The following is a 113159-nucleotide window of genomic DNA, read 5'->3' on the forward strand; positions in this document are numbered from 1 at the left end:
AGCTATCATTTCGTCATCACCCGCCACAATTCGCCCTTCGCGGAGTTTCTGATGATGCACCCCGGCCCCACAGAGGTGGTGCCAATGTTCCACCCGCAACTCATGGGCGAGCCGGTGCCGGAAAATGGCCGGCTGAAGGTCAGCGCGCTCGATGCGCCCGGCTTCGGCGTCGAACTCAATCGCGAGATCGCGATGCACCGCCCCTACACCCATTGATAGCTCAGAGAGTATAAGCCCATGAAATTCTGCCGTTTCGGCCCGCGTGGCCAGGAAAAGCCCGGCGTCATCGACAGCGAAGGCCGGATTCGCGACCTGTCGGGCGTCATCGACGATCTGACCATCGCCAACCTCGCCGCCGCCAAGGCCGCCGACATCGCCTCGCTGCCGGTGGTCGAGGGCGAGCCGCGCTATGGCGTGCCAGTCAAGGGCATCGGCAAGATCGTCGCCATCGGCCTCAACTATGAGGACCATGCGATCGAATCCAACCTGCCGATCCCGACCGAGCCGGTCATGTTCATGAAGGCGCTGTCCTCGCTCAACGGCCCCGATGACGAGGTGATGCTGCCCAAGGGCGCGATCCATGGCGACTGGGAAGTCGAACTGGGCGTCATCATCGGTGAAACCTGCCGCTATGTGGGCAAGGAAGAGGCGCTGTCGAAGGTCGCGGGCTATGTCCTCGCCAATGACGTGTCGGAACGCTTCAACCAGAAGAATCGCGGCACCCAATGGAGCAAGGGCAAGGGGCATGACACTTTCTGTCCCGTCGGCCCCTGGCTGGTGACGGCGGACGAGATTGGCGATCCGCAGGACCTCGACATGCATCTCGACGTCAATGGCGCGCGGATGCAGACCGGCAACACGAAGACGATGATCTTCACCGTGGCGGAGCTGATTTCCTATGTCAGCGAATATGTCACGCTTCAGCCGGGCGACCTGATGATCACCGGCACGCCGCCCGGCGTGGGCGAAGGCAAGAAGCCCAACGCCATCTATCTGAAGGCCGGCGACGTGATGGAACTGGGCATCGCCGGTCTGGGCGTCCAGAGGCAGCAGGTGGTCGAATGGCGCCATCTGGGCGAAGAGGTGCTCGGATGAGCGTCTTCCCCGGTCGTTATGCAGGTCGGTGCGCCGTCATCACCGGCGGCGCCTCCGGCCTGGGCAGGCAGGTTGCGGAAAGGATCGTGGCCGAAGGCGGCAAGGTGGCGTTGTGGGATGTGAATGCCGACGCCCTTGCTGCCGCGAAGGATGAAGTGGGCGCGTCCCATGTCGTCGCCCTCGACGTGTCGGACCCAAGCGCCGTGGCCGCTGCCGCGAAGGAAAGCGCGGAGGCCCTTGGCAAGATCGACATCCTCGTCTGCTCGGCGGGGATCACCGGCGCCACCGCGACGGTCTGGGACTATCCGGCTGATAGCTGGCAGCGGGTGATCGACATCAATCTGAACGGCCTCTTCTACTGCAATCGGGAAGTCGTGCCCTTCCTGCTGGCGAACGGCTATGGCCGGATCGTCAACCTCGCCTCGGTGGCGGGCAAGGAGGGAAATCCCAACGCCTCGGCCTATTCCGCGAGCAAGGCGGGCGTGATCGGCTTCACCAAGTCGCTGGGCAAGGAACTGGCGGGCAAGGGCGTGATCGCCAACGCGCTGACCCCTGCGACCTTCGAAAGCCCGATCCTGGAGCAGCTTCCGCAGAGCCAGGTCGACTATATGCGGTCGAAGATTCCGATGGGCCGCCTCGGTCTGGTCGAGGAATCGGCGGCGATGGTCTGCTTCATGGCCAGCGAGGAATGCAGCTTCACCACGGCGTCGACCTTCGACACTTCCGGCGGGCGGACGACCTTCTAGACAATAGGTGGCGCGACCAGCCTCCGAAAGCTGGTGCGCCGCTTCCCGATGGGGAGGAACTATGATCCCGTTCGTGGACGCGCATATCCATCTCTGGGACTTGGCGCATATCCGCTATGACTGGCTGAACCCGCCCTTCTCCGACGAAGGGCCGAACGGCAGCGTCGAAGCGATTGCGCGGGATTATGGCGTGGCGGACTATCGCGCCGACCTTGCCCGCTGGAATGTCGTCGGCGCGGTGCATGTCGATGCGGGCGCGGCGGCGGACAGCGCGCTTCGGGAAACGCAGTGGCTGGACGGGCTGGCCGAAGTTCAGGGCCTGCCGACCGGCTTCGTCGCCTTCGCCGCGCTGAACGATCCCGGCGTCGGCGCGCTGCTGGCCGCGCAAGCCGCGCATCCCCGCGTCAAGGGCATCCGCCATATCGCCAACTGGCATGGCGATCCGAACCGCACCTATGGTCCGGCTGACCTCACCGTCGATCCGCAATGGCGGGCGGGCTATGCGCTGCTGGCCGAACATGGCCTCTCCTTCGACCTGCAATGCTATCCGGGGCAGATGCCGGGCCTTGTCCCGCTGATCGCGCGGTATCCCGACATTCCCGTCATCATCAACCATATGGGCATGCCGGTGTTGACCGACGCTGATGGGCTGGAAGACTGGCGCAAGGGGATGAAGGCGCTCGCCGCCTTGCCCCACGTCGCGGTCAAGCTGTCCGGCATGGGCTTCGTCCGCCGCGACTGGAGCCGCGAGACCGTCGAGCCTCTGATTCTGGAGACGATCGACCTGTTCGGCGTCGACCGCTGCCTGTTCGCCAGCGACGCGCCGACGGACAAGCTGTTCGCGCCGATCGATCGCGCCATGGAAACCTATCACGCCATTGTCGCGGACTTTGCGGAGGAGGACCGCCGCGCCCTGTTCGGCCGAAACGCCAACCGCCTTTATCGACTGGGGTTGAGCCTGTGATTCCCAATCCGTTGCTGGGCGTTCTCTTCCACTGGTTGGGCGGCTTTGCTTCGGCCAGCTTCTATGTGCCCTATCGCGGCGTCAAACGCTGGAACTGGGAGATTTTCTGGCTGACGGGCGGTCTGTTTTCCTGGGTGATCGCGCCCTGGTTCTTCGCCGCCGTCCAGACCAGTGACCTGATAGGTGTGATGCGCCAGGTGCCCGGCTCCATCATCGGCTGGTGCGTCTTTTTCGGTTTCCTCTGGGGCTTTGGCGGCCTGACCTACGGCCTTACCATGCGCTATTTGGGGCTGTCGCTCGGCATGGCGGTGGTGCTGGGCCTGTGCACCGTGTTCGGCACGCTGATCCCGCCGATCTTCGACGGCAGCTTCATGACCGAAATTGCGGGCATGCTGCATGGGCAGATCGTTCTGCTGGGGCTGGCCGTGACGATATTGGGCATCGTCGTCGTCGCCCGTGCGGGCGCGCGCAAGGATGAAGCGCTGTCGCCCGCGCAGAAGGCCGCCGCCGTCGCGGAGTTCGACTTTCGGAAGGGCATCGCCGTGGCTGTCTTCTCCGGCATCATGTCGAGCTGCTTCGCCTTCGGCCTGGCGGCGGGCGAGCCGGTCAAGGCGATCAGCGCCGCCGCCGGCACGGGACCGCTCTGGACCGGCCTGCCGACGCTGTGCCTCGTCATGTTCGGCGGCCTCATCACCAACGCGCTCTGGTGCGGCTGGCTGATCGCGAAGAACCGGTCGGCGGGACAATGGCTCGGCGCGGCGGACGAAAGCGGCCATGGGCCTCCGCTCTTGCCCAATTTCCTGCTCTGCGCGCTGGCCGGCACCGCCTGGTATTTCCAATTCTTCTTCTACACCATGGGCGAGAGCCAGATGGGCCGTTTCGGCTTTTCGAGCTGGACCCTGCACATGGCGTCGATCATCATCTTCGGGACCTGCTGGGGTTTCGCCTTCCGGGAGTGGAAAGACGCCGAACCAGCGGTGCGCCGCATGGTGTGGAGCGGCGTCGGGCTGCTGGTCTTCGCGACGTTGATCATCGGCTACGGCAACCGGCAGGCGGGCTGAGGCGCGTTTTCGCCAGGGAAGGACATTAGGCGCGCCGTGTTCCTGCGAAGGCAGGAACCCAGTTCAGGCGATGCGATCATATGCGGAGGGCGGGACTGGGCTCCTGCCTTCGCAGGAGCACGATGTACTTCAAGCAAAGCAGGCGGGTCGCTCACCACCCCAAACCGCCATCCCTCAAAGCCCAGGATCAGGGCAGCAACTCCACCCGCGTCGGCGCATCGCGGTCGACCGTGACGATGCCGTCCCTTTCCTCAAGTTCCGCGATCTGGAGTAGGCTGCGGCGGCGCCAGTCCGGTTTTGCCCTCGCCGCATCCTCGCCCTCCTGATGGACGAAGTAGATGATGTAGGCGCGATCTCCCGCGACGATGATGTCGGGATGCTGGCCCTTGGCCCGGTCGGTCGGATGGACGCCGGGCTTGGCGAGGATCATGTCGGCCTGCCGGGTCCAATGCTCGCCATCGTCGGAGCGCATGACGAGCAGCCCCTTCCAGGCGTCGGAGATCAGCCACCACCGCCCCTTCCAGCGAAACGCCTTGGGCCCCTCGCCCGGCGTGTCGGTCAACCGGTCCTTGACCCGCCAGTGAATCAGGTCGCTGCTGTCGGCGGTGCGGATCGCCTTGTTCATCCGCTCGTCGTTGAAGAAGAGACTGTAGCCGCCTTGGGGCAGCGCGATCACGCTGGCGTCGATCACCCGGTCGGAGCCGAGGTCGAGCCGCTCGCCGCAGCGCCATCTCTTCAGGTCCGGGCTGGTCAGATGCACGATGAAGCGCGGCGCGTTCCAGTCGCGGAAGACGCCCGGCACGACCGTCAGCCACATATGCCACCGGCCTTCGAACCATTGCACGTCCGGCGCCCAGAGCGTGTCGCCGGTGCAGCTTTTCGGAATGTCCGCCGTGCCCGCATAGCGCCAGCGCACCCCGTCCTTCGACCGCGCCATGCCGATGGCGGTGCCATGGACCCAGCGGGCGTCCTGGGCGTCCCCCATGGGCAGGTCGACGCGGCGGTTGGTGTAGAAGATCACCCACTCGCCGCTTTTGCGGTCGCGCACGGTGGAGGCGTCGGCGGCGCCGTCATGCACCGGGTCGCGGAACAGCGGCTTGGGCGCGACCGGGCCGCTCGACGCGGCGGCCATCAGCAGGAGGGGAGCGATCACGCCGCCGCCCCGGCCACCGGGTTCTTCCCCCAAAGCTGGTCGTAGCGCCAGCCGGACAGATCCTCGACAATCGCGCCCGCCTCTGGGGTGGTCGGCTGGACGGCTCCACCGCGCAGATGCTCGATCTCGCGCATCAGCACGTCATGGGTGAAGGGGCTGAGGCGGAAGCGCGTCGAAATGACGATGCCGAAGCCCAGCATGCCGACCGTGCCCACGCCCAGCAGCAGAGCGATGGTGCGGATCGCGCTCTCGCTCTGCACCTGCGCGCCGGACACGAAGCCGCCCGCCTGCATGATGAAGCCCACGCCCGCGACGGCGGCGGCCTGCGTCGCCTTGCGCACGAAGGTCATGACGCCCGCGAAGCTGCCCTCGCGACGCTGGCCGGTGACGATCTCGTCCACGTCGGCCATGTAATTATAGGTCGCCCAGGGGATATAGTTGAGCGCCCCCCGGCCAAGCCCCGCCAGTATGATCGGCAGCCAGATCATGCTGCTGCTCGCCGGAATGCCCATGGCCCAAAGCCCGATCAGCGTCAGCGCCCCTGCCGCGAAACAGGCGGCGGCGATCTGATAGGCGCGGCTGGGGGAGGAGCGTAGCGCCAGGTTGATGGCGATGATCACCGCCGCGAACTGCACGATATACATGGTGCCCAGCAGCCCGGAGGCGATGGCGGTGGACCCGGCGAGCGCGAAGATCACGAAGAAGGTGAAGGCGGCGTTGAAAATGTCCTGGCTGATATAGCCGCCCAGATACATGCCCAGGTGCAGGCGGAAGGCGCGGATGCGCATGGTGGAGAAAAGGTTGCGGTAAAGCGCCTTCAACGCCTGCCCTGCGCCGCCCGTTCTGGCCGTGGGTGCGGCTTCGGCGGAACCCGGCATATGCCGTTCCCAACTGAAGAGATACAGCATGCCCGCCGTCACCATGAACAGCGCGGCGAAGATCAGGCCCATGTAGAAGAAGGTGTCCGCGCTGTCCCGCCCCAGCGCATTGATCAGCCAGAGCGGCAGGAAACCGGCAAGAATGGCGGAGGCCTGCCCGAAGAGGATGCGCGATCCGGCGAACTTCGCCTTGGTGCGGTAGCCGGTCGACATCTCGGCGGCGAGCGTCTCGAACGGGATGATCTCCATCGCATAGACCAGCTCGAACAGCACATAGCTGACGAGATAATAAAAAAAGCTCTGCCCCGGCAGCCACATGAGGGCGAAGCTGGGCAGCAACGGAATGGCGGCGAGGATGAAGAAGCGGCGGCGGCCGAACTTGCGGCCGAGCCAAGTGCCGCCGAAATGATCGGAAATATAGCCGATCATGGGCGACGCAAAGGCGTCCAGAATGCGCGCCACGGCGAAGATCGTCGCCGCCTGCCCCGCCGTCAGCCCGCAAAACTGGGTGTAGAAGATCAGCACCCAGCCGGAAATCACCGCCATCGACCCCGCGCCCAGCACGTCGTTGGAGCCATAGGCCAGATAATTGCGCAGGCGGACCGGGCGGCTTGCGGCGCGGGCTGGTTCAGACAATTTCGGCTCCTCCGCCTTCATCATAATGTCCTGGGCGGCGGCCGTCCTTCCATTCCGGCCGCCGCCCAAGCCTGGCATGCGTCAGATATAGCTGCGCAGAAACTCGCCCAGCGCGCAGATGGCAAGGCTCTGGCCATAGGGCATCGAGGTCAGCGCAATGTCCTTGTAGAATTGCTGCGTGTCGCCCATCGCCGTGCCGAAGCTGACCTGCTGGAGTTCGCCCGTCTCGTCGATATTGGCCAGGACGCCCCGCACCGCCTTGATCCCGACTTCCTCATAGTGACGGGGCAGATAGCCCTTCCGCACGGCCTTCAATATGCCATAGGCGAAACCGGCGGTGGCGGAGGCTTCCAGATAGCTGGTCGGATCGACGATCAGCGTGTGCCACAGGCCGGTTTCCGCGTCCTGCGTCTCGGCCAGCGTCTTCACCTGAGCGGCGAGCGTGTCGATCAGGAAGGTGCGGAAGAAGTCGCCTTCGGGCAGGTCAAGGATCTCGATGATCTCGGGTATCGCGATCGTCACCCAGCAATTGCCGCGCGCCCACAGCGCTTCGGCAAAATTGTGGCGGCCGTTAAAGTCCCAGCCGTGGAACCACAGGCCCGTCTTCCTGTCGAACAGATATTTGATGTGGATGAGGAACTGCCGCTTGGCTTCCTCGACATAGGCGGGACGGTTCAGCAGCAGGCCGATCTTGGCGAGCGGCAGGACCGACATCATCAGCGTGTCGTCCCACATCTCGCCCGGATTCTCGTCATTATAGACGATATGCTGGAAGCCGCCCTCCTCGGTCTTGGGCAGGCCGTCGGGCGCCATCAGCCATTCTGCCCAGCTATCCAGATAGGGGATGTAGCGCGGGTCCGGCTCATGCTCATGGAGGTAGGCGAGCGTGATGAAGGGCGCCATGGTGTTGATATTCTTGGTCGGCGTGCCCTCGGCAAAGCGGTCCTCGAACCACTGCTTGATGATGGTGAGCGCCTTCTGGTCGCCGGTCTGCTCATAATAGCGCCACATGCCGAACAGGCCGACGCCATGGGTCCATTCCCAACCGGCCCAGCCCTTGGTGTCGATGATCCGGCCATCCTCCAGATGGAGCAGGAATTCCCCGGTCTCGTCCTTGATGTTGACGAGATTGTCCATCAGCCGGTCGATGGCCTCGACCACCTGTTGGCGCGGGACATCATGATTGAGGGCGGCCACGATTATTTCTCCTGCTTGATGAGTTGGGCGGGGGCGGTGGGCGCGGCGACCTGCCGGACGGGTAGCCCCCCCTTGACGTTGCGAAGGGTGACGAGGCGCACGGTTTCGAGCGCGTCGCCCGGCGCACCGTCGGACGTGACGGCGAGCGCGATATGGTTTGGACCCCGATGGTTGAGGATGCCTTCGGGGATGGGGAAAGTGCGCTGCGGGCCGACATGGGCGATGAACTGGCCCATGTTCCAGCCGTTGACGAAGATGAGTGCGCGGTAACGGACCGGCGAGCGCGGCGTCGTGGCGTCACCGAAGGACAGGCCGATGGTGGCATCCTGCCCCTTGGGCACGTTGAGCGCGAAGCTGGTGCGGTACCAGTTGGTTCCGGCGTCGGTCTGCGCTGCGGGGACGGACGCCTTCGCCCAGCCGCCGTCGTTGAAGGCGGGGAGGTGCCAGCCCATGCGTTCGCCATATTGGCCGCCATTGTTCGCGGGGCCGCGTGCCGGGTCGGGCAGGGTTTCGCCGCCCTGCTTGCCCTGAATCTTCCACTTTATGGAAATGGCGAAGCTGTGGCCGCCGGGGGCTTCCAGCGAGGCGGAGATCAGGCCGCGCGCTTCCTTGTGGAAATCGTCGGAATCCAGGTCCCAATTATGGCCGTTGTTGCGGACCATGATGGAAAGCACATGCTCGCCGCTCTGCGCTTCCGTGGGCAGAGCGAAGCGCGCCGTGCCGGTGGTGATGGGGCGCGGCAGGCCGCCGGGGGTTTCGGCTTCTCCCAGAAACTGGCCGTCGACCCAGGCCTGCATCAGTCCCGAACCGCCCGCGCCATAATGAAGCGAGAGCGTCTTGGCGTCCGGCGTGCCGGTGAAGCGGCCGCGATACCAGACGTCGCCGTCATGGAAGCCGTATGCGTCCATCGACATGTTGGGTTGGCCGTCGGGACGGGCGGTGATGCTGGCATAGGCACGGTTGTCGATCGCCTGCCACTGGCTGTCGTCGAAGGCGGGCTCGGCTTCCGGCGAACCCTTGGCGAAGCGCCAGTCGGTCAGCGTGGGCAGGGCGAAGTCGGCAGGTCCGGCGAGCGGCTGAATAGCGGCAAGGCTGCCTGAAGCGGTGGCCTTGGCCGCGACCTTGGCGCCATTCCATGTGATGGAGCGGATTGCTTGCGACGCCCAGATTTCAAGCGGGCTTTGGGTCGCGGTGTCGCCGGTCAGCGCCAGCGTGCCGCCCTTGGCGACGGCGGAGCGGACCAAAGCCGGACCGCGCACAAGCACATCGCCTTCGCGCCAATAATGCGCGCCTTCCGCTTCATCCGCGAGGATCAGGGTCAGCGGCGGACGACCACCGCCCTCGATCCGCACCACGGTGCGGCCTTGATGGGCGTAGCTGAGTTTGAGGTCGCCCTTCGCCGCGTCGAAGGCGCTGCTGGCTTGGCCCTCGACCACCGTCACCTTGGGCGCGGTGGCATAGCGCAGCACCGTCTCCCCCGGCTCCCCGGCGCGGCCATAGAGCAGGATCAGGTCGCCCGCCTCATTTCCGTCATTCCCGCCTTCGCGGGGATGACGGTATAGGGTTTGCGCGGACTGCAACTCCGAAGTCGAATAGGCCAGCCGCTGCCCGCCTAGCGTCACACCCGCCACCAGCCACTTCGCATCGAAGCCATTGAGCTGCATCGGCACGCTATAGCGCCCATCCGGCAGGTCGGCGGTGAAGCGGAAAGCATCGCTCGTCTGCCCGTTCGACGGCTTGTGCGTCACCATCAGGAAACGCGCGTCCGTCTCCGGATTCCGGTTGTGATAGATTTGGATGCCGGGCGATGAAATCTCCACCGGCCCGGCAGGAACCATGCCCGCAAGGTCCGGCACGGAGGCGATCAGGCCGCCCAACTGCTTCATCTCCATCGCCTTCTCGCGCAGCTCGCGCGGTTCGGAGATGGCGGAACCATAATCGTAGCTGGTGAACACCACCGGGGCCGGCAACCAGCCCCAGCTCGTGCCGCCATAGGTCATGTAGAAGCTCTGGATGCCGATGCCGTTGGCGAGGTTGGTGCCGTAGAAGACCCGCTGGAACCGCTTGCCGCGCTGGATGGCATTGCATTCATAGCCGCCGTTCGATCCCCAATAATCGAACCAGCCGCCGCCGAACTCCGCCAGGAAACCGGGCGTGTCGGGCGAGGCGGAGGCGCCGCCCTTCGCGCCGCCGGGGCCGTAGAAACCCCAATCGGGCGCCGCCACGTCCCGCGTCGGCTTGCCGTCCACCGTGCAGGTGCCGCCGGGATAGCCGTCGAACGCGTACATGTCGTTCGGGCCGTGGACGACCTTCTCGACTCTTGGGGTTTTTGGGTCGCTTTCCGGCACCCAATATCCGTTGCGGCCCTGATCATTGTGGAACAGCGGGATGGTGATGCCGTCCGCCCGCGCCCTGGCGTAGAGATGGTCCATATAGCGCCGCTGCGCCGGAGTGGTCAGCGCCAGCTCATTCTCGATCTGGTGCAGGATGACGCTGCCCTCATGCCCCTTCCCATCGCCGTTGATCTGGTGGCGCGCGACGATGGCGTTGACCTGGCTGAGCCACTCGTCCACCGCCGCCAGATAATCGGGATCGTCGGTGCGAGCGCGGGCGCGCTGGTTGACCAGCCAGCCGGGAAAGCCGCCGCGCGACAGCTCCGCATTCACATAGGGACCGGCGCGGGTGATGACGTAGAGTCCTTCCTCCTCCGCCATGGTCAGCAGGCGGTCGAGATCGCGAAGGCCGGAAAAGTCGTAAACGCCCTGTTTCGGGCTGTGATAGCCCCAGTCGAAATAAAGGGCGACGGTGTTGAAGCCGGTCGCCTTCATCTTCTGCAATATGTCGCGCCACAGGTCGGGCGAGGGCAGGCGGAAGGGGTGGAACTCACCGCTCCAGACGATCAGCCGCTTGCCATCGATCATCAGCGAGCGCGCATCATAGGAGACGCGGCCGAAGCTCTTGACCGGGGCGGCCAGATTGGCGGTGGGCCTTGCCTGCTGCGCTGACAGGGGCGCGGCGAACGCGGAGCCAAGGAGCAGGGCGGCGATCAGGGCGCGCACGATGGACCGCTCAATCCAGATGGAACAGCAGGGGAAGCGGCCATTCCCGGGGCTGGTTGCCGGGCTGCACCTCCATCAGCGGCGCCATATAGTCCCACCAGCGCTGCATGACCGGATGGCCGGGCAGGCTGTCGCGGCGGTTATCCTCCCGCAGCTTCAACACCGCGAACAGGCTCAGCGTCTGTTCGTCCAGGAAGATGGAATAGTCGTAAATGCCCGACTCGGTCAGCAGGGCCGAGAGTTCGGGCCAGATCGCATCATGGCGCTGCCGATATTCCTCGATCACGCCGGGCTTTAGCTGCATTTTGAAGGCGTGGATCGACATCAGGCTTCCCTATTGGACCATATTATGGAACTGAAGACCTATATTTGGTAACATCGTCCCATATATTCGTCAAATGCTAAGCGTGGGTGGGAATTGTGAGCACGGCGCTAGCTGCGCCATAACGGCGTGTGGGTGATGCTCAGCCTGGGCATGTCGTCAAAGGCGAAGGGTGGGCGCTGATCGGGCGTCAGCGTCTCTGCGGTCAATCGATCGACCCTCAGCCCTTCCACATGGCGCGCCCACAGCGCCCAGCTTGGCAGCACGCCGAACATGCTGGGTTCGGGATAGGCGTCGGGCAGCTCCGCCGGGCGCCGCGCCGCGTCCGCCACCGTGCCGCCGCCGCGATAGACCAGATGGATGTCGCGCAGCGTCACGTCCGCGATGCGATGGCCGGGCAGGCCCGCAATCGCGGCGGGAAAGCGATGGTCGATGCCGCGCGCGTCCACTTCGCTGATCTCGACATGACGGATCGCGCCGACGCCTGTCCCCTCCGGCCCGCGCCCGCGATGACCGAGGCGCAGGAAGATCGGCGCCGTGGTGACGTCGCGCATGGTCAGGCGCCGGGCGACCACATTCTCCATGACGCCGCCGTCCACCGTCTCCAGCGCCAGCCCCCGGCAGCGGGTGAAGCGGCAATCCTCGATCCGCACATTGCGATAGCCGCCATTGCTCTCTGTGCCCAGCTTGATGCGGCCGGTCACGCGATCGCGGTCGGGCGCAATCTGCTGCGTCGCGCGGCGCGTGCCGTCGACCAGCGATCCCATGTCATAGCCCGACACGTCGCAGTCGCGGATGAGGATGTCCTGCACCGCGACGGCTTTCCCCAGCGCATGGCTGCTCTTGACGACGATGGCGTCGTCATTGGGCGTGTTGACCCGGCACCGCTCCACCACCACGTCGCGCACGCAGTCGAGGTCGATGCCGTCGCGTTCGGTGTCGATGGTGAGACCGTCGATGCGCAGCCCCCGCGTGCCGGTGGCGAGGAGCGCGAAATGGCCGCCTTTCAGGACGGTGAAGCCGGAGAGGTGAATGGCGCGGCCATTTTTGAAAGCAATGGCCTTGTTGCCCAACCCCTGCATCGCGGCGGCATCGGGTTCCAGACGGCCGATTTCGGCGGCGCTCATGCCCTGCATGGACAGCGGTCGCTCGCCCGCTTGTCTTTTCCAGCGCGCCCCCGGCCCGTCGCGGGTGAGGCCGAGGCCATGGATCAGGCCGGGTCCGAGGATCGCCACCTCCGCCACATCGTCGCCCCAGATCAGGCTGTTGCGCCAATGGCTATGGCCGAAATCCTGATAGAGTTGATCGATGCCCGCTTCGGGCAGGTCATAACGCCCGGCATGACGAGCCGGATCGGCCGCTTCGATCACCGCGCCTTTGCCGAGCGACAGCGTGACGCGGCTTTTCAGGCGGATCGAGAAACAGAGATAGCGACCGCGCGGCAGGATGACGGTGCCGCCGCCCGCCTGGGACGCGGCTTCTATGGCGGTGTTGATCGCGCCGCTGTCCACCGCCACGCCATCGCCCCGCGCGCCAAGATCGCGCACGTCGAAGCGCCGCGCCGCATGGCCGGGGAAGGGGAGCGCCGCCACCGGGAAAAGCGGCGTGCCGATTGCCAGGCTCCCCAAACCAAAGGTCATATCGCGGCGGCTGAGGCGCATCGGTTCAATTGCCCGCTGGGCGCTGATCGCTGTGGATCAGGCTGGGAACGATGGCGACATCGGTTGCCGTGGGCGGTTTGCCGGGCTGGAAAGCGGGGACCGTCACATGGCGCGCCAGCTCGGGAATCTGCGTGCGGATGCGCTCCGCCACGGCGCTTGCCAGCAACCAGGCGCCATAATCATTATGGTGAGTCCTGTCCTTGCCGCCGTCGTTGAAGGCGGTCGGGGCGACCTCCGGCCCCAGCGCTTCGTAGATCGTCCGGCTATCGGCATGCAGGTCGATCAGGGGCACGCCTTCTGCCGCCGCAACTTTGCGCATCGCCGCCGCATAAGGGCCTAACGTATCTTCGATCCTGCCGTTCGCGTCGAAGTTGCGCCGTTCGGGCGATGTCACCAGCACCGGATGCGCGCCGCGCCGCCGCGCCTCGGCAATATAGGCGCGCAGATAGGCGGGATAGGTGGTGTCCGGGGCCACATGAGTCTGCGGCCATTCCTGCTTCTGGTCGTTATGGCCGAACTGGATGAACAGCCAGTCGCCCGGCTTCATGGTCGACAGCAGCTTGTCGAAGCGCAGATCGGTGAGGAAGGATTTGAGCGTCGCGCCCGATTTGGCGTGATTGGCGACCGCTATGCCATCGTCCAGCATGGCGGGCAGCATCTGCCCCCAGCTTGCGGCGGGTTCGGCAAATTGGTCGGTGACGGTGGAATCGCCCGCCAGAAAGAGCGTCGGCGCCTCGACCGGCGCAATCTCGACCGAAGCGACCTGAGGCCTGCCGAGAAATTCCAGCGTCAGCTTTTCGTCCCAGGTGAATTCGTTGAGATCGCCAGGCGTCAGCCGCACCGCCCGCCCGCCGGGCGCATTGGCGGGCGGCGGAGGCAGCAATGGCGTGCGGATATTGACCAGGAAGCTCCGCTCCACGAACTTTCCCCGGCGCGTCGCGACGTTGCGCAGCATCAGCCGCCGCGCCTCCGCCTTGACGCTGGTGCTGCCCGCAGCGCGCCGGTCGCCCAGGCGCAATGTCACGCGATAATTGCCCTCCGGCAGCGCGACCGAGAAAAGCCAATCCCGCTCTGTCGCGTTCGGCTCCATGCCATGGCCGCCTTTGGCATAGACGCGCTGCCGTTCCGCGCTGCCGGGCCTCAGGTCGAAACGCAACGCCGCCACGGGCGCTGGGCCGCTCAGCATGAGCGCGAGCGTTGCCGCTATGGCCATGGCCGGCCTGTCGCATGAACGAGGGAAGCGGGGGAGCGCATCGGTGCGGCGCGCTCCCCCGGGGCTGCCCGTGCAGTGGCAGCGAAGCGATATGAATCGGAACGGAGGATCATATATTTGATCCCATTTATTAAACCCATGATCCAAATATAGGGATAAATAAATCCGTCAACCCCTTTGCGCCGCCAGTTTGCGCGGCATCGGCATGGGACTGTGATATAAAAGACCCATTATGTGGAACCTTTGGTCATATGGTAATTAATGATAGCAATCCCCCGGAAGATGCAATATTATGGAATGTAGTTCCATATAGTGGAATATTAACGGGGAGCCCATAAGGGCTTAAAAATGGGGAGGATTTATGCCGGATCGTGATTCGAATCCCGCTTTCCGTCATCAGGTTTCGGCCGTTGCATTGGCATCGGCCCTGCTTTTCGTCGCGCCGGCCTTTGCCCAGACCCAGGCGGCCGATGCTGCCCAGGATCAGAATCAGGCGGCGGACATCGTCGTCACCGGTTTCCGCGCCTCGCTCAACAATGCCCTCAGCATGAAGCGGCGGGAAGCGGCGGCGGTCGATTCGATCGTGGCGGAAGATATCGGCAAATTCCCCGATTCCAACCTTGCCGAATCGATGCAGCGCGTGCCCGGCGTGGCGCTGGCCCGCGGCGATGGCGGCGAAGGACGCAACATCTCCGTCCGCGGCTTGGGTGCCGGGTTCACCCGCGTCCGCATCAACGGCATGGAAGGCACGTCGCAGACCGGATCGTCCGACATTTACGGCGCGGGCAATAATGGCCGCAGCTTCGACTTCAACGTGTTCCCGACCGAAATCTTCTCGGCCCTGTCGGTGCGCAAAACCCCCTCCGCCGACGTGGAGGAAGGATCGCTGGGCGCGACGGTCGACCTCTCCGCGCCCAAGCCGCTCGACCAGAAGGAAGATTTCGTCCTCGCCGCCACCGCGCGCGGCGTTTACGGCGAATTGTCGAAGCAGGTCGATCCGCGCGCCTCGCTGCTAAGGAGAAACAAAACCGATTGTCTGTGGATCATGGGGCCTCTGCGATTGGTTGAAGCTCGACCTGGAAGCCAAGCTTGGTGAGCTGGGCGACCAGACGCCTGGCTTTGCATTCGGCGGAGCGACGGTCGAAGTGGTCGATGCCAAGATCCTGATGTACGACGCCGTTTGTGAGCATGTGCCAGATCGCGGTGAGCATGGCGGCGGCGACCGCACAGATCGCTTTCTTGGGACCCCGCCGGCTGCGCAAGCGGTTGAACTGCGCCTTGTAATAGCTGTCTTTCTTTTTCACGGCAGACCAGGCGCATTGGACCAGCACGGTCTTGAGCCAGCGCCCGCCCTTGCGCAGGTGCGAGGATTTGCGCTTGCCGGCGCTCTCATTCTGCCCCGGACACAGCCCGGCCCAGGCGACAAAATGCCCGGCGGTGGCAAAGCGGCTCATGTCGGTGCCGGTTTCCGCCAGGATGCTGGTGGCCGACAGGGTGCTGATGCCCGGCATCGTGTTGAGAAGATGGATCAGGGATCGAAAGGTGGCTCGCCCGGGCGCCACCTGCTGGTCCATGGCAGCGATTGCGGCATCAACTGCCCGATCGATCTCGATGATCGCCTTGTCCAGCGCGTCATACTGCTCGAGGTAGAGCCTGAGCATGAAACAGTGATGATCGGTCAGCCGCCCATGCAGCGCATCATACAGATGTTTGGGAGTGGCCTTGACCCGTCCATCGGCCAGGGCCGCCAGCCTGGCCGGATTGCGGATCCCGGCGATCATCGCTTCGATCATCCGGCGGCCCGACACGCCCATGATGTCGCTGATTACCGAATCCAGTTTGATATTGGCCTCTTCCAACGTCTTCTGGATCCGCTGGGTGTGGCGGGTCTGCTCCTGGATCAGCTGCTTGCGCATGCGCATCAGCGAACGCAGCTCCTGCGTCGCCTGGTCGGGAACGAAGCTCGCCCGGATCAGGCCACAGGCGACCAGATCGGCAATCCAGGTCGCGTCATTGACGTCGGTCTTGCGGCCCGGAACATTCTTGATGTGCGCGGCATTGGCCAGGATCAGATCGAAGGGGCCCTCGCTCAGGATATTCCACACCGGCTTCCAGTAGACCCCGGTCGCCTCCATCGCGACATGGCTACAGCCTGAGTCCGTCAGCCACGCCAGCAAGGACGACAGGCCCGCCGTCGTGGTCTCGAAGGACTGGCATTCCCGGCTTGTCTTGCCCTCCGACGCCAGGCGTACACAGCCCACGATCATCGCTTTGTGTACATCCAGACCAGCGACACGTTCGTGCATGATCTCCATCGAGACTCTCCTCTCACCAGTGCCGCCAGCGTGGGGACCTCACCGAAAAGAACTCTAAGGAACGCGCTCCAGGAACATGGCTGCTCCCTGGCGCCAATGGGGGTGATCGAGGCGCCCCGGGTCCAAACTACTTTACGGGCTCTCCAGCACCATAGCAAAAAGCAACCTCCGTGCTGACGACGTCGACATAATATCGCGCGGAGCGCAGCCCGACCAGTTTCAGTTAAGGGGGTCAGCCAAAGGCTGGTGCCGAACTACTTTCCAAGAAATTCGACGATGGCCGCTTCGGCATCCTGGCCTCCGTCGCCTATCAGAAGCGCCATATCCGCGAAGTCGGCTATTCGGCGGTGGATATATTGTCGGCTAACAGCAATGGCGGCTTCTGTTCGCCGCTGGGCTATGCGCCCGCGAACACCGCCGGTCAGACGGCGGCCCAGCTCGCGTTGAGGGGCGTCACCGCCACCGATTGCAGCACCGGCAATCCCCGCACCAGCACCACCGCCGCCTATCAGACGATCCAGGATCTGCGCCGCGCCGACCTCTCCGGAACGGCGGGCAGCGGCGCCTTCCTGCCGCGCCTGCCGCGCTACCTCAACTCGGAACAGAATCAGGAACGGATCGGCGGATCGCTGACCCTTCAGTTCCAGCCCGACGACGACACCGACATCTCGGTCGACGCGCTCTATTCGCGCTTCGACGTGACCCGCCGCGACAATTATATCGCTGCCGTCTCCTTCGCCCGCAGCGCCGCCAATCTCGGCCAGCCCATGACGTCGGTGCGCGATGTCGAGTTCGATGAAAACGGCTCGCTGGTCTATGGCCTGTTCGATGGCGTGGACGTCCGCTCGGAAGGGTTGGTCGATCATTTCGTCTCGACCTTCAAGCAGACCGACCTGAACTTCCGCCACCGCTTCAGCGATTCGCTGGAGATCACTGGCCTGATCGGCTTCAACCGCTCGATCTGGGACGGCAAGAAGCGGCTCCAGACCTTCATTGACGCGATCGACACCGATGGTTTCTCGATCGATTTCCGCAATGGCGGCACGACGCCGACGCTGGGCTTCGGCATCGACGTGAATGATCCGGCCAGCTTCAACTATGCGCCCGCGCTGGCCAACGGCACGGTGCTGGGCGGCTTCAGCTTCCAGGGCAAGCCGTCGAAGAACAAGACCGATGTGCTGACCAGCGAACTCAACCTGCTCTGGACGGTTAGCGACGCCTTCAAGGTCAAGGCGGGCAGCCAGTATCGGCGCAATGATTTCCGTTCGACCTTCCTGCGGCCCTATACGGCGGACTCGCTGGTCCGGGCGCTGCCGGCCGGGACGACGCTGGCGGGCATCACGACCACCATCACAGGCGTGGACAAGCTGTGGGGCAATGGCGCGCCCTCAAGCTGGGTCGCGATCGATCCGGATAAATGGGCGAGCACCGTCGGCTTCGATTCCGTGCGCTTTTGTGGCGTCGAATGCGGCGGCGGCGACAGCCGCGTGCGGGAGGAAGTGGCCAGCGCCTATCTGATGGCGCAGTTCGATCTGGAGGACATGCTCGGCTTCGGCGTGCGGGGCGATGTCGGCGTGCGCTATGTCCATACCGACATGCGGTCGTCGGGCTATATCAACATCTCCAGCGCGACTTCCCCTACGGGCCTCGCCGGACAGTTCAAGGCGGCGAACAAAATCTATGACGACTGGCTGCCGTCCGCCAATATCGTGATCGAGCCGGTGCGCAACCTGCTGCTGCGTTTCTCGGCCTCCAAGGTGCTGTCCCGTCCGGAACTCGCGCTGCTGACGCCGACCAGCTCCATCACCGCGACCACCCGCAACGGCAGCATCAGCAACCCCGGTCTCGACCCGATCCGCGCGACCACCTTCGACGCGGCGGTGGAATGGTATTTCCGGCCGGGCGCGCTGCTGTCGGCGGCCTTCTTCTACAAGGACATCAAGACCTATATCCAGTCGATCAGCAGCCAGGTCCTTTTCACCGACCTGGGCCTGCCGGTCGAGCTGCTGACGGGCAGCAACACCCTGCCGAGCGAAACCTTCACCGTCTCCCAGCCGGTCAACACGCCCGGCGGGCCGCTGAAGGGCATTGAGCTCAACGCCCAGATCCCGTTCAACTTCCTGCACGGTTTCCTGGGCAATTTCGGCCTGCTGGCGAATTACACCCATGTCGTTTCGAAGATCAATTATTGCCTGACCAGCGTCGCCGGCGTTTGCACCGTCAGCACCAAGGACGATCTGATTGGCCTGTCGCCCAACACCGCCTCGGCCACGCTTTATTATGAGGATGACAAGTTCAGCATCCGCACGACCGGCAATTTCCGCGACAAGTTCATCCGCGGCATTCCCGCCTCGCCGGGCAGCGACCTGCAGGGCAATAGCAAGACCTTCTACATGGACGCTTCGGCGTCGTACAACATCAACGACCGGTTGAAGGTGATCGTCGAGGCGACCAACCTGACCGACGAGCAGAACCGCCTTTATATCGACAGCACCCGGCAGGACACGCTGTTCGAGACGCGGATCGGCCGGACCTTCACCTTCGGGGTGAACTACCGGATGTGACGGGGACCCCCTTCCCCCAACTGCGGGCGCGGCTGCCGATGGCGCCGCGCCCTTTTTTTGTTTGGAGCGTCAGCTCGATGGAAACGTCCCGTGTTCCTGCGCAGGCAGGAACCCAGTTCTGCCGTCGGGCCTGGGCTCCTGCCTCCGCAGGAGCACGCTGCACATCCAGAACTCTAACGCCGGCTGTAGCCCACCGCTTCGCTGATTTGCCCGGCGGTGCGGCGGACCTGTTCGCCCAGGCTGTCGATGATGTCGTCGGTCAGATAATGGGCGGCGCTGGCGATGCTGATGGCGACGCAGATCTGCCCCTTCGCCTCCCGCACCGGCACGGCGATGGAGCGCACGCCATCGCCCAGTTCGCTGTCATGCTGCACCAGCCCGCGCGCCTTATGCTCGCGCATTTCCTTGATATAGGCGTCGATCTGCTTGCGGGACGCCTTGCCACCCCTGGCTTCGGCATAAAGCCGTTCCCAGACCGCTTCATCCTCGTCCAGCAGCAGCGCCTTGCCGAGACCCGTCTCCGCGATCGGGCGGCGGTCGCCCGGCGCGGTCGAGACGCGCAGCCGCTGCGTGCCGTTCACCCGGTCGAGATGGCGGGACCAGTCGCCCTCGCGCTTGCCGACGAACACGCAAAAACCGGTACGCTCCGACAGGCCTTCCATGAACGGCCGGGCGACGCGGACATAGTCGATCTGCTCGGTCGCCAGCACGCCGAGTTGCAACAGCTTCGGCCCCAGCGCAAAGCCGTTCTTCGTCACCGACAGATAGTCGCGGGACCGCAGCGCCTGCACCAGCCGGTGGGCGGTGGTCTTGCTCATGCCCAGCTTGCGGGCAAGGTCGGCGGCGCGGATCGGCCCGTCGATCACTTCGTCCATGATGTCGAGCGCGCGCATCAACGTCTGCGTGCCCTTGACGCCTTCCTGTTTCTCTTCGCCGTCCATAGGTCTCTCATTCTGGAACGCCACCAAGGCGGCCCACATTGCGGGAAACCTATCCCCTATTTTGGCAATATTGTCAGCAGGAAAAGAAAAGGCCCGCCGGTCGGACGACTGGCGGGCCATGAAGCGTTGGTGCGACCCAAAAGCTTCAGATGATCAATATTGGACGGTGACGGTCACAGCGCGGCGGTTCTGCGCCCAGGCCGCTTCGTCCGAACCCAGCGCTGCGGGGCGCTCCTTGCCATAGCTGACGGTGGTGATGCGGCCCGCGTCGATGCCCAGCGAGGCGAGATAGTTCTTCGCCGCATTGGCGCGGCGTTCGCCCAGCGCAATATTATAGTCGCGGGTGCCGCGCTCGTCGGCATGCCCTTCGATCGTCACGCGCACATTGGGGTTCTGCTGCAGCCAGGCGGCCTGGCTCTGGAGGATCTGCTGGTCCTGCGCGTCGACATCATATTGGTCGGTGTCGAACAGGATGCGGTCCGACGACACGGAGGCGACGAAATCCTCCTGGCTGCCCTTGACCGGGCCGGAGGGCGCCGCCGGGCCGGTGGAAGCCGATGTGTCGCCGCCGGGGGCAGGCGGCAGTTCCTTCGGCGGCTTCTTGGAGCAGGCGGCGAGAGCCACGATGGCGGTCGCCACCAGCACGGTGCGGGAAAGTTTCATCGGGTTGCTCCTCAACATTTTCTAAAAGTCGTTACGCAGTCAGGACGATTCGGTTCCGTTATGACGCAGATCAGGGCAGCAAGGGACCCCAGGCCGGGTCGGAACCGCTGAGCGGCGTCGGAATCCGCCGCTCGTTCACGCCGGTCAGGTCGACCTGCCACACCTGGCTGTTGCCGTCGCGGCCGGGCGTGGTGCGGAAGAACTGCAGCACGCGGCCGTTGGGCGACCAGCTCGGCTGCTCGTCTTGCCAGCCATTGGTCAGGATGCGCTCATTGTCGCCGGTGGGCGTCATGACCGCGATCTTGAAGTCGCCCGAAATCTTGGTGAAGGCGATCAGGTCGCCGCGGGGGCTCCATTCGGGCGTCGCATAGCGGCCGCCGCCATGGCTGATCCGGCGCTGGCCCGAACCGTCGGCATTCATGACATAGACCTGCTGGCTGCCCGACCGGTCGCTTTCGAACACGATCTGGCGGCCGTCGGGCGAATAGCTGCCGCCGACATCGATGCCCGGCGCGGTGGTCAGGCGGACCGGCGCGCCGCCGTCGGCGGCGACGCGATAGACGTCGGTGTTACCCGCGATCGCCATGGAAAAGAGGATGTTGCGGCCATCGGGCGACCAGCGCGGCGCGAAGGTCGGGTTGTTGCTTTCGGTCACCAGCCGTTGCCGCCCGGTGCCGATGTCATAGACATAGATGCGCACCCGGTTGTTCAGGTAGCTCACATAGACGATCGACTTATAGTCGGGCGAGAAGCGCGGGGTCAGCGCGATCGACTGGCCGTTGGTGATGAAGCGATGGTTCGCGCCGTCCGAATCCATGATGGCGAGCCGCTTGGTCCGGTTCCCCTTGGGGCCGCTCTCCGCGATATAGGCGATGCGGCTGTCGAAGAAGGGGCTTTCGCCCGACAGGCGCGCATAGATGGCGTCGGCGCATTTATGCGCGGCCCGGCGCCAGTCGCGGGGGGCGACGACATAGCCCTGCCGCGTCAATTCCTGCTTCAGCGCCACGTCGTAGAGATAGCAGCCGACGGTGATGTCCGCCTCGCCGCCGGTGGTGCGCACGAAACCCTGCACCAGCGCCTGATAGGCGCCCCATTTGTCATAGGCTGGGCTGGTGACTTCGGGAAAGGCGATGGTCGGGATGCCGTTGGGGCCGGAGGGATCGAACAGGCCCGACCCCTTGAGGTCGGCGGCGATCACTTCCGCGATCTTGCGGCCCAGTTCGGTCGAGCCGCCTGCGGGCGTCGAGACTTCCGCCTGCGCGGGCAGCGCGGGGACGACGATCTTGAGGTTGGAGGAGGATTCGTCCGTCACGTCGACGCTGAGCTGCGCCGAAACGGCGGGCGCGAGCGCCAGCAGCAGCGCCCCCAGCGTGGCCCCAAATGCGGCCCGAGCCTTTCCTGTCCTGAAGGGTGGGGTCATTGCGATAGCCTCTTGTCGAAGGAGATGCGGAGGGATTTCCAGCCATCATAAAGATCGGGCGGCAGCTTGAAAGGCGCGGCCAGGCGGATCGCCTTCACCGCCAGTTCCTGGTGCAGCGTCACCTGCGTCCGGTTGCTGGCGGTGATGCCAGTGGTGTTGACGACCTGCGGCTGCCCCGCGAGCGAGCCGTCGCGGGAAAGCTGCACGTCGACGAAGGTGCGGAGCTGTTCGATGTCAGCCCCGCTCGGGGATTTCCAATAGGGCTTGAGCTGACGGCGGATTTCCGCGTCCAGCGCGGCCTTCTGCGCCGGTCCCATGGCGGCGGCGGGCGGCGGCGCGGGCTTGCGCGGGGCGTCGTCCTCCGCATTGATGCCCTTGAGGAAATCCTTGCCCAGCAGCGATCCCTTGGGCTTGTCCGTCTTGCCCTGACCCGAAGCGCGGGCAGGCGCATTGGGCGCCGGCTTGGCCGCTGGCTTTTGCGATGCCTTAGTGGGGAGGGCGGCAGCGGGTTTGGGCTTTTCAGCAGCCGGTTTTGGCTTGGGCTTGGCGGCCGGCACATCCTTTTTCGGCGGCGCGGGGGCGGGCTTGGGCGGAGCGGGCTGCGCCACCGGCTTGGGCGGTGCGGGCCTGGGCGCAGGCGGCATGGGGGTCGGCTCGGGCTGCGGCGCCGGTTCGGGTTCCGGCGCGGGCGCGGCCTCCTCGGTCGGGCCTTGTTCCGGCGCGACGCTGGGCGGGGGCGGCTGGGTCGAGACCTGCGGGGCCATCGACTTCAGCGCCACCTCGTCCACCAGGCTGACGTCCATCGGCGGTGAATTGAGCTTCAGGGGATTGGGGGTGGCCAGAAAGCCGGACGAGAGCAGGCCGAACAGCAGGACATGTCCCGCCGTCGCCACGCCAAGGCCGATTTTCTCCGCGCGATCCATGGGCAAGACCTATGGCCCCTATTCTGAACCGCTGCTGACAGCGGACCCGTCCTCGGTGCCGGTGCTGACCAGCGCGACCTTGTTCAGCCCCGCCCGGTTCAGCTCGCCCATGACCAGCATCACCCGGCCATAATCCAGCCCCTTGTCGGCGCGCAGGAAGATCTGCGGCGGCGCGTCCTTGCCCGCATTGGCGGACATGATCTCGGCCAGCCGATCCGGCAGTTCGGCATCGCTGATCTGCGCATCGTCGATGAAGACGCCGCCGTCGCGGTCGATGGAGACGACGGTGGGCTTCTGATCCTGATCCAGCCCCTTGGCGCGGGTTTCGGGCAGGTTCACCGGCACGCCCGTCACCAGCAGCGGCGCCGTCACCATGAAGATGATCAGCAGTACCAGCATGACGTCGACCAGCGGCGTGACGTTGATGTCCGCCATGGGCGCGCGATGGCGGCCCCGGCGACCGGATGGAGGACTGGACATGGCCATTATAACCGCCCCTCCGTCATCCCAGCGGAAGCTGGGATCTCGTGCCTCAAGCGCCGCCCTATCCGGCCTGAGATCCCAGCTTCCGCTGGGATGACGGTGTTGAAGGACAACATCGTCACCGCTGCGCCTCCAGCTCGCGGCTCAGCGTCGAATAGAAATTGTCGGCAAAGCGCGTCAGCCCGGACTCCATCCGGTTGATGCCATGGCTGAAGCGGTTGTAGGCGATCACCGCCGGGATCGCCGCGAACAGGCCGATGGCGGTGGCGAACAGCGCCTCCGCAATGCCCGGCGCCACCACCGCGAGTGAGCTGTTCTGCTCCGCCGCGATGCTGGTGAAGGCCCGCATGATCCCCCAGACCGTGCCGAACAGCCCGACGAAGGGGGCGACCGACCCGATGGTGGCCAGGATGTTCAGCCGATCCGACAGCCGGTCGACTTCCGCGCCGATGGTGCTGGTCATGGCGGTGGAGAGGCGGTCACGCGTGCCCTCGCGGTCGATCACCTTCTGCGCGGTCGACCGGCGCCATTCGGTGACGCCCGCGGCCATCACCTTGGCGGCGGGGAATTCGGCTTTGCCCCGCGCCTCGTAGAAGCGGTCTATATCCTCCGCCTTCCAGAAATCCTGTTCGAAGGCGTGGCTTTGCTTGCTCGCTTTCCGCAAGGTGAAGCTGAAGCCGATGATCATCGCCCAGGTCCAGATGCTGGCCAGCAGCAGGCCCAGCATCACCACCTTCACGACGATGTCGGCCTGAAGGAACAGGGCCAGCGGCGAAATGGTGGCGGCTTGCGCGGCGGTGCCGACAGCAAGGCCAACGTCGGGCATCGAAAGGCTCATGGGTTGATGTCTTCCCCTCTCATCAAACGGCTGAAAATGTCGATCCAGGGCTTGGGTTGCCGGCGCGGGCGGCCCTGGGGCGTCAGGAAGGCGACGGAAACGGCGCCTTCGGTCAGTATTTCCCCATCGCGCATGACCGTCTGATGAATGGAACATGAAGCCGCGCCGACTTTCGTCACGCGGCTGGCCACCATCAGGTCATCGTCCAGCTTCGCCGGGCGGCGATAGTGGAGTTGCAGGTCGGTGACGGCGTAGACGCCCTCTCCCCCCTCCAGATTGCCGCGCTGGTCGATCCCGGCGATGCGCAGCATGTCCGACCGCGCCCGTTCCATATAGCGCAGATAATTGGCGTGGTAGACGAGACCGGACAGATCCGTATCCTCGAAATAGACGCGCAATGGAAAATGATGCACGGCGGCGATGAACCTTCCGGTCGCCGGCGCGGGCAGCAGGTCTGAAACGGACATGCCGGGGCTTTTAACCATCAAGCAGGCGCGGCGCAAAGCCGGAAATGACCGAAAGAAAAGCGCTCCGCCGACCGTCCGGGGCTTTCCGTCCGCTTTCGCCCGGCCCGGAAGCTCTGGCGGCTCGCCTGCCATGGCGCTACGGGGGCTGGCGACGAGCAGTTCAGTGCAGGCGATTCAGTGCAGGAGGGTTTCAGCATGACGGATATTCGGACCGTGGGCGTGATCGGCGCGGGCCAGATGGGCGCGGGCATCGCGCAGGTGGCGGCGCAGGCGGGCTATGAAGTGATCCTGTCCGACGTCGACCTGCCCCGCGCGCAAAAGGGCCGCGACGGCATCATCCGCCAGTTCGCCAAGGCGGTGGAAAAGGGCAAGTTGGCGCAGGTTGACGCCGACGCCGCCATCGCCCGGATCACGCCGGTGGGCGAAGTCGCGCCGCTCGCCGCCTGCCAGTTGGTGATCGAGGCCGCGACCGAACGCGAAGAAATCAAGCGCGCCATCTTCGCCAATGTCGGCGCATTGCTGGCGGACGATGCGATATTGGCGTCGAACACCTCCTCCATTCCGATCACCCGGCTGGCGCAGGCGGCGCCGGATGCGGGCCGTTTCGTGGGCGTGCATTTCTTCAATCCCGTGCCGGTGATGGCGTTGGTCGAGGTCATCCGCGGCCTTGCCACCAGCGCTGAAACCGTGGCGGCGGTGGAGCGTTTTGCCGCGAGTCTGGGCAAGCAGGTGGTCCATGCCTTCGACGCGCCGGGCTTCGTGGTGAACCGCATCCTTTTGCCGATGCTCAACGAAGCGATCTTCGCGCTGGGCGAGGGCGTGGGCAGCGTGGTCGATATCGACAAGGGCGTGATGCTGGGCCTCAACCATCCGATGGGGCCGCTGACGCTGGCGGATTTCATCGGTCTCGATACCTGTCTGGAAATCTGCAAGGTGCTGCAGAACACGACCGGCGACCCGAAATATCGCCCAGCGCCGCTGTTGGTGAAATATGTCGAGGCGGGCTGGCTTGGCCGCAAGACGGGCAAGGGCTTCTATGACTATTCCGGCGCAGAGCCTGTGCCGACGCGTTGATCCCCCATCGTCATCCCCGCTTTCGCGGGGATGACGGAATAAGGGGTCAGCCTACCCCGCGCTCAACCCATGCTTCTTCATGCAATGGCGGAGCTGGTCATAGGTAAGGCCCAGACCCTTGGCGGTCGCGCGCTGGTTGTAGCGATAGCGCTCCAGCGCCGCCCGCACGATCGCCGCCTCATGCGCATCCACGGCGGATTTGAGGTCGGTGATCGCGTCATGACCGTTCGCTACTGTAGCCGGTGAACCCATGGGCGCAGCTTCGACCACCGCCTTCCCGGACATCAACGCCTTGGGCTTCCACGGCGAGGCGAAGGGATCGAACACGATCGCCGCGATCGGCCGTCCCGACTCGTTCCAGCGATAGACGGCCCGTTCCACCACATTGCGCAGCTCGCGCACATTGCCGGGCCAGTCATGCGCCTCCAGCTCGGCCATGCAGGCGGCGGAAAAGCCCGGCCATTGCGGCCAGCCGATCTCCGCCGCCATGCGCCGCCCGAAATGATCGGCCAGCACCGCGACATCCCCCTCCCGCGCCCGCAGCGGCGGCAGGGTGATCACCTCGAAACTCAGCCGGTCCAGCAGGTCGGGCCGGAATCGCCCGCCATCCGCGGCGGCGGGCAAATCCTCATTGGTCGCCGCGACGATCCGCACGTCCACGGTCATGGGCTTTGACGCGCCGATCCGCGTCACCTCGCCATATTCGATCACCCGCAACAGCCGCTCCTGCGCCGCCATGGAGAGCGTGCCCAGCTCGTCCAGGAACAATGTCCCGCCATCTGCTTCCTCGAACCGCCCCGCCCGGGCTCGCGCCGCGCCCGTAAAGGCGCCCTGCTCATGGCCGAACAATTCTGCCTCGATCAGCGTTTCGGGCAGGGCGGCGCAGTTCATGATGATCAGCGGCTCGTCCCAGCGCGGCGACAGGCGATGGAGGCGCTCCGCGATCAGTTCCTTGCCCGTCCCGCGCTCCCCGATCACCAGGATCGGCCGGTTGAGTTCGGCGGCCCGCCCAGCCTGCTCGACCGCATCCAGAAAGGCCAGCGACTGGCCGACGAACTGGGTATTTTTCTCCATGCCCAACTTATGGTGAAATTTCCCACCTTTCGGCAAGAGCTATTCTTGGACAACTGTAAAAACCCGCGCGATTCCGCCATTTCCAAAAATTGGCACGGCTTCTGCAAAGCTGGAATGCGAAGCCGCTGACCCATCAAGCGGCACATCAACGAAGGCCAAGGTTCAGGAGTTCATCATGGAAAAGCAAAGCAACAGCGTTCGCGAAATTGGCCAGTTCCTGTCCGTCGCCATCGCCTCCGTCCTGTTCGGATCGACCCTGATCCTTTCGGCGGTCGGCCCGGCCCGTGCCAGCGAAGTGCCCCTGCTCGCGAACCATGATTGCCCCGCGGCCCTGCGCTATCTGGCGTAAGGCCCGCCCCACCGGCCGGGGCGGAAATGCCCCCTCTCATCCGCCCCGGCCCAATAGTTCGTACCAGGAGTGAAGTTCAAATGGGTATTTTCTCCCGCACCCGCGACATCATCGCCGCCAATGTCACCGACCTGCTCGACAAGGCGGAAGACCCGGCGAAGATGATCCGCATGATCATCCTCGAAATGGAGGAGACTCTGGTCGAGGTGCGCGCCTCCGCCGCCCGCACCATTGCCGACCAGAAGGAAATGCGGCGCCATATCGCCAAGCTGCAGGGCCTGCAGGATAGCTGGACCGAAAAGGCCCAGCTCGCGCTCAGCAAGGATCGCGAGGATCTTGCCAAGGCCGCGCTGGTCGAAAAGCAGAAGGCGGCCGACATGGCCGAGCAGCTTTCCCATGAGATCGAGGTGCTGGATGAATCGCTGCATGCCTCGGAAGAGGATATCGCCAAGCTCCAGGCCAAGCTGCGCGAGGCCCGCGCCCGCCAGAACAGCCTTGTGACGCGCATGGAAAGCGCCCAGAATCGGCTGCGCGTCCGCGAAGCCTATGCCGGTGAAAAGGTGAATGACGCCTTCGCCCGCTTCGACATGCTGGAGCGCCGCGTGGACATGGCCGAAGGCCGCGCCGACGCCGTAACTTTGGGCCAGCAGCCCAAGACGCTGGAGGAAGAGATTGCCGAGCTGAAGGCGTCCGACAAGGTCGATGCCGAACTCGCCGCGCTCAAGGCCAGCATGCAAAAGGGAGAGTGACGCATGGAGGACGTGTTCCTGCCCATCATGATCTGCGGCATGCTGTTCATCGGCATGCCCTGGCTGATCTTCCACTATGTCACCAAGTGGAAGCAGGCGCCCAAGATCACCGATGAGGACGAGAAATTGCTGGACGATCTTCATCTGCTCGCCCGGCGGCTGGAGGAGCGGTTGCAGACGGTCGAACGGATCGTCGCCGCCGACAATCCCGATTTCCGCCCCGCCCGGCCGTCGCAGGACGATGGCTATGAATTCGACCGTCAATATCCCGAACGCCAAAATCCCGACAGGAGGAACTGAGATGGTTGCCCGTCGCACCAAATTCTATCTCGACAAGCAGAACGGCAAATGGATGGGCGTCTGCGCCGGCATTGCCGACTATACGGGGATCGACGTGCTGTGGGTCCGGGTCGGCGCGGTGCTGGTGACGCTGATGGGAGCCTTTCCCTGGACGCTGATCGCTTATTTCGTCGTCGCCTATTTTGCCGAGAACAAGCCGGTGGGCCTTTATGCCGACCGGGACGACGAGAAATTCTGGCAGGGCGTGCGCACCAATCCGGCGCGCTCCACCCGCGATGTGCGGTCCAAGTTCCGCGACATCGACCGCCGTCTGGCCGACATCGAAACCTATTATACCAGCCGCAACACCCGCCTGGCGGACGAGATCGACAGCCTGCGCTGATCGGTAAGGGGAACGCCGTTCATCGAACCGATAGCGGCGCCGGTCGAAACCAGGCTGCGCGGCTTCATGAAAACGAAAAGCTGAAAGCGCCGCACCGGTTGCCGCCTTGGGCGCGCCGGGACGGAGCAAGGGAGACAGACAGATGAATCCGTTCGAAATGGTCGTCGCGATCGTCGCGATCACCGCCATCGCCAGCGTCGTCCGCGCCAAATATGGCGTCGTGCGCCGGCACAAGGGCGAAGACTTCGCGTCCCGCGGCCCCGATCCGGAAGCGGAACGGCTGCAGGCGGAGGTGAAGGCGCTCAAGGACCGCGTCGCCGTGCTGGAACGGCTGGCGACCGACAGCTCCACCGCGCTGGAGCGGGAATTCGACAAGCTCAGGAACCGCGACTGACGCGAGAAGCTTAGGGAGGACAATATGCAGGACCCCCTTATCACTCTGACATTGGCGGTGGCGGGTTTGTCGGGACTCGTCATCGTCGCCATGACCACCCTGCGGGGCTGGAACGGCTGGCTAGACCTCAAGCGCGCGGAACTGGCGCGGCGGACGGATGAAACCGCGCCGCCATCGACCGCCACGCGGATCGAGGTGGCGGATCTCAAGGAACGCATCCGGAAGCTGGAAGCCATCGCCGCGGGCGTGGATTTGTAAGCCAGATATTCCCCCTCCCTTCAGGGAGGGGTCGGGGGAGGGGCGATTGCGCAAGCAATCGTGCCCAACCTATCCGGATAGCCGTGGTTGGCTCGCTGCGCTCGCGCCCTCCCCCGACCCCTCCCGCAAGCGGGAGGGGGGCTGAACGGGATAGCGGCTTCCCTAGCCGAATTTTCCCCCTATATGGCGGCCATGACCCAATTGCCCGTCCTTGCCGATCTGGTCGAAGAATATGAATTTCTCGACGCCGACGACCGCTATCGGCTGCTGATCGATCTGGGCAAGGCGCTGGAGCCCATGCCCGACGCGCTCAAGACCGATGCGACGCTGGTCAGGGGCTGTTCGGCGGCGGTGTGGGTCTATCCGACCGTGCTTGAAGACGGGCGGCTCCATTTCCTGGCCGACAGCAACGCCGCGATCACCAAGGGGATCATCGCCCTGGTGCTGCTGACCGTGCAGGATCAGGCGCCCGCCGTCATCGCCCAAACCGACATCGAATCCGCGCTTTCGCCCTTCGACCTGCGCAACCAGCTCAGCTCCAACCGGACGCAGGGCATCCCCAATATGATCGCGTTGATCCGGGAAACCGCCGCGCGCTATCGCTGAACCGGGGAAACCGCGCCGCGCTGATGCGTTCTCCTCCCGTAATGATGACGGGTTAGGAGAGAAAAGATGCGCACCCTTTGGGCATTGGCGGCCGTGGGACTGGTCGCGGCCTGCTCCTCGTCCGAGGACAAGGCGCCGACCCAGCGCGAGCAGATCGGGCAGGTCTGGAAATATGAGGGCGGCGCGGACGGAAAGGCCAAAGTCGCCTATATCGGCAGCGCGAATACGGTGCAGACCATGACGGCGGCGGACACTTTCTCCGTCCTGCTGGTCCAGCCGATGGAGAAGGGCGAGGCTGACGTCACCGTCAAGCTGGTGGGCGCGCCTTTCACCTGCGACCTGTCCGATTGCCGGGTCATGGCGACTACGGAGGACGGCAAGACCCATGAGTGGAAAGGCCGCATGACGGAGAATAAGGACGGCATAGAGGTGCTGCCCGCCGCCAAGGCTTATGACGCGATCAAGGACAGCAAGACGATCAAGGTGAATCTGGTCGTGGGGCCGAAGGACAAGACATTTCCATTCCAGTTCAACGTCGCCGGATTGGATTTGAAGGGGTAGTTTGTCCCAAGCGCACCGTGTTCCTGCGAGGGCAGGAACACGGTGCGCTAAAAAGGCTTCACTCCTGCAACGAAACGCCCGGACTGCGCGGATCGGTGCCGCCGACCCAATGGCCGTCCGCTCTCCGCTCCGCCGCATTGGCTTTCAGGCCGAAGCGGTTGACCGACACTTTATGTCCCAGCTTTTCCAACGGCGCCTTCATCGCCTCCAGCGAGGTGCCCTGTTCCAGCACCAACCCGTCCTTGTCGAAGAATTCGAACCCCAGCGCGATCGACTCCTGCGCCGACAATCCCCAGTCGAAATGCGCGATCAGCGCCTTGGCCACCTGCATGATGATGGTCTTCCCCCCCGCCGCGCCGACGGTGAAGATAGGCGTCCCCGCCGCGTCATAGACGATGGTGGGCGACATGGACGACAGCGGTCGCTTGCCCGGCTCGACCCGGTTGGCGACGGGCGCGCCGTCCTTTTCGGGGGTGAAGCTGAAATCGGTCAGCTCATTGTTCAGGATCACGCCATTGGCGACGAGCTGGCTGCCGAAAAAGCTCTCAATGGTGGAGGTCCAGGCGGCAATATCGCCATTGCGGTCCACCGCGACGAAATGGCTGGTGCCCGATTCGGGCTGGGGGAGGGCGGCGGTACGCTTTTCCGCGCCAGGCGGAATGCCGGGGCGGTAGTCATTGAGCGCCCTGCCCATGGAAATCAGCGCCGATCTCTGCTTGAGATAGGCAGGATCGATCAACCCGGCGATCGGCACCGACACGAACTCGGGATCGCCCAGCCAGGTGTCGCGATCGGCATAAGCGAGTTGCATTGCCTCCCCGATCACATGCCAGGACCGGGGATCGTCCTTGCCCCATTGCGCCAACGGGAATCGCTCGACCATGCCCAGCACCTGCAAAACGGTGATCCCGCCCGCCGAAGCCGGACCCATGCCGCAGACCGTATAGACGCGATAAGGACCGCAAACCGGCTTGCGCGGCTGGGCCTGATAGCCGGCGAGGTCGGCCTCCGTCATCGGCACCGGGTTTTTCGGCGCGTTGCTGACCGTTTCGGCAATCGCCCTGGCATTGTCACCCAGATAGAAGGCGTCCGGCCCCTCCGCCGCGATTCGCCTGAACAATGCGGCGAGCGGCGGGTTCTTGAGGATCGTCCCCATCGGCGCGGGCTTGCCGTCGATCCAGAAATATTTCTGGATTTCGGGAAAGTCCGCCCAGACCGGCGCCACCGCCTTCATCGCCGTGTCGAGCCGCTGGCGCAGTTCGAACCCCTGTTCGGCAAAGCGGATGGCGGGCTGGAACAGGTCGGCCCAGGGCAGCTTGCCCCATTTGCGATGCGCGTCCCAGGCCAGCCGCAAATTGCCCGGCACCCCGACGGAATAGCCGCCCGGCCATGCTTGGCGGAAGGGCAGGGGTTGGCCGTCCGCCCCCATGAAACGGTCGGGCCGCGCCGCCGCCGGGGCGGTTTCGCGCCCGTCGATCGATTCCAGCACGCCGGTCCGCCCGTCATGATGCATCAGGAAGCCGCCGCCGCCGATGCCGCTATTATGCGGTTCGACGACATTGAGCGTCAGCATCATGGCGATGGCGGCGTCGGTGGCGCTGCCGCCCCTGCGCAATATCTCCTGCCCGGCTTCCGCCGCGCGCGGGTCGGCTGCGGAGACGGTGGCGTTGACCGAAACCGGCTCCCGCGCCGCGAGCGGGGCAGGAACGAGGGCGTAAAGGGTGAAGGGAGCCAGCAGGCCGAAAAGGCGAGAAGTCATGTCCGGCACCCTAATCGCTGCGTTGCGTCCTGCAACCCATATGACGGATCAGGCGTCGATACCCACTATCTCGCTGATATTCTTCACCCCGTCGCGGGCCATCAGCGCTTTCAGCCCTGCGTTGATCCGCTTGGCGAGATAAGGCCCCTCATAGACCAGCGCGCTGTAAAGCTGGATCAGGCTGGCCCCGGCGCGGATGCGGGCATAGGCCTGCTCCGCATGAGCGATCCCTCCGACGCCGATCAGCGGCAGGCGCGTGCCCAGCGCCTTGCGGAAATCGCGCAGCCTTTGCAGCGCCAGATCGTGCAGCGGCGCGCCCGATAGGCCGCCTGCCTCCCCGGCCAGCGCGGACCGCAGCGCAGGCCGAGAAATGGTCGTGTTGGACACGATCAGCGCGTCGATCCGGTGGTCCAGGCAGGCGGCGGCTATATCCTCGACGTCGGCAGGTTCCAGATCGGGGGCAACCTTCAGGAAAATCGGCGTTTTATAATTCCCCCGCGCCGCCATTACCGCACCCAGCAACTGGTCCAGCGCCGCCCGGTCCTGCAACGCCCGCAGCCCCGGCGTATTGGGGGAGGAGATGTTGACGGTTAGATAATCGGCCAGCGGCGCCATGCAGGTCACGCCCGTCGCATAGTCGGCCACCCCGCGTCCTGCCGCCGTCGCATCCTTGTTCGCGCCGATATTGATGCCGATCACAGGCCCCCCTGGCCGCTTGCGCTTCGCGATCCGCTCCGCAGCCGCCGCTTGGCCGCCATTGTTGAAGCCCATGCGGTTGATCACCGCCCGGTCCTCGACCAGCCGGAACAGCCGCGGCAGGGGATTGCCCGGCTGGGGCAGCGGGGTCAGCGTCCCCAGTTCGGCAAAGCCGAAGCCCAGCCCGTGCATCTTGTGCGCGACCAGCCCCTCCTTGTCATAGCCCGCCGCCAGACCCACCGGATTGGGAAAGGCGATGCCCGCCACCGTCTGCGCCAGCATCGAATCGGGTTCCAGCGCGGGCGGCACGGGCATCAGGCGCAGCAATTTGATGGAGAGATGATGGGCGCGTTCGGCGTCCAGCGCGAAAAACAGGGGGCGGATCAGGCTGTATGACATGGCGGCGCTATGCCAGCGCGGGAGCCGCGCGTCGAGTCGCTGTTGCAACGCGGCAACAGTGCCTCAGGATCGACATTTGTTAACAAGATTCATTGGGATTCGTCCCGTTTTGGTCCGGCTAATGTCCGATCCATCCAATAAAATTTCCCCGATTCGGACGTAAGAGAGTCCTGCGACCCGAAGGCTCTAGGCCATATGGCCGACGAGACCTTTTCCTGACCCGGCGGTGAAAACCGCCGGGTCATTTTTATGGGGGCGTCCTATTCCATCGTCTCGGGAGAGGACGGAAAGTGATATTCCGTTAAGCATAGCCCTTGCACCTTGGCGGCGATGGCGCATATTGCTTGCTGGGGTGAGATATGCGGTCGCATAACAGCGAAGCGCCCGGGGGGGCGCCAAATATCACGGCAAAAGATGGTCAGGCGCCATTGTCCTATACCGTCGACGCGGCGCAAGGACCGGTGCGGTTGCGCTACTTCGCGCTGCCCGAACAACTCAACGTCTATTTTGGTTCGCTTTATATCTTTACCGAAACGGCCGATCATTATTCCGATGTGACCCGCGCCGACGTGCCGCAACTTCGCTTCATGCTGGACAATAGCGGCAACTATCATTTTCATGACGGAACGATCGCGCCGACCCCTGAAGTCTGCCTGTTGGGTCCGACGCTGGGCGCGACCCGGTTCGAACTGGAAGGTCCAGGCCGCGTCGTCGGCATTTCCCTGCTGCCGGCGGGATGGATCGCGCTGCATGGCGGCGACGCCAGCACGCTGACCGATCGCGTGAAGGATCTGGGGCAGATTCCGGAATATCGGGAACTGCTGGAAAAGCTGCGCGCCGCCGAGGATGCGGAGGCGATGGCGGCGCTTTGCTGGTCATTCCTGGCGGGAAAGCTGGTCGCGCTGCCCGAATCGGCGTGGCGGCTGCTGGAGGCGGTGGACGGCTGGCTGATGGGGGAAGGCTCCCCGCGGATCGAGACGCTGGCCGACATCACCGGTCTCTCGCCGCGCCAGCTCGCCCGGCTCACCAACAAATATTATGGCTGTCCGCCCAAGCTGCTGGCGCGCAAATATCGGGCGCTCCGCTGCAGCGCGCGGATCGCGCTGGATCATGAAAGCTGGCAGGCGCTGTGCGATGACGGGCGCTTCTACGACCAGTCGCATTTCATTCGGGAGATCAAGCATTTCATCGGCCTGACCCCGCATCAATTGCAGACCGAACCCAGCGCCGTGGCGCAACTTACCCTGCTGCGCCGCTCGCTGGGGGGGGACGTGGCCGTGATCAACCGTTTCAGCTAAGCCTTCGTCCCAAGCAAAAATGCCTTGATTCCGTGCGCCGGGGGGACCACATGCGCAATCGGATTGATTCGATCCGATTTGAGAATGGTTCGCAAGACGCAGGGTCATGAGGCTTTCGAGTTTCGCAGATTATGCCGTGGTGCTGATGTCGGCCGCTGCGCGTCATTGCGGTGCGGCGAAGATGAACGCGACCACGCTCTCCGCCGAAACCGGCATTCCCCTGCCCACCGCGCAGAAGCTGGTCAGCCGTCTGTCGGCGGCGGGCCTGCTCGAATCGAGCCGGGGGACCGGCGGCGGCGTGCGCCTCAGCCGACCGCCCGCCGCGATCACCCTGGCCGATGTGGTGGAGGCGGTGGAAGGCCCCATCGCCATGACCGCCTGCGCAGACCATGGCGCGCATGACTGCTCGCTGGAGCAGGAATGCCGCGTCCGCCCGCATATGAATGTGGCGAACAATGCGATCCGATCGGCGCTCGCGGGCGTCACCATCGCCAGCCTCGCCAGAGAAGTCACCCCGCCTCCGTTCGTTTCGAGCGAAGTCGAGAAACGAGTTGCAGAGCAGACGCTATGACCGAAGAAGCCACCACCGTTCGCAACCTCGAAGCGCAGGAGGCCGCCGAGCGCGCCTCCACCTACGAACATGGCTGGTCCTCCGCCATCGAGCAGGATTTCGCACCCAAGGGGCTGAACGAGGATACGGTCCGCTTCATCTCCGCCAAGAAGAAGGAGCCTGAATGGCTGCTGGAATGGCGGCTGAAGGCGTTTGCGATGTGGCAGCAGATGGAAGCGCCGGAGTGGGCCAAGCTCAACATCCCGCCGATCGACTATCAGGACGCCTATTATTACGCCGAGCCCAAGAAGAAGGCGGAGTTGGAGTCGCTGGACGAACTCGATCCGGAGATTCGCGCCACCTATGAGAAGCTGGGCATCCCCATTGCTGAGCAGGAAGTGCTGGCGGGGGTGAAGAACAGCCGCAAGGTGGCGGTGGACGCGGTGTTCGACAGCGTCTCGGTCGCCACCACCTTCCGCAAGGAGTTGGAGGAAGCGGGCGTCATCTTCCGCTCGATCAGCGAGGCGGTGCGCGAATATCCCGATCTGGTGAAGAAGTGGCTGGGCAAGGTCGTGCCGATGCACGACAATTATTTCGCGACCTTGAATTGCGCGGTCTTTTCCGACGGCACCTTCGTCTACATCCCCAAGGGGGTGCGCTGCCCGATGGAGCTTTCCACCTATTTCCGCATCAACGCCGAAAATACGGGGCAGTTCGAACGCACGCTGATCGTCGCGGATGAGGGCAGCTATGTCTCCTATCTCGAAGGCTGCACCGCGCCGATGCGCGACGAGAATCAGCTCCACGCCGCTGTGGTCGAACTGGTCGCGCTGGACGATGCGGAGATCAAATATTCCACCGTCCAGAACTGGTATCCGGGCGACGAGAACGGCAAGGGCGGCATCTATAATTTCGTGACCAAGCGGGCGCTCTGCCAGGGCCGCAACAGCAAGGTGAGCTGGACGCAGGTGGAAACCGGCTCCGCCATCACCTGGAAATATCCAAGCTGCGTGCTGAACGGCGAGAACAGCGTGGGCGAGTTCTACTCGGTGGCGCTGACCAACAACATGCAGCAGGCCGATACCGGCACCAAGATGATCCACAATGGCAAGGGGTCGCGCTCGACCATCGTGTCCAAGGGTATTTCGGCGGGGCGGTCGAACAACACCTATCGCGGCCTGGTGCGCGTGGCGCCGGGCGCGGAGGGCGTGCGCAACTTCACCCAGTGCGACAGCCTGCTGCTGGGCGACCAGTGCGGCGCGCATACCGTGCCCTATATCGAGGTGCGCAACCCCTCGGCGCAGATCGAGCATGAGGCGACCACCAGCAAGATCAGCGACGACCAGTTGTTCTACGCGATGCAGCGCGGGCTGGATCAGGAAGCGGCGGTCGGCCTGATCGTCAACGGTTTCGCGCGCGAGGTGCTGCAACAGCTCCCCATGGAGTTCGCCGTCGAGGCGCAGAAACTGCTGGGCATTTCGTTGGAGGGTAGCGTCGGTTGACCCTTGCGTCCTCCGCCCGCGTCATGCCGGACTTGATCCGGCATCCCGCTTTTCTTTGGAAAGGCAGCGGGACCCCGGATCAAGTCCGGGGTGACGAAGAATATGTAAGATCAAAGGACTGAAAGTTGAGCGACGAAGACGATATTCAGGATGCCCTTGCCGATTTCGCGGAGGATGTCGGCAACGGCCAGGCATGGACCGCCGCGATCCGCATCCTGACCGAAGATTATGAGCTGGAAGAGGGCGAGCTTCAGGCCCGCGCCGCCAAGGATTTTGGCGACCTCGACGCCTATCAGGCCGAATGCCGCGCCGCGCTGGAAAAGGGCGATCTCGCCTTCACCGAGAAGCTCAAGTCCGACAAGGCCTTCCACAAGGCCAAGGCCCCCAACCTCGCCCGCATGGGTCCGGTTACGGAGTTCGTGACCGGCGTGCTGGAAAAGGGCGCGCCCGAACCCGGCGCCGACTGGTGGCCCTATATGCCCATCAAGCGCCATATCGACACGCTGTTCCCCGCGCCGGGCGATGTGCGGGACATGGCCTTCTGGACAGCGCGGACGCTCCAGCGCGCGCATAAGGGATAAAAGATGCTGACGATCGACAATCTCACCAACGAAATCGACGGCAAGGCGATCCTGAAAGGCCTGTCGCTCTCCATCAAGGCGGGCGAAATCCACGCGATCATGGGACCGAACGGCGCGGGCAAGTCGACGCTGGCCTATACGCTGGGCGGTCGTCCGAACTATGACGTCACCGGCGGCACCGCGACCTTCGAGGGCGCTGACCTGTTCGAAATGGAACCGCATGAGCGCGCCGCCGCTGGGCTGTTCCTGGGCTTCCAATATCCGGTCGAGATTCCGGGTGTTTCCAACCTGCAATTCCTGCGCGAGAGTCTCAATTCGCAGCGCAAGGCGCGGGGCGAGGAACCGCTGTCGGGCGGCGAGTTCATCAAGCTCGCCAAGGAGAAAGCGGGTCTGCTGGGCCTCGACATGGAGATGCTGAAGCGTCCGGTGAATGTCGGCTTTTCCGGCGGCGAGAAGAAGCGCGCCGAAATGGTGCAAATGGGCATTCTCGACCCCAAGCTGGCGATCCTGGACGAAACCGACTCCGGCCTCGACATCGACGCGCTCAAGATTGTGGGGGCCGGCATCAACGCCATCATGCGCAAGCCCGACAAGGCAGTGCTGCTCATCACCCATTATCAGCGCTTGCTCGATTACGTGAAGCCGGACTTCGTGCATGTGCTGGCGGCGGGCCGGATCGTGAAATCAGGCGGTCCCGAACTGGCGCTGGAACTGGAGCGCGAAGGCTATGCCGAGGTGGTTGCGGCGTGATGCTTCCCGGTTCCGTTCGCCCTGAGCTTGTCGACCCGGAGGGCGGCAATAGCCAACGGCCTTATTTTTCTTCGAAGAAAGGACTGGGCTTCGGCAGCCTCAGCCCGAACGGGTCTATCGAATGAACACTCTCACCCTTCCCACGCGCAAGGCCGAAGAATGGCGCTACAGCGATCTCGACGCGCTGGCCGCCATCTGGCCCACGCCTGCGCCGGTGCGCATCGATGTCGCCGCCGGGGAAACGGCGCGCCATCATCTGTTGCAGGACGCGGCCGACGGCGCGGCAGCGGTGCATGACTATGCGATCAGCATCGCGGACGGGGCGCGCTGCGACTTCCATGTCCTCAATATCGGCGGGAAATTCGGTCGCGTGACCTTCACCGTCACCTTGGGCAAGGGCAGCCATTTCGAACTGAACGGCGCGATCATCGGCGGCGGCGATCAGGTGCTGGAGATCGTCACCGCCGTCACCCATGCCGAGCCGGACTCGACCAGCGGCCAGACGATCCGCTCCATCCTGGGTCAGCGAGCGACCGGCAGCTATCTGGGCAGCATCAACGTCGCCCGCGACGCGCAGCGCACCGATGCCTTCCAGTCGGTCAAGGCGATGCTGCTCGACCGCACCGCCACGGCCAATGCCAAGCCGGAGCTGGAAATCTACGCCGACGATGTGAAATGCGCTCATGGCGCGACCGTGGGCGAACTGGACAGGCAGGCGCTGTTCTACATGGCCAGCCGCGGCATGGACCCGGCGACGGCCAAGACGCTGCTGCTGAAGGCCTTCGTCGCGGGCGTGTTCGACGATGTGGCTGATGAAGCGGTGAAGGACGGCCTTGAAGCCGCCGCCCTCGCCAAGCTGGAGGCACTGGTATGAACGACCTCGCCCAAGCGCTGCGGCTGCGCGACGACTTCCCCGGCCTTTTGAATAGTGAGGGGGGCAACTGGCATTATCTCGACAGCGCCGCCACCGCGCAGAAGCCCCATGCGGTGATCGACGCCATCGCCCGCGCCTATGGGCCGGATTACGCCACCGTCCATCGCGGCGTCTATGAGCGTTCCGCCAATATGACGCTCGCCTATGAAGCGGCGCGGCGGAAGGTCGCCAGCTTCATCGGCGCGCAGTCGGACAGCGAGATCGTCTATGTTCGCGGCGCGACCGAGGGCATCAATCTGGTCGCGCAAAGCTGGGCAGGGACGCAGCTCAAAGCCGGCGACCGCATCCTGCTCTCGATGCTGGAACATCACAGCAATATCGTCCCCTGGCAGATCGTGGCCGAGAAAGTCGGCGCGCAGATCGACGTGGTGCCGCTGACGGCGGACGGCAAGATCGACCTCGACGCCATGGCCGCGATGATCACCCCGGCGCACAAAATGGTTGCGCTGGCCCATGTGTCGAACGTGCTGGGCAGCGTGCTCGACGTCCGCCGCGCCGCCGACATCGCGCACAGCGTCGGCGCGAAAATCCTGATCGATGGCTGTCAGGCCGTGCCGCGCCTCGCCGTCGACGTGCAGGCGCTGGACTGCGACTTCTACGTCTTTTCCGCGCATAAGCTTTACGGCCCGACCGGCATTGGCGCGCTCTGGGGCCGCAAGGAACTGCTGGACGCCATGCCGCCCTATCAGGGGGGCGGGTCGATGATCGACAAGGTGACCTTCGAAAAAACCACCTATGCCCCCGCGCCCACGCGTTTCGAGGCAGGCACGCCGCATATCACCGGCGTCGTCGGCCTGTCGGCGGCGATCGACTATGTGCAGGCCATCGGGCTCGACGCGATCCACGCCCATGAATGCGCTTTGGTCGGCAAAGCGCGGGCGGCGCTGGAAAGCCTTAACAGCGTTCGCGTCTTCGGGCCGCAGGACAGCGCGGGAATCCTCTCTTTCGAGGTCGAGGGGGTTCATCCGCACGATGTCGGCACCATATTGGACGAAACGGGCGTGGCCATCAGGGCGGGGCATCATTGCGCGCAGCCGCTGATGCGCCACCTGCGCGTCGAGGCGACCGCGCGGGCCAGCTTCGGCATCTATAGCGACGAGGGCGACGTGGACGCGCTGGTCAAAGGCATTGAACGAGTGAGGAAAATCTTCGGATGACCGAGGAACGCAAGATTTTGGTGGAAGAGGTCGCGGCGGTGGAGACCCCGCCCAAGGCGCGCGTGGAAGAACCGCGCCAGCGCGACTATCTGGACGGTTTCCTGAACGCCAAGCCGACGGAAACGCCGAAGGGCGAGCCGGGCGGTAGCCTCTATGACGCGATCATCGATGCGCTCAAGGAAATCTACGACCCGGAAATTCCGGTCAATATCTACGATCTGGGCCTCGTCTACGGTGTGGACGTGACCGACGATGGCCATGCCGTCGTCACCATGACGTTGACCACGCCGCATTGCCCGGTGGCTGAATCCATGCCCGGCGAAGTCGAACTGCGCGTCGGCGCGGTGCCGGGCGTGGGCGACGCGCAGGTGAACCTCGTCTGGGACCCGCCATGGGATCCGCAGAAAATGTCGGACGAGGCGAAGCTCGAACTGGGGATGTTGTAAACAAATCAAAGCCCCTCCCCTCAAGGGGAGGGGTTGGGGTGGGGGCAAGCCTTCAGGTGCAGCGCCTGGGGCGATCCCCCAACCCCGTCCTCTCCCCTGAAGGGGAGGGGGGAAAGAGGAAAAGATGACCGAAACGACGACCAAGACCCGTGCCCGCCCCGCCGCCGTCATCCTGACGCCGAGCGCCGAGCAGCGCATCGCGGACCTGATGAGCCAAGCCCCTGAAGGCACGATCGGCGTCAAGCTCTCGACCCCGCGCCGGGGCTGTTCGGGCCTTGCCTATTCGGTCGACTATGTCAGCGAAGAGGCGAAGTTCGACGAGAAGATCGAGACCCCCGGCGGTGCCTTCTACATCGATGGCGCCTCGGTGCTCTATCTGGTCGGGTCGACGATGGACTGGGTGGAGGATGATTTCACCGCCGGTTTCGTCTTCAACAACCCCAATGCCAAGGGGAGCTGCGGCTGCGGCGAGAGCTTCACGGTCTAGAACTGCCCTACTCCTGCGAAGGCAGGAGTATGGAGGGAGGGAACGATGCCCCATATGCTGATCCTGGGGCTGGGCTACACCGCTTCCCGCCTCGCCTCCCGCCTGCGCGCGGAGGGCTGGCACATCACCGGCGTCCGCCGCACCGCCGACGCCGAAGCGCTCGCCTTCGATAACGAAAGCGCCGTCCGTGCCGCCATTGCACAGGCGAGCCACATCCTCTCCTCCGTCCCGCCCGAGGGCGAAGCCGATCCCGTCCTGACCCGCTACGGCGCCGCCATTGCCGCCGCCCCCGCCATCTGGACCGGCTATCTCTCCTCCACCGGGGTTTATGGCGATGCGGCAGGCGCCTGGGTCGATGAATCCAGCCCGATCCGCCTGGGCCGCCGCGCTGCGCGGGCGCAGGCCGACGCGGATTGGGGCGAACTGCGGCCGGACATGCGCCGATTCCGCCTGCCAGGTATCTATGGCCCTGGCCGTTCCGCGCTGGACCGGGTGCGGGAAGGGCGGGCGCATCGCATCGACCTGCCCTATCAGGTGTTCAGCCGCGCCCATGTCGACGACATCGTTGCCGGCATCGTCGCGTCGATTCATCAGGGACCGGCGGGCATCTACAATCTTTCGGACGACCTGCCCTGCGCGCAGAACCGTCTGATCGAGGAAGCCTGCGCCCTTCTTGGCCGACCCGTCCCGCCGCTGTTGACGCTGGAGGAAGCCCAGCTCTCCCCCATGGCCCAGTCCTTCTACGCCGAAAACCGCCGGGTCGCGAACGGGCGGGCCAAGCGGTTGCTGGGCTGGTCCCCCCTTTATCCCACCTATCGCGAAGGCCTGCCCGCCTGCCTGTGACTCGGCCAGCCGCAAAGCCCGATCATCGCTAACACCTTCTTAACCATCCCTGCCCGATGGCTGTCCTGTCAGCTTTCGGGGACTAAAGAGATGGACCGCTTCGATCACGCCTTCACCGCTCTGGGCCAGCGCATCAACAACCTGTCCCTGCCCGAACGCGCCGCATCCGCGCCAGTCCCGCTCGCCAGCCTGATCGACCGGGTGAACGCGGCCAAGCGGCTCTATCAGCCCGGCGTCCGCCGTTAAGCCTGCCTTGTACGGATAGATACCGTGCTCCTGCGAAGGCAGGAGCCCAGTTCAGAGGGCGGGACTGGGCTCCTGCCTTCGCAGGAGCACGTTGCGCCTAAGCCTCCTTTGTCCGCAGCGCCACGACCATCCCCGCAATCGCCAGCAAGGCCCCCGCACCCGCCAGCCCCGTCCAGCGATAGCCCTCGGCCAGCGTCGAAATCAGCATCGCGATCACCGGGATCAGCACGCTGCTATAGGCGGCGCGCCCCGCGCCCATCCTTTGGATCAGCCGGAAATAAAGCGGGAAGGTCACGACCGATCCGGCCAGCCCCAGCCAGGCGATCCCCGCCAGATAGCTCCACCGCGCCTCGATCACCGGCGGTCCGGTCGTAACCCAGGCGAACAGCGCATCCACCCCCGCGCCGATCAGCATCGCCCAGGCCAGCACCGCCACCATCGGTAGCCGCCGGGCGATTTCCATCCCCTGCATGACATTGGCGGCGGACGCGCTCAGCAGCCCAGCGATCGAGAAAGCCGCACCCAGCAACACCATGTCGGGCCTGACGCTCGCGCCACGATATTCATGCACCAGCATCAGCGCGATCCCCGCCACCGCCACCACGGAGCCCGCGACGAAAGCCCGGCTCACCGGCTGGCGGAAGAAGAGGTAGGCGAGGATGCTGTTGGGGATCAGCAGCATCGCATAGACCACCGCCACCACGCCGGATGTCAGAAAATGCTCGGCGCGATAGACGAAGTTGAAGTTCATCACGAACTGCGCCACGCCCAGCAGGCCCGCAAAGACCAGTCCCCTGCCGCCGATGTTGAGCGGGACGCCGCGCAGCCGGGCGAAGATCGCCATCGCCACCCCCGCCAGCAGGAAGCGGTAGCAGACCGACCAGCTTGCCGGCACGCTGCCCAACTGGTCGCGGATGACGATCCAGGTCGAACTCCAGATCAGCGTGACGAGGATGAAGGGCAAGGCGACGCCCTTGCCCTCGCTCATTCCTTCAATGCCCTCAGCGCGTCGGCCAGAGGCTGCACGCTGGCGGCATCCTGCGACCAGTTGGTGACGAGCCGCGCCGCATCCGCGCCCCAATCGTAGAAATCGAAGCCCTGCGCCCGCAACTGCGCCCTCTCCGCCTCGGTCAGCCGCACGAACAGCTCATTGGCCTCGACCGGATGCATGAGTCGTCCCGCCGCGCCCTCTGCCAGCGCCTGCGCCGCCGCATTGGCCGCCCGCGCATTGCGCAGCCAGAGGTCGCCCTCAACCATCGCCAACGCCTGCGCCGCCAGATAGCGGCCCTTGGAGAAGAGATGCCCGGCCCGCTTGCGCCAACGGGCCGCTTCCGCCGCCCGCGCCTGCGCCTGGCCCCCGAAAAAGACCAGAGCTTCCCCGATCATCCCGCCATTTTTGACGCAGCCGAAGGAGAGTATGTCGACGCCCGCCCGCCAGGTCACATCGCCCGGATGGCAGCCCAGATGCGCCACCGCATTGGCGAAGCGCGCCCCGTCCATATGGAAACCCAGCCCATGTTCCCGCGCCAGATCGCCCAGCGCCGCCACCTCCTCGGGACTATAGGCCAGCCCATATTCGGTCGCCTGGGTAATGCTGATCGCTCGTGCCGGCACCTGATGCACGTCGGGACGGATCGCCTTCAGCCGCTCGGTCACGGTCTCGGGCGACAGTTTCGCGCCCTCGCCGGGCAGCGCCATCAGGGTCGCGCCATGGGTGTAGAAGCCGGGCGCGCCGCATTCGTCGACAACGATATGCGCCTCCTCATGGCAGATCACGCCGCCATAGGGCGGGCAGAGGCAGGCCAGCGCGATGCTGTTCGCCGCCGTGCCCGTCGCGATCCACAGCGCCACCGCCTCCGTTCCGAACAGGTCGGAAAAGGCGCCGTTCAGCCGAGCGCTCCAGCCATCGCCGTCATAGCCATGGTCGGCGCGGTCGGCCGCCGCGATGGCCGCCATTACCTCCGGACAGACCGGCGTCGCATTGTCGGAAAAAAAGTGCATGGCGCAGCGATAGCCGCGCCGCGTTCCAGCGCCAAGATGCCACCCTGATCGGATCGGCTATGGGCAGTCATATGGGACAGTAATATTGACCGATTGTTTCGCGCCGCCATCTGTGACATAGGCGGCCCGTCCAACCCAAAGGAGTTTTTCGTCATGGACGTCCAGCAGACATCGCGCTTCACCGTCACCCGCAGCAGCAAGGCTGTGTCGGCTGATCAGCGCGCGGTATTGCTGGCGGACCCCGGCTTCGGAAAGCTTTTCACCGATCATATGGTGACGATTCGCTATACCGAGGGGCAGGGCTGGCACAGCCACGCCATCGGTCCCCGCGAACCGTTCCAGCTCGATCCTGCCTGCGCGGTGCTGCATTATGCGCAGGAAATCTTCGAAGGGATGAAGGCCTATCGCCTGGAAGACGGCAGCATCGCCATGTTCCGGCCGGGGGAAAATGCCCGCCGCTTCGCTGAGTCGGCCGAGCGCATGGCCATGCCCGTCCTGCCCGAAGACCTCTTCCTGGAAGCGGTCGAGGAGTTGGTGAAGATCGACGCCGACTGGATTCCGGGCGGCGAGGGCAGCCTGTACCTGCGCCCCTTCATGTTCGCGAGCGAGACCTTCCTGGGCGTGCGCCCGGCGAACGAATATATTTTCTGCGTCATCGCCTCGCCGGCCGGCGCCTATTTCAAGGGCGGGAAGAAGGCGGTCACGCTCTGGGTGTCGGAACATTTCACCCGCGCGGCGCGTGGCGGTACCGGCGCAGCCAAATGCGGCGGCAACTATGCCGCCTCGCTGGTGGCGCAGAAGGAAGCGATTCAGCATGGCTGCGACCAGGTCGTCTTCCTCGACGCCGCGGAGAATAAGTGGGTCGAGGAATTGGGCGGCATGAACGTCTTCTTTGTGATGGATGACGGATCGATCGTCACCCCGCCGCTTTCCGGCACGATCCTGCCGGGCATCACCCGCAACAGCATCATTTCGCTCGCCCGTGCCAAGGGGCATGAAGTGCGCGAGGAATTGTACAGCTTCGCCCAATGGCGCGCCGACGCCGCCAGCGGCAAGCTGCGCGAGGCCTTCGCCTGCGGCACGGCGGCGGTCGTGACCGCGATCGGCACGGTGAAGAGCGTCGATGGCGACTTCACCATCGGCAATGGCGACGGCGGCATCGTCACCGAAGCGCTGCGCGCCGACCTCACCGGCATCCAGCGCGGCACGGTGGCCGATCCGGCGAATTGGGTACGCAAGCTCTGAGGCAAAACGCAGTGCTCCTGCGAAGGCAGGAGCCCAGTTCCGACGTTTCAACTGGGCTCTCATGAGCCACTTGTCTCATGCGAGTGCCTACGCAGGAGCACGGTGTATCCTGGACCCATTGCCACCCTTCCCAATCCCCTCATGAGCGCCTAGAACCGCCCTCATGCAACGCTTCGACGTCGTCATTCTGGGCGGTGGCCTTGTCGGCCTGACCCTTGGCATCGCGCTTTCCGGTCATGGCGTGCGCTGCGCCGTGATCGATCCGGCCAATCCTGTGGAGACGACCGCCGCCGGTTTCGACGGCCGCGTCTCGGCCATCAGCTCGACCAGCCATGCCATGCTCTCGGCCATAGGCGTGACCGAGCATCTGGAAGGCAAGGGCTGCCCGATCGATCGCATCTGGGTGAGCGATGGGCTGGAGCCGGGTGCGCTCGACTTTGCGCCGGATGCGGATGACGGCGTGATGGGGATCATGTTCCCCAATCGCGACTTGCGCGTCGCCTTGGCGCAGACGGCGGAAAAGGCGGAAAATCTCACCCGCTTCCAGCCCGATCGGGCGCTGCATGTCGAGCGCAATGCCGACGGCGTGACGCTGACCCTTGCGAGCGGCGAGACCATCCACGGTGCGCTGCTGGTCGCGGCGGAGGGCCGCAACAGCCCGACCCGCGAGGCTGCGGGCATCCGCACCACGCGCTGGAATTACAAGCATGTCGCGATGGTGACGGCCATCGACCATGCAATGCCGCACGCCAATACGGCCTATGAGATATTCTATCCCGGCGGCCCTTTCGCGCTGCTGCCGATGCTGCCGGGCACCCGTTCGGCCATCGTCTGGACCGTGCCGACGGAGCAGGCTCCGGCGATGCTCAAACTGTCTGAACGCGCCTGGCTGGCGGAGGCGCAGAAGCGCATGGGCGGTTTCCTGGGCGAGATCGCGCTGGCCGGGCCGCGCTCCAGCTATCCGCTCGGTTTCCACCATGCAGCGCGGATCACCGACACGCGGCTGGCGCTGGTGGGCGACAGCGCCCATGCGATCCATCCGATTGCGGGGCAGGGGCTCAATCTCGGCTTCCGCGATGTCGCGGCGCTGGTGGAGGTGTTGGTGGAGGGCATGCGGCTTGGCCTCGATCCGGGCGATGCGCAGTTGCTGGCGCGCTATCAGCGCTGGCGCGGGTTGGACGCGATGATGACCAGCGTGGCGATGGACGGGCTGGTCCGGCTGTTTGATGTGCCGGGGCGCATTCCTTCGCTCGTCCGCCGCGCAGGGCTGGCGGCGGTGCAGCGCACGTCTCTGCTCAAGAACCGCTTCATGGCGGAGGCGCGGGGGCAATCCGGCGCGCTGCCGCGCTTGCTGACGGGCGAGATGGTGTAGCTATTAGGTTGTTTTTGGCCAATTGCGGTCATTCTTAGCCATTAAGCGTACCGTGCTCCTGCGAAGGCAGGAGCCTAGAGCCAATCGACATTCAGATGATGACGAGCCGAGCCGAAGGCCACCGAAGGTAAAACGGTGGTTTTCCGTGACCCGGAGCACAGCGTACTCAAAGTACGTGAGCACCGGAAGCACGGAAAAGCGTCATTTGCAGGCCGTCAGGGCTGAATGTCGATTGGCTCTAGTTCAGACGGTGCATTGATCAACCGAGGGCGGGACCGTGCTCCTGCCTTCGCAGGAGCACGGTGCGCCCGAAGGGGAGGGCAGCACCCAGACCGTCCGCAATCCACCCCTCCATACACCGATCAAATCATCCGCCGCAGCACGCCATCCTTCAGGATGAAATGATGCCGCAACGCCGCCAGCACATGCACGACGATCAGCGCGGCCCAGACGAAGCCCAGAACCTCATGCGCCTCCCCTGAAATCCCGACGATTGCATCGCCCTTCGACACCGCGAATTTGGGCACGTCGAACAGGAAGAACCAGTTCAGCGGCCTATCGCCAGCGGAAGACATGATCCATCCCGTCAGCGGCACGAGCAGCATGAACGCATAGAAGGCGAAATGCGTGGCATGCGCCGCACCCTTTTCCCAGGCCGGCATTGCGGCGGGCAGGGGCGGCGTCTCGCGGGTGAAGCGCCACAGGATGCGCGCGACCGTCAGAGCCAGCACGGTTAGCCCGATCGACTTGTGGACGGGCATCACCTTCCAGTCCTTTGGCAGCGCGTCATGCGCAAAGCCCAGGAAGAGGTTGAAGATGATGAGGATCGCTAGGATCCAGTGCAGCGCGCGGGCGACGTTACTGTAGCGATCCATCAAATACTCCTGCTTGGTTCCTACCCCTGACGATTGGCGACCAGATTATCCACCACCGACGGATCGGCAAGTGTACTTGTGTCCCCCAGCGCCTGGGCCGACACCTCCCCCTCCGCGATCTTGCGCAGGATGCGACGCATGATCTTGCCGGAACGGGTCTTGGGCAGGCCAGGCGCGAACTGGATGACGTCGGGCGTCGCGATCGGCCCGATCTCGGTCCGCACCCAGGCCACCAGCGCCTTGCGCAGCGCGTCGGTCGCTTCCTCGCCGCTGTTCAGCGTCACATAGGCATAGATCCCCTGCCCCTTGATGTCGTGCGGGAAGCCGACCACTGCCGCTTCGGCCACCGCTTCATGCAGCACCAGCGCGCTTTCGACCTCGGCTGTGCCCATGCGGTGGCCCGACACGTTGATCACGTCATCGACGCGCCCGGTGATCCAATAATAGCCGTCCGCATCCCGCCGCGCCCCGTCGCCGGTCGTATATTTGCCGGGGAAGGTGGTGAAATAGGTCTGGAAGAAGCGCTCATGATCGCCCCAGACAGTGCGCATCTGCCCCGGCCAGCTCTGCGCGATGACCAGATTGCCTTCGGCCGCGCCGTCCAGCACATGGCCCTCCGCATCGACGATCTGCGGCACGACGCCGGGCATCGGCAGCGTGGCGGAACCGGGCTTGAGGTCCGTCGCGCCCGGCATCGGCGCGATCATCGCTCCGCCCGTCTCGGTCTGCCACCAGGTATCGATGATCGGGCAGCGATCCTCGCCCACGACATGATGATACCAGCGCCAGGCTTCGGGATTGATCGGCTCGCCCACCGTGCCCAGCAGGCGCAGCGACTGGCGGCTGGTCGAGTGGACGAACTCGTCCCCCTCCTTCATCAGCGCGCGCAGCGCCGTGGGGGCGGTGAAGATGGTCTGCACCTGATGCCGGTCGACCACTTCCCAGATGCGGCTGGGCGTCGGGTAATTGGGCACGCCCTCATACATCAGCGTCGTCGCCCCGTTCGCCAGCGGGCCGTAGACGATATAGCTGTGCCCCGTGACCCAGCCGATGTCCGCCGCGCACCAATAGATGTCGCCGGGCCGGTAGTCGAAACACAGTTCATGCGTCAGGCTGGCCCAGAGCAGATAGCCGCCGGTGCTGTGCAGCACGCCCTTGGGCTTCCCCGTCGAACCCGATGTGTAGAGGATGAACAGCGGATTCTCCGCCTGCATCGGCTCGGGCGCGCAATCCGCCGACGCCTTGGCCGCCTCCTCATGCAGCCACAGGTCGCGGCCTTCCTCCATGGCGATAGCCCCGCCGGTCGCCTGGACGACGATGACCTTGCGGACGCTGGTGCACAGCTTCAGCGCGGCATCGACATTGGCCTTGAGCGGCACTTGTCTGCCTGCGCGGCGGCCTTCGTCGGCGGTGATCACCAAAGTCGAATCGCAATCGACGATCCGCCCCGCCAGCGCCTCGGGCGAAAAGCCGCCAAAGACCACGGAATGGATCGCCCCGATCCGCGCGCAGGCGAGCAGGGCGAAGGCGGCCTCCGGAATCATCGGCATGTAGACGGTGATGCGGTCGCCCTTCTTCGCGCCCGCGCCCTTCAGCACATTGGCGAAGCGGCAAACCTCTTCATGCACCTGGGCATAGGTGTAGCGGCGCGGCTCGGCGTCCGGCGCGTCGGGTTCCCAGATGATCGCGGTCTGGTCGCCGCGTTCGGCCAGATGCCGGTCGATGCAGTTGGCGCTGACGTTCAGCACGCCATCGGCAAACCATTTCACCCCGAAATCGGCCTCGTGGAAGCTGCTTTCATTGGTTTTCGTCGGAAAATTCTCCCAGTCGAGCCGCCTCGCCTGTTCCAGCCAATAGGCGTCGGCATCCTGGATCGAGCGCTGATAATCCGCCGCGCGCCCATCCCGGTCGAACAGGGCAGATGCCGCCCATTCCGCGGGAACCGGGAAAAAATCGTCAGACATGCGGCATCCTTTCCTCTACGAAACTCTCGCTTCCCGGCCGTCCTAAAGCCAAGCGGCGGCGACCGGAAGACGGGATCATTCTTCCCGCGCCAAAGTTTCCACCATTATCGGCCGGGAATTAAGCAGGATCATGCCATTTGCCGCTTTTCGCATGCGCCCGCTGGGCCTAACAGGAGGGGAATATGTGGCAACTTTTCCAATTTCCGCTCTGCCCCTTCTCCCGCAAGGTTCGTCTGCTGCTCGGTGAGAAGGGCGTGGGCTATGACCTGGTGCGCGAATCGCCCTGGGACGCGCGGGACGAATTTCTCGACCTCAACCCCGCCGGCACGACGCCGGTGATGGTGGATGAGGAAAAGGGCATCACCCTGATCGACAGCCAGGCGATCTGCGAATATTTCGAGGAGACGGTGGAGAAATTCCCGCTGATCTCCGGCACGGCGGCGGGTCGGGCGGAGGTGCGGCGGCTGACTGCCTTCTTCGACCAGAATTTCTATGGCGACGTCGTCGGCCCGCTGCTGCACGAGCGGATGAAGAAGCGCCTGATCGAGCGCGCCCCGCCTGACGCCCGCGTGCTGCGCGAGGCGATGAAGCGGGCCAATGTCCATATGGACTATATGGATTATCTGCTCGATCACCGGAGCTGGATGGCGGGTCCGACGCTCAGCCTGGCGGACATCGCGGCCGCGGCGCATCTGTCGGTGGCCGATTATCTGGGCGGCATCGACTGGGCGGGGCATGAAACGGTGAAGCGCTGGTATGCGGGTTTCAAGTCGCGCCCGTCCTTCCGCCCGTTGCTTTCCGAGCGGATGGAGGTGATCACCCCGCCGCCCCATTATGAAAAGCCCGATTTTTGAAGCGATTATTCCCCTCCCGCAAGCGGGAGGGGGCAGGGGTGGGCGCGAGCGTAGCGAGCTTCAAGCCTAGCCAGTGGAAAACCGACGTTAATGTCGCGCCAGCCCACCCCCGGCCCTTCAAACGAGTCACGTGCCTCGTTTGAACGCTTGCGGGAGGGGGGTGAGGGTCAATCCAGCTCCGCCGCCAGATATACCCGGTTGCGGCCATGCTCCTTGGCCAGATACAGCGCCCGGTCCGCCGCCTTGAGCGCGGCGCGGGGGTCTTCATAGGCCAGCACATTGGCGACCCCGGCGGAAAAGCTCACCCGCTCCATCCGCTCGCCATTGGCGCGGTTGACCAGGCTCCGCGTCGACAGGTCCTGCCGCACGCTGTCGACCGCCTCGCAAGCCTCGGCCGCCGTCTTGCCGCGGAACAGCATGACGAATTCTTCCCCACCATGGCGCGCCACATGGCATTGATCGTTGCTTGCCTTGGACAGCAGCCCGGCGACAAATTTCAGCACCCGGTCGCCAGTATCATGGCCATGGGCATCGTTGATCAGCTTGAAATGGTCGATGTCGCAAAAGGCCACGGCCAGCGATTGACCCTGATCCTGCGCCAGTTTCAGCTCCTCGCGCAGCACCCCTTCAAAGGCGCGGCGATTGGGCAGGCCGGTCAGATGGTCATGCTCGGCGGCGCGGCGCGCGCTTTCCAGATTGGATTTCAGAAGCTGGGTCTGCTTCTGATTGTCGCGAAGCTGGCTTTCGACCTGCCGGGTCTTTTCCACCATCGACCGGGTCAGCGCCACCAGGCGCGTCAGCACCGGCTGATTATCGGAACCGGCGGACAGGCCCTTCACCTCTTCCTGCAACGCCGCGCCATAATCCTTGGCCGAATTGCGCGATTCGGTCATCAGCCCGGTGAATTGCGACAGATTCTCCTCGACCTTGTCGAGCATGGAAGCCAGCGCTTCGGGCGTGACTTCATCGTTGCGCTGTTCGGCGGCGACATTCTCGATCCAGCCATTGGTGATCTTGCCGCGCTCGGTCAGCACGGCCTTCACGGCCTTTTCGACGCCGATATGCGATCCGGTCAGATAATCATGGGCGACGCCGAAATTGAGCGGCGTCAGGTCCAGATCATGGGCGAAGAGGAAATCCCCAATATCCTCGTACAGCTTGCGCCGCCGGGTGATTTCCCGGTTGGCCGCGCTGCCCGCCCGGGCGCGTTGCTGCTGCTCCGGTTCGTCCATGTCCTCGTCATCGGCCTTGCCCGAAAGGCCGCGAGCCCAGCGGGCCAGGCGGTCGGTCAGACCATGTTGCGCGTTTGCGGAAGATGATGCCCCAGTCATGCCTGCTATAACGGCGGCGGCTAAACAAGGTTAAGGATGCGCCAAGCGAAAAGCGGCAAGGCGTTGATAGGCCTATATTATATATCCGCGCCGATCAGCCAGTCGCGGAAGATGCGCACCGCCCGCGTCTGCAGCGCGCGCGGGCGGCAGACGAAATAATAGCGATAGGGGCTCTCGACCCGGTTCTCCGGAAACAGCCTGACCAGACGCGGGTCCTGCGCTTCATTATAGTGGCTGGCATGCATCACGGCGACGCCCAGCCCCTGGGCGGCGGCCTCCAGCATCAACTGACCGGAATCATAATTGTCGATCGCCAGCGGTTGCAGGTCGGGCAGGTCGACCGCCTCCTTCCACGCCTCGAACGCCAGCGCCATGTCGCGGTGCAGCAGCACCGTATGATTGGCCAGCTCCTGCGGAGAGGTCAGCGCGTTCGGCGCCTCCAGCAGCGACTTGCGACCGATCAGATAGACCTCGTCATGGTCCAGTTCATGGGCATAGAGCGCCGGATCGATGTCCTTCGCCAGCACGATCGCGGCGTCCAGCCCTTCGCCCAGCCGCGCCACGGCATAGGGGGTGGTTTCGATGTCGATATGCAGTTGCGGATGCCGCTGTCGCAGGGCGCCCAGATGGGGAAAGAGCCGTTGCGTCGCGAACAGCGGCATGACCGCCAGCCGCAGCCGCAACTGGTTGCCGCCGCTCTGGATATTCTCCAGCGCCTGGCTCAGCGAATCCAGCGCCGGGGCGATGTCGTCCAGCAGCCTTTGCCCGTCGGCGTTGATTTCCAGCGCCTGATGCTTGCGGTCGAACAGGGGCCGGCCGATGAACCGCTCCAGCGCCTGCACCCGGCGGCTGAGCGCCGGAGTCGACAGGGCAAGCTCCTCCGCCGCCGCCTTGACCGATCCAAGGCGGGCAACCTGAACAAAGGCCTCCAGGGCCGTAAGAGGCGGCAATCTACGCATAAACCGTCATGTTCATCCGGCCAATCCGCTGCGACGCGTCATTGCTTCTTCTCAAGCGGCGCGCAAACCGGCTCCCAAGCATCCTCATTCCAAAGTGAGGGCCACTGAGCAGGAAAAAAGGGCGGTTGGCAAGATGCAAAAATTGCAACTCCTCGATTCTTTTCGCACTTGCGAAAATACATCCCGCACTGCACATAGGAAAGGCCTTTCAGGCATCCTCTCCTATAAACTTTCCGGGCTGGCCTTCGGGCTGGCCCTTTTTTTATTCGTTTCGGGCTTCTCCATGGCCCCTTTCCCTTGGCCGCGACGTTCCCTATCTCGTTACGCAGCGACAAGAACGGGGAAGCCGACGTGGCCGAAGAAGAAACCGCAGGACGCAGGATACAGGTGGCCAACGCCCGGCCGGAAGATGCGGGGCGCGGCCTTGCGCGGCTGCCGCTGGCGGTGATGGCCGAACTTCATCTGACCGAAGGCGATGTGATCGAGATCGCCGGCAAGCGCTCCACCCCCGCGCGGGTGGTGCGGCCCTATAAGGAGGATGAGGGGCTTGACGTCCTGCGCCTTGACGGGCTTCAGCGCGCCAATGCCGGGGTCGGATCGGGCGACTTCGTCCTGATCAGCAAGGTCGAACCACGCCCCGCCCAGCGCGTCGTCTTCGCGCCTGCACAAAATAATTTGCGGTTGCAGGGCAATCCCGAAGCGTTGAAGCGGGTCTTCTTCCAGCGGCCGCTTGCCTCCGGCGACATCGTCGCCACGGCGGGACAGCAACAGGTGCCGCCCGGCGACATGCCGCCCCAATTGCGCCAGATGCTGGCCGCGCCCGCCTACGCCCTGCAGGAAATCCGGTTGGTGGTGGTGTCCACCGTGCCGAAGGGCTTCGTGATGCTCGACGCCGACACCGAAGTCGAACTGCGCGCCGAATATGAGGAGCCGCGCGAATCCCGCCGCGCCGACGTCACCTATGACGATGTCGGCGGCATGGCGGAGGCGATCGACCAGTTGCGCGAGATGGTGGAACTGCCGCTGCGCTATCCCGAACTGTTCGAGCGGCTGGGGGTCGATCCGCCCAAGGGCGTGCTGCTCCACGGCCCGCCGGGAACCGGCAAGACCCGGCTCGCCCGCGCCGTCGCCAATGAATCGGAAGCGGAATTCTTCCTGATCAACGGCCCGGAGATCATGGGTTCGGCCTATGGCGAGTCGGAAAAGCAGCTCCGCGAGATATTCGAGGCCGCCGCCAAGGCTGTGCCGTCGATTCTCTTCATCGACGAGATCGATTCGATCGCGCCCAAGCGGGGCAATGTGACCGGCGAGACGGAAAAGCGTCTCGTCGCGCAATTGCTGACGCTGATGGACGGGCTGGAGCCGCGCACCAACCTGGTCGTCATCGCCGCGACCAACCGGCCCGAGGCGATTGACGAGGCGCTGCGCCGTCCCGGCCGGTTCGACCGAGAAATCATCGTCGGCGTTCCGGACGAGCGCGGGCGGCGGGAAATATTGGGCATCCACACCCGCGGCATGCCGTTGGGCGACAAGGTCGACCTCAGCGAACTCGCCCGCATGACCTATGGCTTTGTCGGCGCTGACCTCGCCGCGCTGACCCGCGAGGCGGCGATCGAGACGGTGCGCCGTTTCATGCCGCGCCTCAATCTGGAGGAAGGGACGATACCGCCCGACGTGTTGGAGGAGCTATCCGTCACGCGGGAGGATTTCATGGCCGCGATCAAGCGCGTCCAGCCCTCCGCCATGCGCGAGGTGATGGTGCAGGCGCCGAACATCGGCTGGGCCGACATTGGCGGGCTGGACGATGCGCAGATGCGCCTCAAGGAGGGGGTGGAACTGCCGCTCAAGGATCCTGACGCTTTCCGCCGCATCGGCATCCGACCGGCCAAGGGTTTCCTGCTCTACGGCCCGCCCGGCACCGGCAAGACCCTGCTGGCCAAGGCGGTGGCGCGGGAAGCGCAGGCCAATTTCATTGCCACCAAATCCTCCGACCTGCTGAGCAAATGGTATGGGGAGAGTGAACAGCAGATCGCCCGCCTCTTCGCCCGCGCCAGGCAGGTGGCGCCGACGGTCATCTTCATCGACGAGCTGGACAGTTTGGTCCCCGCGCGCGGCGGGGGACTGGGCGAACCGCAGGTGACGGAGCGGGTGGTGAACACCATCCTGGCCGAAATGGACGGGCTGGAGGAGCTGCAATCGGTCGTCGTCATCGGCGCGACCAACCGGCCGACGCTGATCGATCCGGCGCTGCTGCGGCCGGGGCGGTTCGATGAGTTGATCTATGTCCCCGTGCCCGATCAGGCCGGGCGCAAGCGCATCCTGTCCATCCACACGGGCAAGATGCCGCTGGCCGCGGATGTCGATCTGGATGTGCTGGCGGAGCGCACCGAGCGCTTCACCGGGGCCGATCTGGAGGATCTGGTCCGCCGCGCAGGCCTGATCGCGCTGCGTCAGTCGCTCTCGGTGGACAAGGTGACGCAGGCCCATTTCGAGGCGGCGCTGGAGGATACCCGCGCCTCCGTCACGCCCGAAATGGAGCGCGAATATGAGCAGATCCAGGCGACGCTCAAGCAAAGCGTGATGCAGATCGATCCCATCGGCTTCGTCTCGCCCGGCATGTTGCGGGCGCGCGTCAAGGAATGACCTGATCGTCCATAGATATATTGCCCATAGCTACAACCTGTTCCTGCGCAGGCAGGAACCCAGTCCAAACGTCGGAACTGGGTTCCTGCCTGCGCAGGAACACATGCCGTTTAACTCCATCGATTTCACCCTTCCACCGCGAAGGCGCTTGCATGCCGCCGGGATTTTTGCGAGTCGGTCAGGTCAAGGCAGACAGGCGAGAATGAATGGCCTCCATTCCTTTGAAGAAGAAAAATCGGGTCCTTCCTGGAAAACGCTCCTCCACCTTCCTGGGTCAATGGAGCATGTTCCTCCGGCAGTTCATCAAGCATCCGGGCATGATCGGGTCGATCATCCCGTCCTCCCAGATGCTGGTCGACAGCATGCTGGAGGGCGTGGACTGGCAGCGGACCCGGCTGTTCGTGGAATATGGACCGGGCGTCGGCACCTTCACGCGCCCCATTCTGGACCGGCTGCACCCGGACGCGACCCTGCTCGCTATCGACCTCAATCTCGATTTCGTCGCCTATCTGGAGGCGGAGATCGCTGATCCCCGGCTGCGCATCGTCCACGGCTCCGCCGCCGATGTCCGACGCTTCATCAAGGAAGCGGGCTATGCGCAGGCGGACTATATCTTGTCCGGCATCCCCTTCTCGACTTTGCCGGACGGCGTGGGCGAGGCGATCTGCGCCGAAACCCAGTCGGTCTTGAAGGATGGCGGGGCTTTCCTGGTCTATCAATATTCCGGCTATATGCGCCGGCTGCTCTCGCCCCTGTTCGATGCCATTCAGGAACGGGTGGAATGGCGCAACATCCCACCCTGCCGGATGTTCACGGCGATGAAGCGGGAAATGCTGGCCCAGGCGGCCTGACCGTTTCGCTTTGCCATTGAATTCGCGGCATTTTGAGCGAATTTTTTTACCTTTCCGGCACGGCCATACCCAATTCAGGGTATGCGCTGGCCGGGCCGGATCGTTAGGCGTGCGGAATAGGCAGTTCCTTCTGCCTGCTGGCAGCCGGGCCATTTTGCGACCCATGGCCCGGTTGTCGGCATAGACCCTGCCGCATCCGCAACGATGGTTTCGCTTTGGCGCGCTTCATGATAAGCCCCGGCGCGAAACACGGCGAGATAGTTCATGAACGACCTGACCCAGACTCCCGAAATGCTGATCGCGACCATGGGCGCGCGCGCCCGCGCGGCGGCGGCGCAGCTTTCTGCCGCCAGCGACGCGCAGAAGATCGACGCGCTGCGCCGCGCCGCGCAGGCGCTGCGGGATCAGGCGCCGCAGATCATCGCCGCCAATGCCCGCGACATGGAAAATGCCGCCGCCAACGGCCTTTCCCCCGCCATGCTCGACCGGTTGAAGCTGGACGAGGATCGCGTCCTTGCGACGGCGGCGGGCGTGGACCAGGTGGCGACCCTCATCAATCCGCTGGGCAGCGTGATCGACAAGCAAGTCCGCCCCAACGGCATGGAGCTGAGCCGCGTCCGCGTGCCGCTGGGCGTGATCGGCATCATCTATGAAAGCCGCCCCAATGTGACCGCCGATGCCGCCGCGCTCTGCCTGCGCGCCGGCAACGCCGTGATCCTGCGCGGCGGCAGCGAGGCAAAGGAAAGCAACCGCGCCATCCATGCCGCCATGGCTGAGGGCATCGCCGCCGCCGGCCTACCCGCCGACGCGGTGCAACTGGTTCCCACCACGGACCGCGCCGCCGTGGGCGCGCTGCTGAAAGCCGCGGAGTTCATCGACCTCATCGTCCCCCGTGGCGGCAAGAGCCTGGTCGCCCGCGTGCAGGAAGAGGCGCGCGTGCCCGTCCTCGCCCATCTCGACGGCATCAACCACAGCTATGTCGACGGCGCGGCCGATCCGGACATGGCGCAAAAGCTGGTGGTGAACGCCAAGATGCGCCGCACCGGCATTTGCGGCGCGACCGAGACGGTGCTGATCGACAAGGCCTATCCTGAGGCGCCCGCCATCGTGAAGGCGCTGCTCGACGCCAAGTGCGAAGTGCGCGGCGACGAAGCGGTGCAGGCGATGGACAGCCGCGTGATCGCCGCGTCGGATGAGGATTGGGATACGGAATATCTCGACGCCATCGTCTCTGTGCGGATCGTGGACGGGCTGGACGAAGCGCTCGCCCATATCGCCGCCCATGCCAGCCACCATACCGACGCCATCATCACCGAGGATGCGGAAAAGGCCGAGCGCTTCCTGAACGCGGTCGACAGCGCTATCGTGATGTGGAACGCCTCCACCCAGTTCGCGGACGGCGGCGAATTCGGGCTGGGCGCGGAAATTGGCATTTCCACCGGCCGCCTTCACGCAAGAGGCCCGGTCGCGCTGGAAGGCCTGACGACCTATAAATGGCTGGTGCGCGGAACGGGGCAGACCCGGCCGTAACTCCGCCAATCTCTCCCCCCGTTCACCCTGAGCTTGTCGAAGGGCAAGGCTGAGCGAAGTCGAAGCCTTCGCTGCGCTCAGGCAAGGCCTTCGACTTCGCTCAGCCCGAACGGGTAGGGGCGCTTACCCCTTCACCACCCCATCGATCGCCTTCAGTTTCTCCAGCATCGGCCCGACCCACTCCACCGGCAGCATCACCGGCCCGTCCGAGGGCGCATTATCCGGGGCATCATGCGCCTCCGCAAACACCGCCGCGACCCCCGCCGCCACCGCGCTCCGCGCCAATAGCGGCGCAAATTCACGCTGCCCGCCCGAAGCCGACCCCAATCCGCCCGGCTGCTGCACCGAATGGGTGGCATCGAACACCACCGGATAGCCGGTCTCCGCCATCACCGGCAGCGCGCGCATGTCGCTGACCAGCGTGTTATAGCCGAAACTCGCCCCGCGCTCCGTCAGCAAAATCCGCTCATTTCCGGTCGACGCGACCTTCTGCGCCACCGCCGCCATGTCCCAGGGCGCCAGGAACTGCCCCTTCTTCACATTGACGACCGCGCCGGTCCGCCCCGCCGCCAGCAGCAGATCGGTCTGGCGGCACAGAAAGGCGGGAATCTGCAAAATATCCACGACCTCAGCCGCTGCCCCAACCTGCCCGGCCTCATGCACGTCGGTCAGCACCGGACAGCCGAAAGCCGCTTTCACCTCCGCCAAGATCGCCAGCCCCGCATCGATTCCGACGCCCCGCTGCCCCGACACCGAGGTCCGGTTCGCCTTGTCGAAGGAGGATTTGAAGATGAACGGCACGCCCACCTTCGCCGCGATACCGGACAGCTTCTCCGCCATCATCATCGCATGATCGCGGCTCTCGATCTGGCAGGGACCGGAAATGAGGACAAAGGGCAGGTCGTTGCCGATCGTGACCGGCCCTACGGAAACATGTTTGTTCATGCCGCTCACTTCGGCGCTTTGACGAAGCGGCGCAAGAGCTGCCCCCGCCAAAGCCCCTTGCCCGGATGATAATTCCAGCAAAACCAGCCGAAGACGAGGCAGGCCAGCAAGGAGGGCAGCGCCATCGGATCGCCTTCCCCCTTCATATGCCTGTAGAAAGCGAAGTCCGCCCGCCACCGGTCCCGCTCGCTGCCGCCGCCATTGATGCCATAGGCATTGTCATGGCGCCTGCAACCGATGTTTCGGTTGTATTTGCGGTGGTCTATGAAATAGCAGTAGTCGCGTTCGGGTGTCGTCATGGCCCGATGTGGAACAGGGGCCATGGAAAAGTTCAAGCGTAAACTCTTCTATCTCGGCGGATTCGACCCGCGCGGGGTGCGTTTCTACCACCAGATGTACCGCGAGCAGGCGGAAACCTACACGCGCCTCTCCGGCGAGCAGGTGGAGGTCAGCGCCCGCCGCTCCGGCCCCGCCTCCTCCGCCTGCTGGACCGTCACCAACCACGGTGCCGGGGTCGAGACCGATTATGAGTTCCTCCGCTGGGAGGATCTGGTCGGCAAGGTCTGGATTCGCAATCCGCTGCTGCTGGCATGGCGCTCCATCGCCACCTACAGCGCCCATGCCCGCCACATGCAGTTCTTGCGTATGCGCAAATTGCGGCAAGGGCCGGTCATCACCATCCTCTATCCGCCGCTGCTGGGAGTGCTGATCCCGCTCGCCTTGGCGCTGATCCCCACGCTGCTGCTGTCGTTGCTGCTGCCCTTCTGGGTCGCCGCTCCGATCGGCATCGCCATCAGCGCGCTTCTCTCCGGCCGTCTGCTCAACAAGCTGATCGTGCCCTGGCTGCTGCGCTTCATGCATTATAACCACAGCGTCGCCGCCGAAGGCCCCGGCGCGGAGATGGACGCCCGCCTCGACCAGTTCGCCGCCCGCATCGTCGAGGAAATGGACGGCTCCCATGACGAGGTGATCTTCGCCTCTCACAGCAACGGCACCATCTATGCGATGAGCGTCCTGCGCCGCATCCTGGAATTGCGCGGCGACCGGCCCCTGCCCGACAATTTCACCGTCCTGACGCTGGGGCAGGTCGTCCCCGTTATCGCGCTGCGCAAGGACGCTCGCTGGTATCATGCCGACCTGAAAGCCCTGGACGACAAGCTCTTCCGCCTGGTCGACTTCTCCGCGCCCCCGGACGGCGCGGCCTATTATGACGTGCACCCGATCCACCTTGTCTCGGACCGATGCGCCGCCCGCGTCGACCTGCTCTCCCCGCGCTTCCACCTCTTCTACGAACCGGGAAATTACCATGGCGGCTGGTCCAACAAATATGAGGCGCATTTCGACTATCTGCGCGTGGGCGACCGCCTGTCGCCGGTCGATTATGTCAGCCTCACCGCTGGCCGCCGCACCATCGACGAAGCGATAGCCGCATTCAGGACGATCCCGTGACGCCGCCCTTCACCCCGCCCTATCCCGAACCGCCCCGCACCAAGCGCGGCCTGATGAAGCGCTTCCTGCGCGGCTGGCATAGCTGGATTCATGTGCTGTTCGAGAAAAGCTATACGATGAAGCTGGGTGAGATCCGCATGCCCGGCCAGACCATGTATATCGCCAACGAACTGCCGCTGGTGGACCAGATATTGCGCGGCGGCACGGCCTACCCCAAGCATCGCGAACTGGTCCGCAATCTTTCCCCGCTGATCGGCAATAGCGTCTTCTCCGCCAATGGCGAGGATTGGGAAAGCCAGCGCGCCATGGTGAACCCGGCTTTCGCGCATACGGCCCTCCACCGCTCCATGCCGCTGATGGTGGCGGCCGCCGACGATCTGCTCGCCCGGCTGGACGCGACGGACAAAGCCAAGCCGGTCGACATCGACCCGATGATGACCCATGTCGCGGCCGACATCATCTTCCGCACGCTCTTTTCCGAAGCTTTGGACGAGCGCCGCTCCAACATCATCCACACCGCCTTCGGCAAGTTCCAGCGCCTCGCCCATAGCGCGTCGATGCTGCGCCTCTACGGCGCGCCCGCCCGCTGGTTCGAGAAACGCTCGCTGACCCCGGCAAAGGCGATCCATGACGTCTTCCGCCCCATCGTCGAGGCGCGCTACGAGGGTTTCCACCAGCGCGGGGAGGCGCCGCACAAGGACATCCTCCAGTCGCTGATCGAGGCGAAGCACCCGGAAACCGGCGAGCCCTTCACGCTTCAACAGGTGATGGATCAGGTCTCCACCGTCTTCCTTGCCGGTCATGAGACTTCCGCCAGCACCATGACCTGGGCGCTCTACATGCTGGCGGAATGCGGTCATATCCAGACCGCCGCCCGGGCGGAGGTGACGCAAATCGCCGGAAATGCTCCGCTCGCCGCCGCGATGCTCAAGGATATGGGCACGATCCGCAATATCTTCCGTGAGACGTTGCGCCTCTATCCGCCGGTCGCCTTCTTCCCCCGCGAAGTGACCTGCCCGATGCCGATGCGCGACAAGCAGTTGGAGGAAGGCGCTATGCTGGTCGTCGCCCCCTGGCTCACCCAGCGCAACAAGGACAACTGGTCCTGCCCCCACAGTTTCGACCCGGCGCGCTTCGATGACCCCGCCAATGCGGAGATGGTGAAGCAGGCCTGGTTCCCCTTCGGCCGAGGCCCCCGCGTCTGCGTCGGCGCAGGCTTCGCCCAGCAGGAGGTGATGACGGTGATCGCCAGCGTGCTTCGCCGCTATCGTCTATCGGTGCCGGAAGGGTTCAAGCCCGAGCCGATTAGCCGCCTGACGATCCGGCCGAGGACGGGGATGAAGCTGATGTTCGAGGCGGTGGGCTGAAGGGGTGGCGGGCGACATGAATTTCGCCTTGGTTGAACCGTGCTCCTGCGAAGGCAGGAGCCCAGTCCCGCCCTCCGTATATCATCGCATCGTCTCAACTGGGCTCCTGCCTGCGCAGGAGCACGAAGCGCTTAACGGCAGCTAATGGCCACCGCTGCCCAAAGCCTCACCCCTTGACCCGTCCCACCATCGCCTGCCCCGCCATCCTCTGCCGGGCATAGCGCCGCTTCAGCACCACGCTCGCCACCAGCAGCGGCACGCCGATCATCACGCAGATCGCTCCCAGCATCGGCGGCCAAAGCCCGAACAGGCTGTGCAGGTTGAGCGCGGAGGGCGCAAGCACCAGCAGGAAACCCGCCGTCAGCAGCCACAATCCCCAACGGCGCGGTCTCACCGCGATCATGCGCATCTCATGCCTATGCGCCTTGCGCCCTTCCTTCGTGGACAGATCGGGATGCTTCATCGGCCGCATAAAGCGGAAAAGCTTGCCCGCTGTCCAGCGCCACAACGGGGCTTTCGCTCGCGCCCCGGATCGGCTATCGCTGGGCGATCCCCGGGGGACCGTCCACAGACGGTTGAGAGGCGGCTGACGTGGCCGCGACCCGCTGAACCTGATCCGGATAAGACCGGCGTAGGGAGGGAACGGCTTGTCCGCATAAGGCAGCCCGCGCCCGTCCTCCGCCCCAGAACGCAAGAGGAGGACGGCACGACCATGGACACGATTTCCGTTCTGACCCTGCGTCTGGCCGAAGCCATTGGCCTCTATATGATCGTCGTCGGCATAGGCGGCCTTACCGCGCCCCAGCGCTGGCGGCAGATGATGGACGATCTGGAGCGCTCGCCGGGTCTGGTCATGGCGCTTGGCTTCCCGGTCTTCGCGGCGGGGGCGGCGCTGGTCCTCATCCACAGCATCTGGCGCGATCCGCTGTCCGTCATCGTCTCGGCCATCGGCTATGTGGCGCTGATCGAAGGTGCGCTGCTGCTCGCCGTGCCCGGTCCTTTGCTCAAGATCGGCCGTTGGTCGCTCAACTTCACCCGCGCCTGGGCGATCGTCAGCATCGTCCTTGGCATCCTCCTCTTCCTCGCCGGCCTTACTGGCCGCGCCACCGTCATCGCCTGAAAGGAAAATTTATGGCCGACGTCCCCGCCCGCACCGAAATGCGCGTCACCACTGGTCCGATCCGTGGTTCGCGCAAGATCCATGTCGGCCCGCTCAAGGTCGCGATGCGCGAGATCGACCTGGAGCCGGGCAGCGGCGAGCCGCCCGTCCGCGTCTACGACACGTCCGGCCCTTACACCGACCCCAATGCCCGCATCGACATCATGGCAGGCCTGCCGCAACTGCGCCGCGACTGGATCATCGGTCGGGGCGATGTTGAGGAATATGACGCCCGCGCCATCCAGCCCGAGGATAACGGCATCAAAGGCCCCGACCGCAGCGGTGGCGTCCAGCCCTTCCCCAACACGGTCAAGCGGCCTCTGCGCGCCAAGGCCGGCGCCAACGTCTCCCAGATGCACTATGCCCGCCGCGGCATCATCACGCCGGAGATGGAATATGTGGCCGAGCGCGAGAATCTCGGTCGTGCCCGCCTGGCCGAATATGTCCGCGACGGACAGGACTGGGGCGCGTCGATCCCCGACTATGTGACGCCCGAATTCGTCCGCGAGGAAATCGCCCGCGGCCGCGCCATCATCCCATCGAACATCAACCACCCGGAATCGGAGCCGATGGCCATCGGCCGCAACTTCCTGGTCAAGATCAACGCCAATATCGGCAATTCGGCCGTCGCCTCCGATGTGGCGAGCGAGGTCGACAAGCTGGTCTGGTCGATCCGCTGGGGCGCCGACACGGTGATGGACCTGTCGACCGGCCGCAACATCCACGACACCCGTGAGTGGATCATGCGCAACTCGCCGGTCCCGATCGGCACCGTGCCCATCTATCAGGCGCTGGAGAAGGTCGGCGGCATTGCCGAGGAACTGACCTGGGAAATCTTCCGCGACACGCTGATCGAGCAGGCCGAGCAGGGCGTCGACTATTTCACCATCCATGCGGGCGTGCGCCTGCCCTATATCCCGATGACCGCCAAGCGCGTCACCGGCATCGTCTCGCGCGGCGGGTCGATCATGGCGAAATGGTGCCTCGCCCATCACAAGGAAAGCTTCCTCTACGAGCATTTCGACGAGATCACGCAGATCATGAAGGCCTATGACATCGCCTATTCGCTGGGCGATGGCCTGCGTCCCGGCTCGATCGCGGACGCCAATGACGAAGCGCAGTTCGCGGAGCTCTACACGCTGGGCGAACTCACCAAGCGCGCCTGGGAACAGGATGTGCAGGTGATGATCGAAGGGCCGGGCCATGTCCCGATGCACAAGATCAAGCAGAATATGGACAAGCAGCTAGAGGCCTGCGGCGAGGCGCCTTTCTATACGCTTGGGCCGCTCACCACCGACATCGCGCCGGGTTATGACCATATCACCAGCGGGATCGGCGCGGCGATGATCGGCTGGTACGGCACGGCGATGCTTTGCTATGTCACGCCCAAGGAGCATCTGGGCCTGCCCGACCGCGACGATGTGAAGGTGGGTGTCGTCACCTACAAGCTTGCCGCCCACGCCGCCGACCTGGCCAAGGGCCATCCCGCCGCCAAGGTCCGCGACGACGCGCTCTCCCGCGCCCGTTTCGAATTCCGCTGGCGCGACCAGTTCAACCTGTCGCTCGACCCCGACACGGCCGAGAAATATCACGACCAGACCCTCCCGGCCGAGGGCGCCAAGAGCGCGCATTTCTGCTCCATGTGCGGGCCCAAATTCTGCTCCATGAAAATTACCCAAGAGGTGCGCGACTTCGCGGCCAAGCAGAACCAGCCGGCGGACAGTTTCATCGCAGCGGAGGATGCCGAGAAAGGCATGGCCGAGATGAGCGAGATTTTCCGACAGACGGGCAGCGAGCTTTATATGGGTGCCGGCGATCGGGAGCATGATTGAGAGGGCGGTCGTCTCGCGCTGGTTTGGCGTGGGTCTAATGGTGCTTTGGGCGGCCTTGACTCTGGTGTCAGCCGACCCCGCTCTGGCGACGCCCCGGCCGCCCGCCGAGGCAGGGGTGAAGCCTGACTTCTCCACGGTTCAAACGGCCCCTGCGGCCAAGGCGCTGGTCGCCAAGGGAAAGCTCGTGCCCATCCTTCTCTTTCCCGCTGAATTCGGGGGCGAAGCGATTCCGGAAAACATAAGCTATGTGACGCCCGAGGCGGCCGCAGCCCGCGAATTGCTGATCGGAACACTGGCCCGGCTGATCAAGGAAGGAAGCATCGACAAGATGGATGTGGAGCCCAGCTACAAAGGCCGCAGCTTCATACCGACTGCGATCAGAATGAAAGCCTGGCACAGCAGCAAGCCCGGGCGCTTCGAGCCGACCATCTGGGTCTGGTGATAGACTGCGCCGCAGCCGTGAGGGCCTGTCCATGGGTTCGGGTGAGCCTTGCTTCTGAGGCACGCCTGGTCTCGCTAGAGGATGCCCTATGGGGATGGTGGCAATCTGGGAGCGGGCGAAGGGATTCGAACCCTCGACCCCAACCTTGGCAAGGCATGCAGTTAGCGTCCATTCTTGTCTACTAATGTCCAGAATGATCGATAAGATACTGAAATTGCTATCAGCAAGATAAGTTTCAAACAGCAATGGATATGGGTGGATTCGGCCTCCGTGGTAGACGGGTGGTAGACGGGCGTGGCAGATTTTGCCCCATGGTGACGCGCAAAAAGAGCGCCCTTTGGCGAGGCGTTGGCAAACAGCGTGTTTCCCGGTCTGAAGAGGACCAGCGTCCGCTTCACCTGCAATTCAGTGAGTCCGAAAGTCAGCGAAATATTCTCGGGTGACCGGCCTTCCTTCACCAGCCGGGTAAAGCTCTCCCAGCGCGTCACCTCGTCAGAATCGAGCCGGGCGATATTCTCGATCAGCGAAGCCTCCAGCGCCGCCGCATCGTCGCCTGCCTCCATGATCGCGCAGGGCAAGGGATCGCGCTCCCCTCCTCCTGCGCCACTATCAGCGCGGCATGATAGCGCCGCTTGCCCGAGCATGGCAGGCATTGGATGCGGCACTCGATAGCCGACAGGCCTGCCGCGACATGGTCGCCCTCCTCGATATCGCCGCCAACGGCAATTGCATCGACGCCCTGGCCCAGCGGATCGAGGCTGCGCTCGATGCCGACAAGCTTCCGGATATCGCCAAACTCAAGAGCGAGTTCCTACCCACGGCCAGGAACCGTGCCGATGTCACCATCCCGCCCCCCGATCACGCGGGGTACAACCGCCTGCTCGCCAGCGCACAGGTGCAGTGATGACCAGAACCAACGATCAGGCCGCCGCCGTCCTGCCCGCCTTGCTGACAGAGCTCCGCCTGCCCAGCATCAAGCGTAACTGGAAGCAGTTTACCGACATCGCTGATCGCGATGGTTGGCCCGCTGCCCATCTCCTCGCCTCCCTGCTGGAAATCGAGATGGCCGAGCGCACCTCGCGCCGCATTCAGCGCCATCGTGACCAGTCCGGTCTGCCGGCCGGCAAGACAATCGCCACCTTCGACTTCGACGCTGCTCCGGGTATTCGCAAGCCCCATCTGCTCTCCCTCGCTGCCGGGGAAGGCTGGATCGAAAGCGGCGGCAATCTCCTGATTTTCGGCCAGTCCGGCACTGGCAAGACGCACACTATCGCCGCCATCAGTCACGCTCTCATCGACAGGGGACGCCGCGTCCTGTTCTGCTCTACCACCGATATGGTCCAGAAGCTTCAGGCCGCCCGCCGCGACCTGACCCTCTCATCCATGCTCGACAAACTCGACAAATACGCGCTCATAGTCCTGGACGAATTCTCATATGTCAGAAAAGATCAGCTCGAAACCAGCGTCCTGTTCGAGCTCATCGCTCACCGTTACGAACGCCACTCCATCGCTATCACCGCCAACCAGCCATTTTCTGGTTGGTCTGACGTTTTTCCAGATCCCGCCATGTGCGTCGCGGCGATAGACCGCCTCGTTCACCATGCCACCATTATCGAAATGAACGGTGAGAGCTACCGCAAGCGATCCGCCGTCGCCCGCATCTCCGCACCGGAAAGCGCCAGCGACAATTACCCATCTCAAGCCCCACCGGCCGGCTAAGGGACCATTTCTGGTGAGGCAACACCACCGGCCATCATAATCGCCGCCGACCGGCCACCGTAATCGCCGCCCTACAGTGCGGTCGCCTTTCGCTTGCCGCGCATTTCGTTTGGAAGGCGTCGCACTCAGCCGGTTGCATATTTCGAGTTCACTGATAAACTAAGTCTTATAAACTAAGTCTTATAAACTAAGTTTGGACATTGCTATGGAAACTGTCAACATTCACCAAGCCAAGACCCATTTGTCTAGATTGATCGACCGGCTTGCTGGGGGCGGCGGCTTCGTCATTGCCAAGTCCGGCAAACCTGTTGCCAAGATCATTCCCTTAGACGCGCCGGATGCTGGAAAGACCAAGCGTCTCGGTTTTATGGCAGGTCAACTGAGTGTTCCTGCCGATTTCGATCGCATGGGTGAGACTGAGATTGAAGCTCTGTTTGGCGGCCAATCGTGAAACTGCTGCTCGACACGCACGTGTTGATTTGGGCTGCCGGTTTCCCGGATCGGTTATCGGATGAGGTGCGGAGCCTCCTCGAGGATAGGGAGAACGAGCTTTTCTTCAGCGCTGCGAGCCTATGGGAAGTCGCGATCAAGAGCGCGCTCGGACGCGAGGATTTCACCGTTGATGCGCGGCTTCTTCGGCGTGGACTCTTGGATAATGGTTACAGCGAGTTACCTGTGGCAAGCGAGCATGCGGTTGCGATCGATGGACTCCCCCCGATTCACAAGGATGCCTTTGATAGGCTGCTAATCGCTCAGTCGATGGTCGAGGGCATCACTTTGCTTACCGCCGACGACCACGTAAGTAAATATCCGGGGCCAATCCGCAAAATATGAGTGGCCACTTTTCTACACGAAAATCCGAATAGCCGTCAATTTGGCGTGGGTAGACGATCTGTATTGGCACAGCGGAACGCCTGTTTCTCTTCGGCGGCTCTGCGCCACTTTTTGCCATGACAGTGCCGTTACCTCATTCCTGAAACCGGTCGTTCGTTCAGATGCGGGTGGGGCCGGGGCCTGAGCGAATCTGCCTGATCAGATTGATCCGCAGTCCAATGTGCGTTATGTGTATAAATCGGGAAAAGGATACACATTATGCGGACCAATATCGTGATCGACGATGATCTTATGACCAAGGCGCTTCGTGCCACTGGCTTGAAGACAAAGCGCGAGGCGGTGGAGGCGGGGTTAAGGTTGCTCCTTACGCTCCAGTCGCAGGCCAAACTTCGGGGCGCTCGCGGCAAGCTCGCCTGGGAAGGAGATCTCGATACTATGCGAATCGACGGATGATCCTTGTAGATTCGAGCGTTTGGATCGACTTCTTTCGCGGCACGGCTTCTCCGCAGGCGGACCTGCTTGATTCACTGCTCGGCAAAGAGCCGCTGTTGATCGGCGATCTCATTCTGGTCGAGGTGTTGCAAGGCTTCACCAGCGAGCGCGATTTCAATCAGGGCCATCGCCTACTTGGATCACTCGAAATGATCGAGATCGGCGGCCGAGATATCGCAGTGCAGGCAGCTCGCAATTTCCGCACACTCAGGGGGCTAGGTGTCACTGTTCGCAAGACGATCGACACGTTGATCGCAACTCGATGTATTGAAGCTGGCCTGGCCCTGCTTCATAGCGACCGTGACTTTGATCCATTTACCGAACATCTGGGGCTTGAGTCCGTATACTGAAATCCGTTCCGTCTGTCCGGCGACAGCTCGCCCAGTCTGTTCCAAACGGCGGACCGTGGTCGTGTGCGGCGCGGCGGGTTTCTCGAGCAAGCTAAGGCAGCTTTCCCGAGTCGCCCGCCGCCAAACCGTCATTCCGGAATCGGCCATTCACGTCGCTTCCGGGGCCTGCGCCACAGCTTTCGGATCATAGATCATCCCAACCAAGGATCCGTTGTCGATACGTGCGACGGTCTCGTCAAGGATCTTCAATGGGACCAAAGCCATCGTGCGGGCGAACGGGATTGTCGAAGGAGTAACGAGTTTCGGCATCGACGCGCAGTCGAATCCACTGAACATGGTACTGTCCGGAGGGTAGTCATCAGAAATGGTGTGAGGTCATGCGGTCGCTTTGCCAGCGCCTATGCCGCGACCTCTGCGCTCTATTATCGCGGACAGCCAAGCCTCGACGCTATCCTCGGTCGAATCCAAGAGTTTGCCGATCGCCTCTGAGAGGTCACCGTACCCCAGGATCGGTCCGAAATATGTATGCATTTTTCGGACAAGTCGCAGCGAGAAAATGCTTCCGATCATCCCTTCATTTACGGAACGTGATTCCAGATTTGCAAGGTTATGGCGCCTGCCTTGGCCACAATGATAAACCCCGATTATTCGGACTTCCTCCATGATAAAACCCGAAAAGTCAGAGATGAATTGCCGTGAGAACAGGAGCTTTGAGACAGAGCATTGAAATAGCCTGACTGGACGGGCGGAACGGGTAGGTGGCGTGATCATGCCCATCCCCGCGTCAACTGACATGGGGGCCGCCCCTTACTTGCGCGAACGACCAGTTCACCCTTTCATCACACGCTCGTGGACCACCCAAGCGAAATTCTCGGACGTCTGCCCCCGCCCCTGAAACTGAAGCGAAGCACCGCGTATGGTTTCATCTGGAAGGTTGAACGCGGGATTTTCGGCGATCGCCTTGTTGTCCGCGGCAGGGAAACGCGCGTCCTTATGGGCGACATAGGCTTCGGTGCCGATGAAAGTTTGAACGCCGGGATCGCCGAGGAGGCAGTAGACGTCATAATAATGGCGGAGGAAGTTTTGGGGCATGCCGCCATCCTGGAGGTGCCGCCGGAATTTCGTCGAGATCGTCTGGAGCTTCTCGACCAGCGTGTAGCCGGGCTCGTAGCAGGGCACTTCGAACGCCCGATTGTCGGTTAGCTCGACGAGACCGCTCCCTGCAGCTTTTTCATATGCCCATGAACTGATCAGGCACGGCCGGTTGGGTGCCACCTGGTCGAAACCTGCTTCCAGAAGGATCCCATCCTTGACACCCTCTGGGAGTGGGTTGCGGGAAGTATATCGTAGGCGGATCCCGGCGCTTCGCATGCGTTGGTCATCGAATACTTCATCACGCTCAACTTCACCGAAGCCGGGACTGTGGAGCGGCGAGCAAAATTGGCTCTGACTCATATTCCGTGCAGATTTGACATGCTGCGGTCGCGCTGCCCATGCCCGTGATATAGCGAATATGGGAGAAGAAGGCATTTGGGCACGAGCATATGGAACAGCGGTCTGGCTCTCCCAGGTTTAATCATCGAGGATAGATCCGTCGTGAATGGCGTCGTCGAGATATCCGGCCGGGTTGCTTCTTCGCGAGGTATATGCCCCGACTGCGGCACGCCATCTTTGTCCTGTCACAGCCGCTATTTTCGGACCCTTTCGGATCTGCCGATCAGCGGTGCGGTGGTAAAGCTGCGCCTTCTTCTGGTGCGTCGTTTCCGATGCGGGCACGGCACCTGCTCTCGCAAAACTTTCAGCGAGGCTTTGGCACCGGTCCTCGGCCGTCGTTATGGCCGGCGCGTAGCGCGATGCGATGATTTGCTCCGAGCTGTCGGACTCGCTCTTGGGGGCAGACCCGGTTCGCGGATGATGGCGCGGCTTGCGGTTCCCTGGTCCAGGGACACCTTGTTGCGCGCCATTCGACGCGACATCGCTACTGACCCGCCGGCGGCGGCCACAGTGATCGGTATCGATGATTTCGCGTGGCGACGTGGGCACAGCTACGGCAGCATCGTCGTCGATCTGGAACAACGCAAGGTCATCGACATCTTACCGGATCGACAGCGTGAGACGATCGTGGCCTGGCTGCGGGAAAACCCCCAGGTCCACACCATCTGTCGAGATCGTGGGCCAGGATATGGTGCGGCAGCGACAGAGGCCGCCCCCCATGCCCGACAGGTCGCGGACCGCTGGCATCTGTTTGAAAATGCGTCAGCCGCTTTTCTGGCGGCTGTTCGATCCGAGATGCCTCGCCTGCGGAAGACGCTGGCGCCGGGGGTGCCGATCGATCCCGGCACGTTGACCAGAGCAGAGCGGATCCAGTGGGACGGGGCAAAGGCACGGGAAATGGTCAACAAGGAAATTCTCGCGTTGGCGGAGCAAGGCGTTCCGCTCAAGGCGATGGCACGCACGACCGGCGTCTCCCGACAGACCATTCGCAAGATCGTTCGTGGTCAGCGCCACGACACGTTCCGAGCGCGACAAAGTTCACTCGACCCCTGGTTCGTCATGCTTGAAGCGGAATGGAATGCGGGGTGTCGCGTTGGTGCGGAGCTATGGCGGCGACTGAAAGCATCAGGCTTCGCTGGTTCACTGCGGGTGGTCACCGAATGGGCGACCCGACGCCGTCGTGACGACAAGCTTGGTCATCCTGCCAGCCCGACTCTGAGCGCACGCACAGTCGCCCGTAGCCTGACGGTGGAACGGGACACCGGTTCGGCCCGGAACGCGATGGTGAGCGCCGTGATTGAAAAGGCCGTGCCCGCCTTGATCACCGCGCGTGACATTGTCGATCGCTTCCACGCCATGATGCGCTCCAAAGACGTGAAGCGTCTCGACCCCTGGATCAAAGCAGCCAGCGCCAGCAAGCTCGCCAGCTTCGCGGCGGGTGTCGAGGCGGACAAGGATGCAATCGCTGCCGCAATCACCGAGCCCTGGTCGAGTGGACAGGTCGAAGGCACCATCAATCGGTTGAAGCTCATCAAACGTCAAATGTACGGTCGCGCGAACCTCGACCTTCTCAAAGCCCGGCTTATGGCGCCGGTATGACCGTCAATCTGCACGGAATATGAGTCAGAGCCAACTTTGCGCGCCGGTTGACAGCCGGTCCCGGCTAGGCGGTGTGGGTTTCGTGTAGAGGGTGAACTGATACTTGTCGTTGAGCGGTGTGGTGGCGGTCAGTCGACAGTAGGTTGCGAGATGCGCCATGAGGCCCTGGAAGCTGTGGACGGGGAGGCCGCTGGTGGTCTTGTGGGTGGCTTCCTTCTGCTTGGCGGCCGGGAGATCGCTGGGCCTTTGTGACGACGTCCTGGCACAGGGCCTGGGCGGCCACGGGGTCGGTTTCGCGGTAGAGCATGGGGGCGAGCTTTTCGAGCATGTGGTGCTCGACATAATAGGCCAGCATGCAGAGCAGGACGTGGGCCTTGCCCAGATATCTCTCGGCTTGAGTAGGCGCTTCGGCCCTATATTCTGCCCTGCATTCCAAGGGCGCCGATCGTGTATGGCGGGGTCGAGGTCCGAATGTCCCATGATAGTTCTCCGATGGCCAGAATTGGCCGATCGGAGGATATCGCAACGGTGCCGTGTACGGCGATTTGCCCCCCGTGACATCTTGCCAAATTTTGCCAAACCCGTTATATCACAGTCCATGTCGACGATGAACATCTCGCTTCCGGATGCGCTCAAGGCGTTTGTGGATCAGCAGGTTAACGTGCGTGGTTACGGCACGAGCAGCGAGTATGTGCGGGAATTAATCCGCAAGGATCAGGACATTCAGCGCCTTCGCGAAATGCTCCTGGACGGCGCCAGTTCTGCAGCCACAGCGCCAGCCGACGCCGGATATTTCCAAGGCCTTCGTGACCGTGTGACGCAACGCACGAGGTCGTGACTGGAAAACCGGTCATACCGCGCGCCAAAGCGCGGGCGGATGTCGACCTTGCGGTCGAGCATTACGCGGCCGAAGCTGGCGCGGATGTGGCTTTCAGTTTCATTGATGCGCTTGAACAGGCCTATACCTTTATAGGGGAAATGCCGGCGGCAGGATCTCCGCGATGGTCTCATGAGCTGAACTTACCCGGGTTGAGGACCATAGGGCTGAAAGGATTTCCTTGGCTTGTTTTCTACCTTGAATTGGAGACCCATGTGGATGTCTGGCGCGTGCTTCATGCCAAGCGGGACATGCCAGCTTGGTTGGCCGATGTAGGCGATTAAAACGCCGACAGAACTGCCGTTTACGTCTTCGAGGCTGATTTCTGAAATCCGCCCTCTCGCGCGTGTCTCGGTAAATGGTCAGGACGCCGGAGCCTATCTCGCAGGTCTGGGACTCGCCAGGTGGTGGCGGTAAGAGGCCGCGACCCCCCAATCCTTTGAGCCATTATGTCCGGTTCCGACCAAGATACGTGGTTTTTTCGGCGACCCTGCGGATGTCCGCAGTCGACAGAAGCGGCCGTTGCAATATAAATCGCACGAGTGCGCGCTATGTTAGGATGGTGGTGCGATGGCGTGCCATTTGGGACTGTCAGGAATTTCATGTGCGACGAGGCATAATGGGTAACAAGGAGACCCCGTATGTCACGACGCAAAGAACCCTCGATACCGAACGACATTCTCGATCAGTTGCTTGCCGGCACTGACGCAGCGGCGGCGCTCAGCCAGGGCGGCCTGCTTGATACATTGAAGAAGGCTTTTGCCGAACGGGCGCTCAATGCGGAGATGGATCACCATCTTGGTCAGGAGGAGCAAGGGAACAACAGCCGGAACGGCTATGGCCGCAAGACGGTGACGACCGACGGGGGACGGATCGAGATCGAGGTGCCGCGCGATCGGGCCGGCAGTTTCGATCCGCAGCTGATCGCCAAGTATCAGCGACGCTTCCCCGGCTTCGACGACAAGATCATCTCTATGTATGCGCGCGGCATGAGCACCCGGGAGATCACCGGGCATCTGCGCGAACTATACGGCATTGAGGCCTCGCCCGACCTGATCAGCACGATCACCGACGCCGTGCTTGAGGAAGTCGCAGCCTGGCAGCAACGTCCCCTGGATCCTGCCTATCCGCTGGTTTTCTTTGACGCGATCCGGGTCAAGATCCGCGACGAGGGCATGGTCCGCAACAAGGCGATCCATATTGCCCTGGGCGTCATGGCCGACGGCACCAAGGTGGTCCTCGGGCTGTGGCTGGAACAGAATGAAGGTGCCAAATTCTGGCTGCGCGTCATGAACGAACTGCGCAACCGCGGCGTCGAAGATATCATGCTGGCTGTTGTCGATGGCCTCAAGGGCTTCCCCGATGCCATCACCGCCGTTTTCCCCGAAGCGATGGTCCAGACCTGCATAGTTCATCTGGTTTTCTTTGACGCGATCCGGGTCAAGATCCGCGACGAGGGCATGGTCCGCAACAAGGCGATCCATATTGCCCTGGGCGTCATGGCCGACGGCACCAAGGTGGTCCTCGGGCTGTGGCTGGAACAGAATGAAGGTGCCAAATTCTGGCTGCGCGTCATGAACGAACTGCGCAACCGCGGCGTCGAAGATATCATGCTGGCTGTTGTCGATGGCCTCAAGGGCTTCCCCGATGCCATCACCGCCGTTTTCCCCGAAGCGATGGTCCAGACCTGCATAGTTCATCTGCTGCGCAACTCGATGGATTTCGTGGCGTGGAAAGACCGCAAGGTGCTCGGAACGGCCCTGAAGGCCATCTACCGCGCCGTCGATGCCGCAGCTGCCGAGGAAGCGCTGACGGCCTTCGAAGCCAGCTTCTGGGGCCAGCGTTATCCCGCCATCGGCCAGAGCTGGCGCCGGGCATGGCCCGAAGTCATCCCGTTTTTCGCCTTTCCCGACGAGGTCAGGCGGATCGTCTATACGACAAATTCGATAGAGGCCTTGAACTCCAAGCTTCGCCGCGCTGTTCGTGCGCGGGGGCATTTCCCCAACGATGAGGCTGCAACCAAACTGCTCTATCTGATCTTGAACCGATCGGAAAAAGAGTGGAAAATGCCGCCGCGTGAGTGGAACATGGCGAAGGCGCAATTTGCCGTGCTCTTCGGCGAACGTTTCATCAGGGCCATGACGGCCTGATGGTCAACCGCCTCGTCGCACACGAAATTCCTGACAGTCCCTGCCATTTCAGCGCATCAAGATGAATCTGGAATGTTGTGATCTGCCGGGGCGATCGTCCAGTCGCCGATCCGCGAAAGTGGCCCTTAACCGCGACCCCGCCGCACTGTTCTATTTAATCGAATAATAGGGCATGTTTTATCAGACTGCGCAGCAGTAAGAGACCCCGCTAGACCTCCAATCACACCGGAACGAACCGAGTGAACGAATTTCGATTGGAGACCCGAAATGACCGTCAAAGCGACCCCCACCCCCGGCAAATCCCTGATCTCGCCTGTCAACCGGCGCGCAAAGTTGACCCCCTATCGGCGCCCAACATTGACCCCCTTTTTGTGAGTGCCGGCGGTTATCCCGGTAGTCCATAGGAGGGACCCGCGGACGCCGCCGCGCGCCGTCAGGAGCGCTGGCGGCGGCGTCCGCGGGAGGTGCCTGTGGACCCACCGGGGTAACCGCCGGGGATGGGGGTCCGGGGGAAGGGGTTTTTCCTCGTCTCAGCTTCGGTTTTTGAACCGCCAGCTATCGTTGCCGGTCTCGATAATGTCGCAGTGGTGGGTGACGCGGTCCAGCAGCGCCGTTGTCATTTTGGCATCCTGGAAGACGCTCGGCCATTCGCCGAAGGCGAGATTGGTGGTGATGATCACCGAGGTCTTTTCATAGAGTTTGCTGATCAGATGGAACAGCATCTGCCCTCCTGAACGGGCGAACGGCAGATACCCGAGTTCGTCCAGCACCACGACGTCCAGGCGGGCCATCTGGGCGGCCAGGTTGCCAGCCTTGGCCTGCCGGGTTTCCTCCTCCAGACGATTGACCAGGTCGACAGTATTGAAGAACCGTCCTCTCGACCCGGCACGAACCACGGCAGCGGCGATGGCAAGCGCGAGATGTGTCTTGCCGGTGCCGGTGCCACCAACCAGTACGATATTGCGCCTTTCCGGCAGGAATGAACCGGCATGGAGTGAACGCACCAGGCTTTCGTTGATCGGTGTATCGGCGAACACAAAGCCGTCGAGATCCTTGATGGCCGGCAGCCTGGCCGCAGTCATGCGGTATCGGATCGAAGCGGCTTCTCGATGCGCGCCTTCAGCGCGGAGCAGGTCGCCGAGCATCTCCATGGCGGTCCGGTCACGACGGACGCCGTTGGTAACGGCATCGTCGAACGCGGCGATCATGCCCTTTAGGCCCAGCCCCTTCAGGGCTGCCAACATCTCATGCCGCTGCATCGAGGCCTCGCACCATGTCATAACGCGCGCAGTCGGCGATGGGCGGATGCTTGAGCTTCAGATCGACCAGGACGCTGATGGCCTGGGTGGGCTGGGGTTCGCGTCGGCGCGACAGGATGTTGAGGATCACTTCGTCATTGGCCGTACCCGCCATCATAGCTTCGCGGACGGCAGCTTCGACCGCCTCCAGCCCATCTTCGGGCACTGCTGCCAGCACCCGGACGAAGCGCCGATCTGCGTCATCGCTTTTGCCCAGCTTGCGGCGCAGTTGGGCCAGGGCCGGCGGAAGATCCCAGTCCTGGAAGGGAGCGCCGTTGCGCAATGCTCCCGGCTTGCGGATCAGGACCGGCAGATAATGCCAAGGGTTGAACGCCGTCTGGTTGCGGCCGAACACGCGAGCATGCTCGGCAACCGCTTGGCCTGCACAACGGATGACGATCCTGTCGGCATAGGCGCGCAGTTGCACCGCCTCCCGGGCCGCACTCGCCATGACCGAGTATCGGTTGCGATCGAAGCTCACCAGGCAGGTTGCGCTCGCCACATGTTCGCTCTCGAAGAAGCCGTCAAAGGGCGTGGCCAATGACTGCAGCGAGGATCGTTCCATCTCCAGCGCCTGCGCAATGGTCATGTCTTCCAGATCTGGATGGGCATAACGCTCGGCCCACCGTCGGCACTCGGCCTCCAGCCAGGCGTTCAGCTCTTCGAGGCTGGCAAAGCGCAACCGGGGCTTGAACAGCCGCTCCCGGCTGGTCTGGACCTGGTTCTCGACCTGTCCCTTCTCCCAGCCTGCCGCCGGGCTGCAAGCCACAGGCTCGACGCCATAATGATCCGTCATGATCAGGAAGCGCCGGTTGAACACCCGCTCCTTGCCGGTGAACACGCTCGTCACCGCGGTCTTCATGTTGTCGTAAATGCCGCGCGTCGGCACCCCGCCAAAAAAGGCAAAGCCCCGGGCATGCGCGTCAAAGAGCATCTCCTGGGTCTCGCGCGGATAGGCCCGCACATACGGCGCCCGCGACCAGCACAACCGCATATGAGCTACCTTCACCCGCATCGGCTTGCCGGCGATCTCCACGTCCTCGTGGCTCCAGTCGAACTGATAGGCCTCACCCGGCCGGAACATGAGCGGGATGAACACCTTGCTCATATCGCCGCCGTCGGTCCGGCGTTCGCGCTTCCAGCGTGCCGCATAGCGCCGAACCGCATCGTAGGAGCCGGTGAAACCCTCACGCTCCAGAAGATCGTGTATCCGTGTCAGCCGTAGCCGATCACGCCGGGGCCGTTCCTCGTTCTGCACCAACAACTCGTCCAGCCGTTCGCGAAATGGCCCGGTCTGCGGTCGAGGCTGCTCCTTGCGTTCGTAGCTGAAATCCGCCTCCGGCGCACGGATCGCCTTGCGCACCGTGTTGCGCGACAACCGTAAATCACGCGCGATCTCTTTGATCGGCTTACCTTCCCTGTGCTCCCTGCGAATCTTGGCAATAGTCTCCACAATCAACATCCCCATCCTCGCCGCCTGGAAGTCCAAGCCGCGACGCCTCACACTCTGGAATGATGGGGGTCAATTTTAGACGCCGATCACCCCGCTAAGGGGGTCAATTTTGCACGCCGCTCCACACGCTGTGACCGATCTGTTCGCGCAGCCCGATGACGCGAGACCTCTCGACGCCGAAGAGCGCGAGGGACTGCTGCAGACCTGGATCACGACCCGCGCGGATCTGAACGAAGCCGAACAGGCCAATATTGATGGCGCGGTTGCCTGGACCGAACGACGCCGCGACGCCGACATCCTGACCGAAGGGTTTGTATTCGCGCTGCACAAGCGGATGTTCGGTGACGTCTGGTCGTGGGCGGGTTCGACCCGGAAAACGGGTAAGAATATCGGCATCGATCCTGTGCAGATCCACATTCAGCTTGGGGGTTTGCTGCGAGACGCGCGTTACTGGGTGGACAATGGGTCCTTCCCGCCGGACGAAATCGCGGTCCGGCTGCACCACGGGCTGGTCGCGATCCACCCCTTCCCTAACGGCAACGGCCGACACGCTCGGCTGGTGGCGGATTTGCTCATCGTCCTGCTCGGCGGCGCGCCCTTCAGCTGGGGCGGCGGGACGCTGCGCGACATCGGCACTTTGCGGGCCGAATATATCGCTGCGCTCCGCGCGGCCGACCAGCACGACTTCGCGCCGCTGCTGGCATTTGCGAGAAGCTGATGGCGAGCGCTTCACTCCCGGCCGGCGACGCCAGCTTCCGGCAGCCGCATAGCCATGACATTATAAAATGTCAGATATGACAAACTGAGGTGCAGTGTTTACCAAATATGGAAATTAAAGATAAAGCGCTATGCCTGCTTCGTCGTGAACGAAGGCTGGTTCGTAATGTTTGGCGAGCGCGCCAGTGATGCCTGTCGCGCGGAGTGCGTCGCGCCACGTGGCGGCTATCCGCTGCGCCATGTCGCGGATGAGTGCGCGCGCGTCCGCGTCGGCGATCTCGAAGAATTCCGCAGCTTCGAGCGCTCGCAGGATGGACCGTTCGTGACCGCCGCCTTCGAAGATTGCTGTTTCGAGGTGCGGGTTGCGATCGGGCGCGGGATTGACGTCGAACATGGGGGAGAGGCGCCATTTGTCCGCGCCGACGTAGAGGAAACCGTGGTTCTTGAGATGGTCGTCCTTGTTGGAGACCAGGATGGTGAAGATGAGGCGCCGGTAGATTTCGAGGAAGTCTTCGACCGGATTGGGCCCGGCTTGCCGGATGAAGTCGGCGATTTCGGTATAGGAGCCAAGCTCGACTCCGGTTTTGCCAAGGGCCGTGCGCGCGGAGATATAGGGGATGCGGCCCGCACCCTGCCGGTCGAACCGCTTGATGAGAGCGACTGGGAAGGGCGTATCGACGAGTTCGAGGCGGACGTCGGGCACGCGGATGCCGCAGGAAGCGGCGAGGCGGAGCGTTGCGACCTCGACCCGCTCGACGGGCTGCTGGTCGTGGACCGAGGTGAACTTGGCGAGCCAAAGCGTGCCATCGTCGATGACATTGGCTTTCGGGCGGGCCCCGCCCGAGCCGCCAGCGCCCGCGAGGGCCTGCATATCGGCCGCGGAGACCTCCTTGCCCTGCTCATAAGCGCGGGCGATGCCCGTAATCGCCTCGAGATCGACAAGGCGCGGGACCGCGTTGGGCGCGCCGCCCTGAATGACCGTGCCCTGATCGTCGACGAAACGCAGCCCGCCCTGCCGGCAACTGTCGTCGGAAAGAGTGAGATATTCGAATTCCGAAAGGCCCGCGCCATAGGTCCGCTCGAGCAGCGTTCGCCCCCATGTGTCGGGCGCGGCGTCAGCGAAGACGCCGGCAAGCGCGTCGCGGACATTGCCGGACTGGCTCGAGGCATGGAAAGGGCCGCCTTCGAGCGGGAGGTCGGGCTGCAGCGCGAAGGCCGCCGCGCTCGCCGCCCAGGCCGGATCATAGGAAAAGACCGAGAACTGGCGCGGACCCGTGCGGGTGTAGCGCAGCTCTCCGACCTGGATCAGCTTCTCGCCGAGCGCGACCTTCGCGAACCAGTCGGCCATCAGAAGGCGACGCCGTCAGGATTAACCTCGGCCCCGCCGGACGCGGACTTCGTCTCGCCCTTCTTCTTTTGGCGGCGAAGGGTCGAGGCAAAGGTGCGGCCGCGCTGCGGCAGCTTCTCGGCGGCCAGCGCGAGGCCAAGCTCGTCGTGACGGACATCGACAAGATCGGCGAGACGATCGATCAGGCCCAGCGCGACGAGGACATCGGCAAGCGTGCCGATGCCTACGCCCGGATCGCCGCTTTCCAGCCTCACGATCGTGCTCGCCGAGGTGCCCGCGCGCACCGCAAGGTCCGCGCGCGCGATATTGCGGCGCAGGCGCGCTGCGCGCATATCCCGGCCGAGCCTTGCGAGCGCGGATTTCGACTTGGGCGAGCTCATCTCAATTATCCATATATGACCGCTGATACCACTTAGTGCGTTATATATGATAAATTAAGGTCAATTTCAATCCGAACCCGATGTAACACGTCCAGCGTGTGGATCGGCACCGATGCGTAACCCTGCTTTGTGCAGCGCAACTATCTGAAATAACGTGCGAAATTGAGATGGCGCTGGGGTTCGAACCGGCGCCGATCGGGACCCCAGCGCCGTAGCATTTTTAGTTCACTTCCAGCGGCTTGGCCGAAATCTAAGCGGGTTCCGTCTCCAGGCCGATCCACAGATCAGATTGAAGATGGCCGCATCCGCCAGCTTCAATATGTCGCGCGCGGGGCGGGTGGCGGCCTGGCGTAGCAGAGCGAAGCTGTCCTTGAACGTGGGACCGCCTTCGCTGGCATATTTGCGCTGTGACGGGACGCCCAACGCCTGGGCAAAATCTTCCTGATGAAGGCGAACCAACCGGCCGTCGGCGTCTCGAGTTCGGTCGTAACGCTCGATCAGCAGGAAGGGTTGATCCCGGACCCTCCGCATGGTGACCGACGCCACGTCCAGCCCGATCTCTCGGGCCAAGGTCATGCAGTAATATTCGTTCTCGGTCGTGTGCTCGAACCGCGCGATCGGTGGCTTGAGAATATGGCTGGTGGGCTGCCCCGGTGCGGGGAGCGCGATATGATCATCGATCAGCAGGACGGGCAGCTTGGACTGCGCGCCGGCCAGGGATAGGCGCAGACCGCCTTCACCGGCGAGCATGGGTCTTACCGGCAGATGCTGCAGTAATTGCAGCAAATGCTCATCATCAAGAATGTCAGGCGCTCCGCTCGCAGGTGCTGGTGGAAGCTGACCTTCCGGCAACAGCATCAGTGCGCCGGCGACTTCGCCGCCGAGATGCTCCAGCAACTGGAATTCATTTCCGGCCGACACGCCTAATGCCCTGGCGATGGCGCTACGCTGCCCCTCTTCCGGCAGAATACCGCCGAAGAAGGAATGACATACCCGTCTGCCAAACGGCTCCACCTGCTTTGGCAACGAGAAAGATAGCGCTGGCGCGTCGGCGTCTTCGAGCCATTCGGGTGCGTAGCTGAACCCCATGTCGCCATAGTCGTTGGGGTGCAGGAATCCGGCGACCCTACCGCCCCACCATATGGAAAGCTGCTTGCTCATTTGACGCGTGCCGGCGTTGCAATGGAAACATCGCAGCCGAGGGTCGCCAGAACCTGCAATGCCTTGCCCAATTGCAGCGTCGGCTTGCCTGCCTCCAGATCGACGATGAAGCGCACTCCGACACCGCAAGCTGCGGCGAGCTCTTGCTGCCGCAACCCTTGCGCCTTGCGTTCTTCCCGAACGATCCTGCCGAGTGCGTTGCTATCCATTTTCCCGAGCGGGAATATAGTCGATCCCGTTCGCCTAAACCAGGCAATTATTCCCGATCGGGAAATTATATAACGAACGAATCTTCGACGGGCTGAATTATTCCCGATCGGGATTTCCTTGACAACTCTACGAAATCAGCCCTGGAAAAGCCATGTCCCCATTGGGCATTCCCATTCGTCCCGGCCGGCTCCGTTAGGATATTTTTGTCAGCCGCTCGATGAATCGCTCCTTCCGGGCATGCCGCTTGCGGATCTCTTGAAGTCGGCGGCCGAATTCGGCCAGCGTGCCCCGCGTCTCGGCAATGATATGGAGATCGAGAAGAAGACTGGCGGCCTTGTCATAACCGGGGGCGTTGCGGCGCTCGATTTCGGCTTCCACCTCCTGCCAGACGCTCTCGCCCCGTCCGGCAACGGCCTCGATCCGGGCAAGGCGCGCTTTCTCAGCTTCCTCTGCTTGTCGGCGGCGCTCAACTGCGGCCTTCTCGGCCTTCACGTGATCGCGGGCAAGACGGATGGCGCGGGCGCGGGACCGCAATTCGCCTGCGGTTCGCGTACCATTGGACAAACCGGCATCGTGCTCCCCCAGCCGTTTTCGAACGAGGGCGCGCAATTCCGCCGCGATATGGGGATCACCATCGAACAGGCGAGTGAGCAGGTCTGACTTCTCACGATCGGTCATGGCCGCAATGACTTCTCCGGCAGCATCAGGAGATGTTGCCGTCGCAGTCACTGGGTGATCGGCAGCAGCTTCCACGAGATCCGGATCGATGCCGAAAAATTCTGCGAAGGCTCCGAGCGCCCCGGTCAGCGGGCCGATACCCGCCATCGGCTCGATCTCGTTATCGCCCAGCCCTTCAGCCTCGATTGCGCCCAGCCACAACAGATAAAAGAGCCGAAGGTCGCCCGCGAGGAGATCGGCCCGGAGTGGCGCAAGCGCGGCGAGCCAGCCGGAGCCGTCATCCCAATCCTCATCCAGTTCGACTTCGTCGCGCGCGATATCGAGGATCAGGGTGTCGCCAGCCGCCTGCAGCGTAGCCCAATCGATCCCGAGCAAAAGCGGCTTGAGAAATCGCTGATCGACCAGTCTTTTGGGCAACCGGATCATCAGCCGCCGTGTTCCCCAGTTTGCCAGATAGAGATGAAGGTCGAACCAGCGTTTCATGAAATCGGCGGGGTCGCCCTTCAGGTCACCCCATTCGTAGGAATTGGTGAAGCTCGTCGCGGTTATCCTCGCCCGCGTCGATATCGCCCGGAGCGCCTGGCGGTCCGTTTCGTCGAGCGGGCGATCGACCGCCTGGAATTCATAATATTGATATTCGCTCACACCTGCCTCCGCCGCGCTTCCACCGTCATGGACGTCGCCGATAGACGACCGGCCGCCTGCGATGGAAGATCGCACCCCTTGATGAAGCGCGCATTCGGGCCGTCATCGCATCACCTTCGCAACCTGCTGGTTCCTCGCCGCGGACTTCGACAAGAAGGATTTCCTGACGATGACCATGAAGAAGGTCCGCCACCAGCTCTTCCTGCCCAAGCCGCTCTCCGACCGGCTCGGAGCGCTCACCGATACCCTGGGACTTTTTATCGAAATGGTTCGAGTCCTAAAGGCTCCAGATGTCCGCTTACAGCGCCGATTCGTCGTCCCCCTCATTGAGCATCCCTTGATCGACCCACATGATCGGGTCCTCGGCCTGAGCGATAAAATATCTTTTATAAATCAGATAATGCTATAATTTGATCGATAGAAAGGCGAGCTATCGATCATGCGCTGGAACTGGCAACAACCCGACTGGCCGAACTTCGCTTATGATGCGAAGCGCTTGAGAAGCCGTGAGGACCGATTCCTGAAGGGCGCCGGTATCCTGATCGGTGTCATGGCCCATCTCGATTCCGATGATCGCCAGAATCTTTCCATCGAACTCATGGCGCAGGAAGCTGTCGATAGCTCTGCCATCGAGGGGGAGATCCTCGATCGCGCGTGTGTGCAGTCGTCCGTTGCCAAGCACCTCGGAATCAAGGCCGACCACCGCCGCGCCAATGCCGCCGAGGCGGGCGCTGCAGAACTCATGGCCAACCTCTTCCACAGCTATCGGGAGCCGATCAGCGACGCCATGTTGTTCCATTGGCATGGCTTGCTCCTGAACGGCAGGCGGGACCTCGCCGACATAGGCTGCTATCGAACACATACCGATCCCATGCAGATCGTCTCAGGAGCCCTGCACGCGCCCAAGGTGCATTTCGAGGCTCCGCCATCGCAAGCGGTGCCAGCCGAGATGGGCGCATTCATCGCGTGGTTCAACGACAGCGGGCCGGATGGGCGCTCACCCGTGAGCGTACTCGCGCGAGCGGGTGTTGCTCATCTATGGTTCGAGTCCATTCACCCCTTCGAAGACGGCAATGGGCGCCTCGGCCGCGCGATTGCGGAAAAAGCCCTGGCCCAAGGGCTTGACGCGCCCGCGATCACGGCTCTTGCAGAGACCGTCCAGCGCCATCCCAAGGATTATTACACCCAGCTTCAACGTGCGAGTTTGTCGAACCGTATCGACGACTGGCTCGAATGGTTCTCCGACATTACGCTTGCGGCCCAACAGCGCACGCTGGATCGGGTTCATTTCCTCCTGGCCAAGGCCAAGCTGCTCGACCGCCTCCGCGGTCAGATCAACGCACGGCAAGAGAAGGCCCTGCTCCGCATGTTCGTCGAAGGACTGGATGGCTTCAGGGGTGGCCTAAGCGCGGCAAACTACCGGACCATCACCGACGCAGCGCCAGCGACGGCCACTCGCGATCTCGCGGAACTGGTCCAGTTGGCGGCTCTTCGCAAGGAAGGGGAACTGAAGCACACAAGATACTATTTGAACCTTGGCGAATGACCAACCGCCTCGAGTCCTTTTTGGGATTTGCGAGTGCGTTCCCTATCGCGATTTCTGTTCCCGCTCACGGAAACTTGAGCTTGGCATCCTCGCCTTCGGCGAACGCGTTGCCCGCCTCCAACATGACACGGGCGCTCGACATCGTGTTCCAGTCAATACTGCTGGTGTAGCGCTGCGCCCGCGCGAGCATGCGAATAAGAGGCTCGGTATGGCCGTTGTGCGAAAAGGCCTTCAACGCACCCAGATAGTCTGTGCGGTAGGCGGTCGGAATGATGATGCGTTCTTGCTCCCGTGCGACGAGCTCTGCATTCATCATGATGCGCGCGACTCGGCCGTTGCCGTCTGCGAAGGGGTGTACTTCGCTGACGAGCACCATTATGAAGACGGCGCGCTGAAATGGATCGCCCAGCGCCTGCAGAAACTCGAAGCCTCGATCGAGTGTCCCCTCGACGAGTTCGGGAGCAACGAAAACGGTGCTGCCTGCCTGATTGCCCTTCAGTTTGAATTCGCCTGGCCCTTTGTCCGGCCGCGCTTCCATGACGGCGGTATGGCGCGCGCGCAGGAGGTCAAGAAAGGATGGGAAACTGGTGGGCAGCGTCTTCATCGCCTGCTGATCCGAGACGATGCGGAACGTGCCGAGAATGTCGTGCGCGTCTTCGGGGCGCTCGGCGGGGATCATGCCATCGAAGACGATTTCGGCGGCCTCCTCGACGCTGAACTCCGTCCCCTCAATGAAATTGGAAAAATAGGCATCAAAAAAGGAAAGGTTCGCGTTCTGGTCGGCAGTGCGCACCGGCGCTTGCCGCTCCTCGGCAATTGTCTCGCGCAAGGCGGAAAAGAGGGTCTCGAACAGCCTGATGCGATCGGGATCAAATGGTTGTCCGGCCGCACGGGCTAAACCCGCCTTGCTCGTGAGCGGGGCCTCTCGAGTGCCGAGCAGCGCGCCAATGATGGCATCCAGTTCCTTTGCTTCTGTTTCATAGCCGAGTTTCGGCGCCACCGCTCGCACTTCGTCCCGAAGGCGATTGGTCGCTGCTTCGCCCTGACGGCGGACGAGAGCCTCCAGCCGTTCTTCGATTTCCCTGCGCGAGACCGTTCGCGCAATCCGGCCACCTCGCTCACGCGAGGGCCGCATATTTTCTAGATAAGCTCGTGCTGTCGATGCCAGGCGTGCGCTGCCTATAAAGGGCCTGTCGCTTTCCAGCGGTCCCGCACCAGTTCGTGGCCGGAACACGATTCCCGGCAGGGCAGTCTCGCGCTTCTTTTGGGAGATGAGGAAGACCGAGCCATCGTCGGCCGGCTTGTTCTCCAGCGCCGTTCGGTCGGCGATCAGCGCGTCCGGATAGTAGGCGGTGACGAGATAATACCAGTTGCGCCGCACCAGCCGTTCCGGATTCTCATCCAGGTTCCGGGTGTAGAGCCGCGAACCGAGCTTGCGCAACTGGCCGCGCTCCACGGCCTCGTAGACGGCCTTGGAGATCGAGGCGTCCGAGACGAACACTTCTGGCAGGGCTGCAATGGAAAATTCGGGCATTAGCAGATCCTTCAATGCATCGAATGCCGAATTTTCGGGGGTTTGTCATCTATTTTTCCGAAAAAAACGAGGATTATTGGCAAAAATCGGATCAGTGCGGCCAGTTCGGCAATTCATCTCTGACTTTTCGGATTTTATCATGGAGAAAGTCCGAATAATCGGAGTTTATCATCGAATAATCGCTAAAAGGGTGTGAGGCGACAATCAAGGAGGCCGGCGTGTTGCCTCTCCGCCGATTTCTCGCCCGAGATGCGCGCGCTCGATCGATTGTTCGGGGAAACCGCCTCACTGCCATTTCGCTGACCGAGCATATAGGTTGCCCGCTTGAGACGGATCAGCGAACCGTCCTTCAGCGCCCTGTTGACCAGAGCATAACGGCGAGCATCGCCGCCGCCCAACAGGTCACCAAGCTGGCCCTCGCTGAAGATTCGTTCAGCGAGGTTCGATTGTGCAACTTGATCTGCAAGCCTGCTCATAAAATTCCATATACTTCCGAAAACTGAAAGTTTTCAGAATTTCCTGAATGGACGTTTGCCGCCGCTCTCTCTCCAACGCAGCTTGTCGAATCATCTGCGGACACCGACGATTTCGGAGGTTTCAGAACTTAAACCGTCCGACGAAAATCCTAGGATCTCGGGCAGGATATTGGCGCCCAAGGCCACGTAACTGCACGCGATGATAATCTCTTGCCGACACGTGCTCATGAGGATGACATTCATCCCTCCCTGTTCCCAGCGCTAGTAACGTCATCACCATGCGCTCCGATCACCCGCTGGCCACGTTTCGTGGAATCTAGGCGAGGGGAATTATGGGAGCCGCAGGCCAGAATTTAACGGCAGGTGAGATGTATACGGACCAGCGCGATGATCATTACCCGCGATGTCGCCGAAGTTGACGGGTGGCCGAGTTTCTGGCGATCTCCGACTGAGCCCGGTGCAAGTGGGTGTGTACAAAAAATGATCTTCTCTTGATCCTATGTACAGATATCATACATAGGCAAAGATAGAAGGAGATGGTCAATGGCCACAGTTGCCCATGTCGGCGCGCCTGCCAAAGCGCCCAGCCGCAAGGATCTGACCGGTCCGGCGTTGCGCACCTTTTTCCGCATTGCCGACGCCTGGGGTCTGAAGGAAGCCGAGCAGATGAAGCTTCTCGGGCTCGACAGCCGCTCGACCTTCCAGACCTGGAAGCGCGGCACTGTCGCGGCGATTCCCAAGGACGCGCTCGAGCGGATCTCCTATGTCATGGGGATCTACAAGGGGCTGAAGATGCTTCTGCCCCGTACCGCCGACGAATGGGTACGCAAACCCAATGAGGCGCCGCTATTCGCCGGACGCCCGGCGATCGAGCGCATGACCTCGGGCAATGTCGCCGATCTCTATGTGGTGCGCCAATATATCGACGCGCAGCGCGGCTGATGGAGGCCATTCCGACGGCGCAGGTGCGCTGGCAACCATGCTATCGGATCGTCGCAAGCCGTTTCCCGCCTATATCGCTGTTCGAGGACGTTGCCGACCCGGCCGATCTTGAAGCGGTCTACGCGATCGAGGCGATGACCAACGACCGGCTGCGCGACGAGGTCGGTGATCTCGCGCTCGTGCCGCCGGAAGACCGTGTCTCGGGACCCGGCAGTTCCGCGATCATGGCCGCCTTCACCCACCTCAATCCTGATGGCAGCCGGTTTTCCGACGGCAGCTTCGGGCTATTCTATGCTGCCAACACGATTGAAACGGTGGTTGCCGAAACGAGCCATCACCGAACCCGCTTCATGGCGTTCACCCACGAACCGGCTCAGGAACTCGATATGCGCGTCTACGCAGCCGATCTGGACGCCAGGCTGCATGACATTCGAGGCCTGCGCGAAGAGCGCCCAGTTCTCTCTGCCACAGACGACTACGCCGCCGGACAGGCGCTTGGGCGAGAGCTGCGTGGCCAAGGCTCGGACGGCATCGCCTACCAGAGCGTGCGGCACGCCGGCGGCGAATGTGCCGCTGTGTTCCGTCCTCGCCGCCTCGCCAACTGCCGGCAAGAGCGGCATCTGTGTTATGTTTGGGATGGCCGCGCGATCATCACCGTCTACGAGAAGAAGGCTTTTGGCTGAACCGTCGCGAGCTGCGGCGTAACATCTTCTATGCCCCATGACAATCCAGCAGCGCTTTCAATGCTGACTCGGTTACGACCCGTGTGACCGCCTGCATGCGGAAGCAAGGCGACACCATGAGGGCTGTACGGGTAGGGAAAAAATAGCCGAGGTTGGGGAGGGTGGTTACCCACGCTACTCGACCAGTTGATGGTCGGGCGACGAGATCACGCAGGATTGGCGATGTGTGTCGAGGGGACGGAATGTCATGGTCTCGGCCGGTTGACGTCAAGATCTCCAATACCGTCCATGCTTGTTGGCCGCTGTCTGAATTGCACTAAGTAATTGATTATAAGTGATAAGTATAGACGGGCATGGGACGGACGTGATAGAATTCGTCTTATGGCGACGCGCGAAAAGACCACCCTCACTGATGCGGTAGCAACCAATGTGCTGCCCGGTGAGAAGCGGACGTTCCTCTGGGACAAGAAGCTTGCAGGCTTCGGGTTGCGCATCGAACCGTCGGGAGTCCGCTCCTGGATCGTGAAATACCGCGCCCAGGGAGGTGGACGCGCGGCTCCTGTGCGCTGGCTCACCGTTGGCCCCTATCCGACCATCAGGGCGAAGGATGCGCGGGATCATGCCGCCAAGGCATTGGCGTCCGTCCGCCTGGGTTCCGATCCCGCTGGCGATCTTGTTTCGAAGCGCCGCGAGATGACGATGGCGCAGCTGGTCGACCTTTATATCAAGGATGGCCTCATTGTCCTCAAGGGCGTCCGACGCGGCGAGCCGATGCGGCCCGAAACGGCCGCCTATACAACGGCGCGCCTCAAGAACCACGTTGTCCCGCTGCTGGGCAAGAGGCGGGTAAGCGAGATCACGCCTGGCGATATCGTCAAGTTCGTCAAAGACGTGGCGATCGGCAAGTCGGCCAAAAATGAGAAACTGGGTCATCGCCGGCGGAGCATCGTAAGGGGTGGCGAGGGAGCCGCGCGTAAGGTGGTGCGCGATGTCTCCGTGCTGTTCACCTTCGCCATGCAGCACCGTATCGTGACAGAAAATCCCGTCGCGACGGCGGCCGTTCGCAAGATCGACAACAAGCGCGAGCGGTATTTGTCCCTTTCGGAGATGGAACGATTGGGCGCGGCGTTGATGGAACTGGAAGCGGAAGGCATGAATGCCAAGGCAGCGGACATCATAAGGCTTTGGGCGATTACCGGCTGCAGGCGGAACGAGATCTGTGCCCTCAAATGGTCCGAGGTCGACCTGACGCGTGGATTGCTGGTCCTTGAGGAGTCGAAAACCGGCCGATCCGTCCGGCCGCTCGGATCAGCGGCCGCTGCTCTTCTCACGGAGCTTCGTCAGAAAGCGGAGGAGGATGCGATCTATGTCTTCCCGGCGGAGAGCGGCGACAGCTTCTTCCAGGGAATGAAGAGCATCTGGCCCAGGGTGATCATGCGAGCGGGGCTGCCTGGGATCAGCCCTCATACATTGCGGCACAGTGTAGGCAGCAATGCGGCGTCACAGGGCGAACCGCTGCTGCTGATCGGGGCGATATTGGGGCATGCCAATCCCCGTTCCACCGCGATCTACGCACATGTCGATTATGATCCTGCCAGGCGGGCCGCTGATCGCGCCACGGAAGCTATCGCCGCTGCCTTAGCGCGGGGCAGCCTTCCGCCGATGTGGCAGAAACCCATTGATGTTGTTGCCATTGCCGCCGCTATAACTGAAGGTCGCGTCCCGAACGAGTTGATGAAGTCGCTGGCCGCAGTGCTTCGGGATTAATTCACGCAACCTTCTGCGACATCCGTGAATGTGTCGGACGCTAATCTGACAAGGTCCTATGCGCTCGAAGGCATGGTTCCGGTAATTGCTCACGGGGTTGGCAAAAAGGGGTTGCGTATAACCGCACGCTCTGATTCATCCTGTACATGGCGACGCCACCGCGCATAGGGCTGAGTGAGGCCGAGAAGGACGCCCTGCTGGTGCAACAGCAGAAGATGATTGAGCGTCTGGTTTCGCGGATATCGGAGCTCGAGGCGCTGGTAGGCAAGCCGCGCAAGACATCGTCCAACTCGCATATTCCGCCTTCGAAGGATGGCTTTGGTAAGAAGAAGTCGCGCAAGCGCACAACGGGCAGGCGTCCGTCGCGGGAAGGCAAAGCGCGGCCGCTTGCCGAGACGCCGGACAAGACCGAGCGGGTCATCGCCGCCGCCTGCGGCCATTGCGGAACGGACGTATCTGGTCAGGCGCAGCGATGCCGCCATCGCTACGATCATATCGATCTGCCGCCGATCCGCCCGATCGTGACGCGCGTAGAACTGTTCGGCGGCCGTTGCGGGGGATGTGGCAAGCGCTATCGAGCCGCAGCCCCGGCAGGCATGGAGCCGGGGACGCCATTCGGCCCCGGCATTCGTTCCTTGCTGACCTATCTGCATCATAGCCATCATGTCGGTTTCGAGCGCCTGTCGCGTATCTCTGCGGAGTTGTTCGGCCTGACCATCTCCGAAGGCGCCATCGCCAATATCTTCAGGCGCATGGGCCAGAGCATGGCCGCGGCTACCGGGGCGATCCGGGACAAGCTGCTCTCGGGCACGGTCATCGCATCGGACGAGACCACTACCCGCACCAATGGCGTCACTCAGTGGCAATGGGTGTTCATCTCGGACCAGGCAGTGCTTCACAAGATCGCCCCGCGCCGGGCCCGCAGCGTTGCCGAAGAGGTGCTGGGAGACCACCAGCCCAAGGTGTGGGTGTCGGATCGCTATGCCGGCCAGCAGGAACTGGGCAAAGAGCATCAGGTCTGCCTCGCCCATGTCCTGCGCGACGTTCAATACGCCATCGACTGCGGCGATACGATCTTTGCACCGAAGATCCGCGATCACCTGCGATGGGCGATCCGGGTCGGAAAACGACGACACGAACTGAAGGACACGACCCTGGCGACATACGCCGCCAAGGCCGATCACAAGCTGACCACCCTCATGCGGGCGCCTGTCGCGCACCCTGCCGGCAAGACCCTTCTCAAGCAGATCAAGGCGTGGCGGGCGAAGTTCTTCGTCTTCCTCACCAACCGCAGCGTCCCGGCAACCAACAACATATCCGAGCGTGAAATCCGTTCCTCCGTCGTGTTCCGCAAGGTCACCAACGGCTTCCGATCAGACTGGGGCGCTCAGATCCATGCCGGATATCGATCCGTCACCGGCACCGCTCGCCTCAACGGAAAATCAGCACTCGCTGCAATCCGCGAGCTCGTCGACGGAACATTCGCCGTCGCCTGAGCAGCCCTCCACCGGCCAACCCGGTGAGCAATTACTGGTTCCGGGCGTTCGGCTAGGTCGATGTGGCGTACCATCCGCGCTATGCCCTCGTTCCGGCATAATAGTCCATGGCTGTTCTTCTTATGATGTTTGAGGCCGATCGCTCGGACCTCGTTCCAAACATCATCATTCCGAGGGATAGCTACCCAACTGGCTATCGTTGAGACGCCGGCCCATTCCGGCATCTAGAAAATGCTCTAGCTCGGTTTCCTTGCGATGCAGGTCAGGAAATCAAGGGCGTGGTCGAACCAGACACCGACGGTTTCGAGGCCCAGATCCCGGCATAATGCGCGGGCCGATGCTTCCGTGAAAAACGTGTAATGCACGTTCACGAGATAATCCTTACGCAACATAGGAACCTGAAAAAACAGCGATCCACCGGGGTTCATCCGCTCGACCAGAGTGTCGACTATGTCGCGCATGTTCGGAAGATGCTCCAGCACATGCATGGACGCGATTGCATCGAAGCCGTCTTTTATGCCCAGATAATCGTCGGTCGTGACGATCCTGTCCCTCCCCGGCATGACGGCATGCACCTTGCGAAGGACATTCAGGCTGAGTTCGGCCGCATAGACCTTGTCGAAATCTTTGGCGGCAGCGCCGGAAAGTATGCCTCTCCCCGCGCCAAAGTCCAGGAATACGCTCCGTGATTGCTCAGGATAGGCGGAAAGGAGGAAGTCGATGAACCCGCAAGCGTCGATCGCGTCGGGAACCGCGGCGAGATAGGCGTCGTCGACGGCATAGAATTCATCCGATGAATCGGACTGCCACGACCGAAAGTCGGCACCTTGACGGATCGCCCGCAAATGCGTGGCATTGAGGATGGCGAGGCAATTGAGGCAGATCCACAGGTCGTAGACGGTCCCGTGTCGATCGGCACGCTGCTCGAACGGTGCGAGCGCATATTCCTCCCGACAGGCCGTGCAGGCGAAATCGCCGCTGCCTCTGGCTTCGTGGAGGGAGAGGCATTGCAGGCCCGCAATCGTCTTCTGGCGAACAATGTCCCTTCCAAGAGTTGCTGCCTTGCCGTAAAATCGACGAACGAGGGGAATTCGCCGAGCAAGTGACAAAACCAATCTGGATTTAGGCATAGTGTTTCCAATGAAGGTGCAATATACTTAAAAATCATATTATGTAGATTCGCTATATATTTAGAATATATCTCTCATGAATAACGATATTCTTTATAATTATCGTATCCGGATGATCGAATGTGTTTCGTGGATTTGGCCGGATCATATGTTAAAGAATAAATACGGAGTTAAATATTGAATAACGAATCGGTAAAAGACCTCGTGTCTATCGGATGTCAAGCGTTGATTAGTAGTTTTTCTCCGCCGTGTGAATTTGAATCACCTGTAAAGGTTGACGGTTTTTTGGGGAAAACTACGCTTGGTGCTTTTACATATATTCAAAAGGGATCTTTTTTTATCGATACTGATGTTGGTCGATTCTGTTCGATTGCAATGAATGTTTCCACCGGAGCGGGTGAACATCCTGTCGATTGGTTGTCAAGTCATCCTTTTGTTAATGACCCGAATGATGTGGCAGCTGGATTGTCGAATTGCTATCCCGAATACCGGGAATGGCTCACTGGGGCGCCTACGAGAGTCACCAATCGTGGCGGCGAGCGCGTTACGATAGGCAATGATGTGTGGATAGGGGAGGGGGCTTTCGTTCGGCGCGGTGTGACGATCGGAACTGGCGCCATCGTTGCTGCCCACGCTGTCGTGACTAAAGACGTAGCGCCATTTTCAATCGTGGGAGGAAATCCGGCCAAGCATATTCGATATCGAATTGCAGAAGGCTTGATCGATGAGGTTCTCCAGTCGCAATGGTGGGAATTCGATCTTCGGCCGATCATCGCAGGTATAGATTTCTCCGACGTGCGAGCATCGGTTGCGAAAATAAATGAAGCCCGCGCGGATGGACGGATCGAGCGTTTTCTCCCGTCGCGTTATCGTGTTGGTCATGATGGGGCTAAATTAATGTAGCAACCGGTCCGTTGGAAAGAGCGTTTCGACTATGGCGTGTGTGGAAGGTGATGGAGCGGGTGAGGGGAAGCGCTCCCCCTCCCCGGTAGTCAGTTGGGAAGCTGCTGCTCTACCATTGAGCTACACCCACAACGGCTTGAAAAGGCTTATTTATTCTTGACTTCGCGAAAGGCTCTCAGCGCGAGAATTAAAAGCCCGTTTCGGATTGACCCGCGATAGGCATCTGACGCCCGGCGGGTTTTTCGTCAATCAACGGGCCCGCATCAAGGTCCAGCCCAGTACTTTCCGATGCTCGCCCTGTTCGCGCCAGGCGCCCACGATCGGGTCGCTCGCCTCATCGAAGCGCTATGGTCACCTGGATTTGTGCGTTGCAAATGGCAGGTCGAGGGGGCATGAGGGCGGCTTAATACCCTTTGAGATGTGCCTTTTCCGGAGATCTGATGTTACATAATATAGACCAGTTTGGTGATGGTCAGGGGCACACCGCGAATGTTGCGGGAGGGCCGAAATCCTGGCCCCATACGGTATTGAAGAGGGTGCGCGGGTTGAGCGCGCTGTTCATATTCACGGTGCTGATCCCCATGGCCGTGGCAGTGTTGTATTTCGGTTTCCTGGCATCCGACGTCTATGTTTCAGAATCTCGGTTCGTCGTCCGATCTCCCGACAAACCAGCCTCCTCCGGCATAGGGATATTGCTCAAAAGCGCAGGGTTCACCAATGCGGGGGATGAGGTCTATGCGGCGAAGGACTACGTCGTCTCCCGTGACGCGCTCTCCGCGCTGAACCAGGGTGATGCCTTTCGGAAAGCCAGTTCCCAGAACTCGATCTTTTATTTTGATCGCTTCGGGACGCTGTTTTCCGGATCTACGTTCGAGGATTTGTACAAATATTTCCAGAATAGGGTTCGCGTCGATCATGTCGCGAGTTCCAGCATCACAACTTTGACGGTTCGGGCATATACGCCGCAAGACGCGCAGCGTTTCAACGAGCGGTTGCTCGAAATGGCGGAAGCCACCGTCAACCGGCTCAACGAACGGGGGCGGAAGGACCTCATCCGCTTTGCGGAAACGGAAGTCGAGGATGCCAAGCGGGCCGCCCGCACGGCGGCGCTGGCGCTTTCGGCTTACCGGAACCAGGAAGGCGTGGTCGATCCCGAAAAGCAGGCTGCCGTCCAGCTTCAGATGATTTCCAAATTGCAGGACGAACTGATCGCCGCCCGCACTCAGTTGGTGACGTTGCGCCAGTTCACGCCGCGCAATCCCCAAATCGAGGTGCTCCAGTCGCGCATCAGGGAACTCGGCCGGGAAGTGGACGTGCAACTAGGTAAGGTCGCTGGGGATCGCGGATCGCTGGCCGCCACGGCTGCCCAGTATCAGCGGCTCGCGCTGGAAAGCCAGTTCGCGGACAAACAACTGGCGGCCTCCATGGCGTCGCTCGAAGATGCGCGGAACGAGGCGCGGCGCAAGCAGGCCTATGTCGAACGGATCGTCGCGCCCAATCTGCCCGACGACGCGCTGGAGCCGCGGCGCATGCGCGGGTTGATCTCGACGCTGGCGTTTAGCCTGATCGTCTGGAGCGTGCTCCAGATGCTGTTCGCCGCCATACGCGAGCACAAGCAGTGAGCGGGCAAGCTCGGGCTGACGGTTCGTTTCTGCAGTCGCTGAGCATCCAGAGCAGGGTTGTTGGCGCCCTGCTGATGCGGGAGATCATCACGCGCTACGGGCGCCATAATATCGGCTTCTTATGGCTGTTTGTGGAACCGATGATGTTCACACTAGCGGTCACATTGCTGTGGAGCGGCCTCGGCCTCAATCACACCAGTACGCTGCCCATCACGGCGTTCGCCGTCACGGGATATTCGAGCATCCTGTTATGGCGTAACATGCCGGGGCGGTTGATCGCCTCAGTGACTCCCAATCTGGCGCTGATGTATCACCGAAACGTCAAGGTCATCGACGTTTTCGCGGCACGCCTGATCCTGGAGTTCGTCGGAGCCACTATCTCCTTCATAGTCCTGACCATCGGCTTCGCGGCTTATGGCTGGCTGGATTTGCCGGAGGATCTGCTGAAGGTCATAGGGGGGTGGCTGTTGATCGCGTGGTTCGGGGCAGGACTTGCACTCGTGCTGGGTTCGCTGTCCGAGGATTCTGAGCTCGTCGAGAAGCTCTGGCATCCGGCCGCCTATATGATCATGCCGCTTTCGGGCGCGGGTTTTGTTGTCAGTTCGTTGCCGCAGGCGATGCAGGAAATCGTCCTGTATATCCCCGTCATCCACGCCACCGAATATCTTCGGGAGGGATATTTCGGGTCGCTGATGGACGCGCGATATGACCTTGGCTATGTCGTCGGGTGTAATCTCATGCTCACTTTGTTGGGCATCGCGCGCATGACGAAGGTGAGCAGGGAAGTCCAGCCCGAATGATCCGGCTTGTCGATCTGAACAAAAGCTATCGGACATCGCAAGGCCTTTCGCCGGTTTTGCGCAACGTCAATCTCACCATTGGACGGGGAGAGAAGGTCGGCATATTGGGCCGTAACGGTGCTGGTAAATCGACGATGATCCGCATTCTGAGCGGTGCGGAGAATCCGACCTCCGGGTATGTTGAACGGCAGATGTCGGTGTCGTGGCCACTTGCCTTTGGCGGGGCGTTTCAAACGTCCCTGACCGGACTGGATAACCTGCGCTTTGTCTGCCGAATCTATAATGTAGATCCCCAAGAAAAAATCGAGTTTATCGAGCAATTTTCGGAACTTGGAAAGTATTTCCGGGAGCCTCTGCGTGTATATTCATCGGGCATGAGGGCGCGGCTTGCCTTTGCCTTATCCATGGTGATCGAATTCGACTGCTTCCTGATCGACGAGGTCGTGGCCGTAGGCGATGCGCGCTTCCACGAAAAATGCCATCATGAGTTGTTCGAGAAGCGCGCGGATCGTGCCCTTGTGATCGTATCCCACGATGCAGGCTATGTCCGCGAGCATTGCTCGAAAATATGCGTGCTGTCGGAAGGCCAGTTGTCCGTGTTCGACGATGTTCAGGAAGCTTATGACTTCTACCACCGGGCTATCCATCTCTAAGACAGACCTGACGTCAGACGGTCGTATTCCACGCGGATCGGCGCCGTTGGCCCTGCTGCCCCGCTTGTTCAGGGCGTGGCTGACGCTTGAGCCTGCACACTGGTTGAGAGCCGCAGAATCCTGGTTGGCGTGGATGGCGCTGTTCCCGAGGCGTGGGTCAGCATGGCTTATCGCCGGGCGACTGTTGAAGGCGGCGGAGCGGTATGACGAGGCTCGGCTGATGCTCGCCGGGGGTAGGGCGCTCTCGCCCGATGATGCGCGCATCCCTTTGGTCGCGGGCCGTGTGTTGAGGGCTTTAGGGGAGCGAGCGGAGGCCATTGAGGCTCTCGCCGACGCCTGGCGCATGGGCTTGCGGGCAGAGGCTGGCGCGGAGTTGTGCCGTTATGGTGCGCGCGACCGTGTTCCGGGTTTGGTCGGAACAATCTACGCCAATCGGGACTACGCCGATTTCATCGCGGCCAACCCAGTCGCGTCGCCGCCGGCGAGCGACGGAAGTCCGACATATTTCCATGTGCTTGTCGACGAAACAGGTGCGGCACCGGGGGATGTGGAAAGGACGCTGGCGAGCCTGCTGTGCCAAACGTGCCTACCTGCTTCAATCTGGATGCGCAAGGACGGGGGGGCACCCGTGAGAATTGCTATGCCGGAGGCAGCAGTGGACGATGTCGCGTGGCAGATCATTCTCGCTGCAGGCGTGTCGCTCCATCCTCAGGCTTTGGCTTGGCTGAGCTTTGCGATCCATCATGTTGATTGTGGCACGGTCTATGCGGACAGTGATCATGGCATCGTCATGAGTGATGGGCGCGAGAGTCGAACCGATCCCGTCCTCCATCCCATGACTGATGATCTGTGGTTTGGGGAGCGAAGCATCTGGCCGGTCCTGATGGCGTCGAGATGTCTGGTTCAGCCTTTTGTGGAAGGGTACCTCTTGGTGCCGACCTCTTGGGCAGAATTGCCCAAACCGGTCGCGCATGTGCCTCGGATTCTAGCCACAAGCTTCGTTCCTTCGTCCAGCGAAAGGGCGGGACCGATGGCGGCCGCCGTAAAAGACGGTCAGGGACGACTGTCCGTGATCATACCGACGCGGGATAATCCAGACCTTCTGGCAGCATGCATAGAGTCGTTGCACGCAATGGCTTTCGAACCCAGTCGTCTCGACATCCATGTGGTCGACAATGGCAGCGTGCGCCAAGAAACAAAGCAACTCCTTGCCGCTTTGGAGCTATCCGGCAAGGTAGCGGAAATCATCCCCTTCGATGAACCATTCAACTGGTCGCGCGCGAATAATATCGCCGCGAGGCGTTGTTCCGGGGAGGGTCTGCTGTTTCTGAATGACGATACGGAGATGTTAGCGCGCGGGTGGGATGGTCACATCCTGTCGCTCATGACGGGCCGGAGTATCGGCGTCATTGGCGCGCGCATGCTTTACCCCGACCGAACCGTGCAGCATGCGGGCTTCATCTTTGGCATGGATAGCGGCCCACAGCATGAAGGGCGCTGGATGGAGGAGAGTAACACAGGACCGGATCAGCGCTGGTGCCGGGCGCGGCAAACGGTCGCCGTCACCGGGGCGTTCATGGCCATTCCCCGCTCCGTCTTCGAGCACCTTGGGTCATTTGACGAAACCGACCTGGCTATCGATTTCAGCGATATTGATTTGTGTCTGCGTGCGCGGGCGGCTGGACTTAAGATTCTGTATTCGCCAGAACTCTTGCTATTGCACCATGAATCGATATCGCGCGGCTTCAACCGTAGCAGGAAGAAGCGGCGGCGGGTTCGCAGAGAGGCTGCAATATTGCGGGCGCGCTGGGGTGCTGCACTGGATAGGGATCCGGGCTATAATCCGCAACGAACCCGGCGGGGTGCGCCCTTCGACGGCTTGCGAGAGCCGACGATGGATGAAATTTTGGATCACATCGTCTGGAGCGGAGCGAGCGATCCTTGGGTTAGCGTATCAAATATGTTCGAAGAGGAAAAGTTAGGAAAATGCTGACAGACAAGGTTATCGTCGCGACGATTACCCATCAGCGTTCGGGATCGAAATGGTTCGGTTCGATACTTCGCAGTGGCCTGTCGATAGGGTCGCTAGGGGAGATATTTAATCCCGATGACACGTCCTTGTTGTCCTTCCGGGCTTATGTGCAGAATGTCGGTTTCGACAAAGTCGTAAGAAAAAGTCAATATGAAGTTCTTGACGATTATTTTAACAGCATTGGCGTATTTTTTGGTAAAATATTCAATTTTGATATAATGTTCAATCAAATGGACTGGATTACGCTCGGCTGGAACGGAAATACCAAATTCATCTATGAATATCTGCGTTCTCGAAATGCAGTTGTGATCGGGCTGGTCCGCGATCCTGTTGATATCTTCTGCTCAATGAAGGCGCTAGATATCTCGAAGCGTCCTCACGTATCCGAACTCGATTCTGATCAAAGGGGATCTATCGGAATCGCGTGTCAGCAATTGGATGGGCAGAAAGTGTCGCTCTCTGTCGACGAATTTTATAAATTTCGTGAGAATCTTAACGAAAATTGGCGATCTGTGCGAAAATATTTCGATGGGCACCATGGTTTTGTCGAAATATGCTATGAAGATCTAGTAAATAATGTCGATCTTACGAGTGTGATAGAGAAGATCACAGCATGTGGGCGATATTTAAAATTGTTTGAGGACGGCATCATTAATGCCTTCCCACGATTGTTGAAAGTCAGTGATGATTATGAACGCGTATTCGACAATATTGACGATTTGCGTGCTATAAGCTATTGATACGTACAGGGTGGGAAGGATTTAACCCTCTTCCACCCTGTGCAAGAGCCGGTTATTAACCTTTAAATGGTCGTCCCAATGCGCGCAGACGCTTGGCCCAGCGCCAGGATGCGGAATTCCGGATCGTCATTATCTGTTCGTGCCAATCGGATGCGAAGGCCTCTGCTTGCTCCGCGCGCGCCTTTTGCGTATCCAGCTCTTCCTGAAGCGTAGAGATTTGTTCTCGCAGACGGATCATTTCCTCTTCTGTACGCATACGGGTCGATTCGGAGTGTGAGCCTCCGGCAGCAGCGCGCGCGTCGAGCAGTTCCAATGCCATGCGGGATACGCGTTCCACTTGGGGATCGCGTGCGATGTATCGGGTAGCCTCGGTACCCGGAAACAGCCGCGCCATAGATTCGACGATATCCCGGTGCCGATGCTCGACAATCGGGGAAAGGGACTCGCGAGGAGAATCCAGCGCTTCTGCCAGGTCGCGCTTTAGCGTTTCCAACTCGCGGCGCAAGCCATAGGCTGTGTCACTGGAAATTCTTGCGAATTCATAGGCCTCCAGGCGCCGGGCCTCCGCGTCTGACGTTCGGGCGGTAAGTGCCGAGATTGTTTCCCTAAAGGAATCGCATTCGCGGGACAAACGTTCAATCTCCATCGTTTTCTGTTCCATTTCAGACTTTAAAACTTCAATTTGGGATAGCATCTGCTCATGCTCCAACCGGTACAGATTTTCTGCCGCGCGAGCGCTTTCGCGGACCGTGAGAATTTCTTGCGAAAGAATGTCATTCTGTTCTAAAAAATGTTTGATCTCTGCTTTGTGATTGTCCGACTGCCGGGCGATAATGTCCCTGTGTTCCTCGGACAGCAGCGCGATATTTTCCCGATGAGTCGCTTTCAGGATCGTCATTGTCTCTTCGCGATCTTCAATCAGGGCGGTCAGCTTTTCGATCGCACCGCTACGCTCGTTAGCTTCGTCCGTCAGGCGCTTCGTCTCGCGATCCCAATGCTCAACGTTGGTGATCAAGCGGTCGCGTTCTGCCGTCATCGCCTCGATTTCAGCAGTTTGTTCACCGACCCGCGTCTGCAGTTCCCTGTTTTTGACAGAAAGGACTGCAAGTTCACCATTCTTCGTGTCGATCGCGAGCAGCATAGGGTTTAGCTGGGATGCCTTGGCCTCGGCCTCCTGCGCACGCGCTGAAAGCAGCGACAATTTGCTCTGCATGGCCTGCTGCTCGGTGAGGAGCCTTTCTATTTCCGAGTTCTTCGAAGCAAGTTGGCGGTCGAGAAGTTCTTGCGTCTCGGCCAATTCCCCGCGCAGCTTGTTTTCCTCTGAGAGCAATGTGTTCTCCCTTTGTTCCAGCATGGTGATGTCAGCCCTGTTATTAAGAATGAACACAGAACGGAATGTGTGAACGCTGTTTTGGAGGGAGCCTCGGCACCGCTTTTACTGCCTCTTATGTTAAGGTGATGAAACGCTTCGAGCAAATTTCTGCGATTAGTTATCACCGGGAACAGCGCTCGCCAACACGATTCGGGATATCTCGCCACATCCGCTCGGATATATATGGACGCAGCGACGGGTGAGAGGCATGGGTTTCTGTCCGCTCCTCGCGGGTGATGAATTTAGAGGTTGGATGGTGGACATCGACTATTTGCTTACAGGTGGCGCAGGATTTATCGGTTGCGCGCTGTCGGCCAGCTTGCTTCGCGGGGAGGGCGGAAAGACGCTGCCGTCGATAATCGCGGTCGATAGCTTGCACCCTCAGGTCCATCTGGTCGGTAACCGCCCCGCAAGCCTGCCCGATGCCGTTGATCTGCGTATCATGGACATCTGCGACGCCGCTGCCTGGGATGCGCTGTTCAAAGAGGTTCGCCCGCGCACGATCATCCACCTTGCTGCGGAAACGGGTACGGGGCAGTCGCTGGATTTGCCGGTTCGACATACTCATACCAACCTTACGGGTACTGCGGAGATGCTTGAGGCGCTGCATCGCGCGGGACAGGTGCCGGATCACATCGTACTCAGTTCTAGCCGCGCAGTTTATGGCGAGGGAGCCTGGACGGACCCCGCCGATGGCCGGATCTTCCAACCGGGTCGGCGTGAGAGTGCGGCGCTAGAGCGGGGCGATTTCGCAGTGGCCGCGCCTTCTGGGCTGCTGGCGACCCCGGTCACGCTACATCATGCACGCGTTCAACCGGCGCCGTCGAGTATCTATGGTGTGACTAAACTGGCGCAAGAACAAATTCTGTCGAACTGGTGTGCGGCCCGCAACGTTTCGTTGACGACGCTCCGCCTTCAGAATGTTTATGGGGTAGGGCAGTCGCCGCATAACCCCTATACCGGGATTATCGTGCTTTTCCATCGCCTCGCGGCCGCAGGGAAGCGCATCGAGGTTTACGAGGATGGCGAGATGGGGCGGGACTTCATCTACATTGACGATGTCGTGCAAACGATGACCAAGGCAATCGAACGTCCTCCGGAGGTGTCGAGAACGATGGATATCGGGAGCGGCGCTGTAAAAACGATTTTGGAAGCGGCGCAACAGATTGCATGCCTTTACGGTGCCCCCGAACCGGAAATCACCGGGGTCTTTCGTTATGGTGACATACGGTGGGCGGTGTGCGACCCTGCGGACATGCAGGAACAATTCGAAGTAACGCCGACGGTCGATTTCCTCGAAGGGAATGAACGGTTGTCGCAATGGTTATGCGAAACGGACATTATTGCGGCCTAGGCGGCTTGTCGTAAACCTTTGACCTTGGGGTTGCTTCGCCTGCGGGGATTGTGGTTAAAGCCTTTGGGGGCATGTGGTTGCCCCTTGTTCTGCCTTACTAAACTGAGTTCCCGTAATGACAAAGATACTGGTGACGGGCGCGGGTGGATATATCGGCACCCATGTCGTTCGTGCCTTGGCTGACCGGGGCACCGAGGTGCTCGCCCTTCACCGCGGCAATGCGCAAATCGATAGTCGCGCCCGCGAAATAGTCAGCGATTTTGCATTACTGGATGTCGGAAAACTGGTCGCTGAGGAAGGGCTGGAATGTGTCGTGCATCTCGCCTGGAGCGATGGTTTTAGCCATGATTCTCCGGCCCATATCGATAATTTGCCCGACCATGTGCGTTTCGTCCGTGCGCTTGTCGATGCGGGCGTTCGGCATTTTGTCGGTCTCGGTACGATGCATGAGGTCGGTTATTGGGAGGGCATGATTACGGAGGCGTCGCCCAATGCACCCCGATCTCTATACGGCATCGCCAAAAATGCGCTCAGGGAAGCCGCAAGGCTGGAGATCGTGAAGGCTGGCGGGGTGTTTCAATGGCTGCGCGTCTATTATATTTTGGGCGACGACCAGAGGAACAAGTCGCTCTTTTCCAAGATTATTGGCTGGGAAGCGGAAGGCAAGGAGAGCTTTCCATTCACAATGGGCCTCAGCAAACACGATTTCATTCAAGTCGATGATTTGGCCGATCAAATCGCTCAGGCCGCGCTTCAGTCGGCTGTGACGGGAGTGATCGATTGTTGTTCGGGTGAACCAGTCGCGTTGAGAGACAAGGTCGAGCAGTTCATCGCCGGCCAGGGTCTCGCGATCCGTCCGCAATATGGCGCTTTCCCAGACCGAGCCTACGACTCTCCTGCCGTTTGGGGCAGCAGGGAGAAAATCGACCTGATCCTGTCGGGAACCTGATCGGACTGCCTTCGCTGTTGTGAGCAAGGTCCGTGTTTCAGCAATTGATGTGGAGCAAACCTCGTTATAGGAACGGGCAGCGCTTGGGGGGTAAGATTTGTCTGATTTGTTTCACCGTTCGGAGGCAGCCCAGAAAATGCGGGTTCTGTTCATTTTGGGCTGCAATGAGGGGCCCAGCGCGCGCTATCGGGTGTTCAATCACATCGAAGCGCTTCAGGCGATGGGCGTCGGTGCCGAATGGCTTTGGGACATTCATTCCGAAGCGATGGAGGAGACGTATCTGCGGCAATTCTCGATTGTCGTGAACTTCCGGGGCGGGCACAGCGACCGTGTGGATCGGATGTTCGCGATTCTCAAGCGATTGGGGATCCCCACCGTCTATGACATTGACGACCTGGTGTTCGATCCCTCGATGGCGAGCCAGATCGATGCCTATCGGAAGATGAACGCCGCTGGCCAACGGGACTATATGGAGGGCATGCGCAGCATGGAGCGCGTCATGCTGGCCTCTGATTATGTGACGGTATCCACGTCTTTTCTCGCCGAGCAAGCAGAGAGGGTCAGTGGCAAGCGGAGCTGGATCATACCCTTCGGCGTGAACGACCGTCAGGTCGAGATCGCGAGCATCGTGCGACCCTATGAAGGCGGCGTCCGGTTCATCACCTATTTGAGCGGTACCAAGACCCATGAGCAGGATTTCGCAGAAGCCGTCGTGGCGCTGCGCCGCATTCTGACCGAATATGACGATGTTTACCTCAAGCTCGTGGGCTATCTCGACGTGGATACCCACTTGCCGGGGCTGCAGCACAAGGTGATCCGGGTTCCGCATATGGACTGGAAGAATCTGGTGATAGAGACGGCGAGCGCCTATGTGAACATCGCGCCGTTCGAGCCTGCCAGCCCATTTTGCCAGTCCAAGAGCGACCTGAAATATGTCGAGCCGGCGCTGTCGGCCGTGCCGACGATCGCCTCGCCTATCCGATCCTTTCAGGATAGCATTGAGCATGGCGTCAATGGCCTGATTGCGGAGAGCGCCGACGAATGGTACGCGGCGTTTAAGCTTTTGCTCGACGACCGCAAACTGCGCGATCGCCTCGGCAGCGCAGCGCGCGAAGATGTGGGCCGTGAACGCTATCCGGCTCAGATCGGCCGCAAGCTGCACGATGTCTATTCGGAGATCATCGGCTTGCACCGCCTGGAAAATCGTCCGACGGACCGAATGGCGGCGACCCCGCTGACGGGACGCAAAGGGGCCGGGTTGCGCATTGCCTGGGTCATTCCGCAGCCGTTCGAGGCATCGGGCGGGCATCGCAATATCTTCCGCGCCATTCGGTATCTTGCGGAATTTGGCCACTCTTGCTCGCTGCACGTCCTGCCTGACAACCATCGTTTCAGCCACGGTGATGAAATCCGGGATTTCATCACAAAGGAGTTCTTCGACCTGAAGACGGAATCCGTCCATCACGGCGTCAACGACATTCCGGAATGCGACGTGTTGGTCTGCACCTATTGGACGACCGCTTATATCGTGAAGGAAAATGCGCATAAAGCGCCGCTCCACGTCTATTTCCTGCAGGATTATGAGCCGATGTTTTTCCCCATGGGGACGGATTATGTGCGCGCCTGCGAAACCTATCGTTTCGGCTTTTACCCGATCACCTCCGGCCCTTGGCCGCTCCGTATGCTGGAGAAGGAGTGGGGAATAGAGAAGGGGTCTTTCTTCCGCTTCCCGCTCGACCGAGATATCTATTATCCGCCTGCCGAGCGTCGTTATGATGGGCCTGGTCGCATCGCCTATTTCGCACGGCCTGACATGCCGCGTCGCTGCTATCCTCTGGGCGTTTCAGCGCTGGAACTGGTCAAGCGTGAGCGCCCGGACGTCGAAATCCTGTTCTACGGTGATCATTCGGACAAGTTTCAGCATGTGCCGTTCCCGTTCACCAATATCGGGATGACGCCGCAGATCGAAGATCTGGGTGACCTTTATCGCTCTGTCGATGTGGGGGTTTGCTTCTCCACCACCAACCCATCTCTTGTTCCTTTTGAGATGATGGCGTGTGGACTGCCAGTGGTCGATCTCGACGTTAACGGCAATGAGGTTAGCTATGGTGGCCGCGACAATTGCATGCTGGCGGCGGCTAGCCCGCGAGACATTGCGGACAAGATTTACGCGGTTCTGGACAATCGCGCGAAGGCCGCTGACCTTAGTCGTCGCGGCATTGAATATGCGACCGAATTCCCCACCGAGGTGGAGATGGTGCGCCTCATCGAGGGCTATATGGTCGCAGAATTCGATGCCGTGACCGGGGGTCGAAAGAAAATCGCCTGATTAAAACTTGACCTGGCCGAGCTTGGCCGGGTCATCGATTTCGCGATGGCGGCAATATTGTGCCAGGATGTGCATCAGCGACTGGTGGACATCCTCGACAATGCCGTAATTTTCGCACTCGACATGCAGGCTGACGTCCGCAATCTGGGCCGATTGTCCGCCGGTAAAGCCGGTCATGGCGATGGTCCGCACGCCCATGGTGCGGGCCAGTTCCAGTACCCGGATGATATTGGGCGACGAGCCGGATGAACTGATCGCAATCAGCAGGTCGCCTGTCTCTGCCATGGACGACAGCTGGAAAGAAAACATCTCCTCGCTGCCGATATCGTTGACGATGGCAGTGATCAGTTCGACCGTGGTCGAGAAGCTGTGCACCTTCGGCCGCAATGCGGTGTCGCTACGGATGCCTTTCAAACAGTCGCAGACGAGGTGGTTGGCGATGGCAGCCGAGCCGCCATTGCCGCAGGAGTAGATGCGCTTGCCCGCCTTGGTCGTGTCGAGGATCAGTTTTGCGGCGGCGTTCAGGGAATCGGGGTTGATGGTGGCGGAGGCAGCATTGAGGCGTGCGAAATATTCGCTCGCATAAGGCGCTGCTTCGGGGAAAATGCGATCGGGGAAATACGTCACTTTGGCTCCAGCTATTTATAAGGGGTTATAGAATAGAATACGGCTGCCAAGCGGCTCGAATCCGAACCGTACCTGACGAAGGCCGACCGCGTTGGCAATGTCTTCATGACGTTCGCGCGGCGCGTAGAACATCATGAACCCGCCTTGGCCGGCACCCAGCAGCTTTCCGCCCAACGCACCGGCGCCCATGCCCTGCGCATACCACTCGTCGATCGCGGGCGTCGAAATACCCGAGGTCAGCGTCTTCTTGAGCGACCAGTTTTCGTGCAGGATATGACCGAAGCTGTCGACATGGCCCTGCGACAGTTCGTCGCGCATCACATAGACAAGTTCAACCATGCGTTTGAGCGCGGCCTGCTTGTCATTATCGCTGCCGGATTCCACCGATTGTGCGCTTAGGATTGCGGAGGCGCTGCGCGTAATGCCCGTATAGAAGACGATGATCCGCTGCTCCAGAAGGTCGCGAATGTCCCGGCGCATGATGATCGGACTGACGCTGACGCTGTCGTCGGGGTTGAATTCGATGACGTTGAAACCGCCAAAGGCAGCGGCATATTGGTCCTGCTTGCCGATGGGCTGGTGACAGCGCTCGATCTCCACCTCGCATGCGCGGGCCGCGAGATCCGCAGCTGATGCATGGACTCCACTATAGGCCGCTATGGCATTGAGCAGTCCGACGGAGAAGGTGGAGGAGGAACCAAGGCCCGTACCACGCGACGGAATGTCGGCGGTGGTTGTGATCTCGACGCCGCCGCGCATCCCGGTCATTTCAAATGCGGCGCGAAGCAATTCGTGCTCGATATCCTCCAGCCGGGTGACTTCCTCGGTCTTGGAATAGGCGAGCCGGATACCACCGTCGAATTTTCGGTTGATGCTGATGTACACATATTTGTCGATCGCGGTGCTGAGCACTGCGCCGCCATACTTGCGATAATAGGAAGGGAGGTCGCTGCCTCCTCCAACGAAGCTCATGCGAAGAGGGGTTCGGCTGATGATCACAGTGGCTGTTCCGTTTGTTAAAGCGCGGCTTCAGTGTGAAAGGATGATGTTGACGGCTTGCACAATGTCCTGCGCAATCGCGGTCGGTTCGGCAGGCCATTTGCCGTCCCGGCCGCCTTCGCCGGTCTCGACCAATATGCAGCGCAGATTTGCACGATTGGCCATGGCAATGTCTGCCGTGCTGTCTCCGATCATCCACGACGCGGACAAGTCGAGGTTCATGGCGGCCGCAGCCTGTTCGATCATCGCGGTCCCCGGCTTGCGACAGGTGCAGCCGATCTTCAGTTCCGGCACCTCGCCTGCGTAGCCGCTGTGGGGATGGTGGGGGCAGACATAGGTGGCGTCGAGATAGGCGCCCGCCCGTCCCAGTTCGCTTTCCAGCTTGGCGTGAATGCGGTTCAGGCCCGGCCAGTCGCACTCGCCCCTCGCCAGAACCGGTTGGTTCGTGACGACAACGACGCGATATTCGGCATCGTTGAGGCGCTTCAGTGCCTGGCCCGCGCCGGTGAAGACTTCCAGGTCATCGGGTTTGCGCACGTAATCGCGCAGGGCGTTCAACGTGCCGTCGCGGTCCACGAAAACCGCTTTTTGCGGCGTTTCGCGGCGCGCTCGTGCGACCACACCCGTTTGCAGGTGCCGTTCCGCCTTGTCCAGCCGGGTCGGCGTGCCGATGTCCTTGATATACTCGAACGAAATATATCCCGCCAGTTTCTGCCCGGACGCGACCATTGCGGGGAACAGGTCCTTTGCAAAATCGCCGACCGGAAAGCGGTCGATCCATGATGCCAGCGGGGCTTTATTCACGACATAGAGAGCCGCGTTCACCAGATTATGGAGGTATGCCCCGTCGGGATGGGGGTAGGAATGAAAGGCGGTGATAACCTTGTTTGCATCCAGTTCGACAAGATCGGAATCCGCCGGATGATCGTTCGGATGAAGCAATAGAGTGGCCACCGCGGAAGACCGGTCGTGGACATCGATCATATGCCGAATATCGACATCGAACAGTGTGTCGCCGTAGATAACGATAAAGCGGTCCTGAAGCTGGTCGAAGCATGCGAGTGTGGCGCCCGCCGTGCCGCGTGGCTCGCCGTCGTCGATCAGCGTTATCCGGGCAGAAAACTGGTTCTCGTCCACGAATGCCTGAATCTGATCGGCCGCGTGATTGACCAGAATGACGACGTCGTCGATGCCGTTCAGGATCAGGCTGTCGATCTGTCGCTTGAGCAGAGGCTCGCCATCGACGTCGATCAACGGCTTCGGTTTGCCGTTGAGCCGGCTCGCGAGGCGCGTGCCCTTGCCTCCGGCGAGGATGACGGCCTGTGTCATGCGCTGGCTTCCTGCGCGATGATCTCGTCGACCGAGCGGTGCATGGCCGCCTCGGAACTCATCGTCGGCGCCCATCCGCTCGCCATCAGCCGTTCGACAGAATAGCGGAAACGGGGAACGTCGCCGACCCAGCCGCGATTGCCTTGGCCGAAGTGCAATTCTGCCTTGCCCCCGGTCTGATCGCGGACCCGCTCGGCTATGGAGCGCACGGTGATGCCGTCGTCGGTCGGGCCGATGTTGAATACGGCGTAAGGGATATTCAGGTCGCGGATGTGCAGCATGGCCGCCACCAGGTCCAGAACGTGCAGATACGCTTTTTGCTGCGTTCCGTCGCCCAGAACCTCAAGCCGACCGGCGTCCCGTTTCAGCTTCTGGATGAAATCCAGGATCACGCCATGCGTTGCGGGGATGCCGATGACATTGGGAAAGCGGAAGATGCTTACCTTTGCGACAAAGGCTTCGTGCGCTGCGCGTATCTGCGCTTCGGATGCAAGCTTCATCGCGCCATAGTTGGAGATCGGCTGGAGCGGGCCGATATCCTCGTGTATCTTCTGATCGCCCAGATCGCCGTAAATGGCGGAACTGGAGGCGAAGTGGAGCATGCCGATATTCCGGCGCCTCATGACATCGAGGATCGCGACCGTCGTCAGGAAGGTCTGGCGCAGGTCCACCCGGTAGTCGGCGACCCCAGCCGGAATGTCAGAATTAGCGGCCATATGCCAGATTTCGTCGATCTCCAACGTGTCGAGGGCCGTATCGAGGATATCGGGATCGCTGCAATCCGCCTTGATGAAAGAGAAGTCCGGGTTCGTCAGCAGATCCTTCATCGTCTCGCGCCTGCCACGCGACAGATCGTCCAGCGCGACCACGCGGAAGCCGCGATCCAAAAGGGCCTTGGCTAGATTGACGCCGATGAAGCCTGCACCACCCGTGATAAGATGAACTGACATATTGGCCCTTTTTAGTTAGAATTTGGGATGGAAGAGGATGATGCCTGACGTTCCGACAGCATTTTGAGTCTGCTGGTCAAAAGCTGCTCGATACGCTCGGCCATCTCGCGCTCACTGGGGAAGGTCGATGCGAAATTCAGCCCTGCCGCGCTTCGCGACGCAAGTTGTACGGGGTCGTCTAGCAGGTTTGCGATGGCTTGCGCCATGCGTGAAGGATCTGCATCGGTCAGCAGTGCGATGTCGCGTCGATTGTCGTAATTGACCTCATTGCCAGGCCGATCGAGATCCACGACAGGCAGTCCACAGGCCATCATCTCATAGGGAACGAGGCTGGGGTTGGTCGTCGAAAAGACGAGGCCAGCCGTCGATGTGGCATAGAGTTGAGCTAGATCCTCCAGGGTAGGGACGACGTCCAGATAGGTGACGGGATAGTCCTGTCGATGGTTTTTTGCGCCGCTCGATCCGAAGAACAGGATTTCATAGTCGGGCCGGAGGCGATGGAAATGGTGCAGGGCCATTCTGCCGATTTCGAAGCATCGACGTTCCATTTCGGGCTTCGCGAAGAAGATCAGTCGCTTGGCGCGCTCCTGTCCCTTGCCTGCTGTCCGATTGTAAATCGACTCATCGACCGGAAATTGGAAGGAGTCCGCCTCCATCCCATAGTCACGACGCAGTATCTGCGCGCACCAGGGACCGGAGGTGATGGCGTAGAGGTTTTTGCGATAGGTGTTTTCCGCGAGGATATATTCCGACCCCATGGGGTAGAAGGCCGGTTCGAAATCCTGCACGAAATAGAAGATTTGGCCGACAGACGAGCGGACGGATTCCGCCAGACCGACTGTCGACCAGTGGGTCGCCATCAACACGTCTTCGCCATTGGCCTGGCCGGTGAACCGCCGGACCCGCCCCTCGAACGGGTAGAAATGCTCCTGTACCCCGCGACGCAGTTCCGTATCGCTGAGAGAGGTGTCGGAGAAATACAGCCTGACGTCGTGGCCGAACTGTTCCAGATGATAGGCCGCGCGCAGGATGTTGCGATGTCCGCCGCCGCCAATAATGAGGCCGGGCACGATCCAGCCGATTTTAAGCCGGTCCTTTAAGTGATGCGCTGCGGCCGGTGTTGGCGCGGGAAGATCGTAAGCGATGATCGCCTTGCGCGCTGCCGTTTCCGTTGAAAATGCCTCAAGCGCGTGTTTGCGGGCAGCTTTGCCGATCTGGGCGCGAAGTTCGGCGGAACGGATGAGGTCGTCAAGTTTGTCTTCCCACTCCGACAGGCTTGATGCGAGACAGCCGGTCACGCCATCCTCTATCGCGGCCTTGAAAGGTCCGGTGCGGCTGGCAACTGTCGGCAGTTCCACGAGCGCGGCTTCAAAGAATTTCAGTTCGCTTTTGCCTTCGCAAAAGACGTCACCTTCTTCGAGCGGCGCGATATTGATGGCGCACTCCGCCATGTTTTGTAGCATGTCGAGCGCAGGCATGAAGCCCCTTCGCTCAATTCTTTCCGCAAAGGGAACCCAGCTTTCATCAAGGTCCAGCATGCCGACGAGGCGAAAGATGATATTCGGGTGGCGGCGCAACAGGCCCTGCAAGGCGGCGGCGCATTGCTGGAAATCCCGCCCATGGGTGTTCGAGCCGGAAAAATAACATATCCGTATTTTGCCATCGCAGGGCGGTGGCGCAGCCAATATGGCTTCCGATAAGGACAATTGCGCGGCGTTGAAGCTGTTTGGCACCACATGCGCGTCCCGGCCGAGTTCGCGCATACGTTCGGCCAGAAAAGGCGTGGTGGTCGTACCCTTGCCGCAGGAAAACAGGAGTGAGCGATAGGCGCGCACGCCCCATTCATAGTCCCGCCGCTGGTCAGCGTTCAATGCTGCGACACCAGCTATGCTTTCGATGATACCAGGTTCGAAGACATAATCATCGACGTCGAAGACTGTGTCGATGCGATGGACGCGGCAATATTCGAGTAGCTCGACGACCCGTTTGGACGGATCGAAAGGGGACCGGAAAAAGATGATGACCTTCGGGCAGATATTCCGGTCGACAATATCGCCGCCGCGGTTGAAATCCATGACTTCCGTGTTATATCCTAGGGAATTCAATCCCTCGGCGATATTGTACACCCGATAGCGTTTCGACTCTCCTTCCCAGCAGCCGATCAGGAAGAGTATGTCGACGCTGCGATCCATGGCGTTGGACATCAGCGGCGGCCCCGATTGAATTTGCCATATCGGTTCCCGATCCAGCGCAGAGGCTTGGTCACGTGCCAACTCACCGAATTCCGCAGGCGGACTATGGCGCTTTCCGCCTGCTCGCATCGATAGCGCAGGGCATTGATCTCGTTAGTCAATTCGTCTGCGCGTCCGCTGTTCGCGCGCAACCACTCCGCTTCACTGTCCTGCTGGTGAAGGCGCGTTTCAGCCTGTGCCAGCTTCTGGGCGGTTGCCGCCAGAAGTTGCCTGACCTGTCCCAGCAGGTCTTCGGCGTCCCTCTGGCGCGAGCGGGCCTCCTCGACCTGGGCCGATGCGTCATTTGCTCTTGCTACCGCATGCTCGATAGCAGTCAGACGTTCGTTGACGGAAAGCGGCTGACGCTTGTTCGATTTCATGCGCGCAAGGGTGAGTTTCAGTTCGGTGAGCTCGCACCGAATATTCTTCAACTCCTGGGCAATGATCGGGGGAGAATCATCAGCCGACGGCTCGTCACCACCCGGTGCAGGCCGATCGGCATTGCCCCCGATGGTCTTCGCTCCCAAAATACTACTCCAGAATTGCGCGGTTGCGTGTGCGCTGCTGCGCCGATAGGCAATGACGGAATCCCCCCGGCTTCGCAAGACCGTTCAGTCCTGTTTTTGCAAGAGAGATGCCTCGATCAGGGCCGAGGCAAAGGCCGAAACCATACTTTGGTAATCGCCGATTTCCGACAACAGAGCGTGGCCCCGCTGGCCGAGGAGGGTGCGTTCTGCCGATGCATGGACAAGGCATTCGATTCGTGCCGCCAGTTGATCGGTCTGACCGGGATCGTAGAATAGGCAGTTCCAATCCTGCCGGACGATTTCCGGAATGCCATCGACGGCCGTGCTGATGATCGGCAGCCGAAAAGCCATGGCCTCCATCAGCACGCGCGGCGCGCTTTCCTGCCGCGAGCAGCAGACAAAAAGATCTGCCGCCGCGTAAAAAAGCGTCACGTCTTCCACTGCACCCGTGATGGTGATGCGTGCACGGACGGGATGCGCGAGTTTCGCGAGTTCGGCGTTCAGGCGATTAAGATACGGTGATTCGACGGGCGCTCCCACGATGAAAATGCGAACGCGGGCGAGGCTGTCTTCCTGGAGCGATGTGACGGCGCGGATGAGATCCTCTTGTCCCTTGCGCGCGCAAAGGCTGCCGACGGCCAGAATGAGGATGTCGGTTTCTTCCACCGCCAGCTCCGCGCGTGCATCAGCGCGATGCCATCGTCCGGTTTCGGTAGACAGGCGGGCAGGGGGAATGGCGTGGCGGATGACGTGAAAATTCTGCCGGGTGGACACGGGCATCCATGCCCTGCGGGTGGCCTCTGCGACGAAGATCACCCTATAGGCTTGGGCGAAGGCGGCATAGGCTAATGCACGCACGCGCAGGGGTGCGCGGCGGAAATAGCGGTGCCAAATACCCGCTTCATGGTGCCACCACAGCACGCCGATGCCCGCCAGAGATGCCGCATGAACAGCAATGTGCATATCCAGCGTGTTCGCCAGCACGACCTCCGCTTCCAGATGCTCCAGCAGTTCGCGCAGCCTGTTGCAATCGGTCCAGTAGCGGTCGGGCGACGCGCGTCTTGGCGGCTTGTCGAACATATGGACGGCAATTCCGAGCGCACGAAAGTCCGCGGCGAGCGGGCCGTCATTCGGTGCGATGACCGTGCAGCGGAACGACCCTTGCGACTGGAGGCCGGTTATGAGGTCGAACAGCGTGATCTGCGCGCCTTCGCGGTTCAGGCTGTGCGAGACGAAGACGACATGGATGGGGGTCGCAGGGGCATCGAGGGCGACGCGGCGCGCTGCGGGTCGGAAAAGCGGTTGGCTGTTGCCTAGATTGGGGTTGTAGAAGCTGTCGGATAGCGCGTCGGTGCCCATGGGAGGGAGGCAGGGGCGGGCGGAGGCCGCTTGCTTCGGATCGAGCGTCAATTCGGCCGCTGCACACAGCAACGTCGTCTTGCCTTTACGCGTGAGAGTCGCGCAATAGTGCAGGCCGCAGGCATCCGCAGAGCCAAGCCCAGAAGGAAAGCCGCCCGTCGCTATAAAAATATCCTTGGGAACGAGCAGGCAGGTCGCGCTGACTGCCGCACATTCGCGCGTTACCCTGGCGAGATACATATAGCCGGGCTGGGTCGCGTGCAGGCCTCGAAAACTCGGCAAGACCGTGGGGGCGCCATCGGCGGCGCAGAAGCCGGAATGATCGACGCGTTCATCGTCCGAAAGGATGCGGGCGCCGACCGCGCCAGCATCGGCCGCCTTGCAATATCCGGCCATGTTTGCCAGCCAATTTTCGCGCATTGGATGTGAGGGTTGGGACAGGAACAGAATATAGTCGCCGCGCGCGGCTTGCGCGCCGAAATTCAGCAGGCTGGCCAGATCATCTGCCGGGCAGGGCGCTTTGCAGTGGTGAATCGGGGCGAAGCCCGCCAGTGTATCCAGTGCCGCGTTATCGAGAGAATCCGGTGAGCA

At 62.2% G+C, this 113159-nt stretch carries 107 protein-coding genes, 6 pseudogenes and 1 riboswitch (2 of these 114 running past the window's edge); of the genes and pseudogenes, 65 read left to right on the forward strand and 48 right to left on the reverse strand.

Annotated features, from left to right (window positions below):
- From rhmD to rhaT, 5 genes are all read left to right on the forward strand, one after another.
- On the forward strand, positions 1-216 hold the 3' end of the coding sequence (rhmD, locus tag HUK72_RS12790; RefSeq protein ID WP_176597845.1) for an L-rhamnonate dehydratase. 969 nt of this gene lie to the left of the window's left edge; only the last 216 of its 1185 coding nucleotides appear in the window; its start codon lies off the left edge, out of view; it ends in the stop codon at positions 214-216.
- A gap of 21 nt (positions 217-237) precedes the next feature.
- The gene (locus tag HUK72_RS12795; protein WP_176597106.1) at positions 238-1095 is read left to right on the forward strand and encodes a fumarylacetoacetate hydrolase family protein; all 858 of its coding nucleotides are present in this window, start codon (positions 238-240) and stop codon (positions 1093-1095) included.
- On the forward strand, positions 1092-1841 hold the full coding sequence (locus HUK72_RS12800; protein ID WP_176597107.1) for an SDR family NAD(P)-dependent oxidoreductase: 750 nt from the start codon (positions 1092-1094) through the stop codon (positions 1839-1841). The genes HUK72_RS12795 and HUK72_RS12800 overlap by 4 nt, the downstream gene beginning before the upstream one ends.
- 61 nt (positions 1842-1902) lie before the next feature.
- Entirely contained in the window at positions 1903-2805 is a 903-nt protein-coding gene (locus tag HUK72_RS12805; RefSeq protein WP_176597108.1) for an amidohydrolase, read from the forward strand.
- The gene (rhaT, locus tag HUK72_RS12810) at positions 2802-3866 is read left to right on the forward strand and encodes an L-rhamnose/proton symporter RhaT (protein ID WP_176597109.1); all 1065 of its coding nucleotides are present in this window, start codon (positions 2802-2804) and stop codon (positions 3864-3866) included. Before HUK72_RS12805 ends, rhaT begins: the two co-directional genes overlap by 4 nt.
- A 187-nt stretch (positions 3867-4053) precedes the next feature.
- On the opposite strand, the gene HUK72_RS12815 is transcribed toward rhaT, so the two are convergent.
- From HUK72_RS12815 to HUK72_RS12845, 7 genes are all read right to left on the reverse strand, one after another.
- Positions 4054-5019, reverse strand: coding sequence for a glycoside hydrolase family 43 (locus HUK72_RS12815; RefSeq protein ID WP_176597110.1), 966 nt, complete (start codon positions 5017-5019; stop codon positions 4054-4056).
- Positions 5016-6533, reverse strand: coding sequence for an MFS transporter (locus HUK72_RS12820; RefSeq protein ID WP_176597111.1), 1518 nt, complete (start codon positions 6531-6533; stop codon positions 5016-5018). The genes HUK72_RS12815 and HUK72_RS12820 overlap by 4 nt, the downstream gene beginning before the upstream one ends.
- Before the next feature lie 81 nt (positions 6534-6614).
- Positions 6615-7730 (reverse strand): glycoside hydrolase family 88 protein, encoded by a 1116-nt coding sequence (locus HUK72_RS12825; protein ID WP_176597112.1) that lies wholly within the window; start codon positions 7728-7730, stop codon positions 6615-6617.
- 2 nt (positions 7731-7732) lie between these two features.
- A complete protein-coding gene (locus HUK72_RS12830) occupies positions 7733-10789 on the reverse strand; it encodes a beta-galactosidase (protein WP_176597113.1) in 3057 nt (1018 codons plus the stop codon).
- A 10-nt stretch (positions 10790-10799) separates the two neighbouring features.
- Positions 10800-11114: an L-rhamnose mutarotase gene (locus tag HUK72_RS12835; RefSeq protein WP_176597114.1), complete on the reverse strand. Its 315-nt coding sequence runs from the start codon at positions 11112-11114 to the stop codon at positions 10800-10802.
- Positions 11115-11221: 107 nt separating this feature from the next.
- Positions 11222-12751, reverse strand: a complete 1530-nt coding sequence (locus HUK72_RS12840) for a glycoside hydrolase family 28 protein (RefSeq protein WP_176597115.1) — start codon at positions 12749-12751, stop codon at positions 11222-11224.
- A 25-nt stretch (positions 12752-12776) separates the two neighbouring features.
- The gene (locus tag HUK72_RS12845) at positions 12777-13985 is read right to left on the reverse strand and encodes a rhamnogalacturonan acetylesterase (protein WP_176597116.1); all 1209 of its coding nucleotides are present in this window, start codon (positions 13983-13985) and stop codon (positions 12777-12779) included.
- Between the two features lie 361 nt (positions 13986-14346).
- Here HUK72_RS12845 and HUK72_RS12850 point away from each other — a divergent pair.
- Positions 14347-15012, forward strand: a pseudogene (locus tag HUK72_RS12850) (TonB-dependent receptor plug domain-containing protein); the annotation flags it as partial.
- Between the two features lie 16 nt (positions 15013-15028).
- Here HUK72_RS12850 and HUK72_RS12855 read toward each other — a convergent pair.
- Positions 15029-16300, reverse strand: coding sequence for an IS110 family transposase (locus HUK72_RS12855; RefSeq protein ID WP_176591635.1), 1272 nt, complete (start codon positions 16298-16300; stop codon positions 15029-15031).
- A 254-nt stretch (positions 16301-16554) separates the two neighbouring features.
- Here HUK72_RS12855 and HUK72_RS12860 point away from each other — a divergent pair.
- Positions 16555-18864 (forward strand): annotated as a pseudogene (locus tag HUK72_RS12860) (TonB-dependent receptor); the annotation flags it as partial.
- A gap of 173 nt (positions 18865-19037) precedes the next feature.
- On the opposite strand, the gene HUK72_RS12865 reads toward HUK72_RS12860, so the two are convergent.
- The 7 genes from HUK72_RS12865 to HUK72_RS12895 all read right to left on the reverse strand — a co-directional run bounded on the left by HUK72_RS12865 (position 19038) and on the right by HUK72_RS12895 (position 24599).
- Entirely contained in the window at positions 19038-19805 is a 768-nt protein-coding gene (locus HUK72_RS12865; RefSeq protein ID WP_176597117.1) for an IclR family transcriptional regulator, read from the reverse strand.
- 153 nt (positions 19806-19958) lie between these two features.
- On the reverse strand, positions 19959-20468 hold the full coding sequence (gene pal, locus HUK72_RS12870) for a peptidoglycan-associated lipoprotein Pal (protein WP_176597118.1): 510 nt from the start codon (positions 20466-20468) through the stop codon (positions 19959-19961).
- A 70-nt stretch (positions 20469-20538) separates the two neighbouring features.
- Positions 20539-21888: a Tol-Pal system beta propeller repeat protein TolB gene (gene tolB / locus HUK72_RS12875; protein ID WP_176597119.1), complete on the reverse strand. Its 1350-nt coding sequence runs from the start codon at positions 21886-21888 to the stop codon at positions 20539-20541.
- Entirely contained in the window at positions 21885-22811 is a 927-nt protein-coding gene (locus tag HUK72_RS12880) for a cell envelope biogenesis protein TolA (RefSeq protein ID WP_176597847.1), read from the reverse strand. The genes tolB and HUK72_RS12880 overlap by 4 nt, the downstream gene beginning before the upstream one ends.
- Before the next feature lie 18 nt (positions 22812-22829).
- Entirely contained in the window at positions 22830-23297 is a 468-nt protein-coding gene (gene tolR, locus HUK72_RS12885; protein ID WP_176597120.1) for a protein TolR, read from the reverse strand.
- 115 nt (positions 23298-23412) lie between these two features.
- Positions 23413-24132: a protein TolQ gene (gene tolQ / locus HUK72_RS12890; protein ID WP_176597121.1), complete on the reverse strand. Its 720-nt coding sequence runs from the start codon at positions 24130-24132 to the stop codon at positions 23413-23415.
- Positions 24129-24599: a YbgC/FadM family acyl-CoA thioesterase gene (locus tag HUK72_RS12895; RefSeq protein WP_255325710.1), complete on the reverse strand. Its 471-nt coding sequence runs from the start codon at positions 24597-24599 to the stop codon at positions 24129-24131. Before HUK72_RS12895 ends, tolQ begins: the two co-directional genes overlap by 4 nt.
- A 195-nt stretch (positions 24600-24794) precedes the next feature.
- On the opposite strand from HUK72_RS12895, the gene HUK72_RS12900 reads away from it, so the two are divergent.
- On the forward strand, positions 24795-25673 hold the full coding sequence (locus HUK72_RS12900) for a 3-hydroxybutyryl-CoA dehydrogenase (protein WP_176597122.1): 879 nt from the start codon (positions 24795-24797) through the stop codon (positions 25671-25673).
- Positions 25674-25724: 51 nt separating this feature from the next.
- Here HUK72_RS12900 and pspF read toward each other — a convergent pair whose 3' ends face one another.
- Entirely contained in the window at positions 25725-26747 is a 1023-nt protein-coding gene (gene pspF, locus HUK72_RS12905) for a phage shock protein operon transcriptional activator (protein ID WP_176597123.1), read from the reverse strand.
- 175 nt (positions 26748-26922) lie between these two features.
- On the opposite strand from pspF, the gene HUK72_RS12910 reads away from it, so the two are divergent.
- The 8 genes from HUK72_RS12910 (at position 26923) to HUK72_RS12945 (ending at position 30346) form a co-directional block, all read left to right on the forward strand.
- Positions 26923-27096, forward strand: coding sequence for a hypothetical protein (locus HUK72_RS12910; protein ID WP_176597124.1), 174 nt, complete (start codon positions 26923-26925; stop codon positions 27094-27096).
- An 80-nt stretch (positions 27097-27176) separates the two neighbouring features.
- Positions 27177-27845 carry a phage shock protein PspA gene (pspA, locus tag HUK72_RS12915; protein WP_176597125.1) on the forward strand — a complete coding sequence of 223 codons (669 nt, stop codon included), beginning with the start codon at positions 27177-27179 and terminating at the stop codon, positions 27843-27845.
- A 3-nt stretch (positions 27846-27848) separates the two neighbouring features.
- Complete coding sequence (gene pspB, locus HUK72_RS12920) at positions 27849-28145, forward strand: envelope stress response membrane protein PspB (protein WP_176597126.1); 297 nt, start codon at positions 27849-27851, stop codon at positions 28143-28145.
- Between the two features lies 1 nt (position 28146).
- A complete protein-coding gene (gene pspC, locus HUK72_RS12925; protein ID WP_176597127.1) occupies positions 28147-28527 on the forward strand; it encodes an envelope stress response membrane protein PspC in 381 nt (126 codons plus the stop codon).
- Between the two features lie 142 nt (positions 28528-28669).
- Positions 28670-28921: a hypothetical protein gene (locus HUK72_RS12930; RefSeq protein ID WP_176597128.1), complete on the forward strand. Its 252-nt coding sequence runs from the start codon at positions 28670-28672 to the stop codon at positions 28919-28921.
- 24 nt (positions 28922-28945) lie between these two features.
- Complete coding sequence (locus tag HUK72_RS12935; protein WP_176597129.1) at positions 28946-29179, forward strand: hypothetical protein; 234 nt, start codon at positions 28946-28948, stop codon at positions 29177-29179.
- Between the two features lie 192 nt (positions 29180-29371).
- Entirely contained in the window at positions 29372-29785 is a 414-nt protein-coding gene (locus HUK72_RS12940) for a SufE family protein (protein ID WP_369805991.1), read from the forward strand.
- A gap of 66 nt (positions 29786-29851) precedes the next feature.
- The gene (locus HUK72_RS12945; protein ID WP_176597131.1) at positions 29852-30346 is read left to right on the forward strand and encodes a hypothetical protein; all 495 of its coding nucleotides are present in this window, start codon (positions 29852-29854) and stop codon (positions 30344-30346) included.
- 58 nt (positions 30347-30404) lie between these two features.
- On the opposite strand, the gene ggt is transcribed toward HUK72_RS12945, so the two are convergent.
- A complete protein-coding gene (gene ggt, locus HUK72_RS12950) occupies positions 30405-32105 on the reverse strand; it encodes a gamma-glutamyltransferase (RefSeq protein ID WP_176597132.1) in 1701 nt (566 codons plus the stop codon).
- A 48-nt stretch (positions 32106-32153) separates the two neighbouring features.
- Positions 32154-33200 carry a quinone-dependent dihydroorotate dehydrogenase gene (locus HUK72_RS12955; RefSeq protein ID WP_176597133.1) on the reverse strand — a complete coding sequence of 349 codons (1047 nt, stop codon included), beginning with the start codon at positions 33198-33200 and terminating at the stop codon, positions 32154-32156.
- A gap of 467 nt (positions 33201-33667) precedes the next feature.
- On the opposite strand from HUK72_RS12955, the gene HUK72_RS12960 reads away from it, so the two are divergent.
- The 11 genes from HUK72_RS12960 (at position 33668) to HUK72_RS13010 (ending at position 41994) form a co-directional block, all read left to right on the forward strand.
- Positions 33668-34498, forward strand: coding sequence for an AraC family transcriptional regulator (locus HUK72_RS12960; RefSeq protein WP_176597849.1), 831 nt, complete (start codon positions 33668-33670; stop codon positions 34496-34498).
- A gap of 106 nt (positions 34499-34604) precedes the next feature.
- Positions 34605-35069 carry an Rrf2 family transcriptional regulator gene (locus HUK72_RS12965; protein ID WP_176597134.1) on the forward strand — a complete coding sequence of 155 codons (465 nt, stop codon included), beginning with the start codon at positions 34605-34607 and terminating at the stop codon, positions 35067-35069.
- A complete protein-coding gene (sufB, locus tag HUK72_RS12970) occupies positions 35066-36550 on the forward strand; it encodes a Fe-S cluster assembly protein SufB (protein ID WP_176597135.1) in 1485 nt (494 codons plus the stop codon). The genes HUK72_RS12965 and sufB overlap by 4 nt, the downstream gene beginning before the upstream one ends.
- A gap of 125 nt (positions 36551-36675) precedes the next feature.
- On the forward strand, positions 36676-37131 hold the full coding sequence (locus HUK72_RS12975; protein WP_103001535.1) for a hypothetical protein: 456 nt from the start codon (positions 36676-36678) through the stop codon (positions 37129-37131).
- 3 nt (positions 37132-37134) lie between these two features.
- The gene (sufC, locus tag HUK72_RS12980; protein ID WP_176597136.1) at positions 37135-37881 is read left to right on the forward strand and encodes a Fe-S cluster assembly ATPase SufC; all 747 of its coding nucleotides are present in this window, start codon (positions 37135-37137) and stop codon (positions 37879-37881) included.
- Positions 37882-38002: 121 nt separating this feature from the next.
- Positions 38003-38755 (forward strand): SufD family Fe-S cluster assembly protein, encoded by a 753-nt coding sequence (locus HUK72_RS12985; protein WP_176597137.1) that lies wholly within the window; start codon positions 38003-38005, stop codon positions 38753-38755.
- Positions 38752-39972 carry a cysteine desulfurase gene (locus HUK72_RS12990; RefSeq protein WP_176597138.1) on the forward strand — a complete coding sequence of 407 codons (1221 nt, stop codon included), beginning with the start codon at positions 38752-38754 and terminating at the stop codon, positions 39970-39972. The genes HUK72_RS12985 and HUK72_RS12990 overlap by 4 nt, the downstream gene beginning before the upstream one ends.
- Entirely contained in the window at positions 39969-40418 is a 450-nt protein-coding gene (locus tag HUK72_RS12995) for an SUF system Fe-S cluster assembly protein (RefSeq protein WP_176597139.1), read from the forward strand. Before HUK72_RS12990 ends, HUK72_RS12995 begins: the two co-directional genes overlap by 4 nt.
- 124 nt (positions 40419-40542) lie before the next feature.
- Entirely contained in the window at positions 40543-40905 is a 363-nt protein-coding gene (locus tag HUK72_RS13000; protein WP_044660406.1) for an iron-sulfur cluster assembly accessory protein, read from the forward strand.
- A gap of 45 nt (positions 40906-40950) precedes the next feature.
- Positions 40951-41748 carry an SDR family NAD(P)-dependent oxidoreductase gene (locus HUK72_RS13005; RefSeq protein WP_176597140.1) on the forward strand — a complete coding sequence of 266 codons (798 nt, stop codon included), beginning with the start codon at positions 40951-40953 and terminating at the stop codon, positions 41746-41748.
- Positions 41749-41838: 90 nt separating this feature from the next.
- Positions 41839-41994 (forward strand): hypothetical protein, encoded by a 156-nt coding sequence (locus tag HUK72_RS13010; RefSeq protein WP_176597141.1) that lies wholly within the window; start codon positions 41839-41841, stop codon positions 41992-41994.
- A gap of 97 nt (positions 41995-42091) precedes the next feature.
- Here HUK72_RS13010 and HUK72_RS13015 read toward each other — a convergent pair whose 3' ends face one another.
- Together HUK72_RS13015 and HUK72_RS13020 are read right to left on the reverse strand one after the other, a co-directional pair.
- On the reverse strand, positions 42092-42982 hold the full coding sequence (locus HUK72_RS13015; RefSeq protein WP_176597142.1) for a DMT family transporter: 891 nt from the start codon (positions 42980-42982) through the stop codon (positions 42092-42094).
- Entirely contained in the window at positions 42979-43995 is a 1017-nt protein-coding gene (locus HUK72_RS13020) for a low specificity L-threonine aldolase (protein ID WP_176597143.1), read from the reverse strand. The genes HUK72_RS13015 and HUK72_RS13020 overlap by 4 nt, the downstream gene beginning before the upstream one ends.
- A gap of 153 nt (positions 43996-44148) precedes the next feature.
- On the opposite strand from HUK72_RS13020, the gene HUK72_RS13025 reads away from it, so the two are divergent.
- The gene (locus HUK72_RS13025) at positions 44149-45240 is read left to right on the forward strand and encodes a branched-chain amino acid aminotransferase (protein WP_176597144.1); all 1092 of its coding nucleotides are present in this window, start codon (positions 44149-44151) and stop codon (positions 45238-45240) included.
- A gap of 163 nt (positions 45241-45403) precedes the next feature.
- Entirely contained in the window at positions 45404-46612 is a 1209-nt protein-coding gene (locus HUK72_RS13030; RefSeq protein ID WP_176597145.1) for a UbiH/UbiF/VisC/COQ6 family ubiquinone biosynthesis hydroxylase, read from the forward strand.
- A gap of 362 nt (positions 46613-46974) precedes the next feature.
- On the opposite strand, the gene HUK72_RS13035 is transcribed toward HUK72_RS13030, so the two are convergent.
- Together HUK72_RS13035 and acs are read right to left on the reverse strand one after the other, a co-directional pair.
- Positions 46975-47487: a cytochrome b gene (locus HUK72_RS13035; RefSeq protein ID WP_176597146.1), complete on the reverse strand. Its 513-nt coding sequence runs from the start codon at positions 47485-47487 to the stop codon at positions 46975-46977.
- Positions 47488-47507: 20 nt separating this feature from the next.
- Entirely contained in the window at positions 47508-49451 is a 1944-nt protein-coding gene (gene acs, locus HUK72_RS13040; protein WP_176597147.1) for an acetate--CoA ligase, read from the reverse strand.
- 182 nt (positions 49452-49633) lie between these two features.
- Here acs and HUK72_RS13045 point away from each other — a divergent pair, with 182 nt between their 5' ends.
- Positions 49634-50305 (forward strand): glutathione S-transferase family protein, encoded by a 672-nt coding sequence (locus HUK72_RS13045; RefSeq protein ID WP_176597148.1) that lies wholly within the window; start codon positions 49634-49636, stop codon positions 50303-50305.
- 167 nt (positions 50306-50472) lie between these two features.
- Here the strand turns inward: HUK72_RS13045 and HUK72_RS13050 are convergent, their stop codons facing one another.
- Positions 50473-51636, reverse strand: coding sequence for a diguanylate cyclase (locus HUK72_RS13050; protein WP_176597149.1), 1164 nt, complete (start codon positions 51634-51636; stop codon positions 50473-50475).
- 77 nt (positions 51637-51713) lie between these two features.
- On the reverse strand, positions 51714-52595 hold the full coding sequence (locus HUK72_RS13055; RefSeq protein WP_176597150.1) for a LysR substrate-binding domain-containing protein: 882 nt from the start codon (positions 52593-52595) through the stop codon (positions 51714-51716).
- Positions 52596-52982: 387 nt separating this feature from the next.
- Here HUK72_RS13055 and HUK72_RS13060 point away from each other — a divergent pair, with 387 nt between their 5' ends.
- From HUK72_RS13060 to HUK72_RS13070, 3 genes are all read left to right on the forward strand, one after another.
- A complete protein-coding gene (locus tag HUK72_RS13060; RefSeq protein ID WP_369805992.1) occupies positions 52983-55238 on the forward strand; it encodes a CDC48 family AAA ATPase in 2256 nt (751 codons plus the stop codon).
- A gap of 206 nt (positions 55239-55444) precedes the next feature.
- Positions 55445-56089, forward strand: coding sequence for a class I SAM-dependent methyltransferase (locus tag HUK72_RS13065; protein WP_176597152.1), 645 nt, complete (start codon positions 55445-55447; stop codon positions 56087-56089).
- 264 nt (positions 56090-56353) lie between these two features.
- Positions 56354-57619, forward strand: coding sequence for a glutamate-5-semialdehyde dehydrogenase (locus HUK72_RS13070; protein ID WP_176597153.1), 1266 nt, complete (start codon positions 56354-56356; stop codon positions 57617-57619).
- 123 nt (positions 57620-57742) lie between these two features.
- Here HUK72_RS13070 and kdsA read toward each other — a convergent pair whose 3' ends face one another.
- Together kdsA and HUK72_RS13080 are read right to left on the reverse strand one after the other, a co-directional pair.
- Complete coding sequence (gene kdsA, locus HUK72_RS13075) at positions 57743-58564, reverse strand: 3-deoxy-8-phosphooctulonate synthase (RefSeq protein ID WP_176597154.1); 822 nt, start codon at positions 58562-58564, stop codon at positions 57743-57745.
- Between the two features lie 5 nt (positions 58565-58569).
- A complete protein-coding gene (locus tag HUK72_RS13080; RefSeq protein ID WP_176597155.1) occupies positions 58570-58863 on the reverse strand; it encodes a hypothetical protein in 294 nt (97 codons plus the stop codon).
- A 22-nt stretch (positions 58864-58885) separates the two neighbouring features.
- Here HUK72_RS13080 and HUK72_RS13085 point away from each other — a divergent pair, with 22 nt between their 5' ends.
- Complete coding sequence (locus HUK72_RS13085) at positions 58886-60013, forward strand: hypothetical protein (RefSeq protein ID WP_176597156.1); 1128 nt, start codon at positions 58886-58888, stop codon at positions 60011-60013.
- Entirely contained in the window at positions 60010-61380 is a 1371-nt protein-coding gene (locus HUK72_RS13090) for a cytochrome P450 (RefSeq protein ID WP_176597157.1), read from the forward strand. The genes HUK72_RS13085 and HUK72_RS13090 overlap by 4 nt, the downstream gene beginning before the upstream one ends.
- Positions 61381-61546: 166 nt before the next feature.
- On the opposite strand, the gene HUK72_RS13095 is transcribed toward HUK72_RS13090, so the two are convergent.
- On the reverse strand, positions 61547-61843 hold the full coding sequence (locus HUK72_RS13095) for a hypothetical protein (protein WP_176597158.1): 297 nt from the start codon (positions 61841-61843) through the stop codon (positions 61547-61549).
- An 81-nt stretch (positions 61844-61924) separates the two neighbouring features.
- Positions 61925-62035: riboswitch (TPP riboswitch) on the forward strand.
- 57 nt (positions 62036-62092) lie between these two features.
- On the opposite strand from HUK72_RS13095, the gene HUK72_RS13100 reads away from it, so the two are divergent.
- Genes HUK72_RS13100 through HUK72_RS13110 form a run of 3 tightly spaced genes read left to right on the forward strand, consistent with a single transcriptional unit; the run spans position 62093 to position 64813 of the window.
- Positions 62093-62500 (forward strand): DUF2065 family protein, encoded by a 408-nt coding sequence (locus tag HUK72_RS13100; protein WP_176597159.1) that lies wholly within the window; start codon positions 62093-62095, stop codon positions 62498-62500.
- An 11-nt stretch (positions 62501-62511) separates the two neighbouring features.
- Entirely contained in the window at positions 62512-64371 is a 1860-nt protein-coding gene (thiC, locus tag HUK72_RS13105) for a phosphomethylpyrimidine synthase ThiC (protein WP_176597160.1), read from the forward strand.
- Positions 64364-64813 (forward strand): hypothetical protein, encoded by a 450-nt coding sequence (locus HUK72_RS13110; protein WP_255325711.1) that lies wholly within the window; start codon positions 64364-64366, stop codon positions 64811-64813. The genes thiC and HUK72_RS13110 overlap by 8 nt, the downstream gene beginning before the upstream one ends.
- Positions 64814-65169: 356 nt before the next feature.
- Here the strand turns inward: HUK72_RS13110 and HUK72_RS13115 are convergent.
- Positions 65170-65453: pseudogene (locus tag HUK72_RS13115) on the reverse strand (chromosome partitioning protein ParB); the annotation flags it as partial.
- A 51-nt stretch (positions 65454-65504) separates the two neighbouring features.
- On the opposite strand from HUK72_RS13115, the gene HUK72_RS13120 reads away from it, so the two are divergent.
- The 6 genes from HUK72_RS13120 to HUK72_RS13145 all read left to right on the forward strand — a co-directional run bounded on the left by HUK72_RS13120 (position 65505) and on the right by HUK72_RS13145 (position 68208).
- Positions 65505-65717 (forward strand): hypothetical protein, encoded by a 213-nt coding sequence (locus HUK72_RS13120; RefSeq protein WP_218035960.1) that lies wholly within the window; start codon positions 65505-65507, stop codon positions 65715-65717.
- Positions 65717-66532 (forward strand): IS21-like element helper ATPase IstB, encoded by an 816-nt coding sequence (gene istB / locus HUK72_RS13125; RefSeq protein WP_176597162.1) that lies wholly within the window; start codon positions 65717-65719, stop codon positions 66530-66532. Before HUK72_RS13120 ends, istB (HUK72_RS13125) begins: the two co-directional genes overlap by 1 nt.
- Before the next feature lie 205 nt (positions 66533-66737).
- Positions 66738-66983: a type II toxin-antitoxin system Phd/YefM family antitoxin gene (locus HUK72_RS13130; RefSeq protein ID WP_176597163.1), complete on the forward strand. Its 246-nt coding sequence runs from the start codon at positions 66738-66740 to the stop codon at positions 66981-66983.
- Positions 66980-67366 (forward strand): type II toxin-antitoxin system VapC family toxin, encoded by a 387-nt coding sequence (locus tag HUK72_RS13135; protein WP_176597164.1) that lies wholly within the window; start codon positions 66980-66982, stop codon positions 67364-67366. The genes HUK72_RS13130 and HUK72_RS13135 overlap by 4 nt, the downstream gene beginning before the upstream one ends.
- Before the next feature lie 258 nt (positions 67367-67624).
- Positions 67625-67819, forward strand: coding sequence for a type II toxin-antitoxin system VapB family antitoxin (locus HUK72_RS13140; RefSeq protein ID WP_176597165.1), 195 nt, complete (start codon positions 67625-67627; stop codon positions 67817-67819).
- Positions 67816-68208 (forward strand): PIN domain nuclease, encoded by a 393-nt coding sequence (locus HUK72_RS13145; RefSeq protein WP_176597166.1) that lies wholly within the window; start codon positions 67816-67818, stop codon positions 68206-68208. The genes HUK72_RS13140 and HUK72_RS13145 overlap by 4 nt, the downstream gene beginning before the upstream one ends.
- Before the next feature lie 147 nt (positions 68209-68355).
- Here the strand turns inward: HUK72_RS13145 and HUK72_RS13150 are convergent, their stop codons facing one another.
- Both HUK72_RS13150 and HUK72_RS13155 read right to left on the reverse strand, forming a co-directional pair.
- Positions 68356-68517: a hypothetical protein gene (locus tag HUK72_RS13150; RefSeq protein WP_218035961.1), complete on the reverse strand. Its 162-nt coding sequence runs from the start codon at positions 68515-68517 to the stop codon at positions 68356-68358.
- Between the two features lie 519 nt (positions 68518-69036).
- Positions 69037-69663 carry a nucleotidyl transferase AbiEii/AbiGii toxin family protein gene (locus HUK72_RS13155; protein ID WP_255325712.1) on the reverse strand — a complete coding sequence of 209 codons (627 nt, stop codon included), beginning with the start codon at positions 69661-69663 and terminating at the stop codon, positions 69037-69039.
- Positions 69664-69738: 75 nt separating this feature from the next.
- Between HUK72_RS13155 and HUK72_RS13160 the strand changes: the two genes are divergently transcribed.
- The 5 genes and pseudogenes from HUK72_RS13160 to HUK72_RS27255 form a co-directional block, all read left to right on the forward strand.
- Positions 69739-71301 (forward strand): ISL3 family transposase, encoded by a 1563-nt coding sequence (locus HUK72_RS13160; protein WP_255325713.1) that lies wholly within the window; start codon positions 69739-69741, stop codon positions 71299-71301.
- A 598-nt stretch (positions 71302-71899) separates the two neighbouring features.
- Positions 71900-72139: a type II toxin-antitoxin system ParD family antitoxin gene (locus HUK72_RS13165; protein WP_066553442.1), complete on the forward strand. Its 240-nt coding sequence runs from the start codon at positions 71900-71902 to the stop codon at positions 72137-72139.
- Entirely contained in the window at positions 72136-72462 is a 327-nt protein-coding gene (locus tag HUK72_RS13170) for a type II toxin-antitoxin system RelE/ParE family toxin (protein WP_176597169.1), read from the forward strand. Before HUK72_RS13165 ends, HUK72_RS13170 begins: the two co-directional genes overlap by 4 nt.
- A gap of 357 nt (positions 72463-72819) precedes the next feature.
- Positions 72820-73308: pseudogene (locus HUK72_RS27630) on the forward strand (transposase); the annotation flags it as partial.
- A gap of 285 nt (positions 73309-73593) precedes the next feature.
- Positions 73594-74328 (forward strand): annotated as a pseudogene (locus HUK72_RS27255) (IS256 family transposase); the annotation flags it as partial.
- Between the two features lie 530 nt (positions 74329-74858).
- Here the strand turns inward: HUK72_RS27255 and istB (HUK72_RS13185) are convergent.
- Positions 74859-75587, reverse strand: a complete 729-nt coding sequence (istB, locus tag HUK72_RS13185) for an IS21-like element helper ATPase IstB (RefSeq protein WP_176595381.1) — start codon at positions 75585-75587, stop codon at positions 74859-74861.
- Entirely contained in the window at positions 75574-77088 is a 1515-nt protein-coding gene (gene istA / locus HUK72_RS13190) for an IS21 family transposase (RefSeq protein WP_176597709.1), read from the reverse strand. The genes istB (HUK72_RS13185) and istA overlap by 14 nt, the downstream gene beginning before the upstream one ends.
- Positions 77089-77209: 121 nt before the next feature.
- Between istA and HUK72_RS13195 the strand changes: the two genes are divergently transcribed.
- Positions 77210-77797 (forward strand): mobile mystery protein B, encoded by a 588-nt coding sequence (locus tag HUK72_RS13195; protein WP_176597170.1) that lies wholly within the window; start codon positions 77210-77212, stop codon positions 77795-77797.
- 114 nt (positions 77798-77911) lie between these two features.
- Here the strand turns inward: HUK72_RS13195 and HUK72_RS13200 are convergent, their stop codons facing one another.
- The 5 genes from HUK72_RS13200 to HUK72_RS13220 form a co-directional block, all read right to left on the reverse strand.
- The gene (locus HUK72_RS13200; RefSeq protein ID WP_176597171.1) at positions 77912-79144 is read right to left on the reverse strand and encodes a type II toxin-antitoxin system HipA family toxin; all 1233 of its coding nucleotides are present in this window, start codon (positions 79142-79144) and stop codon (positions 77912-77914) included.
- Positions 79144-79524, reverse strand: coding sequence for a helix-turn-helix domain-containing protein (locus tag HUK72_RS13205; RefSeq protein ID WP_066553506.1), 381 nt, complete (start codon positions 79522-79524; stop codon positions 79144-79146). The genes HUK72_RS13200 and HUK72_RS13205 overlap by 1 nt, the downstream gene beginning before the upstream one ends.
- A gap of 225 nt (positions 79525-79749) precedes the next feature.
- Entirely contained in the window at positions 79750-80685 is a 936-nt protein-coding gene (locus HUK72_RS13210; protein WP_176597172.1) for a HipA domain-containing protein, read from the reverse strand.
- Complete coding sequence (locus HUK72_RS13215) at positions 80682-80894, reverse strand: type II toxin-antitoxin system Y4mF family antitoxin (RefSeq protein ID WP_176597173.1); 213 nt, start codon at positions 80892-80894, stop codon at positions 80682-80684. The genes HUK72_RS13210 and HUK72_RS13215 overlap by 4 nt, the downstream gene beginning before the upstream one ends.
- Before the next feature lie 193 nt (positions 80895-81087).
- Positions 81088-82056 (reverse strand): hypothetical protein, encoded by a 969-nt coding sequence (locus HUK72_RS13220; protein ID WP_218035965.1) that lies wholly within the window; start codon positions 82054-82056, stop codon positions 81088-81090.
- Between the two features lie 331 nt (positions 82057-82387).
- Between HUK72_RS13220 and HUK72_RS13225 the strand changes: the two genes are divergently transcribed.
- Positions 82388-82627, forward strand: coding sequence for a hypothetical protein (locus tag HUK72_RS13225; protein WP_176597175.1), 240 nt, complete (start codon positions 82388-82390; stop codon positions 82625-82627).
- Positions 82628-82657: 30 nt separating this feature from the next.
- Positions 82658-83764: a Fic family protein gene (locus HUK72_RS13230; RefSeq protein ID WP_176597176.1), complete on the forward strand. Its 1107-nt coding sequence runs from the start codon at positions 82658-82660 to the stop codon at positions 83762-83764.
- 64 nt (positions 83765-83828) lie between these two features.
- Here the strand turns inward: HUK72_RS13230 and HUK72_RS13235 are convergent, their stop codons facing one another.
- Entirely contained in the window at positions 83829-85298 is a 1470-nt protein-coding gene (locus HUK72_RS13235) for a Fic family protein (RefSeq protein WP_176597177.1), read from the reverse strand.
- Between the two features lie 272 nt (positions 85299-85570).
- Positions 85571-85774 (reverse strand): annotated as a pseudogene (locus HUK72_RS13240) (hypothetical protein); the annotation flags it as partial.
- A 543-nt stretch (positions 85775-86317) separates the two neighbouring features.
- Between HUK72_RS13240 and HUK72_RS13245 the strand changes: the two are divergent.
- The 4 genes from HUK72_RS13245 to HUK72_RS13260 all read left to right on the forward strand — a co-directional run bounded on the left by HUK72_RS13245 (position 86318) and on the right by HUK72_RS13260 (position 90662).
- Positions 86318-86716 (forward strand): antitoxin Xre-like helix-turn-helix domain-containing protein, encoded by a 399-nt coding sequence (locus tag HUK72_RS13245; RefSeq protein ID WP_176597178.1) that lies wholly within the window; start codon positions 86318-86320, stop codon positions 86714-86716.
- Complete coding sequence (locus tag HUK72_RS13250; RefSeq protein WP_176597179.1) at positions 86716-87399, forward strand: RES family NAD+ phosphorylase; 684 nt, start codon at positions 86716-86718, stop codon at positions 87397-87399. The genes HUK72_RS13245 and HUK72_RS13250 overlap by 1 nt, the downstream gene beginning before the upstream one ends.
- Before the next feature lie 381 nt (positions 87400-87780).
- Positions 87781-89166 (forward strand): site-specific integrase, encoded by a 1386-nt coding sequence (locus HUK72_RS13255; RefSeq protein ID WP_176597180.1) that lies wholly within the window; start codon positions 87781-87783, stop codon positions 89164-89166.
- 146 nt (positions 89167-89312) lie between these two features.
- Positions 89313-90662, forward strand: coding sequence for an IS66 family transposase (locus HUK72_RS13260; RefSeq protein ID WP_176597181.1), 1350 nt, complete (start codon positions 89313-89315; stop codon positions 90660-90662).
- A gap of 236 nt (positions 90663-90898) precedes the next feature.
- Here HUK72_RS13260 and HUK72_RS13265 read toward each other — a convergent pair whose 3' ends face one another.
- Complete coding sequence (locus HUK72_RS13265; RefSeq protein ID WP_176597182.1) at positions 90899-91792, reverse strand: class I SAM-dependent methyltransferase; 894 nt, start codon at positions 91790-91792, stop codon at positions 90899-90901.
- Between the two features lie 177 nt (positions 91793-91969).
- On the opposite strand from HUK72_RS13265, the gene HUK72_RS13270 reads away from it, so the two are divergent.
- The 6 genes from HUK72_RS13270 to HUK72_RS13295 all read left to right on the forward strand — a co-directional run bounded on the left by HUK72_RS13270 (position 91970) and on the right by HUK72_RS13295 (position 98542).
- Complete coding sequence (locus HUK72_RS13270; RefSeq protein WP_176597183.1) at positions 91970-92695, forward strand: CatB-related O-acetyltransferase; 726 nt, start codon at positions 91970-91972, stop codon at positions 92693-92695.
- Positions 92696-93231: 536 nt separating this feature from the next.
- The gene (locus tag HUK72_RS13275) at positions 93232-94317 is read left to right on the forward strand and encodes a hypothetical protein (RefSeq protein WP_336952696.1); all 1086 of its coding nucleotides are present in this window, start codon (positions 93232-93234) and stop codon (positions 94315-94317) included.
- A complete protein-coding gene (locus tag HUK72_RS13280) occupies positions 94314-95117 on the forward strand; it encodes an ABC transporter permease (RefSeq protein ID WP_336952674.1) in 804 nt (267 codons plus the stop codon). The genes HUK72_RS13275 and HUK72_RS13280 overlap by 4 nt, the downstream gene beginning before the upstream one ends.
- Entirely contained in the window at positions 95114-95770 is a 657-nt protein-coding gene (locus HUK72_RS13285) for an ABC transporter ATP-binding protein (RefSeq protein WP_176597184.1), read from the forward strand. Before HUK72_RS13280 ends, HUK72_RS13285 begins: the two co-directional genes overlap by 4 nt.
- A gap of 220 nt (positions 95771-95990) precedes the next feature.
- A complete protein-coding gene (locus HUK72_RS13290) occupies positions 95991-97763 on the forward strand; it encodes a glycosyltransferase (RefSeq protein ID WP_176597185.1) in 1773 nt (590 codons plus the stop codon).
- Entirely contained in the window at positions 97757-98542 is a 786-nt protein-coding gene (locus HUK72_RS13295; protein ID WP_176597186.1) for a hypothetical protein, read from the forward strand. The genes HUK72_RS13290 and HUK72_RS13295 overlap by 7 nt, the downstream gene beginning before the upstream one ends.
- 55 nt (positions 98543-98597) lie before the next feature.
- Here HUK72_RS13295 and HUK72_RS13300 read toward each other — a convergent pair whose 3' ends face one another.
- Entirely contained in the window at positions 98598-99896 is a 1299-nt protein-coding gene (locus HUK72_RS13300) for a hypothetical protein (RefSeq protein WP_176597187.1), read from the reverse strand.
- A gap of 271 nt (positions 99897-100167) precedes the next feature.
- Here HUK72_RS13300 and HUK72_RS13305 point away from each other — a divergent pair, with 271 nt between their 5' ends.
- From HUK72_RS13305 to HUK72_RS13315, 3 genes are all read left to right on the forward strand, one after another.
- Positions 100168-101268, forward strand: a complete 1101-nt coding sequence (locus HUK72_RS13305; protein WP_176597188.1) for an NAD(P)-dependent oxidoreductase — start codon at positions 100168-100170, stop codon at positions 101266-101268.
- Between the two features lie 130 nt (positions 101269-101398).
- A complete protein-coding gene (locus tag HUK72_RS13310) occupies positions 101399-102217 on the forward strand; it encodes an NAD(P)-dependent oxidoreductase (RefSeq protein WP_218035966.1) in 819 nt (272 codons plus the stop codon).
- A gap of 136 nt (positions 102218-102353) precedes the next feature.
- The gene (locus HUK72_RS13315) at positions 102354-104546 is read left to right on the forward strand and encodes a glycosyltransferase (RefSeq protein ID WP_176597190.1); all 2193 of its coding nucleotides are present in this window, start codon (positions 102354-102356) and stop codon (positions 104544-104546) included.
- Here the strand turns inward: HUK72_RS13315 and HUK72_RS13320 are convergent, their stop codons facing one another.
- The 7 genes from HUK72_RS13320 to HUK72_RS13350 all read right to left on the reverse strand — a co-directional run.
- Positions 104547-105173 (reverse strand): SIS domain-containing protein, encoded by a 627-nt coding sequence (locus HUK72_RS13320; protein WP_176597191.1) that lies wholly within the window; start codon positions 105171-105173, stop codon positions 104547-104549. It lies immediately after the preceding gene.
- Positions 105174-105188: 15 nt separating this feature from the next.
- Complete coding sequence (locus HUK72_RS13325; protein WP_218035967.1) at positions 105189-106145, reverse strand: hypothetical protein; 957 nt, start codon at positions 106143-106145, stop codon at positions 105189-105191.
- Between the two features lie 57 nt (positions 106146-106202).
- Positions 106203-107576 (reverse strand): HAD-IIIA family hydrolase, encoded by a 1374-nt coding sequence (locus tag HUK72_RS13330; protein WP_176597193.1) that lies wholly within the window; start codon positions 107574-107576, stop codon positions 106203-106205.
- Positions 107498-108451, reverse strand: a complete 954-nt coding sequence (locus tag HUK72_RS13335) for an SDR family NAD(P)-dependent oxidoreductase (RefSeq protein ID WP_176597194.1) — start codon at positions 108449-108451, stop codon at positions 107498-107500. The genes HUK72_RS13330 and HUK72_RS13335 overlap by 79 nt, the downstream gene beginning before the upstream one ends.
- Before the next feature lie 11 nt (positions 108452-108462).
- Complete coding sequence (locus tag HUK72_RS13340) at positions 108463-110772, reverse strand: glycosyltransferase family 4 protein (RefSeq protein WP_369805956.1); 2310 nt, start codon at positions 110770-110772, stop codon at positions 108463-108465.
- Positions 110655-111209, reverse strand: coding sequence for a hypothetical protein (locus HUK72_RS13345; RefSeq protein WP_176597196.1), 555 nt, complete (start codon positions 111207-111209; stop codon positions 110655-110657). The genes HUK72_RS13340 and HUK72_RS13345 overlap by 118 nt, the downstream gene beginning before the upstream one ends.
- Before the next feature lie 84 nt (positions 111210-111293).
- On the reverse strand, positions 111294-113159 hold the 3' portion of the coding sequence (locus tag HUK72_RS13350; protein ID WP_176597197.1) for a glycosyltransferase. 1101 nt of this gene lie beyond the right edge of the window; only the last 1866 of its 2967 coding nucleotides appear in the window; the start codon falls outside the window, past its right edge; it ends in the stop codon at positions 111294-111296.

The sequence above is a fragment of the Sphingobium sp. 15-1 genome (genome assembly GCF_013375535.1).
Lineage (GTDB): Bacteria > Pseudomonadota > Alphaproteobacteria > Sphingomonadales > Sphingomonadaceae > Sphingobium > Sphingobium aromaticivastans.

What these genes read in the sequence shown, in the direction of transcription:
- HUK72_RS13255 (WP_176597180.1), top strand. Translation starts at nt 87,781, where the DNA reads ATGGCGACGCGCGAAAAGACCACCCTCACTGATGCGGTAGCAACCAAT.
- HUK72_RS13130 (WP_176597163.1), top strand. Translation starts at nt 66,738, where the DNA reads ATGGAAACTGTCAACATTCACCAAGCCAAGACCCATTTGTCTAGATTG.
- HUK72_RS13300 (WP_176597187.1), bottom strand. Translation starts at nt 99,896, where the DNA reads ATGCTGGAACAAAGGGAGAACACATTGCTCTCAGAGGAAAACAAGCTG.
- HUK72_RS13315 (WP_176597190.1), top strand. Translation starts at nt 102,354, where the DNA reads ATGCGGGTTCTGTTCATTTTGGGCTGCAATGAGGGGCCCAGCGCGCGC.
- HUK72_RS13025 (WP_176597144.1), top strand. Translation starts at nt 44,149, where the DNA reads ATGGACGTCCAGCAGACATCGCGCTTCACCGTCACCCGCAGCAGCAAG.
- HUK72_RS12940 (WP_369805991.1), top strand. Translation starts at nt 29,372, where the DNA reads ATGACCCAATTGCCCGTCCTTGCCGATCTGGTCGAAGAATATGAATTT.
- HUK72_RS13330 (WP_176597193.1), bottom strand. Translation starts at nt 107,576, where the DNA reads ATGGGCGCCGACGATGAGTTCCGAGGCGGCCATGCACCGCTCGGTCGA.
- HUK72_RS13110 (WP_255325711.1), top strand. Translation starts at nt 64,364, where the DNA reads ATGATTGAGAGGGCGGTCGTCTCGCGCTGGTTTGGCGTGGGTCTAATG.
- HUK72_RS13220 (WP_218035965.1), bottom strand. Translation starts at nt 82,056, where the DNA reads ATGAAACGCTGGTTCGACCTTCATCTCTATCTGGCAAACTGGGGAACA.
- HUK72_RS12935 (WP_176597129.1), top strand. Translation starts at nt 28,946, where the DNA reads ATGCAGGACCCCCTTATCACTCTGACATTGGCGGTGGCGGGTTTGTCG.
- HUK72_RS13045 (WP_176597148.1), top strand. Translation starts at nt 49,634, where the DNA reads ATGTGGCAACTTTTCCAATTTCCGCTCTGCCCCTTCTCCCGCAAGGTT.
- istA (WP_176597709.1), bottom strand. Translation starts at nt 77,088, where the DNA reads ATGTTGATTGTGGAGACTATTGCCAAGATTCGCAGGGAGCACAGGGAA.
- HUK72_RS13065 (WP_176597152.1), top strand. Translation starts at nt 55,445, where the DNA reads ATGGCCTCCATTCCTTTGAAGAAGAAAAATCGGGTCCTTCCTGGAAAA.
- HUK72_RS13085 (WP_176597156.1), top strand. Translation starts at nt 58,886, where the DNA reads ATGGAAAAGTTCAAGCGTAAACTCTTCTATCTCGGCGGATTCGACCCG.
- acs (WP_176597147.1), bottom strand. Translation starts at nt 49,451, where the DNA reads ATGTCTGACGATTTTTTCCCGGTTCCCGCGGAATGGGCGGCATCTGCC.
- HUK72_RS13225 (WP_176597175.1), top strand. Translation starts at nt 82,388, where the DNA reads ATGACCATGAAGAAGGTCCGCCACCAGCTCTTCCTGCCCAAGCCGCTC.
- HUK72_RS13145 (WP_176597166.1), top strand. Translation starts at nt 67,816, where the DNA reads ATGATCCTTGTAGATTCGAGCGTTTGGATCGACTTCTTTCGCGGCACG.
- HUK72_RS13030 (WP_176597145.1), top strand. Translation starts at nt 45,404, where the DNA reads ATGCAACGCTTCGACGTCGTCATTCTGGGCGGTGGCCTTGTCGGCCTG.
- HUK72_RS13140 (WP_176597165.1), top strand. Translation starts at nt 67,625, where the DNA reads ATGCGGACCAATATCGTGATCGACGATGATCTTATGACCAAGGCGCTT.
- HUK72_RS13285 (WP_176597184.1), top strand. Translation starts at nt 95,114, where the DNA reads ATGATCCGGCTTGTCGATCTGAACAAAAGCTATCGGACATCGCAAGGC.
- HUK72_RS13055 (WP_176597150.1), bottom strand. Translation starts at nt 52,595, where the DNA reads ATGCGTAGATTGCCGCCTCTTACGGCCCTGGAGGCCTTTGTTCAGGTT.
- HUK72_RS12845 (WP_176597116.1), bottom strand. Translation starts at nt 13,985, where the DNA reads ATGGCCATAGCGGCAACGCTCGCGCTCATGCTGAGCGGCCCAGCGCCC.
- ggt (WP_176597132.1), bottom strand. Translation starts at nt 32,105, where the DNA reads ATGACTTCTCGCCTTTTCGGCCTGCTGGCTCCCTTCACCCTTTACGCC.
- istB (WP_176595381.1), bottom strand. Translation starts at nt 75,587, where the DNA reads ATGCAGCGGCATGAGATGTTGGCAGCCCTGAAGGGGCTGGGCCTAAAG.
- HUK72_RS12990 (WP_176597138.1), top strand. Translation starts at nt 38,752, where the DNA reads ATGAACGACCTCGCCCAAGCGCTGCGGCTGCGCGACGACTTCCCCGGC.
- HUK72_RS13295 (WP_176597186.1), top strand. Translation starts at nt 97,757, where the DNA reads ATGCTGACAGACAAGGTTATCGTCGCGACGATTACCCATCAGCGTTCG.
- HUK72_RS12955 (WP_176597133.1), bottom strand. Translation starts at nt 33,200, where the DNA reads ATGTCATACAGCCTGATCCGCCCCCTGTTTTTCGCGCTGGACGCCGAA.
- HUK72_RS13095 (WP_176597158.1), bottom strand. Translation starts at nt 61,843, where the DNA reads ATGAAGCATCCCGATCTGTCCACGAAGGAAGGGCGCAAGGCGCATAGG.
- tolQ (WP_176597121.1), bottom strand. Translation starts at nt 24,132, where the DNA reads ATGAGCCTTTCGATGCCCGACGTTGGCCTTGCTGTCGGCACCGCCGCG.
- HUK72_RS13205 (WP_066553506.1), bottom strand. Translation starts at nt 79,524, where the DNA reads ATGAGCTCGCCCAAGTCGAAATCCGCGCTCGCAAGGCTCGGCCGGGAT.
- HUK72_RS13080 (WP_176597155.1), bottom strand. Translation starts at nt 58,863, where the DNA reads ATGACGACACCCGAACGCGACTACTGCTATTTCATAGACCACCGCAAA.
- HUK72_RS13290 (WP_176597185.1), top strand. Translation starts at nt 95,991, where the DNA reads ATGCTCGCCGGGGGTAGGGCGCTCTCGCCCGATGATGCGCGCATCCCT.
- tolB (WP_176597119.1), bottom strand. Translation starts at nt 21,888, where the DNA reads ATGACCCCACCCTTCAGGACAGGAAAGGCTCGGGCCGCATTTGGGGCC.
- sufC (WP_176597136.1), top strand. Translation starts at nt 37,135, where the DNA reads ATGCTGACGATCGACAATCTCACCAACGAAATCGACGGCAAGGCGATC.
- HUK72_RS13100 (WP_176597159.1), top strand. Translation starts at nt 62,093, where the DNA reads ATGGACACGATTTCCGTTCTGACCCTGCGTCTGGCCGAAGCCATTGGC.
- HUK72_RS13150 (WP_218035961.1), bottom strand. Translation starts at nt 68,517, where the DNA reads ATGCCGAAACTCGTTACTCCTTCGACAATCCCGTTCGCCCGCACGATG.
- HUK72_RS13305 (WP_176597188.1), top strand. Translation starts at nt 100,168, where the DNA reads ATGGTGGACATCGACTATTTGCTTACAGGTGGCGCAGGATTTATCGGT.
- HUK72_RS13245 (WP_176597178.1), top strand. Translation starts at nt 86,318, where the DNA reads ATGGCCACAGTTGCCCATGTCGGCGCGCCTGCCAAAGCGCCCAGCCGC.
- istB (WP_176597162.1), top strand. Translation starts at nt 65,717, where the DNA reads ATGACCAGAACCAACGATCAGGCCGCCGCCGTCCTGCCCGCCTTGCTG.
- HUK72_RS13340 (WP_369805956.1), bottom strand. Translation starts at nt 110,772, where the DNA reads ATGCGAGCAGGCGGAAAGCGCCATAGTCCGCCTGCGGAATTCGGTGAG.
- HUK72_RS12855 (WP_176591635.1), bottom strand. Translation starts at nt 16,300, where the DNA reads ATGGAGATCATGCACGAACGTGTCGCTGGTCTGGATGTACACAAAGCG.
- HUK72_RS12930 (WP_176597128.1), top strand. Translation starts at nt 28,670, where the DNA reads ATGAATCCGTTCGAAATGGTCGTCGCGATCGTCGCGATCACCGCCATC.
- kdsA (WP_176597154.1), bottom strand. Translation starts at nt 58,564, where the DNA reads ATGAACAAACATGTTTCCGTAGGGCCGGTCACGATCGGCAACGACCTG.
- HUK72_RS13215 (WP_176597173.1), bottom strand. Translation starts at nt 80,894, where the DNA reads ATGGATAGCAACGCACTCGGCAGGATCGTTCGGGAAGAACGCAAGGCG.
- HUK72_RS12795 (WP_176597106.1), top strand. Translation starts at nt 238, where the DNA reads ATGAAATTCTGCCGTTTCGGCCCGCGTGGCCAGGAAAAGCCCGGCGTC.
- thiC (WP_176597160.1), top strand. Translation starts at nt 62,512, where the DNA reads ATGGCCGACGTCCCCGCCCGCACCGAAATGCGCGTCACCACTGGTCCG.
- HUK72_RS12910 (WP_176597124.1), top strand. Translation starts at nt 26,923, where the DNA reads ATGGAAAAGCAAAGCAACAGCGTTCGCGAAATTGGCCAGTTCCTGTCC.
- HUK72_RS13155 (WP_255325712.1), bottom strand. Translation starts at nt 69,663, where the DNA reads ATGAGTCAGAGCCAATTTTGCTCGCCGCTCCACAGTCCCGGCTTCGGT.
- HUK72_RS12835 (WP_176597114.1), bottom strand. Translation starts at nt 11,114, where the DNA reads ATGTCGATCCACGCCTTCAAAATGCAGCTAAAGCCCGGCGTGATCGAG.
- HUK72_RS13265 (WP_176597182.1), bottom strand. Translation starts at nt 91,792, where the DNA reads ATGCCTAAATCCAGATTGGTTTTGTCACTTGCTCGGCGAATTCCCCTC.
- HUK72_RS12985 (WP_176597137.1), top strand. Translation starts at nt 38,003, where the DNA reads ATGAACACTCTCACCCTTCCCACGCGCAAGGCCGAAGAATGGCGCTAC.
- tolR (WP_176597120.1), bottom strand. Translation starts at nt 23,297, where the DNA reads ATGGCCATGTCCAGTCCTCCATCCGGTCGCCGGGGCCGCCATCGCGCG.
- HUK72_RS13000 (WP_044660406.1), top strand. Translation starts at nt 40,543, where the DNA reads ATGACCGAAACGACGACCAAGACCCGTGCCCGCCCCGCCGCCGTCATC.
- HUK72_RS13335 (WP_176597194.1), bottom strand. Translation starts at nt 108,451, where the DNA reads ATGTCAGTTCATCTTATCACGGGTGGTGCAGGCTTCATCGGCGTCAAT.
- HUK72_RS12995 (WP_176597139.1), top strand. Translation starts at nt 39,969, where the DNA reads ATGACCGAGGAACGCAAGATTTTGGTGGAAGAGGTCGCGGCGGTGGAG.
- HUK72_RS13070 (WP_176597153.1), top strand. Translation starts at nt 56,354, where the DNA reads ATGAACGACCTGACCCAGACTCCCGAAATGCTGATCGCGACCATGGGC.
- HUK72_RS12965 (WP_176597134.1), top strand. Translation starts at nt 34,605, where the DNA reads ATGAGGCTTTCGAGTTTCGCAGATTATGCCGTGGTGCTGATGTCGGCC.
- HUK72_RS13050 (WP_176597149.1), bottom strand. Translation starts at nt 51,636, where the DNA reads ATGACTGGGGCATCATCTTCCGCAAACGCGCAACATGGTCTGACCGAC.
- pspF (WP_176597123.1), bottom strand. Translation starts at nt 26,747, where the DNA reads ATGGAGAAAAATACCCAGTTCGTCGGCCAGTCGCTGGCCTTTCTGGAT.
- HUK72_RS13230 (WP_176597176.1), top strand. Translation starts at nt 82,658, where the DNA reads ATGCGCTGGAACTGGCAACAACCCGACTGGCCGAACTTCGCTTATGAT.
- HUK72_RS12945 (WP_176597131.1), top strand. Translation starts at nt 29,852, where the DNA reads ATGCGCACCCTTTGGGCATTGGCGGCCGTGGGACTGGTCGCGGCCTGC.
- HUK72_RS12800 (WP_176597107.1), top strand. Translation starts at nt 1,092, where the DNA reads ATGAGCGTCTTCCCCGGTCGTTATGCAGGTCGGTGCGCCGTCATCACC.
- HUK72_RS12840 (WP_176597115.1), bottom strand. Translation starts at nt 12,751, where the DNA reads ATGACCTTTGGTTTGGGGAGCCTGGCAATCGGCACGCCGCTTTTCCCG.
- pspC (WP_176597127.1), top strand. Translation starts at nt 28,147, where the DNA reads ATGGTTGCCCGTCGCACCAAATTCTATCTCGACAAGCAGAACGGCAAA.
- pspB (WP_176597126.1), top strand. Translation starts at nt 27,849, where the DNA reads ATGGAGGACGTGTTCCTGCCCATCATGATCTGCGGCATGCTGTTCATC.
- HUK72_RS13020 (WP_176597143.1), bottom strand. Translation starts at nt 43,995, where the DNA reads ATGCACTTTTTTTCCGACAATGCGACGCCGGTCTGTCCGGAGGTAATG.
- HUK72_RS13210 (WP_176597172.1), bottom strand. Translation starts at nt 80,685, where the DNA reads ATGAGCAAGCAGCTTTCCATATGGTGGGGCGGTAGGGTCGCCGGATTC.
- HUK72_RS12900 (WP_176597122.1), top strand. Translation starts at nt 24,795, where the DNA reads ATGACGGATATTCGGACCGTGGGCGTGATCGGCGCGGGCCAGATGGGC.
- HUK72_RS13260 (WP_176597181.1), top strand. Translation starts at nt 89,313, where the DNA reads ATGGCGACGCCACCGCGCATAGGGCTGAGTGAGGCCGAGAAGGACGCC.
- HUK72_RS12895 (WP_255325710.1), bottom strand. Translation starts at nt 24,599, where the DNA reads ATGTCCGTTTCAGACCTGCTGCCCGCGCCGGCGACCGGAAGGTTCATC.
- HUK72_RS13005 (WP_176597140.1), top strand. Translation starts at nt 40,951, where the DNA reads ATGCCCCATATGCTGATCCTGGGGCTGGGCTACACCGCTTCCCGCCTC.
- HUK72_RS13200 (WP_176597171.1), bottom strand. Translation starts at nt 79,144, where the DNA reads ATGGCCGACTGGTTCGCGAAGGTCGCGCTCGGCGAGAAGCTGATCCAG.
- HUK72_RS13325 (WP_218035967.1), bottom strand. Translation starts at nt 106,145, where the DNA reads ATGAGCTTCGTTGGAGGAGGCAGCGACCTCCCTTCCTATTATCGCAAG.
- HUK72_RS13015 (WP_176597142.1), bottom strand. Translation starts at nt 42,982, where the DNA reads ATGAGCGAGGGCAAGGGCGTCGCCTTGCCCTTCATCCTCGTCACGCTG.
- HUK72_RS12880 (WP_176597847.1), bottom strand. Translation starts at nt 22,811, where the DNA reads ATGGATCGCGCGGAGAAAATCGGCCTTGGCGTGGCGACGGCGGGACAT.
- HUK72_RS13235 (WP_176597177.1), bottom strand. Translation starts at nt 85,298, where the DNA reads ATGCCCGAATTTTCCATTGCAGCCCTGCCAGAAGTGTTCGTCTCGGAC.
- pal (WP_176597118.1), bottom strand. Translation starts at nt 20,468, where the DNA reads ATGAAACTTTCCCGCACCGTGCTGGTGGCGACCGCCATCGTGGCTCTC.
- HUK72_RS13120 (WP_218035960.1), top strand. Translation starts at nt 65,505, where the DNA reads ATGGTCGCCCTCCTCGATATCGCCGCCAACGGCAATTGCATCGACGCC.
- HUK72_RS13250 (WP_176597179.1), top strand. Translation starts at nt 86,716, where the DNA reads ATGGAGGCCATTCCGACGGCGCAGGTGCGCTGGCAACCATGCTATCGG.
- HUK72_RS13010 (WP_176597141.1), top strand. Translation starts at nt 41,839, where the DNA reads ATGGACCGCTTCGATCACGCCTTCACCGCTCTGGGCCAGCGCATCAAC.
- HUK72_RS12865 (WP_176597117.1), bottom strand. Translation starts at nt 19,805, where the DNA reads ATGGACGGCGAAGAGAAACAGGAAGGCGTCAAGGGCACGCAGACGTTG.
- sufB (WP_176597135.1), top strand. Translation starts at nt 35,066, where the DNA reads ATGACCGAAGAAGCCACCACCGTTCGCAACCTCGAAGCGCAGGAGGCC.
- HUK72_RS13035 (WP_176597146.1), bottom strand. Translation starts at nt 47,487, where the DNA reads ATGGATCGCTACAGTAACGTCGCCCGCGCGCTGCACTGGATCCTAGCG.
- HUK72_RS13165 (WP_066553442.1), top strand. Translation starts at nt 71,900, where the DNA reads ATGTCGACGATGAACATCTCGCTTCCGGATGCGCTCAAGGCGTTTGTG.
- pspA (WP_176597125.1), top strand. Translation starts at nt 27,177, where the DNA reads ATGGGTATTTTCTCCCGCACCCGCGACATCATCGCCGCCAATGTCACC.
- HUK72_RS12805 (WP_176597108.1), top strand. Translation starts at nt 1,903, where the DNA reads ATGATCCCGTTCGTGGACGCGCATATCCATCTCTGGGACTTGGCGCAT.